The following is a 115,343-nucleotide window of genomic DNA, read 5'->3' as shown; positions in this document are numbered from 1 at the left end:
AGCATCCAAGATGCACCTTGGACAGGATGATGATTCAATTGGATATTTCCGTTTTTAAAGAATGGCCAGAATCATACGTTCTATTCATAGGGTAGCCAATAAAAAAATGCCTCCCAGAGGGAGGCGACATTACCAATTTAAAGGACGTGCCTACCGAAGTAGGTACAAAGAACGAGAAGCACAAACGCTGCCATGCATTTGCTCGATTTAGTTATTGCAGCTAGTGTGCCAACTTTTAATTGGTTGATTTTAAAGGCCTAGATGAACATAGCTTGAGAAAGCCCTAGAGGGAATGCACTAACTTCGGGATTAGGTGCATTAAAAGAGGGCAGGTTAGTGAGTACGATCAAAAAAGCCGACACAAGAGTGCCGGCCAAAAGACTCGCTATTAGGACAAGTTTTTATTAGAAGTCGTAACGTACGCCTAGACGTAGTGTGTCTTCACCTTCAGTTACCTTGCCTTCTCCATTCTTTTCTTCATCCAGCTGGTTCATGTAGTAAGAAAGGTAAGTACGGAAGTTGCTGTTAAGTTTGTAGTAACCAACCAGCTCAAAACCATCAACCGCGTCATATTTTGCTGCGCCATTTGGATCGTTCTCTTGGAAAGTGTATAGGCCAGCAACAGTAAACTTACTTGCTAATTTGTAGCTTGCTACAAGCTCGTAAGCGGTAAAGTCTTCAGAGTCATCAATGGCACCTTGAGAGTAAGTTCCTGCAAGGTATAAGTTTTCAAGAGAGTAGGCGATACCACCAAGAATTTGGTCTTCTGAGTTATCTTTATCTACATCGCCACCAGAGTAAGCAAGACCTAGGTCTAGGCCCACTGGTAGAGAATAAAGGCCAGAGATGCCGTATTTGTCTTGGCTGTCACCAGAGTTGGCTTGGTAAGTTGCTTGAACTTGTAGAGCATCAAATTCGCCACGGTAAGCGAATACGCTGTCTTGCTTATCAGAGGATGAATCAATAACTTGTTGAACACCTGAGAACTCAGTGATATCCGTCATATCAGAGATGATAACAGCAGCCATGTCTTGGCGACCTACCGAAAAATCACCTGCATCAGCACTTACACCAGCGTACATGTAACGGTTTTTAAACTCGCTTTTACCTGTTTTTTGTTCAGCTTCGTAAACACCAAAAGCAGATAGGCCATTACCGATATCTGTTTTACCTTTTAGATTTAGACGTGCACGAGATGCATCTTCCATAGTACCGTCAACTTCTGCACCGTCAGAACCGATGAAGTCGCCACGAAACTCCACACGACCGCCAACTTTCAATTCAGTCCCGTCGTCTTTATACACGGTTGCTGCAAATGATGGTGCTGATACCAATGCTGTTAGAATCGCGGTAGTTAGTGCTGCCTTTTTCATTTTCTTATTACCCTAGTTGTAATCGATGAGCTTTCTTGCTCGATTTGTGTCGATGACGCTTAAGGTAAACCGCGAAAATGAAAGATAGATTTCTGTTACGTGATGATTCTATTGCATTTTTATTTCAAATGAGTGACAGGGGAGATATTGATGAAACCTTATAGAAAACAGGTTTTAGGTTTTTTTATGTTTCTGCTCCTTTAAGTGGACAGCCTAATTTTAAAAAAGTTCCTAATCATAATTTTCTTTTTGAAATGTAACAAAAATCCTCGTTAAACTCTGCGTTAATCACACAATTACAATAGCTTAGATAGTGATTTAGGCTTAAATGTAACAAAGTGTTTCTGTTTTTGGGTGTTGTTTTCTTAAATTGTTGTCTGCTTATGGGTAAACGTTTGCCATTTTTCTTTTTTATTACATCTTTTCACTCTGCTCTTGGGAACTTCTGAAATACAGTGAGCAACAGTTGTTAAGCAAAAGTGACGCGACATTGGTGGAAGAGATGCCCCAATCCACTTTTGTATAAGACTGACTTATAAACTAATGAATAAATACATGGATTTTATAATGAACAAAAAATTCCTAGCAGCAGCGATTGTTGCAGCAACATTCGGTACACAAGCAGTAGCAGTGGAACTTTACAACAACGACGGCACTACTTTCGCTATCGGTGGTCACGTATCTGTTAACCTAAACGGTTCAGAGCAAGGCGACACAGATGTAGGTACTAACTCTCCACGTATCAACTTCACAGCAACTCAAGACCTAGGCAACGGCTTCACAGCTGACGCTCGCGGTGAGTGGGCTCTTAACTACCTAGATGGCGGTGAAGAGTCATTCACTACTCGTCTTGGCTACCTAGGTCTAACTCACGACGTATACGGCCGTGCAGTTGGTGGTACTCAATGGGCACCTTACTACGACGTAGCTGGTGTTGCTGATATGCCAATCGCGTTTGCGAACGACTTTATCTACGATGACCACGGTGCTCTAGGTACTGGTCGTGCGGACAAGATGCTTTCTTACCGCAACGCAATCGAGCTAGGTGAAGCTGGTGCAATCAACTTCGGTCTAGGTTGGCAAGGTGCTAAGACTGACGGTGCAGAATACGATGACCGTATGCAAGTTGCACTTTCTTACGCAATCATGGGCGCGAAAATTGGTTACACTTACAACGGTGGTGATATCCAACAAGCTAACTTTGTAGGCAAGCAATCTGCTGAATCTCACCTAGTATCTGCATCTTACGGTTCATACGGTCAAGGCCTATACGTAGCAGCAGTATACGGTTCAAACGAGAACATGAACTTCGGCACAAACGGCGCTCGCCTTGTAGACAGTGATGCGTACGAAGCGCTACTAGCATACGCTCTACCAAGCAGCCTAAACCTAAGCATCAACTACGAAATGGTTGAAGGTAAAGAGTTTAACCGCAGCAAAACTGAAACTGCACGTGAAGAGATGGCTGTTCAAGCAGAATACAACTTCACTTCTAAGTTTGTTGGTTACGCTGGTTACCAGTTCGACCTAAACGATGCTAACGATCGTAAAACAGACGACAAATGGGCACTTGGTGCTCGTTACTACCTATAATAGTAACCTGTCCTAGTTACTATAAAAGCCAGCCTCGTGCTGGCTTTTTTCATCTCTAATGTTTGATAAATGAGAGAGTTTCGCCTTGAAGAGTGCAAGAGCAAAACGGGCTGAATGTCTTGTTTTTAACAATCCAGAGCGGGAACTAGTGTGGGCAACTCAAGTTGTTAGATTATCATGTGCGTTTTGTTTTGCAGGGAAGAGCAATGAGCGTCATTCAGGTTGAAGAGAAGAAAGTCAAAGTTGGTAAAGTTCTGTGTGTTGGGCGTAACTACGTTGAGCATATTCAAGAACTCAACAATGCCATGCCAGAGCAAATGGTCGTGTTTAATAAACCGGCGACTTCCGTTTCAACCAAACTCACCTCATTTCATCAAGAGCCTTTGCATTACGAAGCAGAAATCTGTTTTCTGATCAAAAATGGTCAATACAGTGCGGTTGGGCTCGGTCTGGATCTGACCAAACGCGGCTTACAATCGACCCTCAAAGAAAAAGGGTTACCTTGGGAACGTGCTAAAGCGTTTGACGGCTCAGCGGTATTCAGTCGATTCCACTCTGTTCAAGGTGTCGATATAGACGATCTCAACTTAGAGCTTTTGATTAACTGTGTTCATGTTCAAAAAGGGCACGTTAAACAGATGCTTTACCCACCAATAAATATTCTCGATGAGCTGAAGAGCTATACAACACTAGAAGATGGCGATGTCGTGATGACAGGCACACCAAAGGGCGTGGGAGAAGTGCATCAAGGCGATGTCTTCCTTGGGCGTTTGAAGTGTGGAGACATCACCTTGTTAGAGATTGAGTGGGTAGCTACTTAGTCGTGAGCTTACAACCAAATTCGAAGCAATAAGAACGCGACCATACTTACTATGGTGGTGAGCAAGACATTCTTGGTGAGGTACGCAATCGCAGCGGCTAATAGAGCAGCCAATAGAAATGGGTTTTGCCATGTGACGCTAAGTTCACCCTCTGGCATAAATACAATTGGAGCCCAAATTGCGGTGAGTACTGCAGGGCTTGCGTAGCTTAATACCTTTTGAGTTCTTACCCCTAATTTAAGCGGCAATTTTGGTTCGAGAAATAGATAACGGCTAGTGAATACCAAGGCTGTCATGGCTAAGATAGACAAAAAGATCATTGGCGCTCCTCCGGTGTACTCTCAATGTTTGGTGCTTTCGTCGTAAACTGTTCAACCAAATAGCCCGTCAACATGGCGAGAATACTCGTGAACATCAAGCTTCCTTCCACTTGGTAGTAGTTCAGCGCCACTGAGCTAACTAATGCCACCAACACACTGCATAGCACGGGAATGCTTTTTATCGTTGGCACTACAATCGCGATAAAGGTGGCAGCAACGGCAAATTCCAGTCCGAGCTCATTCAATTCAGGTATCAAACTGCCAGCAACGATGCCAGCAAGCGTCGCGAAGTTCCAGAAGAGATAAAAGCTTAACCCAGCGCCAAGGGCGTACCATCGATCAAATGGTTTATCGGATTGGTGCCCAACGATGGCAAATAGCTCGTCAGTGAGTAAGAAGCCAAGTGAAAGACGCCACTTTAGTGGCAAAGGCGAAATCTTACTGCGCATTGAAACGCTATAAAGAAAATGGCGAGAGGTAATAAAAAAGGTCGTCAGCAACATAGTCGTCAAGCCTGCGCCTGCTTTAATCATCCCCATGGCCACAAGCTGTGCGGAACCTGCAAACAGAATGGCTGAAAGCGCCTGACCTTCCAAAGGGTGTAATCCTGTATCAATAGCAAATGAGCCGGCTAGTAATCCCCAAGGCAACACAGCGATGCTCAATGGCATCATTGCGATGGTGCCTTGTAAAAAGAGTGAGGATTTTGAGTCTTGATGAGTTGGCAAAGTAGTATCCATAACTTCAACTTAAATAGAAAAACATGCTGTTAAGGTAGGCTGACCTCAACACGCTGCCTTGTACAAAATTGCTAACAATGCTTGATGTACTGCCCAGGCGTTACGCCCATGGCTTTTTTAAAGTGACGATGCAAATGGCTTTGATCGTGAAAGCCACACTCTTGAGCAACATCAGAAATCTTTTGTCCTAACTTGAGCAGTTTTTTCGCCATTCGGAGTCTCTGCTGAATTTGAAACGCGTGCGGCGGAAAGCCGAATTGTTTTTGAAACTCGCGCAACAAATGAAAAGGGCTTAATCCCGCCAATTTCGCAAGTTCTTCTAAAGAGACATCGGCTTGAGGGAAGTCTTCAAGAAACTCTTTGACCAGATGTACTTGCTTTTGCGCTTTGGTCGCATCTTGAAGAGGGGCTCGATGTGTACTGTGCTTGCTGGCAAGTTTGACCAACGTACCGTAGACAAGTGTCTCTCTTAGCAAGCGGTTATCGGATTTCTCTAGCGTATCGAATATCAGCCGCAGTTGATTAGCGAGTTCTGGATCATAAACAACGGGTTGGGGGAAGTAGGGCTGAGCTACATTGGGTGCGCCGAGTTCTTCCCCGAGCGTTTGAAACTGCTCAGGTACGGGATACATGGCTTTGTATTCCCAACCGCCTTCTGACGCTGAGTGACCGTTATGCACCTCGTCGGCGTTGACAAGAATGATGCTGTCTTGCGGTGCAATATGATTTCCGCCAGTACGAAAGAACTGTTGCGCACCTTTTTCAATCACGCCAATGGTGTAGCCTTCATGGCTATGGCGAGAGAAATTTTGTTTTTCGTACTTTGCGTCGAGCAGCTCCAAGCCGCCCAGCTCTTGAGCAATCTTAAAAGTCGCGATTTCCTTATTCTTTTCTTTCATTTTCGTTCTGAATTGCTCAAGCGTAAATGGAGGGACAATGTCAACAGGAGTCTACCGGAACCATCCTGAGTATTTTTGTACAAAATTGCTATCAGTATTAAAAATAAATTCCAAAAAGGTTAATTGTTTTTAAAGTGAGCATTAAACCTTCTTTATTTTCTGATTTTAATATTCAATGGAGTTATTTGGTCTGGTCGTTGTTCAATCATTGGTATAAGATTCGCCGCCTGTTTTAAAAATCCAGTCCCAATCATGATCGATTTATCTGTACTCCCTGTTTATCTCACTGCTGTTGTTGCACTTCTTTTGTTACCTGGACCTGACATGTTGCTGATTGCCAGTTCTAGCATGAGCTATGGCAAAAAAGTTGGTCTGTTTGCTAGCTTAGGCAACGCGACGTCCGGCGTGATCTTAACGCTGTTAGCGGCAATGGGCGTGTCGACCTTGATTGCAATGAGTCCAATCGCATTAAAAGTGCTTCATCTACTGGGGGGCGCGTACTTGCTCAAAATGGGCTGGGATTGTCTACGAGCGGACGTATCTACTGCACCAGAGCTTGACCAGAAAAACAAAATGGCATCGACTTACTATCAGCGTGCCTTAATGAGCAATTTACTGAACCCCAAGGCGTTGGTGTTTTTCGTGATGTTTTTGCCACAGTTTGTATCTAGTAATATCACGGCATCTTCTGGTGAACAGATGTTGGCGCTAGGCTTAGTGCTGAATGTATTAGGCCTATTATTCAACATTTTGCTGGTTGCTCTTGCTGGAACATTGGGGAAAGGTTTGGTTGAAAACGCTAAGTTCCGTATGTACCAAGGCAAGCTGATGGGATTAGTGTTTATTATTTTGGCAGTTTGGATGCTTAGTAGCTTCGCGATGTAAGAACAATCAGATTTTTATACAAAAGCCAGCACTCGCTGGCTTTTTGTTTTAGTATCACACTGATTTCCAAGGAGTGGCAGTATGAAACTTGAATTTAAACTCAACCCAGAACAAAACGATCTTGACTTTATCCGTGATGGCATCCGAGCGTATAACCGCATGCATCTACCGGATGGTGATGTTAACGCCATTGGTTGTTTTGCTCGCAATGACGAGGGTAGGGTTATTGGTGGGCTCACGGGCGAAATGTTCAATAACACTGTGTTCGTTGAATATCTTTGGGTCGATGCAGAGGCTCGCACTTCTGGATTGGGAAGTAAGCTGATTGCTTTGCTGGAAGAGCAAGTGAAGCGTCATGGGGTAACGCATTTGTATCTCGATACTTATAGCTTTCAAGCGCTCGATTTTTACTTGAAATTGGGCTTTGAAAAAGTAGGGCAGTATTCAGGCTACCCAGCAGCAGGCATTGATAAATATTTCCTGCAAAAACAGATTGCTTGATTTGGTTTGAATTGAACAAAAAAAAAGAGGCGCTCGATGCGCCTCTTTTACTATTTACTATTTGCTATTTGCTGTTGTCACAGAGTCAATGTTTCAAACCTGAATTACAAGCTTTGTTGATGTGCTTCGATCAATGCGTTCATCTTCGCTTCTGCTACTTGGTTGGCTTGCGCGTAATCCATCTCTGCTGGGAAGTCGCTGATCACTTCGTAGTAACACTTTAACTTCGGTTCAGTACCAGAAGGACGAACAATCACGCGTGATTTGTCTTCTAGGTGGTAAACCAATACGTCACTTGCAGGCAAGTCAATCGCTTCTGTTGGACCATCGGTCACAAAGCGAAGTGATGACTTCAGATCTTCGATCACTTCAATGCGTTTACCCGCGATCTCTGTCGGTGGGTTTGCGCGAAGCTTGTCACCGATTGGTGGTGATTTAGGGTCAAGTGCAATACTGCGTTGAGCGTTGAAGTAGAAACCATGTTGGCGGTATAGCTCTTCTAACTTATCCCACAGCGTTTTGCCTTGTGCTTGCAATTTACCCGTCAATTGGGAGAAAGCGACCAGTGCTGACAAACCATCTTTATCCCATACTTTATTTCCTACGGTGTAGCCTAATGCTTCTTCGTAAGCGAATAGGAACGGATTTGCATCTGTCTCTTGTGTCATTGCTACGTTGGTTAGCCATTTAAAGCCAGTTAACGTTTGGTAGTATTCTGCGCCATGTGCTTTCGCAATACTGCTCAATAGACGAGAAGACACAATGGTATTCCCAACAAGCGCGTTTGGTTGACCTTGCAGTAAGTAGTCACCAAACAATGAACCCACTTGGTCACCCGTTAGCATTTGGTATTCGCCATCTGGGCGTTTTACTGCCACGGCAAAGCGGTCTGCGTCAGGATCGTTCGCGCAAGCTATGTCGGCATTAACAGATTTACCCAGTGCCATCACCATATCCATTGCGCCCGCTTCTTCCGGGTTCGGGAAGTTTACAGTAGGGAACGTGCCGTCCGGTTCGCGCTGCTCTGGAACACTTGCCACTTTTTCAAAGCCAGCATCTGCGAGCAACGTTTCTGCCATTTCCGCACCGACACCGTGCATCGCGGTGTAAACAATCGAGATGTCTGTGTTGCTGTTTGGTGTAAGCAGCGCGTTGTCGTTCATTGTCTTACGGTACGTTTGGTAGTACTCGTCTTCAAGCCAAACTAACAGACCTTTTTGCTTCGCGTCGTCGAGTGACATTAGAGGAAGCGGTTTTGTTGTCGCATCATCAATCTTGACTGCAATACCAGAATCGTGTGGTGGAATGATTTGCGCGCCATTTTCCCAGTAGACTTTAAATCCATTGTACTCAGGTGGGTTATGGCTTGCGGTAACGACGACAGCCGCTGCCGCATTCAATTCACGCACACCAAAAGCAACAATTGGCGTTGCCGCTACTTTATAGGTTAGGTAAACCTTGATACCTAAAGCAGTAAGAACGGAGGCTGTATCGTGTGCGAACTGCTTGGAATCTGGACGACCATCATAGCCAATCACGACTCCGCGAGAAGCGGCGTCTTTTACTTGTTCAATCAGGTAGTGACCGAGACCAGTTGCCGTTTCTTGAATCACTAAGCGGTTCATGCGGTTTGGACCAGCACCAACTTTACCGCGCAGACCTGCCGTACCAAATGCTAAGCGTGAGCCAAATCGATCTGTCAGTTCTTGTTCATTATTTGTATCGACTAGGTGCTGGAGCTCTTCGCGGGTTTTAGGGTCAGGGTCTCGTGCTAGCCACTGAGTAATTTGTGTTGTCATATTCATCTTTCCTTAGCAGGGGGAACCTACTTGTTTAGACACTTTAATTCGGAAAGTGTCCCAATGTTTTCTTTTTACTAATGTAAATGGTTCTCAATTACATTTCAAAGAAGGCAATCGATAAACCGAATTTATTTTTCTCTCTACACGAAATTTATTCACGGTTAATTTCTTGAAGAACTATTGAACTATAACTAGCCTTTTAACATAAATATAACAAAGAGTGCTGAAATCGTAGTTTTTATGATTTTTTGTAAATTTGTTCGATATTTGCATCGGGAAGCAAGGAAGCTCGCGCAAGCGCAGCGGCTGAGCAGAGGAGAGATCTTTTGAAAAGATTAGCAACTACTCTAGCCTTATTAGCGAATGTGATTTTTATCACATTTTCTTCGTCCAGTTGGTCAGAGCAAAATGATTACAACATGACACGGGGTGTTACGGGGATCAGTGAGCAAGTGTATGAATTACATATGCTGATCTTCTACATTTGCTGTGCCATCGCCTTCGTTGTGTTTGGCGTAATGTTCTACTCCATCTTCCGGCACCGAAAGTCAAAAGGAGCAGTTGCGGCAAATTTCCATGAAAGCACCAAAGTGGAGATTATCTGGACCATCATCCCCGTCATCATACTCATTGCGATGGCAATTCCGGCGACCAAAACGCTGGTGGCCATGGAAGACACCAGCCAATCTGACCTCACGATTAAGATCACCGGCTCACAATGGAAATGGCACTACAGCTACTTCGGCGAGGACGTCGAATTCTTCAGCCTTCTTGCTACCAGTCAGAAAGAAATTGATGGCATCGAAGCGAAAAGGGCACACTACTTACTCGAAGTGGATAACCCGCTCGTTTTACCAATCAACCGTAAAGTTCGTTTCTTAATGACGTCTGATGACGTAATCCACTCTTGGTGGGTGCCTGATTTCGCAGTTAAGAAAGATACGATTCCAGGCTTTATCAATGAAGCGTGGACCAAGATTGATGAGCCGGGTGTTTATCGTGGTCAGTGCGCAGAACTTTGTGGCCGAGCACATGGGTTTATGCCAGTTGTCGTACACGCGATGGCGGAAGATGATTTCGAACAGTGGATGACAGACAAGAAACAAGAAATTGCTCTGCAGAAAGCTGTTGCACAAGAGGCATTGACGCAAGACCTTTCAATAGAAGATTTGATGGGACAAGGTGAGTCGATTTACACCGCGCGCTGTGCCGTATGTCATCAAGCTAACGGTGAAGGTATTCCGGGGGCGTTCCCTGCGATTAAAGGCAGCGAGATCGCCAAAGGTCCGGTCATTGCTCACATCGACGTACTGGTAAATGGTCGCGCAGGGACAGCGATGCAAGCTTTTGCTAACCAACTTAGCGACCAAGAAATTGCTGCTGTTATTACCTATCAACGAAATGCTTGGGGAAATGACACCGGCGATACCGTTCAAGCATCCGATGTTAACGCCTTTAAGGTACAAGAAAGTGCCAAGGAGGAAATATGAGTAAGCCAATTGAAAAAGCGGTGAAGTCTGCTCCTGCAGAAGCGCAAACTACTGCAAACACCACCATTGCGATTGAAGACGACCACGATCATCATCACGCACCAAAAGGGCTAGCGCGTTGGCTTTATTCAACCAGTCATAAAGACATCGGTACGCTTTATTTATGGTTTAGTTTTGCCATGTTCCTCACTGGCGGTGCGATGGCGATGGTCATTCGCGCTGAGTTGTTCCAACCGGGTTTGCAATTGGTTGACCCTCAGTTCTTTAACCAAATGACGACGGTGCATGGTTTGGTGATGGTATTTGGTGCCGTCATGCCTGCGTTTACCGGCTTAGCTAACTGGATGATCCCAATGATGATTGGCGCTCCAGATATGGCGTTACCGCGAATGAACAACTTGAGTTTTTGGATCTTACCTTTTGCTTTCCTCATTTTGATCGGCTCTTTGTTCTTACCGGGTGGTGGTCCTGATTTCGGGTGGACTTTCTACGCGCCACTTTCTACAACCTACGGCCCTGACAGTACGGCGTTGTTTGTTTTCTCAGTCCATATCATGGGTATCAGTTCCATCATGGGTGCCATCAACGTCATCGTGACGATCGTAAACATGCGTGCACCAGGTATGACATGGTTCAAGTTGCCAATGTTCGTCTGGACTTGGCTAATCACGGCGTTCTTGCTGATAGCTGTGATGCCCGTATTAGCCGGTGCGGTGACCATGGTTTTGACCGACAAATACTTCGGTACCAGCTTCTTTGATGCCGCTGGTGGCGGTGACCCGGTGATGTTCCAACACATCTTTTGGTTCTTCGGTCACCCAGAGGTGTACATCATGATCTTGCCTTCGTTTGGTATTGTTTCGGCAATCATCCCTGCATTTAGTGGCAAGAAGTTGTTCGGTTACCATTCGATGGTTTACGCAACTTGTAGTATCGCGCTGCTTTCATTCCTAGTGTGGGCGCATCATATGTTTACCACAGGGATGCCAGTATTCGCCGAACTTTTCTTCATGTACTGCACCATGTTAATAGCCGTGCCAACCGGGGTGAAAGTGTTTAACTGGGTAGCGACCATGTGGAGAGGTGCCATGACGTTCGAGACACCGATGTTATTTGCCATCGCCTTTATTGTTCTTTTCACAATAGGTGGTTTCTCAGGCTTGATGCTGGCAATTGTGCCTGCGGACTTCCAATACCACGATACGTACTTTGTCGTAGCACACTTCCACTATGTATTGGTGTCAGGTGCGGTGTTCTCGATTATGGCGGCAGCGTATTACTGGCTACCGAAGTGGACGGGCAATATGTATGACCACAAGCTGAGTCTGTGGCATTTCTGGTGCTCAATTATCTCGGTTAACGTACTGTTCTTCCCAATGCATTTCTTGGGCTTAGCTGGGATGCCACGACGTATTCCCGATTACGCCATCCAGTTTGCAGACATAAACCAAATTGTATCGATAGGTGGCTTTGCCTTTGGTCTGTCTCAATTGATCTTCTTGTGGCTGGTGATCAAGTGCATTCGCGGCGGTGAAAAAGCGCCAGCAAAACCATGGGAGAGAGCAGAAGGTTTAGAGTGGACGGTGCCGAGTCCTGCTCCACATCATACGTTTACAACACCGCCAAAAGTCGATTAAGAAAAGCGTGAGGTGAGCGAGATGCAAGCTAATTCATCCAATAAGAAACTCACTATCAAGTTGCTGTTAGCGACAGCAATGATGTTTGGCTTCGGTTTTGCTCTTGTCCCACTCTACGACATCATGTGCGATGCATTGGGCATTAACGGAAAAACCAGTGAAGTAGCAGCGATTCAACCAATAGGCATGCAAGCGGACATCAGTAGAACGATTCGTGTGGAATTTATGGCGCACGTCAGTCGAGACATGCCTTGGGAATTCAAACCAAAAGTTGTATCCATGGATGTTCATCCTGGCGAAGTGATTCAAACGGAATACCTTGCTTTTAATCAAAGCGGTGAAGATTTAGTAGGACAAGCTGTGCCCTCCGTATCGCCGGGTACTGGTGCGGCTTACTTCAATAAGATCGAATGTTTTTGCTTTAATCAACAATCATTGGAAGGTAAGCAACAAGCGAGTATGCCTTTGATTTTCTACATTGAGCCGGACTTGCCGGATTCAATTCATACGTTGACCTTGTCTTACACACTCTACAAATTTCCTCCTCAATCGGGCGAGTCTTCGACAGCTAGCCTCTCAGGGAGTGAGAAACAGACCTTAACGCCTCAAACCAAAGCGCGTCTTTAAGGAGAGAACTCATGAGTAACAAGCCTGACACCTATTATGTTCCCGCGCAAAGCAGTTGGCCTATTGTAGGGGCATTTGCGTTATTCCTTGTCGCTGTCGGTGCTGGAATGACCGTTCAAGGCACTCAAAGTGACGGTGCGGTTGGGACGCTAGGAGGCATTATTCTTGCGGTTGGTATGCTGTTTTTGCTTTACATGTTGGCCGGGTGGTTCAGTAACGTCATCACCGAATCCCTTACCGGAAAGTACAGCGCGCAAATTACTCGTTCATTTCGACAAGGGATGAGCTGGTTCATCTTTTCGGAAATCATGTTCTTTGGTGCGTTCTTTGGTGCTCTGTTCTACGCAAGAATGATTTCCGTGCCTTGGTTAGGTGGCGCAGATAACAATGCCATGACTCATGAAGTGTTGTGGCCAGCTTTCGAGGCGATATGGCCACTCACTACCACACCGGGTGGTGATACGACCCAAGCAATGCCGTGGCAGGGCATTCCATTAACTAATACGATTTTGTTGCTATTGTCTTCGATTACGTTACATATGGCACACATCAGCTTAGAACAAGATAAGCGAACGGCGCTCATTGTCTGGTTGGAGATCACCATCGTCTTGGCGGGTTTCTTCCTTTATTACCAAGCGGTTGAGTATGCTCATGCCTATCAAGATATTGGGCTGACACTGCAATCGGGCGTTTATGGTAATACCTTCTTTATGCTCACGGGCTTCCATGGTTTGCACGTGTGCCTCGGTACCATTTTCCTCATCGTATTGCTGTTTCGCATCGCCAAGGACCACTTTTCACCTAAAAACCATTTTGCGTTCCAAGCGGGCAGCTGGTATTGGCACTTTGTAGATGTGGTTTGGCTGTGTTTATTTGTTTTTGTTTATGTCCTGTAAAACTAGTAAGGACGAGGGTTAGGGGCGATCCAGCCTGCCCCTAGAGCAATCAGAAGGAGTATCACGACTAACGCAGAAAACATGACACGACGACCGAGATAATAGCTCATTGGTTTGCCTTTTTTCGATGAATCCTCTGGGTCTTCGCGAACCATTTCGATAAGCGCTTTTGCGAGGTTAAAGATGATGAAAAGCAGCAAAAGGACAAGCGTTAATTTGAACAGAAATACGGTGGACATGGCACCTCCGGTTTCGTTTTTGATGTTATCGAAATGGGTTTGGATTGCTGTTTGTTTAACTGTGGTCGTGTTTTCTCTATTGGTCAAACTGGGCTTCTGGCAGCTCGAACGTGGTAACGAAAAGCAGCTTTTAGAGCAAGCTATTTTGGCAAGAGCGAATGCACCTTATCAGGATATGCGCACTGTACTGGAGAACAATGATTGGCGTGAGGAGAGTGTGATTGGCATTAAGGTGAAAGCCAATGTGACTCCGGAGGCACTTCCGGTCATCCTTTTAGATAACCAGACGTATGAAGGGGCAGTGGGGTATTTAGCGTTTCAAGTCGTTTCCTTGACCCAAGACCCAACCACATTGACCCTCCTAGAGTTAGGGTTTGTCAAAGGGGAAGCTTCACGCTCTGTGCTACCTAAAGTGGAAACTTTACAAGCCCCTTACGAGGTTACTGGACGTTTATATCGCAAATCGATGAACCCTTTGAGTTCCGACTTAATGGCAGAAGTTGGCGATACGATACGCGTCCAAAATCTCAACATCAATCAACTGAGCCAGTTGCTCAATGTCGAATTAATGCCAACCGTCGTACAGCCAAACAATTTAGTCCGATGGTCGTATTCTTTCCCATGGAATCCTTTGCCATTAACCAGTGCTAAGCATTTTGGTTACTCCTTTCAATGGTTTGTTATGGCGGGTGTATTTCTGCTTATCACTGTAATGATCTTCATTCGATGGTTCAAAAGTTCACGCTCACAAGGAGGTGAGGTATGACATCAGCGGTCACGAGAGGAAGAATTGTACTGTTGTCGCTAATTGTCCTTTTTGCTCTCCCGGCAATTATTGCCAAAGTAGTGCTTAGTCAAGGTTGGTATGAAACGGGTGTGACTAATAGAGGTGAGCTGGTGGAGCCCTATACCACATTTGAACAATTGGGGCAGACATCGCCTCTGAGTGAAAAAGGGTGGCAATTGGCTTATGTGTTGCCTTCTGATTGCCAAGAACAGTGTCAGCAACAACTTCACCTCATGCAGCAGAGTCATATTGCGTTGGGCAAGTACCAAGAGCGAGTCGTCCCAGTTATCTGGACATCAAAGCAGTCAGCAAGTGCGAGCGAAACGATGATAGTGATGCAAATGAATGATTCGTTGTCGGAAAAAGTCCACGCAGGGCAAATGCTTATCGTTGATCCATTAGGGCAACTTGTGATGGCCTATACACCGGAAGCCAACGAGGATTTGGTTCAGTTAAGTAAAGACGTTTTGGCGGATCTACGAAAACTATTGAAGCTATCACGTGTAGGTTAGGGAGAGAGTGATATGGCGTTAGAACGTTTAGTGAAGTTCAGTCTTTGTCTTACCCTCGTTGTCATTATGCTGGGCGCATACACACGCCTTGCTGATGCAGGTTTAGGGTGCCCAGATTGGCCGGGATGTTACGGTCAACTACTCGTTCCTCAAACCGATGCTGAAGTTTCTCGAGCGAATGCGTTATTTCCAGAACGTGCAGTGGAGCACGGAAAGGCTTGGCTGGAGATGATTCATCGTTATTTTGCGGGCACCTTAGGGCTCGTAATTTTGATGATGGCGATTGCAGCAGTGAGAACAGACAGAGTGAATGCAACCATTCCTTTGTTACTCTGTTTATTAGTGATAGGGCAGGCGGCACTCGGAATGTGGACGGTGACATTAAAGCTTATGCCAGTGATCGTGATGCTTCACTTGCTCGGCGGTTTCATTCTGTTGGCACTGCAAGCTCTGTTTTACTGCCAGCTGCAGTCTCGTAGGAGTCTGTATTTTTCCCCTTCTTCTAAAACCGTCCGAACGTTTTCTCTTATTGCGTTCGGTGTCGTACTCGTACAGGTAGTACTCGGGGGGTGGACATCATCTAATTATGCCGCTCTGATGTGTACTGCCTTACCAATTTGTGAAGGGGAATGGACGCGCTATCTCTCATGGAAAGAGGCGTTTTCTTTCTGGCAAACAGGGTTTGATAACTATGAGTTTGGTGTTCTAGATTACCCAGCTCGAATGACAATTCATGTCAGCCATCGTATTGGTGCCATCATTACTGCATGTGTTGTGCTGATTTACTGCGTATTACTATTAAAACAAGACTCACACCGTTCTCAGCGCTTGGGTGTATGGATTGGCTTAGCTTTGGTTTGCCAAATCCTATTGGGCGTAAGCAATGTTGTGTTCCAACTTCCTATCTATGTGGCAGTTGCGCACAATTTAGGCGCAGCGGTCATGCTTTCACTTATCTGTGTTAGTCAGTTCTACCTATGGCAGGGTAAAGCTCGTTGGAGTCATCAAGCGAAAGGAGTTCGCTATGAGTAAAGAAATCGCGTTACCGCTAGAAAGTGGTAAGAAGAAGCTCGGTTCAACTTATTTAAAACTAACAAAGCCCAAAGTCGTTGCGCTTATGTTGATTACCGCCATTGTCGGAATGAGTTTAGCGCCGGTGGCCAGTTTTCCTTGGCTACAAGCGGCGATTGGCCTTATCGGAATTGGCTTAATGGCTGGCTCCGCGGCAGCGTTTAATCACCTCATTGATCGCCGAATTGATGCGCGAATGGCTCGAACTCATAAGCGTCCTCTGCCTTCTGGTGACACGAATCCGTTATCAGTCGCGTTGTTTGCTGTTACGTTAGGTGTTGTTGGCTTCGTACTTCTGTATGCACTGGTTAATCCGTTAACAGCTTGGATGACGTTTTTAAGCTTGCTCGGTTACGCGGTGGTTTACACCATGTATCTTAAACGAGCGACTCCACAAAACATTGTAATTGCCGGAATTGCGGGCGCAATGCCGCCTTTGTTAGGGTGGACAGCGGTTACTGGCGAATTACATGCCAACGCGTGGCTGCTTGTGATGATCATTTTTATATGGACTCCACCCCATTTTTGGGCATTGGCAATACATCGGGTAGAAGATTATCGAAAAGTGGATATACCGATGTTGCCTGTCACTCATGGTATTGAATACACCAAAACTTCGATCCTTCTGTATACTGTGTTGTTGACGTTAGTTTGTATATTACCGGTCCTAGTCGGCATGGTCGGCTTTGTCTATCTATTCTCCTCTTTATTACTCAATGCGGGCTTTGTGTACCACGCGTGGAAGCTGAAGTTTTCTCCACAGCCTAATAGTGCGATGGAAACGTTCAAATTCTCTATCTACCATTTGCTTGCTCTGTTCGTTGCACTATTAGCTGACCATTACTTAGGTTCATTGTTCTCTGTGTAAAACTCTTCTTCTAACGACTGACTGACCGCACCAATCTTCGGTGCGGCGGTACTTCTACTACGTTGTTGACTTCTTATGTAGGGCAGCTACATAAGAAGTCTCTGTCTTGTATAAACAGCAAACCATTCTCTGCAAAAAATTAGCTCGAAAGGTCAATAGAACCTAAAAAAAGAATATCGAAAAGAGAGCTCTAGGCCATCTTGACAGTATAAGTTCGTTTGGAATCGAGGTGAGAGATAAAGAGTGTTGAGGGTTGTTTAAGTCTTGAGTTGTTCAGACGACAAAGCTGTTCAAGAAGAGGGTTTTAAAATGGTTAAGGCTAGAGAGCTATGTGGTGCCTGATTAGCGTCGTTAACATGAGACGCATAAAGCGAGGAATTGAAGCAAGTAAAAAGGGATGCCGAAGCATCCCTTAGACTAAATCAGAGTATGAACTCTTATTCAGGTTGAGACAGTTCTTCGTATTGGAACTCAGGTACATGTACCACAACACGACGGTTCTGTTCGCGACCTTCATGAGTACTGTTGTCAGCTACTGGATCTTCTTCACCCATACCAGTTACTGTGAAGCGATCTGCATCGATACCTGCTGCGATTAGGTAATCAGCAACCGCTTGAGCACGACGCTCAGACAGTTTTTGGTTGTAAGCTGCTGGACCAGAGCTATCTGTGTAACCAGTAATTTCAACTTGAGCTTGTGGGTATTCGTTCAAGAAATTAACGAAGTTATCTAGACGCTCAGACACTGAATCAGTCAGTGTTGCACTGTCGAATTCAAACGTACCTGTACCGTACTCTTCTTGGTGCGTCTTCGTCATCATTACTGGTTCTTCTTCCATCACCTCTTCTGTTACTACTGCCGCTACAACTGGTGCTGCTGCGAATTTGTAGTTAACACCGATGCCGAAGAAGTTAGCATCCATATCATCTAGAACGTCGTCTGAGATGTCTTGGTAGCGTTGGTATTCCGCACGAACGCTCCAGTTACGGTCAATGGTGTATTCCGCACCAAGTGAACCTGTAGGCACGATGTCTTTTTCGTCACCAGAAATCATGTAAGCACCACCAACTTTCGCGAATAGGTTCCACGTGTCGTTTAGATGCCAGTTGAATTTAGGTGCAAGTGTTAGTGCCCATAGATCGCCGTCGATAGTATCTACAGCATTAGCCCCTGACTTGAAGTTAGCTTTGTAGTCACCCAAGTAATCAACGCCATACTCAAGTGCAATGATATCGGTGAAATCGTAACCGATGTGCATTCCGGCACCGAAAGCATCATCATCACAAGGGCTGTTTAGATAACAAGCATCATCTAAAGTAGTCATGCCTACTTTGCCCCCGATATACATCTCAGCATGAGCAGAGCTCATTAAACCACCAGCTACCACTGCTGCTACTGCAATTGCTACTTTGTTCATAATGTTTCCTTGTATTGATTGCATATTAACTTCTACTTTGTTTTAACAATTTGAGTAAAACTAGGTAGTTATAAGAAATTAGTTTAATAGTCATTTAATTTAACATCAAGCAACAATATCTTAGATCTTGCTACACTTTTAGTCGCGAACTCCCTCACAAACTTCTGATATTTCTTACATTGTAGACAAGATTTTTAAATTTTTAAGAAAATAACTAATTTTATTGAACTTTTTTCGTAAACTTAAATGTACGCTGTGTTTTGAAATGAACGTTAGGTGTTAATTTGCATTTTTTTAGAAAAAGTGATTGCAAGTCTACTGTGAAGTCGATAAGTTACTTCCATCGACACAATTAAATGAGCCTACAGCCCTTGTTATTGCTTGCTTTGTGAACAATGTTGCACTGAGTAAAGTTGGGTCAAAATAGTGGGTCAGGGATAGTAACTAGGAAGTAGAAGTAATGTTTCAAACTGATGATGTAAGAATTAATAAAGTAAAAGAGCTATTGCCACCCGTTGCAGTATTAGAAAAATTTCCGGCAACTGAAACTGCTTCTTCGACTACTTTTGAATGCCGAAATGCCGTTCACAACATTCTGGAAGGCAAAGACGACCGTTTACTTGTCATTGTTGGCCCTTGTTCAATTCATGACCCAGAAGCGGCGGTAGAGTACGGTAAAAGGTTAAAAGTGTTGCGTGATGAACTCGGCGACCAACTAGAAATCGTGATGCGTGTTTACTTTGAGAAACCACGTACAACGGTAGGTTGGAAAGGACTTATTAACGACCCGTACTTAGACGACACATTTAAGTTAAATGACGGATTACGCATTGGCCGTAAGCTTCTTCTTGATCTGACCGATATGGGCTTACCGACCGCGAGCGAATTCCTTGATATGATCACGCCACAATACGTTGCGGATCTTATCAGCTGGGGTGCGATTGGTGCGCGAACGACAGAGTCTCAGGTTCACCGCGAACTTGCTTCTGGCCTGTCTTGCCCTGTTGGCTTTAAGAATGGTACAGATGGCAACATTAAGATCGCGAGCGATGCGATTCGCTCAGCAAGCGCTTCTCACCACTTCTTATCTGTTACTAAATACGGCCATTCTGCAATCGTAGAAACAGCAGGTAACCCAGACTGTCATATCATTCTCCGTGGTGGTAAAGAGCCGAATTATAGCGCGGCGCACGTTGCTCAAATTAAGGATGAACTGGATGCTGCGGGTCTACCTAAGAAAGTGATGATTGATTTTAGCCACGCCAACAGTTCTAAGCAGTTCAAACGTCAGATGTTGGTTTCTGATGATGTATCAGAACAGATCGCTGGTGGTGAAGACGCGATCTTCGGTGTGATGATTGAATCGCATCTTGTTGAAGGTCGTCAGGATCTTGTGGATGGTAAGGTCGCAAATTATGGCCAATCGATTACCGATGCTTGTATTGGTTGGGAAGATACTGAGACGGTTCTACGCCAGCTATCAGACTCTATTAAAGCTCGTCGAGCAAAATAAGCCAATAAGCTTGAAATGAATGAAAGCCAGCACAGCGCTGGCTTTTTTCATTTCTGAGCGCTTTGGAGTTATTGGTTGTGATAATTGCGCGTTCATTGTACTTAACCGTATGCAACTATCTCATGTATTTATGGACCAAATCCGCTACTGTATTTGCATAGATTAGAATTACTCAAGGAATGAGATGAACAGAAACGTCTGGTTACTGTCACTTTGCCAAGCTTTGCTCATGACAGGAAACATCTTACTGATTTCAGTTATTGCCCTGATCGGTAAACAAATTGCCCCGTCATCAAGCATGATTACTCTACCTGTCGCGTTGCAATTTTTAGGGTTAATGTCAGCAACGATTCCCGCTTCTTTAATTATGGGGAAACTGGGACGACGACTGGGTTTTAGCCTCGGTAACGTCATTGGTATTCTTGGTGCTTCGTTGGCGACTTACGCATTGTCACAACAAAACTTCACTCTTTTTTGTACTGCTACCTTTTTGTTGGGTATTGGCATCGGTTTTGGCACTTTATATCGGTTCGCTGCCATTGAAGTATGTAATGAATCTGCAAGGCATAGAGCAATTTCTATATCGATGGCTGGTGGCGTATTGGCGGCTGTATTAGGACCAAACTTAGCGGTTTATTCACAACAATGGTCGGATGGCGGGCTCTATATCAGTGCTTTTGCTGTTTTGATTGTGCTCTATGTTACGGCCTTAATATTGCTACAAACTATTCAGTTCCCTCCGGCTCACGCACAGTCAATTGATACTAAGCCTGATTCAATTACTGCGATCATTAGAAAGCCAAACTTCATGATTGCCGTGATGGCAGCCATGGTGGCTTATGCAGTAATGAACATTCTTATGACCGCGACACCACTTGCGATGATTGGTTGTGGTTTCGATTTCACGAGAGCGGCAGGTGTTATTGAATGGCACGTATTAGGCATGTTTGTGCCGGCTTTCTTCACCGGAAGTTTGATTGAGAAGTTTGGGGCTAAGAAGTTGATATTAGCTGGTGGCGTTTTGTTTATTGCGTGTATTGTGATCAACATGCATGGCCTTTCAATCTGGCACTTCAGCACGGCGTTGATTTTACTTGGGGTTGGCTGGAATTTTATGTTTATCGCCGCAACAAGCTTATTTAGCCAAAGTTATGAGGCTAAGAACAAAAGCAAAGCTCAGGCATTCAATGAGTTCTTTGTATTCAGTTGCGTGACGATTACTGCATTACTCTCTGGTTGGTTGGAGTCGACGGTGGGATGGCAAAATCTAAACCTATATGTACTTCCGTTCGTTATTTTCGTGATGGTGGTGTTCGTGCTTAAAGCGAATAACGATACTCAGTCTCAAGCTGCGTAACCGTTAATAGAAATTTATAAGACCCGGTCATTATAACCGGGTCTTTTTTGTCTAGAAGTTCACATTGTTTAGATTTGCTGGTTAATTATTGTTATCTAAGTAAGTTTTTTAGGCTTGAAATGTCGCATCGGTAAGATTTTTTCTCTAGCATTTTGTAATAAAAACAACATTCGTGTATACAACCTGTCGCAATTAATAATAATTATAGAAGTCTATCTATGTCAGCCCAATCTTCTCTCAAAGCTCAAGAAACGCTCTTCTCAGAAACCGATGAATTGGTTTCTACCACAAACTTAAAAGGTGTGATCACTTATTGCAACGATGCGTTTTGCCGAATTGCTGAATACACCTCTGAAGAATTACTCGGTCAAAACCATAACATTGTACGCCATAGTGATATGCCTAAAGCGGCATTCGGCGATATGTGGACACGTTTGAAACAAGGAAAAGCTTGGCGAGGTATTGTGAAAAACAAAACTAAGTCAGGCGGTTATTATTGGGTGGATGCCTATGTAACGCCAATCTATGAAGGACACGAAGTTGTAGGTTACCAATCGGTTCGAGTGAAACCTAAGCGAGAATGGGTAGATATTGCGGCTAAAGCGTATCAGGGGCTGTTGAAAGCAGAGAAGTCTGGTAGAACTTGGTCGTTAAAGCTCAATGAAACACTGCGTTATGGCATCCTTTTAGGTGCACTTGTTGCGCCAATGACGAGCTTCGCTTTAGCTCTAGATGGTCCTCTAGCTTGGCTGGCGCCATTACTGCCTGCAGGGGTTCTGGCATTGCTTTTCCGTCAAGAACTCATTGATACGCCACAACAGTTTAAGAAACTTCAGTTGCAATACGACAGTGTAAGTCGTTTGGTGTATTCAGGTAATAAGCCGTTTTCTATCGCTGATTTTCATATCAAAATGCTGTCGGCTCGTATTCGTACGGTACTTGGTCGAATGACCGATTCAGCAATGCCATTACAAAATTGCGCAGAAGAGCTGAGTCATACTACGGCAGAAGTACTCACAGCATTGACACAGCAAAATAAAGACATTCATGAAGTTCGCGATGCGGCGGATTCGATGGAAGCGTCTGCCAATTCAGTGTCATCGAGCACCCATGATGCGCACCTATTGATTGATGACACACTGAAGTCTTGTCTAATGGCGAAAGAAACCATCGATCAAACTCATACCAATTTGTCACAGTTGAGCTTACAAGCAGAAAAAGCCACGGAGACCACTTATCAGTTGAGTGACCAAGCTCAGAAGGTAAGCCAATTGATGGAAGAGATTGGCGGGATTGCTGACCAAACTAACTTACTTGCGTTGAATGCAGCCATTGAAGCAGCAAGAGCGGGTGAGCAAGGACGTGGATTCGCCGTCGTTGCTGACGAGGTGAGAGCCCTTTCTGGACGGACTTCCAATGCGACGGATCAAATTCAAGCTTCCATTGAAGCGATGCTGGCAACGATTCAAAGCTGGCAAAAAGACATTATCGCTAATAAAGATCAAACGGACACGTGCTCACAGGTCGCTGAACAGAGCGCATTACGCCTGTCTGAAGTTGAGCAAATGATGCAGAGCATGAGCGGATTAATGGTCAACGTTGCTGATTCCGCGAATAAGCAGCTCCAGTTATCTAGCGATGTGAATCAGCACATTCATTCGATTGCTTCTACCGCAGAGCAGAACTTGGCAGCGACGCACTCCGTTGAGCAAAACAGCCAACAATTGAAAGAGCAAGTACAAGACTTCTATCGAATTGCGATTCAGTTTGAAGAGAAGTAATTTGGATTAGATGCTTTAGGATTCGTTATCGATAGATAATCGATAGATAAAATAAAGCCCCGCTGCAGAGAGCGGGGCTTTTCAGTTTTCACATTCGCAATAGAGAAAACTGATAATACTAAGCGATTAAGCTAGCAGTTCTTTTGCTGTGTTTACTGCGTTTTCTACAGTAAAGCCAAACATTTCGAACAGTTGGTCAGCTGGTGCAGATTCACCGAAGCTTGTCATACCGATGATACGACCATCGAAGCCAACGTACTTGTACCAGAAGTCAGCAATGCCCGCTTCAATAGCGATACGTGCTGTTACGTCTGATGGCAGTACTGATTCACGGTAAGCCGCGTCTTGCTTGTCGAAGGTGTCTGTCGCAGGCATTGATACAACACGTACTTTCTTACCTTCAGCCGTTAGTTGCTCAGCTGCTTTCACTGCTAGTTCAACTTCAGAACCAGTCGCAATAAGGATCAGCTCAGGTTTGCCATCGCTGTCTTTCAGGATGTAACCACCTTTCGCGATATCTGCAACTTGCTCAGCTGTACGTTCTTGTTGCGCTAGGTTTTGACGAGAGAAAATAAGAGCCGACGGACCATCTTTACGTTCAATCGCAAGTTTCCAAGCTACCGCAGACTCAACTTGGTCACATGGACGCCATGTGCTCATGTTTGGCGTTAGGCGTAGAGATGCAATTTGCTCAACTGGCTGGTGAGTTGGACCATCTTCGCCAAGACCGATAGAGTCGTGCGTGTAAACTTGGATGTTCTGAATTTTCATCAGAGCAGCCATACGCATTGCGTTACGAGCGTATTCCATAAACATTAGGAACGTTGCGCCGTAAGGAACAAAACCGCCGTGTAGTGCGATACCGTTCATGATCGCTGTCATACCGAATTCACGTACACCGTAGTGAATGTAGTTACCAGAGAAGTCGCTTGCTTCTAGAGATTTAGAACCTGACCACATGGTTAGGTTAGAAGGCGCTAGGTCAGCTGAGCCACCCATGAATTCTGGAAGCATTTGACCAAACGCTTCTAGTGCGTTTTGAGATGCTTTACGTGATGCGATGTTCGCTGGGTTAGCTTGAAGATCAGCAATGATTGCGTTTGCTTTCTCTTCCCATTCCGCTGGTAGGTCGCCGTTTACTCGTCTCTTAAACTCAGCCGCCAACTCGGGGTATGCTGCTTCATAAGCAGAAAGTTTCTCGTTCCACGCTGCTTCCTTAGCTGCGCCTGCTTCTTTCGCATCCCACTCTGCGTAGACTTCCGACGGAATTTCAAAAGGACCGTGCTCCCAACCAAGTTGTTTACGTGTCGCTGCAATTTCTTCAGCGCCTAGTGGTGCACCATGACAGTCGTGCGAACCAGATTTATTTGGTGAACCAAAACCGATGATGGTTTTAGTACAGATCAGCGTAGGGCGTGGGTCCGCTTTAGCAGCTTCAATTGCAGCATTGATTGCTTCAGCGTTGTGGCCATCTACTGCTGGGATTACGTGCCAGCCGTAAGATTCAAAACGCTTAGGCGTGTCGTCAGAGAACCAACCTTCTACGTGACCGTCGATAGAGATGCCGTTGTCATCCCAGAATGCGATCAGTTTACCTAGGCCTAGCGTACCAGCAAGAGAACATGCCTCATGCGAGATACCTTCCATTAGACAGCCGTCGCCCATGAACACGTAAGTGAAGTGATCAACGATGTCGTGGCCTTCTTTATTAAACTGTGCCGCTAGCGCTTTCTCAGCCATCGCCATACCAACTGCGTTAGTGATGCCTTGACCTAGAGGACCGGTCGTTGTTTCGATACCTGGTGCGTAGCCGTACTCTGGGTGACCAGGAGTTTTAGAGTGAAGCTGACGGAAGTTCTTCAGATCATCGATAGACAACTCGTAGCCTGCTAGGTGCAGTAGAGAGTAGATCAGCATAGAGCCGTGACCGTTGGATAGCACGAAACGGTCACGGTCAGCCCACTCTGGGTTCGATGGGTTGTGGTTTAGGTGAGAACGCCAAAGAACTTCAGCGATGTCAGCCATACCCATAGGTGCGCCTGGGTGGCCAGAGTTTGCTTGTTGTACACCATCCATGCTTAGTGCACGAATAGCATTAGCTAGATTTTTACGGTCCATAATAACTACCAGTCTTTCAATATTGGAATTGGAAATTGAAAGGGGAACGCAAACGTTCCCCTTTTTTAATTCTGTGTGATTACAGCTTAGCTGCGATCATGTCTTCTAGTTTGCCTTGGTCAACGGCGAAGTTGCGGATACCTTCTGCAACTTTCTCAACTGCCATAGCGTCTAGGTTGTGCTCCCATAGGAACTCAGCATGAGTCATTGGCGCTGGGCGCTCTTTCGAGCCCTTAGAGTCAACCAACTTCTCAACTACTTCACCTTCAGCCGCTTCTAGTTCAGCTAGAAGAGCAGGAGCGATAGTTAGACGGTCACAACCAGCAAGTTCTAGGATCTCGCCGATGTTACGGAAACTTGCGCCCATAACTACCGTGTTGTAGCCGTGCTCTTTGTAGTAGTTGTAGATGTCAGTTACTGAAATTACGCCTGGATCTTCAGATGCTTCGAAGTCACGACCTTCTTTCGCTTTGTACCAGTCCATGATACGACCAACGAATGGAGAGATTAGGAATACGCCAGCTTCAGCACATGCGCGAGCTTGTGCGAATGAGAATAGAAGTGTTAGGTTACAGTTGATGCCTTCTTTCTCTAGGGTTTCAGCAGCACGGATACCTTCCCAAGTAGAAGCTAGTTTGATTAGGATGCGATCGTTAGTGATACCTGCATCGTTGTACATTTTCACAAGCTGGCGAGCTTTAGCCACGCTGCCTTCTGTATCGTAAGAAAGACGAGCGTCTACTTCTGTTGAGATTCGACCTGGAATCGTTGTCAGAATTTCTTTACCGATGTTTACAGCAAGCATGTCACAAGTGTCTTGAACTTGTTGTGCTTTATCATTGCTTTGCGCTTTTGCGTACTCGATAGAAGCATCGATCAGAGGCGCGTACTCTTCGATTTGAGCCGCTTTTAGGATAAGAGATGGGTTAGTTGTTGCATCTTCTGGTTGGTACTTTTTGATTGCGTCAATTTCACCAGTGTCCGCTACTACAGTCGTTAGTTTACGAAGTTGCTCTAACTTGTTGCTCATAATCGATCATCCTATATAAATGGGCTTAAGTGTGGTTATCTGAACCACAGCTTGTGCATTTGCAAGCGAGTCGGCCAATCGTCTCATCATAATTAACGAGACATCTGCTCAACCAACTACGGAAAATTTCGGTACCGAACATTTGCTCTGAACATATGATCGGTAGCTGAGTAAATGATGTGTCCATATTTATCCTATCCATGCTGAAAGTCAATCGGGGAAGCTGACTTATAGTGAACTTCATCAACGTTTTTTTCTTGGATGTTTAGTCGTTGAACGAATTAAACGTTTGCCCTTATTGTTCAAGGCTTGAACAGCCATCTAAAAGTGATAAATCGCTACTGAGAAAATGTTATTGCAGTGAGCAAATGTAACGTTAGAATTGCTAGGTAACATATGCTAAGTCAATGAGCAGATGCTCACTACCGCATACAATGTCGATCCTCTAAAAGGGCGAGAAAACCATGAGCAGTTCTAACCAAGATATTTCTATTGAAAGCACAGACTTGTTGACGGAGATCTCCGTTGCTTATTATCAGGATGGTGCGACGCAAGAAGAAATATCAAAAAAATTCGCGATTTCACGTGCCAAAGTTGGCCGAATGCTAAAGCAGGCACGTGATGAAGGCATTGTCGAAATTACCGTAAAGTATCACCCAGTATTTAGCGCCAAAATTGAACAACGTCTAATTGAACGATTTGGTGTTAAGCGAGCATTGGTTGCGCTCGACCAGCCGAATGAAGAAGCACAACGATTGCAGGTTTCGGGCTTGGTTTCTAACTATTTAACCAGCACGCTCAAAAATGGCATGGTGGTGTCTGTAGGGCAGGGGCGAAACGTGTCTTCTGTCGCACATCACGTTGGTGTAATTACCCCGCGAGATTGTAAATTCGTGTGTGGCATCGGTGGTATTCACCCGCGTGGTGGTATGTTTAACGCCGACCATATTTGCCGACAGTTTGCGAAGAAATACGGTGGTACTTCTGAAACCTTGTACGCACCAGCTTATGCAGAAAACCGAGAGCAAAAAGTTGCGTTTATGCAAAACGCGACGGTCAAACAAACGCTAGATCTTGCACGTAAAGCTGATGTCGCTTTGGTCGGCATCGGCGATATGAGTGAAAACAGTTACATGGTTGACCTTGGTTGGTTTACTCCAGATGAAGTCGTGCAATCACGATTGATGCAAGGTGTTGTCGGAGACTTTGCTGGATATGATTTCTTTGATATTCATGGGAACGTAGCAAACACTGTCATGAGCGATCGAGTGATAGGTTTAGGGATTGATGAATTCCGCCCCATTGCTGAAGTCATCGCCATTGCCGCAGAAAACAGTAAACCTCTTGCGCTACTAGGAGCATTGAGAACTGGAGTTATTGATGTTATCGCGACGAGTGTGAGTAACGCACTTACCGTTTTGAACTTAGATGAGCAAATGCACGATAGCGAAGCATCAGAGGTTTAGCACAAATAATATGCAACTTATGTAATCAGGCTGCGAGGATTTATAGATCACTCGCAGCCTGATTTCGTTTGCAAGTTAAAAATATTCCTCAGGAGTAATTTGGAATTGATTACTCTGGAGGAAACCATGAAAAAAACACTTCTCGCAGCTGCACTATTTACGGGGTTAACTGGGGTTGCTCAAGCTGAGCAAAAGGTCGTTGCAGGCTACTTCGCTGATTGGCAATACGCGAATGCTGATAACCCATACACAGTGAAAGACATCCCAGCGGACAACCTTACCCATATTATTTACGCATTTTTAAGCATGTGTGGTCCTCATACTGGCGCGTCGGAAACGGTTCAAAAGCTCGTTGCCAAACAATGTGAAGGCAAAGAACCTTACACCGCGATTCTTGTTGATACCGAAGCCGCGCTTGAGAAAGATTTTGGCCCAGTTTCTGTCAAAGTGCCTTACAAGGGGCATTTTGCTCAACTCGCCGAGCTTAAGAAGCAATATCCTGATTTAACAATTCTGCCTTCTTTTGGTGGCTGGACCATGTCTGAACCGTTTCACGCAATGGCGAAGAACAAGCAAGCGATGGATCAGTTCTCAAAAACGGCCGTCGAGTTAATTGCTCAATACGATTTCTTCGATGGGATCGATCTTGACTGGGAATACCCAGGTGGCGGCGGTTTAACCACATCGCCTTGGAACCCTGATACCAAACTGACCGATGAGCAGAAAGCGTTAGAACGTGATGCATTCACTTATCTTGTAAAAACCATGCGTGGTGACTTAGATGCATTAGCGAAACAAACAAAACGCGAATATGAGCTTTCTACGGCAGTGGGCGTTGGTTCAAAAGCGGCAGGCATTGATTGGAAAGCGGCACAACCTTACCTAACGAATATGTTCGCAATGACTTACGACTTCCTAGGTGGTTGGGGTCAACAAACTGGACATACGACTAACTTGCACGCTACCGAACGCAGTTGGTGGGGCATGGGCGCAGATGTTTTCATTAACCAGATGATTGAACTGGGTATCCCTAGTGAGAAGTTGGTGATTGGCGCTGCTTTCTATGGACGCGGCTGGCAAGGGACTAAAGACTTCTCCGGTGATTTGCCGACACAGGATTTGGTTTCAGAACAAGGTGCGCAGTTTGGTACTGGTGAGAATGGCTATTTCATGTTCTGGGATTTGATGAAGAACTACAGTGCTAAGCAAGGTTACGAATACAAATATGACGAGCAATCACAAGCTCCTTATTTGTGGAATCCAGATAAGAAAGTTTTTATTTCGTTTGAAGATCAGCGTTCAATTAAAGCCAAAGCAGATTGGGCTAAACAAGCAAAACTCGGCGGTATTTTTACTTGGGAGCTGTCTGGCGATCCGAAAGGTGAGCTCGTCGAAGTGATGTATAAAGAAATGCAGAAGTAAGCATTCGAAGGCATCTTTTTCGCTGGTTTACGATGACACTAGCGGAATAATGAAAACAAGCCGTTGTTATTCTGCGACGGCTTTTTCATTGCTGCTTTGTTGTGCAAATTCTATCAACGCCTCAAAAAGCAGTGGTTTGGAATAGAAGTAGCCTTGGATTAGGTCGCAACCACAAACAGCAAGCTGATCACGTTGTTGCTTTGTTTCTACACCTTCCGCTAAGACCTTCATACCAAAATTCTTACCAATGGCGATGATGTTTTGCACCATGTTGAGGGCTTTTTCATCCTCTTCGATGTTATCGACAAAGCTTTTATCAATCTTTACCTCATCAATTGGAAGGGCTTTCAGCATACTCAAAGAAGAGTAACCTGTACCGAAGTCATCCAGTGAAATTTTAAAGCCTAATTGGTGTAAGCGTTCGCAAATCGGTGCGAACTTGTCTAAATCCTCAATGAATAAGTTTTCGGTTATCTCCAACGTAATTCGATTTTGGTCAACACCATGTTTTTCAATCGATGCAAGGAGATTGTCGACGAAGTTCACCTGAATAAATTGCTTGACCGATATGTTGATCGACATTTGAATCGGTTGGTGTGAAGTTGCCATCAACCTTGCCATATCAATAAGGCTTTTTTCTATTATCAACTCTCCCAGACGAACCATTAAACCAGAGCTTTCGGCCAAAGGAATAAATTCATTGGGTGGTACAAAACCAAGCTCTTCGTCTTGCCAGCGAATCAACGCTTCCACGCCATAAACCTGTCCATTTACGTTCAGTTGAGGCTGATAAACCATAAACAGGCTTTGTCTCTCGATGGCTAGCCTTAAACGCTGTTCGATGCGCATTTTGTGCAAGTGCTTTACATGCATATGTTGGTCAAACAAGCTGTAGGTGTTTCGCTCTTTTTTCGCTTGGTACATCGCAATATCGGCTGAGCGAAGCAGTGCATCTAGGTTGTTGCCATGGGATGGGTAAAGTGCAATACCAATGCTGCAACTGAGTAAGAATTGGTTGTCTTTAACAATGTAAGGTTCGGATAAATAAGCGATGAGATCGCTAGCAAGCGTATTGATGCTGGCTTTATCTACGAGATTGACAAGAAGGATGAACTCATCACTGGCTTCTCGGATAATCAATCGTCCTTCCGCTTCAAACGTTTTTAGGCGCTGAGCGATTTGTTTTAACACTTCGTCGCCAAATTCATGGCCGTGTGTGTCGTTGACCGATTTAAAGTTATCGACATCAATAAACATCAGAGTAAAAGGGTTGGAAGCCCCTCCTAGCCAGCGACCGATGTGGGTTCGCAAATATTCACGATTGGGCAGGAGAGTGAGGTGGTCATGGTGCGCTTGATATAAGAGTTTCTCTCGCGTCGCCAATTCGTTGTTCGCAATGGAGCGGACGAGCGCATAAAAACCAGCTTGAATGAAAATGAATACGATGGAATAAAGAGCGAATTGCTCAAAGAATCCACTTTGGATATATCTGAGATCAGTAGATGAAGAAGCCCAAAGTTTATAGTCAGGCAAATACTTTAACGTCACGAGTTGATTGATTCTAGGGTCATCTGCAACAATATTTACCGCGCTCGCTAGTGACTTGACAGTATCTCGGCTCCAGCCATATTTTTTGTCTACTTGCTCAAAAACGATTGATTTTTTATGGCCATCAGCAGGATGGTTATAACTGTAAACCGTCGCCTGCTCTGCGGATGTAAACGTTAAGTAGCCATCTTCACGTACTAGGGAAACGCGATTGTGCTCGTTGGCATGAATATCATTTCTAAAGACCAAGGAAGAATTCATTTTGAAGCCTGCCGTCATTACAGCAGTGACTCGTCCCTGTTTATCACGAATTGCTTTTCTAATTGGGATCACCAATGAATCGAGAGCAGGCATAAAATACGTGCGTCCAACGACCATATGATTAGATTCAAGTGCGGCAATGAATGTGTCTTTGGTTTGCGGATTTTGATTGAGGTTCTTTAGTTTTTGCAAATCTAAGTTGGAGCTTATTGCAAGATAATCTCCTTGAGGGTTTGTTAAACCAAATGCAGCGATTGCTGGGTGGATACTCATAAGATTGTCTAGCAGCGGACGCATCTGAAGAGAGGCGGTGCGCGTGAAGTCATTTTGCTCAACAAGCTGATGACCGACAACTTCAAGAAGGGTTTCTTGTGCTTTAAAGAGTGAATCGACCGATGAAGCAAACAGCTCCAATTGTAAGAGCTGCTTGTCTTTGTATTTATCGAGGGTGGATTCGTAGTGATAATGACCAAATAAAGAAAACAAACCGACGCTAATTGCGAAAAGCGTTATGTACAGCGTCCAAATGTTCTTCTTTAATCCGATCATATTATTTTGATAGCTCCTAAATTAGCACTCGATAGGTAGGGATTGGTCTGCGCCCCATTCTGTCCATGACCCGTCATAAACCGATAGTTTTTGCATGCCTAGTTGATACGCTGCTAGTAACAAAATGCACGCAGTGACACCAGAACCACAACTGAAAATGATTGATTTATCATTATTTATTGTTAGTTCGCTAAATATCTGTTGCAACTCTGAATTTGGCTTAATGTGACCGTCCGTTAATAGTTCTTGAAACGGCAAGCAAACCGCATGCGGAATGTGCCCACTGCGTAGACCTTCTCGAGGTTCTGGCACTTCACCTAAAAAACGAGCCTTGGAACGAGCATCAATAATATTTGCACTTTGGTGATTTGAGTGGCCAAGAACCGCTTGGGCATCCAAAAATGCCTTTTCATCCAATTTGCCAGAAAAATCACCTAGCTCTTTGGGTTGTACAAGTGTGTCTACGACGGGGAAACCCGCGTCAATCCAAGCGGGTAAACCGCCATTCAAAACACGAACATTGTTATGCCCCATTGCTTTTAACATCCACCATGCTCTTGGTGCTGCTAGCGTACCTGAGTTGTCATAGATCACGATGAGATCATCGTAATTCAGCCCCAACTGTTGTGCGCGGTTATTGAAGTCAGCTTCCGTTGGCATCATGTGGGGAAGGGGGGAATTCGGTAAACAAAAGTTATTGTCATAATCAAAACGCTGCGTACCAAAGATCCATTGGTTCTGAATTTTCTTTGTTTCGGATGGAATTTGAAAAGTAATGCTCGCATCTAAGAGCTTAAGGTTTGGTTTACCTAAGAGTGGTTGTAATTCATTGACAGTAATCAGTGCTTGCATGTTTTGTGCTTCCTTACCATGGCATGAAGCCGTTGTATAAATGAGCAGAATAGGCTTATTCGCATTTCAAAAATGTGAGCGGCTGCTCGAAGAGAGAACCTGTGGTTTGGTTGAATGTCACCGTTGAACCTACTGGGCAATTTACCGTTACAGGGACCGAGATAGGTGCTTGACCTTGTTCAGGTAAATCGATGGTTAAGTATCGGCGTTGTCCGTCAAGCGATTGAGTTAATGTATTACTTATCACCGTTGTAGTGACGGTTTGGTTTTTCTCTGATGATGTTAACCAAAGCACAAAAACTAACAGCAGTATGGTACCTGAAAAGACAAAAATGTAGGTTTTGGGGTTGTTCAACGTGTTTTCCCGCATCTTCAGTAATCCTTCTGTTTTACAATAAAAAAATCGCATGTTCAAAAGAACGATGCGATTTTTAAGTTAAAGTATGGACAATTATGCGGTAAAGCTTGTTGTTCGTACCGTTATTACCTTTCGGTTTGGTCAGAGACTACAACGTTAAGCTCGTATCACTGGTGGAAATAACTCGTCGAATTGGGTCAGTGCCATCGTAAAACCAAATCTCGACCAGTAAATCACCTTGGCTGTCAGAGATATTGAAATCAAAATCTGCTTGGCCATTGCTCAAGGGTATAGAAGCCACTTTGCTGGGGTAACTGGCTTTGTAGTTACCTGCGCCGTCTTCTTGAAAGTCCTTATACAAGCTTAAATGCGCACGTTGAGAAGAGAAACCACTGATATCGACACTAAGTGTGCCTTCTTTCACTGGATTGTAGTTAAAGCCTTCTGGTACCACTAAATCCTGCATGGTGGTCTCTTCTTCCGGAACCGTCACTGTTGTTGGAGGTGGTGCTGGTGGTGGTGTTGAACTATCATCGTCGCTGCTACCGCCACCACCACCACCGCCGCCACCGCCACATGCCGTTAGTGCTAATCCCATAATGATTGTGGTTAAGTATTTCATAATATTATCTCCCTATGGACGGTTGTAGCACTTGTCGGCTGTTGGTGATTGGTGCCAGGTTTCGCTCTCTGTACCTCCAGACTCAGCCCAAGTTTGGAATGCAGGGTAGGCTTCAACCATGTCAATTCGTTCTAAAGGCCACTCCCAGTCTTCTACAATAAGTAGAGCCCAAGGAAGGTAAGTAGCTGTTTTGAAGTAGTTGTTTGAGCCATTCAAACTTGCATCGACACCTCGACCATATAAGGATGTATCGAATTGCTCAGTTGGTGCTTGTCCAGGTAAGTGCACTTCCCATTTTCGACCTGGTTGGAAAGTGATGCCGTCGCCATGGTAAGTATTTGGTGTTGCAAAGATGAACGGGTCGTATGGCATATCGGTTATCGCAGAGCGATCAGAACCTTCTGTAAAGTAGATGTTGAGGGTAAAATCCAACAGTGCAGTATTGGTATCACAGTCAGATTCGGTTCTAAAGAAAGTACATCCACCGCTGCTGGCGGCGTGAACACTCATGTCTTCACCAATGATAAATATTGCTTCATCAGAGATGCTTTCCAGTCCGTTTGACGCTTGCTCAACACCATCAAATGTCAGTGTTGTCAATGCGGTTTCGATACTGCTTCGTGATACACCAGGTAATCGAATAGCAAAACCATTTTTATAGGTGGCGCCGTAAGCGACCAATTTGCCCGAGATTTTGATGTTTTCGACATGACCAGCCAACGTGGTTTCTGTGATTTGTAGGTCAACAACAACGTCATTCATGTCATAGTCCGCTGTATATGGCCAGTTGTCTTCATAAGCAACGGATGCGTAATCGTCTACTGCTGGGAAGTGCTCCACAGCGTAACCATTAGCCGTTATTGTGATTGGGTGATCTTCCACCTCGCCTGATGTTGAACCACCATCATAGTTAAGGTCAGTTTGTTGACTAAAACGGAAACGACTCCAGCTTGAACCGGCGGTCGCAGCGGTAGAAACAACAAATGGAAGGGAGTTGCTACCCGCAGCGAGAAGCTCATTGGTGAAGACTTGCTCGCCATCATCATCAAAGTCACCATCGCGGTTCCAGTCAAACCAAGCGGATAGATAGCCTGTTGTTGATGCGGTTACTTCGACAACGGAGCTCAAACCTGGATCGAGTGCAGCAACAAAACCAACGCCATCTTCATCGGCAGCACCAACTGCGTTGTCGTCTGCTTGCCCATCAGAATCACCGTCTGGACCAATAGACCCGAGCCAAGTAACGTCATCGACTTCGTGACGTGGACCATTTGAAGCAAGCGTTGTACTGTAAGTGTCCGGTGCGTCACCAAAGTCGATCGGATCGTCTTCGTCAATCACAGGCGCATTGGCACATCGAGCACCGTCATTTTGGCTTGAACTTGGGCCGTTAGAAACAAACTCGACCGCAGGAACAATGCCCGCTGCGATATTGGCTGCGTTGCCTTCCGAAAGGTCAACACGATAGATTTTGCCATCTTGGTTACGTGACACGTAGTAGTTGCCGTTTACATCGAAGTAGCCAGCACCAAATGTGCCTAACTCGCCTGTATCACCTATCGCAGTCGTATTACCATTCGATGGGTTGAACTGGTACAGCACTCCAGAATTATTGTCGATGCCGTAAAGGGAACCGTCGCCTGGATGGAATGCAAAGTCGGTTAGATTCACCGTCGCTGTTGAACTAATTTTCACGATGCTCAATGTCGCATTTGGATCAGAATCGAGTGGAGAAAGGTCAATGGAGAAAAGTCCTTTGCCTTTGCGGTACAAGTAGTAGACATGGTTGTAAACGTCACCTACGTAAAACGTGTGGTCGGTAGGAAGACCAGAAACATCAAGCGTCTCTGCTTGGAAGTCTTGACCAAGACGAACAATCTTTTTATTTGTGGTGTCGTAGCCGTAGATATAACGGTCAGTGAAGTTAAAGCCTACGCCGTTAATGCCCGAAGCCAAACCTGTGTCGTCCTCTAAAAGAGTCGTAGAACCTGTAACCAAATTGACGCCATAGATTTGAACCGGGGTTGATTGGAATAGGTACGCTTTGCTTGGGCATGTGTCAAATGGCGCCGCTTGTGCATAAGCGCTCGCTATTAGAGACCCAAGTAGTAGTGATGTCCTTTTCATAATTCGCCCTCTCATTGGTTCGTGATATATGCAATGAAAGGAATGTGCCAACTTTTAAGTTGTTGATATATAAGAATTAAGTTTTCATCTTTTTGCAATTTCTAATCTGAAAGTCAAAATGAAAATTTAATTGATGTCGATTTCTGAAAATTTAAAACCACTCTGGGGCAATCATTAAATGTAGCGATGCTTAAGTTTAGGTTTTAATGCGTGGCGGGGTAATTTTGAACAAACTTTCTACCTAAACCCCTTTTTTATGCATGGTCTTTGCGGTGTGTATGGTGTGATTTTGTGTATCTAATTTTATAGTTTATGCATTATTTTGCATATTTTGCATATGTGCTTTTGTTTAAGCGCCTGAGCTAACTTGGCCTAGGTTGCTTTACAAGAAAAGGTTCTAATTAAAGTATGTTGTATTTATGCATGAGTTAATGGTTATCGTTATCAAACATTTGATGAGTCTAACAATAGAAATAACTGAAATTTATAACCTATTTAAATGTTATGAATAACTATAATCAATATAAGCTATAATGCCATCAGTTTATATAAAACCTAATTAGTTTGATTGATGTAATATTATTTGTATTTTGACATGAAATTTCTTTCAATCTCAAATTCTAAGAACTAATGTTTTTCCAAATTAGAAGGAGAGCTTTTGATATGGAAAAACACTTGCCATTGATTATAAATGGTCAAATAGTTTCTACTGAAGGAAAAGGTTATGAGATCACTTTTGAAGAAAAAAAAGTAAAGATAGATTCTCTGAACCATGAAATTTTGTCACAAATACTTCATTATGACTTTTTGAGTGATCTAAATGTAAATAATATTATCAATTTTCTTTATACAGTAGGTCAACGTTGGAAGAATGAAGAATATTCAAGAAGAAGGGCATATATTAGGACTCTAATTACTTATTTAGGTTACTCACCACAAATGGCGAAGTTAGAGGCAAATTGGATCGCGATGATTCTCTGCTCTAAAAGTGCCTTGTACGACATTATTAATACAGAACTTGGGTCTGCTCATATTCAGGATGAATGGTTGCCTCAAGGAGAGTGCTATGTAAAAGCCTTTCCGAAAGGACGAGTCATGCATTTGCTTGCGGGTAATGTCCCTCTCTCTGGTGTGACATCGATATTGCGCGGCATCTTGACCAAGAATCAATGTATCGTTCGAATGTCGGCTTCTGATCCGTTTACTGCCCATGCGCTAGCAATGAGCTTCATTGATGTGAACCCAGAACACCCGATTTCCAAGTCACTCTCCGTCGTCTATTGGCCCCATAAGGCAGATACGACAATTGCGGAAGAGCTAATTAGTCATATGGATGCAGTTGTTGCTTGGGGCGGGCAGGATGCAATTGATTGGGCCGTTAAGCATTCGCCTTCACACATTGATGTTTTGAAGTTTGGTCCTAAAAAAAGTTTTACCATTTTAGATGAACCGACCAACTTAGATGAGGCCGCTTCCGGCGTCGCTCATGATATTTGCTTTTATGACCAAAATGCTTGCTTCTCTGCTCAAAATATATATTTTTGTGGGAATAACTACGAAGCTTTTAAAGATAAGTTAGTAGAAAAACTATGTCTTTATGAAAATATACTTCCTAAGTCCAAGCAAAGCTTTGATGAAGAGGCTTTATTTTCCTTTACTCGGCTAGAGTGTCAATTCTCAGGTCTCAATGTTATATCGGAACCAGATAATAAGTGGATGATTATAGAATCAGAAGCTGGTGTTGAATACAACCATCCTTTAAGTCGTTGTGTTTATATTCACAAAATAAACAAGGTTGAAGATGTTGTTGATTATATCGCTAAGCATAAAACTCAAACAATTTCGTTTTACCCTTGGGATGCATCAATTAAATACCGAGATATATTTGCTAAAAAAGGTGTTGAGCGAATAGTTGAATCCGGAATGAACAATATATTTAGAGCAGGCGGCGCACATGATGCGATGCGACCACTACAACGTTTAGTTCGATTTGTGTCTCATGAAAGGCCATATAGTTTCACCACCAAGGATGTATCTGTAGAAATAGAGCAAACCCGATTTCTTGAAGAAGATAAGTTCTTGGTTTTCGTCCCTTAAATAAGGAAATTTATAATGAAAAACCAATGCAAGACTATTTCTCACGTGCTGAGCGTGAATAATGGTCAGGAAATTCATGTCTGGGAAACACTACCGAATGAAAGTGTGCCCCAAAAAAATAATACCATTCTTATTGCTTCTGGGTTTGCCAGAAGAATGGATCATTTCGCAGGTCTCGCAGAATACTTGTCTGAAAATGGGTTCCATGTTTTCCGTTATGACTCACTTCACCATGTCGGTTTGAGTTCAGGTACCATCGATGAGTTTACGATGACCACCGGAAAAAACAGTTTATGCACGGTCTATCACTGGCTGCAACAAAAGGGCATGTCGAACATCGGCCTCATTGCGGCAAGTTTGTCAGCTCGTGTGGCGTATGAGGTCATTGCTGATCTTGAACTGTCTTTCCTCATTACTGCTGTTGGTGTCGTTAATCTGCGTGACACGCTGGAAAAAGCACTTGGGTTTGATTATCTCAGCTTACCTATCGATGAGCTGCCAAACGATCTTGATTTCGAAGGGCACAAACTTGGCTCTGAAGTGTTTGTTCGAGATTGTTTTGAACATCACTGGGATACATTGGAATCTACGCTTGCCAAGGTGGCCAATACGTCCGTTCCGTTAATTGCTTTTACTGCCAACAACGATGATTGGGTAGAGCAAGAGGAAGTGTACGGTATGCTCGGAAAGATCAGTAGTGGCAATTGCAAACTGTACTCCCTGCTTGGGAGCTCCCACGACTTAGGTGAGAACTTAGTCGTCCTCCGCAACTTTTATCAATCCGTGACGAAAGCCGCGATCGCGATGGATGGCGGTCGTTTAGAAATCGATGTTGATTTTGTCGAGCCTGACTTCGAGCAGCTCACCATCGCGACGGTCAATGAGCGCCGTCTAAAAGCAGAAATCGAAAGTCGCTCGCCAGAAATGGCTTAACGCTTACCCGTAACACCAATAAATAAGGAAACGTTATGAAATTTGGAAATTTCCTTCTCACTTACCAACCTCCTGAGTTAGATCAGACAGAAGTGATGAAGCGATTGGTTAATCTTGGCAAAGCCTCTGAAGGTTGTGGTTTCGATACCGTTTGGCTACTAGAGCATCATTTTACCGAGTTCGGGTTATTAGGTAACCCATATGTGGCTGCCGCGCACTTACTTGGTGCGACTCAAAACCTTAATGTTGGTACCGCTGCGATTGTATTACCAACGGCACATCCTGTTCGACAAGCTGAAGACGTGAACTTGCTTGATCAAATGTCGAAAGGGCGATTCCGCTTTGGTATTTGTCGCGGGTTGTACGATAAAGACTTTCGTGTATTTGGTACTGACATGGATAACAGCCGTGCGTTGATGGATTGTTGGTATGACTTGATGAAGGAAGGTTTTAACGAAGGCTACATGGCGGCAGATAACGAGCATATCAAGTTTCCCAGAGTCCAACTGAATCCAGCAGCACATACTAAAGGCGGAGCTCCAGTTTATGTGGTAGCAGAGTCAGCATCGACAACGGAATGGGCAGCACAACGCGGTCTACCGATGATTTTAAGTTGGATCATCAACACGCATGAAAAGAAAGCCCAGCTCGATCTTTACAATGAAATCGCGGCGGAGCATGGCTACGACGTTACCCAAATTGACCACTGCCTGTCTTACATTACTTCGGTTGATCATGACTCAGAGAAAGCCAAAGACATTTGCCGAAACTTCCTTGGCCATTGGTATGACTCTTACGTGAATGCCACCACCATTTTTGACGACTCCAATCAGACCAAAGGGTACGACTTTAACAAAGGCCAATGGCGCGATTTTGTTTTGAAAGGTCATAAAGACACGAATCGTCGTATTGATTACAGCTACGAAATCAATCCAGTAGGCACACCTGAAGAATGCATCGCAATTATCCAGCAGGATATTGATGCTACGGGCATCAACAACATTTGCTGCGGCTTTGAAGCTAACGGTTCAGAAGAAGAAATCATCGCATCTATGAAGCTCTTTCAATCTGATGTGATGCCATACCTCAAAGAGAAACAGTAATAATTATTTTCGATAAGGAAAGGGACATGAAATTTGGATTATTCTTCCTCAATTTTTTGAACTCAAAACGCTCTTCAGACCAAGTCATTGAAGAGATGTTAGATACCGCTCATTACGCCGACCAGCTTAGCTTTGATACTGTTGCTGTGTATGAAAATCATTTTTCGAACTATGGAGCCGTTGGGGCACCGTTGACGGTTGCGGGTTTTTTACTTGGTATGACTCAACATCTCAAAGTCGCTTCTTTGAATCATGTCATCACCACTCATCACCCTGTCCGCGTTGCCGAAGAAGCTTGCTTACTTGATCAAATGAGTGAAGGGCGCTTTGTTTTTGGATTTAGTGATTGCGAAAAAAGTACTGATATGCGTTTCTTCAATCGTCCGACCGATGCGCAATTTAAGGTGTTTGAAGCATGTTATGAAATCATCAATGATGCTTTTTCAACGGGTTATTGCCACCCAGACAACGATTTTTTCAGTTTCCCAAAAATTTCTGTAAATCCACATGCTTATACCGAAGGCGGTCCCGCTCAGTTTGTGAATGCCACAAGTAAAGAAGTGGTTGAATGGGCAGCGAGGCGAGGTCTCGCCCTTGTGTTTAAGTGGGATGACTCCAATGCACTACGCCAAGAATACGCGATGCTTTACAACGATATTGCAAACGAACACGGTGTGGATATTGCGAGCGTACGTCATAAGCTGACTCTTTTAGTCAACCAGAATCCTGATGGTGACAAAGCAAGAGCAGAAACGCATGAGTACTTAGCAGAGTATGTTCGCGAATCTTACCCAAATAGTGACTTCTCCACAAAAATGTCCGAATTGTTGTCTGAAAATGCAATTGGTACTTATGAAGAAAGTACACAAGCAGCACGTATCGCAATCGAATGCTGTGGTGCTTCTGATGTATTGATGTCATTTGAGTCAATCGTAGATAAGACGCAGCAAAGAGCGGTCATCGATGTAGTGAATGCCAATATAGTGAAATACCACGCTTAAGATCATACCAACGCATAAAGGGGCTACATTGACGCCCCTTTCTCCATCTCTATGCGCAATCGCGCTTATTTATATAGGCACTTATATGGACGCACTTTTAGCGGTCAAGCAGGAAAATATCGCGGCAAGCACAGAAATCGATGACTTGATTTTTATGGGTACACCGCAGCAGTGGTCTTTGCAGCAACAAAAGCAATTGACTTCTCGCCTCGTCACAGAGGCGTACCGACATCATTACCAGAATAACGAGGAATATCGCCATTTTTGTCAATCATTAGGCGTGACAAGCGATATCTCTGACCTTAATGATATTCCCGTTTTCCCAACTTCAATTTTTAAACTAAGAACGTTGCTTACGATTGATGACACTGACGTTGAAAATCGATTCACAAGCAGTGGTACCAGTGGAATAAAAAGTGTGGTTGCTAGAGACCGACTGAGCATAGAGCGCCTGCTTGGTTCGGTCAATTTCGGTATGAACTATGTCGGTGACTGGTTCGATCATCAAATGGAACTGGTCAACTTAGGCCCTGACCGTTTTAACGCCAATAATATTTGGTTTAAATACGTGATGAGCTTGGTGGAGCTGCTCTATCCGACGGCTTTTACGGTGAGCGAAGATGAAATCGATTTCGAAGCCACGTTAGCAAATATGGCGCGGATTAAAGAAAAGGGTAAGACAATCTGTCTTATTGGTCCTCCTTATTTTATCTACTTGCTTTGCCACTTCATGCGTGAACAAGGGCAGGATTTCAATGGTGGCAGTGAGCTCTATATTATTACCGGTGGGGGCTGGAAGAAGCACCAAGACCAATCACTCGACCGAGAGGCCTTTAATCAGCTTCTGCTAGACACTTTTGGCTTAGATAGCACGCAGCAGATCCGAGATACCTTCAACCAAGTGGAGCTAAATACCTGCTTTTTTGAAGACAACGAACATAAAAAGAGAGTGCCTCCTTGGGTGTTCGCTAGAGCGTTGAACCCTATTACGCTCCAACCCGTGCCTAATGGAGAGCCGGGCCTAATGAGTTATATGGATGCATCAGCGGTGAGCTACCCTTGTTTTTTGGTCACTGATGATATCGGAATTGTAAGAGAAGAGCAGGGTGACAGGCCTGGCACAACGGTTGAGATCGTCAGACGAGTTAATACGAGAGGGCTAAAGGGATGTGCACTTAGCCTGTCTCAAGCCATTACAGTGAAGGACGGGAAGGAATAAATGCCATGTTATGTACGATAGAAAAGATAGAACCACTGACTAGCTGTATCTTCCGTGTGGTTTTAAAACCGGACCAACCTTTTGATTTTAAAGCAGGCCAATACATTAACGTCAGCTTAAGCTTCGGCAGCCTGCCGTTTTCTATCGCCTCTTGCCCGTCTGAAGGTGGGTTTCTGGAACTTCATATTGGAGGCTCAGAACTGCGCAATAAGAATATTCTCGTAATGGAAGAGCTGACTAATGCTTGGTTCAGCGGTAAAAAGTTAGAAGTGAGTGAAGCAAGAGGCGAAGCTTGGCTGCGAAGCCAAAGTGTAAAACCACTGTTACTTGTGGCTGGTGGGACGGGCATGTCATACACGCTGAGCATTTTAAGAAACAGTCTGCAGCGCGGGTTTACCCAACCGATTTATGTCTATTGGGGAGCAAAGGACATGGACAATCTCTACGTGCATGATGAGCTCGTTGATATTGCGCTAGAAAACAAAAATGTCAGCTATGTCCCTATTACTGAAGTTTCAAATTCACCTCAATATGCAAAGCATGGACAAGTGCTCGATTGCGTGATGAATGATTTTCGCAATCTATCTGAGTTCGATATCTACTTATGTGGTCCTGGGAAGATGGTGGAAGTCGCTCGAAATTGGTTTTGTAAGGAAAGAGGCGCGGAACTCGACCAACTTTACGCTGACGCATTCGCTTACTTATAACAAGTTTCAAGGAGAAGAAATCATGAGTTCTACATCACTTTTAAAAGAGTTTGGTAATCCGCAGCAAAGAGTCGAAAGGGCGATTGAGGCATTGAAAAATGGAAACGGTGTTTTATTAATGGATGATGAGAACCGAGAAAACGAAGGTGACCTCATTTTTTCAGCGCAGCACCTTACTGATCAACAAATGGCGTTAATGATAAGAGAGTGCAGTGGTATTGTGTGTCTGTGTTTAACTCAAGAACGAGCGAACTGGCTGGAGTTGCCTCCTATGGTTGAAGATAACCGAAGTAAAAACCAAACAGCTTTTACGGTGTCTATTGAGGCGAAACAAGGTGTGACAACCGGTGTATCAGCAAAAGACCGTGTGACAACGGTAAAAACAGCGATCTACTTTGACGCTCAACCAGATGATCTTGCAAGGCCTGGGCACGTGTTTCCTTTGGTTGCCAAAACCAATGGTGTATTGACTCGTCGAGGGCATACTGAAGGGACGATTGACTTAATGTATCTTGCTAACCTTGTTCCATCCGGTGTGCTATGCGAACTGACCAACTCAGACGGCACTATGGCAAAGCTTCCTGAAACCATTGCTTTTGCAAAACGTCATGAGATGCCAGTTTTGACAATAGAAGACATTGTTGAATATCGGACGGGGATAGACCTACGAAATGAATATGAAAGCAGCCCAATGAATGAGGTGAGCCTAACGTAGTCAAATTTAATCCTTAACGCTCCTTTTGTTCAGTGCCTATGCTGACTTTTCCGCCCTTCCTCGGGCGGCTTTTTCGTTTTATGGCGATAAAAATTAACCCGCAATGAGCGGGCTAATCAATGTTGTATTGAATGGTTTAGCTACATACAGGGCAGCTCGGCATTTTCATCAGATTCATTTCTCGCCAAGACATGCTGAGCGCGTCCAAAATCAGAATTTTGCCTTTCTTTGGTTGGCCGTAATCAGCAATCACTTTGAGCGCCTCCATCGCTTGTACTGCGCCAACAATACCAACAACAGGAGCCATGACTCCGGCTTCGACACAACTTAACGCACCGCTGCCGAAGAGGGCACTTAAGCACTGGTAACATGGTTGTGCTGGATCATCGTAAGTAAACACACTCACTTGGCCTTCCATACGAATGGCCGCGCCTGAAATTAGCGGTGTTTTGGTAGCAAAACATAGGCGATTAAGTTGATTACGCGTCTCGACGTTATCTGATGCATCGACAACAATAGTGTGCTGCTTAATCCGGCTCTCTAACGCTTTATCATCAAGACGTTTTGCAATGGTATCTACGATAATGTGCGGGTTAAGCTCACGTAGTGCATCGGCCGCTGAGTCTACCTTCTTACGACCAATATCCGAATCGTGGTGCAGAACTTGGCGCTGAAGGTTAGACAGCTCGACGATGTCATCATCAATCAGCGTGATTTTACCGACACCAGCAGTCGCCAAATATTGGCTTGATGCGCAACCTAAACCCCCAGCACCAAGCATCAGTACCGATGCTTGTTTGAGTGCTTCTTGTCCATCAAAGTCAAACTGACGAAGAATGATTTGGCGGTTGTAACGTAGCATTTCCTGATCGGAAAGAATATCCACAACGACTTCCTAGTAAAGGGTTGAGTTGAATAGTTGAATCTGAACCGTTTCGCCCACTTCAACTCGGCCGCGTTCACGTTCCAACACAACAAAACAGTTGGCTAGGCTCATTGAGCGGAATGCGCCAGAGCTTTGGTTGCCCGTTGTTTCAACCACAAACTTGCCATCTTCCAGCGTGTAGATACCGCGTTGGTAATCGGTGCGACCAGGCGCTTTCTTAAAGGCGGTTTTGGTTGTTGCCGGAATAGACTCGGGTGCTTTCCATTCTGTATGGCCTGCAAGTTTTGCCAGCATTGGTTGAACAAGCACATACATGGTGAGTACGGCAGAAACCGGGTTGCCCGGCAGACCACAGAACCAAGCTGTACTTAGCTTACCAAATGCGAAAGGTTTACCCGGCTTGATTGCTAGCTTCCAGAAACCAATTTCCCCAAGTTCTTCAAGAATGTCTTTGGTGTAATCCGCTTCGCCCACACTTACACCGCCTGAGGTCACGACCACATCTGCCAATGTTTGCGCTTGTTCAAAGGTCGCTTTTAGAGTCTCTGGGCAGTCTGGAATGATACCAAGATCAACGGCTTCACAACCGAAGTTCTCGATAAGCGGTTTAATACCGTAGCGGTTGCTGTCGTAGATTTGACCTTCGTCTAGCGGTTCGCCCAGTGGTTTAAGTTCATCACCAGTAGAGAAGAAAGCAACTTTTGGCTTACGTACTACTGTTATATGGCTAACACCAAGAGACGCAATCATCGGAATATCGCGAGGTGTTAAACGTGCACCTTTTGCCAGTACGATGTCGCCTTGTTTGATGTCGTCACCTGTTGGGCGGATGTTGTTTTGCGGCTTCACGTCAGTTTGGTTGAATTGAATGCCAGCATCCGTTACTTCTGTGTTTTCTTGCATGATAACGGCATCACAACCCTGTGGGATTTTTGCGCCAGTCATGATGCGAACACAGGTACCTTGAGGCCATTCACCTTCAAAAGGTTGTCCTGCAAATGATTTACCTGCCAGAGGCAATACAGAAGATGACTCAAGATCTTGAATGCGAATAGCGTAACCATCCATTGCTGAGTTATCGAATGGCGGTACGTGAATAGGAGACAGGATGTCTTCTGCCAGTACAAAACCGAGTGCTTCAGCAAGTGGAAGAGAAAGCGTTGTTTGGATAGGTTTGATTCGCGATAGCATTTTGTCCATCGCTTCTTCAATTGGCATCAAGCCAGGTGCGTCGCAGCAGCCCATTGAGAAAATCCTGTGTTCTTTTGTTTTGTGGCAACTTTACCATAAAAAGGGGACCGAGTAAGAATGTCCACCTATAAAATATGGGTGTAATTATTCAAAAATCCGAGTATCCTTGTCAGCCATCAGAAAGGGGTAAAAAGCCCGCGGAGCTCAATAAAATCAGCTCAGTACCTATATTTGATGTGACTTGGTGTAAAGACACGAACTGAGCAGCTCAAAGCGAAAAATATGAATGCAATTTTGGTTGGGTTTGTATTAAAGCGGAAGTAACAAAAGAGGAAGTGGAATGTTAGGTCTTAGCGAGTCAGCGAAGTTAGTAAAAGAAGCGCTAGAGCAACGTGGTTTGGAAACGCCAATGCAGCCAAATAACGTAAGCCGTGAAGAGAAGAAAGAGAAGATCGAGCATCATATGCGTGAGATTTTGAGCCTCCTTCAGCTTGACCTTACTGACGATAGCCTGGAAGAAACTCCGCATCGCATTGCGAAGATGTACGTGGATGAGATCTTCTCAGGTTTGGATTACACCAATTTCCCTAAAATTACAGTGATTGAAAACAAGATGAACGTGAGCGAAATGGTTCGCGTGAAAGACATCACTGTGACTAGCACGTGTGAACACCACCTTGTGACCATTGATGGCAAGGCTGCTGTGGCTTACATTCCACGTGGCAAGATCATTGGCTTATCAAAGATCAACCGTATCGTTCGCTTCTTTGCCCAGCGTCCACAAGTACAAGAGCGTATGACACAGCAGATTCTTGTTGCACTTCAAACGTTGCTTGAGTCCGATGATGTGGCAGTGACGATCGACGCAACACACTACTGTGTGAAATCTCGTGGTGTGATGGATGCAACCAGCGAAACGACAACAACAGCATTGGGTGGCATCTTCAAAAGTAACCCAGCAACGCGTGCCGAATTTCTGCACGGTTTACGCTAAGTAACCAAGCACTATTCTAAGAGGATGGCAAACGCCATCCTTTTTTGTATCTTTCTGAAATAAATAATGATTTGAGAATGAATACGACAAAAATCATTTATCGATTTCTGTGTTGACAGTCACATGCGATAGACTTAATATCCGCGCCCTGCAAACGGTTGCGAAGGTTTCACTTCTCTATTCGTTCTGCCCAATTTGATTCTTCAAGCTCAGCTGATCTCGGTCAGTTGTCTTTCTGTTTTCTAATAGTAGAAAGGCAACAAAATTGAGATTTGGCATGACCACACAAACCACCATCAACCCGGCTGCTCCAGCTTCTATTCAAGCATCGGAAAACAGTTGGCAAAAGAAAGCAATTCTTAGTGTCGCGTTTTTAATGGCGACCACGTCTGTGGGACCTGGCTTTTTAACCCAAACAGCGGTCTTCACCAACATCTACAAAATCGACATGGCATTCCCTGTATTCGCTTCCATGTTTATCACCTTTGGTATTGTGATGAACTTATGGCGCATCGTAGGTGTGTCTGGTATGCGCATTCAAGACATTGCCAACAAAGTAGCACCGGGTATGGGCTACGTGGTGGGCATTCTTCTGGCACTTGGCGCGGTTGCATTTAACTTCGGTAACGTAAGTGGCTCTGCGCTCGGTATTAACGTACTGACGGGGGTGGATACAACTTGGGGTGCTCTCTTCACAGGCGTAGTTGGTTGTTTTCTGTTTGTGGTGCACAACGCTTCTAAGCGCATGGACCAAATGGCACGCTACCTTGGCTTGTTTATGATCATCTTAATTGCGTACGTTGCGATGACCAGTTTACCGCCAATGGGGGAGACCTTGAGCGCAGCAATAATGCCTACTGATGTTGGCAGCCTGCTATTACCGACGCTAACGATCGTTGGTGGCGCAGTAGGTGGCTATTACACAGGCGCACAGCGTTTGGTTGATATCGGCTTGCAAGGTAAAGAGAACGTACCCGTTATCAAGACGGCAGCTTGGGCCGGTATTTCAATTGCCGTGGTGATTCGCATCCTGTTGTTTATGGCAGTGTTCGGTGTGATTGCAACAGGCGCGACTTTGGATTCTGCAAACCCAGCCGCAGACGCGTTTCGTCAAGGTGCGGGTGAAGTAGGTTACTTTATCTTTGGTTTGGTGTTGTTTGTTGCTGCGATTACCTCGGTTGTGGGTAACTCGTACATGGCGATTTCCCTTATCAAAACACTGTTCCCAGTTGTGGCTCGCAACGAGAAAGCATGGTGTGTCGGTTTCATTATCATCACATCGCTTGGCACTGTGACGATGAATATGCCGATTTTGCTGCTAATGCTGGCTGGTCTTGTTAACAGTATTATTCTGCCAATCGTTTTAGGTATGGTGTTGGTGGCGACACGCAGAAAAGACATCGTAGGTGACTACAAACACCCAGCCTACTTAACGCTGACGGGCGTTGCAATTGTCGTAGTGATGGCGGCGTCAAGCATGACCAATATCAGCAACTTTATGGCCAAGTTTATAGGCTAACTCAATGTATCAGCTAATGTGCATCGAGTAATGTTTATCGGGATATGAGCTTGCTAAGAACAAAAGAAAACGACCTCGCAATGAGGTCGTTTTTTTATGTCTATTTTGAAGGCGTTCTTACCAGTTCTGGCCAGTACATTTTTACATAACCAGCAGATACCCAAACGACAAGAACAGTGGCGATACTCAGTTCTAAGAATCCAAAGTCATGTAACCAGTGCCATTGTGGGTGAGATTCAGCAAAGAAAGAGGTTAAACGGTGCATCGCGATTGCACTGATGACCGAAGGGAAAGTCACGGCCGCAATGGACGGTTGGAATTTAAGACGCAATAAACGGAAGTAACACAGATAAATCAGCAAGGTCATGGTGATCGCGATGCCTGCCAATGCGCCTGTGAGAATCGGGTCTGGCTCGCCAAAGTTGACCAAATACGCCGCTAAAGACAAGTTCACCGGAGCTGCCATGATCGCAAGGGTTGGACGTGCTCTACGGGGGAGAGAGCCAAAGAAAACGAGGCGATACAACACTAATGGCAGCATAAAGAAGTAAATGCCAATACACATCATTGCCAAGGTTTCAGAAAAGACATTGTGACCAAACTGAGACCCAGCAAGTGAAGAACTGATCAACCCCACCGGATATAAGAACCAACTCGGGACGATATTCGACATTTTGAAGTTCATTATCTGAAAACCGAAGAACATTACCATCATGGTAAAATGCAACGCAACGGCCATGAACCACAGTGGGTAAGCAATAATCGGTTCGACGGCTGCAAGATAGTCGCACAGCATCAATAATGCCATGCTCATTGGCGCCATCAAACTGCCGCTAAGAGGATGCTTGATGTCTGCCATAAACAAACGTGGGCTGGTTGCGTATTTCAATAGAACCGGAGTGAGAAGAAGCGCGCCTAGCGCAGCGAGGAAAGGGCGTATAGGTTCACCTATATCTGGTACATAGAGCGCCCAAGCTTGGCCAAGTCCGATCATGCCCAGTGCTAATGCCGCTTGTGAGGGCGGAACACTGTAAAACTGCACAAGTCTTTTCCAGTTCAAATCTACTCCGAATTGATATTGTATGAATCCAGTGAATGGATGTTGTCCTGGGACTATCCGATATTTGGATGAATTGCTCTATTTCTGTTCGAAGATAGTATCAAGTTTCACGCATCGATACCCTTAAATGTGCTGGGTAAATATCAACGAATGGGAGTTTTGTGAGTTTGGTAGCGAAATGAGTTCGAGAGTTGCAAAAACGAAAAATTACTGACTCCAAATGAATCTTCTATATGAAAGATTATTTGGAGCCTTTATCCCCAAGCACCTTGCCGTCAATAGGGGATGTAACGTTAGCCCTGATTTTCTGGTAGGTCCTGTTGGCGTAACTTGTCATTTTTAAGCGTACGATGTAGTAACTGGCTGTAAATTGGTTGTCCGCCAAGTAATTGAGCCACAATTACGGCACCTAAGCTTGTAATAATGAGAGGTAGGATCAAATAGTAGTTATTAGTCATCTCGATAACGAGCAAGATACCAGTGATTGGCGCACGTACAGTTGCTGCAAACAACGCACCCATACCAGCAATAGCAAACACCCCCGGCTCGATAGTGAGAGACGGCAACAACATATCTGCACTTGCCCCAAACGCATAGCCGAATAAAGTACCTAAAGCCAACATCGGTGCGAAGATACCACCAGGCGCGCCAGAACCAAAACAAAGTAGGGTGGTGATGACACGGCCAACAAACAACATCACTAAAATAGAGATAGAGTAGTTGCCATTCGTGATATCAGGGATTAACCCAATACCGCCGCCGGTTAATTGAGGTACGTAAAGCAGTAATAAGCCAAATACGCCGCCGAGGATGGTCCCCGTGATTAAGTAGCGTTTACGGTCATTCTTGTGAAGTGCAACAAAGCTGTCTTGTGCAATGGTGATCAGTTTATTGAAGACCACTCCGAACACGCCAAAGAGCGACCCCAGTAATAAGAACAACCATAATGATTGTAGCTCTGGTGATTGATACTGCGGCATGGTAATCACCGCTTCTTGGCCATTAATCGCCCGGAAGACAATGTTCGCCATGATCGCAGAGATGATCACTGCGCGAATAGAAATTAATGAGTAGCGAAATTGAGGACGCATTTCCTCAACCACAAACATAATACCAGCCAACGGTGCGTTGAACGCTGCGGCCAAGCCGCCTGCCGCTCCGGATGCTAAAAGCGAGTGTCGAGTATCGTCATCCTTAATTCTGAAAATGTCAGTGACCATACGGCCAACCGCACCGCCCATCTGCACGGTAGGACCTTCGCGGCCTAACACCATACCTGAGCCTAAAGCACCCATGCCGCCAAAGAATTTTACGGGAATGACTCGCCACCAACGCACGGGGCGAATATTGTCCATCGCGCCTTCGATCTCAGGGATGCCTGAGCCGGAGGCTTCTGGGGCAAAGCGGTGTACAAGGTAGTAACCAATGAAAGCGAGCGTTGCACTGATCAAAATAGCGGCAAGCCAAAGCGGTAACACGCTGCCAATTTCACTTTTAAGCCACTCGGTACGAGTCTCTGATACAAAGTGAACGGCGATTTCAAAATAAGTACCAACAAGGCCGGCTAACGTGCCAACGACTGCAGCCATAACGAGAACGGAGAATGATGTTGGCGTTGACCCTCGAGAGACAAACTGGTTAATCGCATCTTTCGGTACGTGCGCTAACACAGATTTAACAATTCTCTCGCGTTTGGTCATTAACAGATTCTCCTGAAAATAAAGTTGGAAGGGACGAAAGAAATTATACGCTGACGAGAGTCTAGACCTAATCAATAAAGATGCAATTTAGCTTTCCACTATTGAGCGGTTCAAGTCTCCTTTGTCCAAATATTGATAAATATTGTGCTATTGATCCCATATATGACGACATTTTTTTATTGGGTCGCCTTGTTTTCTGAGCAAAATGAACCATGCTTTAAGTGTAAAGCAACATGACTGCTTCAGAAGGAGGGATGTGAGGTTTTACACACAATTTGGATGGATTCAAACCCTACAGAAATTCCTCGTTATTTGTTCGGGATGCATCAATAGACTTCCCGATTCGCATACTCACGATTGAGTCACGAGGCAGAGGCGCACGCAAAAGTGCGCCTTTTTAATGCCTGCTACTAAATTTCTGTATTGTCTAAAATACAGTATGGAGTGTTGATTAATGTAAAGGGTGTGATATCTTGTATTTTGTAATGGTTCTCAGCGTGAGGGATTACGCTATTCAGGCTTTATACAAGATTGATGCGGGCTAGAAGGTCCGCTTTTTTGTTGCCAAACTTCGACCTCTGACCTTGTCATTTTTCTTTCAAACCGTAATGATCTTCGAGTCTCAACCTCACTGAAGAACAGAAAACTCAATCATGTCGCGTCTTTCCTTATCTGCTGTCACTTGCTTTTCACTCATTGTTTTTTTCCACACTCATGTTTCATTTGCGAACGGCTTTTGGTGGCAGGCATTGTTGTCCGATAAGCCGTTGACAGAGGTAAGAGAAGTGATAAAGCAAGGTGGTGAATGGTATGAATGTGATGCCTTCAATCAAATGACGGTCATGTGTTTAGATGAGTTTTATTATTACAATATAGCGCTTTATGGTGAGCTAACCTTAAGAAATCAGAGCATGACTTTATCGTTTTTAGCGGCATATGACGCGCAAACGTTGAGTGATCTTATTCTGAATTTGAGAAAAGACGGTTTTGTGGTAAGTGCGCTTGGTATAGGGGACGAGCATTATGATGTACGTGAAGCACTGCAACAGCAATCGCCTGAATCGGTAGATAGGGACGTCGTATTGCTTATGAATCAATATCCTCAAGACGCACCTAGAACACTCGATTGGCTACGGGCTCAAGAATTTGAAGCATCGTTGCCAAAAGTTAAGGCTAATTTAACGAGTGATGGTGAGATGCTAGAGTTAACCATCACTCGCCTTTAGATTCATTATGTAGGGCAAGAAACGTCGCCATAGCTGATTCGTCAAGAAAACCATCTGACTTTTTGTGTGCGCGTAAGTACTGATAACCCGCAATCAGTTTGCGATGTTGTGCTTCTTCAACCTGAGAGATCGTTCCATTCATGACATGTTGGAACGCCAGCTTGTAAGCGGCAATATCTACTACTTCTGCTTGGCGATAGAGATAACCGCAACCTGTCGCTAACCATTCTAAAGAGCAGTTTGCACGCATCGCGATTTGGTTGGCTTTGCTTAAACTTGGTTCACTGCCTTTCAGATATTTCCGAATCATCGCCTCAGAAACATCGACGCGTCGAGCAAAACCACTGATGCTCTCTTCGCCAATTAAAGTCGCTAATCGTTGGGCAAAAGACATAATTCGTACTCCAGTTCGAATTGCGAAAGTTTACCCGTTGAGCCCACGGTAAAACAAGACTAGGATGAAAGCAGATTAAGAAAAGGAGAAAACCCATGGTTGCAAAAGTAGTGACTGCACCAAACGGTCCAGAGTTTTCTGAACTGGTTCAAGGATATTGGCGTGCAGTAGATTGGGGCATGACGGCTCAAGAGCGTCTGTCATTCCTAAAGCAACATATTGAGTTAGGTATTACCACCGTCGATCACGCAGATATCTATGGTAACTACGAATGTGAAGCGCTGTTTGGTGAAGCACTCGCACTGGACAAAAGCGTTCGTGAGCAAATTCAGATCGTGACCAAGTGTGACATCAACTTGTGTGGTGACAAAACGCCAGAGCGTAAGATCAACCACTACGACACAAGTGCGGCGCACATTTATCAATCGGTGAATAATTCGCTTGAGCGACTAAAAGTGGATGAAATTGATGTCCTGTTGATTCACCGTCCCGACGTATTGATGGATGCAGACGAAGTCGCAGAAGCATTCACTGAGCTACATAAAGTCGGTAAAGTGAAGCATTTTGGTGTGTCTAACTTTTTGCCTCGTCAATTCGAACTATTGCAATCGCGTTTAGGTAAGCCTCTTGTGACTAACCAAGTGGAAATTAACCCGCTTAACTTCGAGGTTGCTCACGATGGCACACTCGACCAAATGCAAGCACTTCGTACTCGTCCAATGGCTTGGTCATGCTTAGGCGGCGGCGCTATCTTTACCGGCGACAGCGAACAAGCCGTTCGTGTTCGTAACGAGCTAGAAGCTATCCGAGAAGAAGTGGGGGCAAACAGCATCGACGAAGTGATTTACGCTTGGGTACGTCGCTTGCCTTCTAAGCCGATGCCAATTATTGGTTCTGGTAAAATCGAGCGTGTTCATAGTGCAGTCAACGCGTTAAGCATTGAGCTAACTCGTGAACAATGGTACCGAGTTTGGGTTGCATCAAAAGGTCACGGTGTGCCATAGAAAGCACACTTCAAAGCGATATAAATGAACTATTGGCAGGGCACTCTAACATAGGGTGCCTTTTTCCTTTTCGGTTTGAGTGGTTTTGCTCTAGGTAGCGCAACCCTTTGCGTATCAAGGGCTGTAGAAGTTTTAATCACTCATGTTTTATGTCACTAAATGTGCCGTGAATTTAGGAATAGTTGCTTTCTCAGGTTCACTCATCTATTCATATTGCGTATGCTTACCCAGTAAACAAAAAACGACAACTCTTTGTCTGTATCGCACGAACAATCTGATAGACTCCTGCGCAGATTGTTGAATATTTAAAGGTGGTTGAATGTCTTTTCCTGTACTCATCTGTGATGATTCAGCGTTAGCACGCAAACAGATGGCAAGATCACTGCCAGCAACATTAAATGCAGACGTGACATTTGCCATTCACGGTAAAAACGCGCTTGAAGAACTCGCGCAAAAAGAATTCAAACTGATGTTTCTAGATTTGACCATGCCAGAGATGGATGGGTTTGAAACATTAGAAAATATGAAGCGCCTTGGCATCCAGACGCCCGTCGTCGTTGTGTCTGGTGATATCCAACCAAAAGCGAAAGAGCGTGTATTCGCGCTTGGTGCTAAAGCGTTTATTCAAAAGCCAATTGGAAAAGATGAGCTTAAGGCGACGTTAAGAGAGCTTGTCGAACCCGATCAACGCCCTCAGGTGATCACACCTATCACGCTTGAGCTGCCGATTTTACGTCGCCGCGATATTTATATGGAAGTGGCGAACGTTTCTATTGGCCGGGCAGCGGATGCCCTAGCACGTCATTTCGATGTGTTTGTTCAACTTCCATTACCGAACGTAAACATCTTCGAAGTCAGCGAGCTTCACATGGCTTTACGTGATTTGGCATCACAAGACAACGTCTCTGGTGTGTGCCAAGGTTTTTGTGGTGAAGGGATCGCGGGTGAAGCACTCGTACTCTTGAGTGACTCCAGTGTTTCTGATCTTAAGAAACTGATGAAGGTGCCAGCAGACAGTGAAGAGTTAGAAGAGCTCGAGCTGCTGATGGATATCTCCAACATTCTGGTTGGTTCTTTCTTGAATGGTTTAGGCGAGCAATCTGAAGTCCGATTTTTCCAAAGTCCTCCAGTTTTGCTCGGCCAGCATATATCGATTGACTCTATTATCGAATCAACCACGGGCGCGTTCAGTCGTACCATGACCTTTGAAGTGAGCTACAACATCGAAGGCACTTCAATTCGTTGTGATCTTCTGTTTATGTTCGTTGATGAGTCATTACCGTTGCTGGATAACAAACTGTCGTACTTGATGGAGGACTTCTAATGCTGAATCTACCTGCAGAATTTGAACAATTCCATTGGATGGTCGACATGGTGCAGAATGTCGATATGGGCTTGGTCGTTATAGATAAAGAATATAACGTGCAAGTGTGGAACGGATTTATGACTCATCACAGTGGTTTGCAATCACACGAGGCGATTGGCCGCTCTATTTTCGATATTTTCCCTGAAATCCCACAAGAGTGGTTTAAGCTTAAGACGAAACCTGTCTACGATTTGGGTTGTCGCAGTTTTATTACTTGGCGTCAGCGTCCGTATTTGTTCCGATGTCGCAACGTTCGTCCTGTCACTCAACAGGCCGAGTTTATGTACCAAAACGTGACGCTAAATCCAATGCGTACCCCAACAGGGAAAATCAATTCGTTGTTCCTGTCGATTCAAGATGCGACCGCAGAAGCCTTGATGGTGAAAGACCAAAAGTAAGCTTGAAAAAATAAGCATGGTAAAAGCCGAGGTTCGCCTCGGCTTTTTTGTATACTTAAATCGTGTTCCCCCAATACGTAGAAGATCAAAATGGACTTTAATCTCGCTCTTAAACTCTACACTGCAGAACAAGTCAGAAAAGGAGAGGTCATCGCAGCTCAAATGGCGGGCGTCTCTATGTATAGCCTGATGCAACGCGCAGGTATGGCAGTATATGAACGATTTCTTCATTTGTACCCCAGAGCAAGAACAGTCTTGGTTGTTTGTGGTAAAGGCAACAACGGGGGCGATGGGTACGTGTTTGCCACGCTTGCCAAACAAGCGCAGTTGAATGTTCGTGTCTTCCAGTTAGGTGACGCCACATCATTGAAAGGGGATGCGTTGCGAGCGTTTGAAGATTGGCAATCTGTGGATGGCGAGAATAGCTCTTGGGATGATTGGCACACTGCACTTTTAGAGGCGGATGTGATCATTGATGCCATGCTTGGTACAGGGCTTTCTGGTGAAGTAAGGCATGAGTATCGCCGCTACATTGATCAAGTTAATCAAATTCATTGTCCGGTCATCTCAATCGATATTCCTTCGGGGTTAAGTGCAGACACAGGTTCCGTGCTCGGAGATGCCATACAAGCGGATCATACGGTGACCTTTATTGGTGTGAAGCAAGGCTTATGCACAGGGCAGGCAAGAGACTACGTCGGTGAGCTGCATTTTTCTGGTTTAGGTGTAAACGTTGAGTTCGAGTCGATTGAAGAAGAAAGTGCCTTGGGCATCGATTATCAAATCATTAAAAGGCTATTACCAAAAAGAAAAGCCACAGCCCATAAAGGGAATAATGGCAAGCTCTTATGTATAGGCGGTAATCAAGGCATGTCTGGTGCTATTCGTTTGTGTGCCTCCGCCGCGGTAAGAGCAGGGGCTGGGTTAACCGCCTCTGTCACACATCCAAGCTCATTGTTGCCACTGCAAGTTGGTGCGCCGGAAGTCATGAGTCAGGCTATTACGTTTGATGAGTTAAAAGAGCAGGGCAACGAACTGATTAAACGGACACGTTGGGCGGATGTCTTGGCATTCGGTCCTGGTTTCGGTGAGGATGAATGGGCGCATCAAGCCTATCAATACTTATCTCAGCAGCACAAACTTAAAGTCGTTGATGCAGACGGACTCAATATTCTTGCGATGCTGAATCAGCGTAACGACGTCGTGGTTTTACGAGATGAGCAACGCGTTATGACGCCACATCCAGGAGAGGCCGCACGTTTACTTAATGTCTCTACAAAGGACATAGAGAAAGATCGCTTTACCGCAGCAAGACAACTTCATGAACGTTATGGAGGTGTCATTGTACTTAAAGGGGCAGGGACGCTCATCTATGATGGTGTGAGAATGTACGTTTGTCTTGCCGGAAATCCGGGAATGGCCAGTGGCGGTATGGGGGATGTGTTATCCGGTGTCATTGCCGCACTGCTTGCCAAAGGGTTACCTATTGCTGTTGCTGCACGTTTGGGAGTGATGCTCCATAGTCACGCTGCGGACATTAATGTTCAACAAAAAGGCGAAATTGGGTTATTAGCAAGTGATGTTATTGAATCACTTCGATGCGCTATAAACGTTACAGAGAGCTAGTGCGTGCTTGATACACTCAAAAAAGTGGCAGAAAAGTGATGTGGAGCGTGAAAAAAAATAGAAAATTATTCTTGTACAAACCGACTAATAAGTATCGTTTGGTGTAATTTTGAACGTTTATGAGAGGTTGAACGGTAAAATTCCCATTGTTTAACGCAAAGGTTTGCGCAAAGGATTAAATAGAGGGTGACTTTAACTGTTTGATATTGTTAATAAAGTTATGGTTTTGGAGAGCGGTGAGGTGTTTTTGATATGCGATTTCCAAGATGGTATCACAAAAAAAATTCAAATATCAGACTTGTAGGAAATAAATCACGACCTATAATGCTGAAAACCGGAGCGTCTGCCAACGCTCCGGTTTTTTTGTGTCCGAAGAACAGTGAACTCGTCTGCCAACGACTTCACTACGCACTCTGAGATGACACATATACTTATGAATCAAGGAATTACACAATGCGTATCGAACAAGAACTTAAGTTAGGTTTCAAAGATGTACTGTTTCGCCCGAAACGTTCAACCCTTAAGAGCCGTTCTCAAGTAAATTTAACCCGCGATTTTACATTCAAGCACAGTGGCCGTCAATGGTCTGGTGTACCTGTAATTGCGGCGAACATGGATTCGGTTGGTAGCTTCGCAATGGCGAAGGCACTAGCAGAGCATGGTGTAATGACCGCTGTTCACAAACACTACACAGTAGAAGACTGGGCAGAGTTTGCGAAAACAGCAGACAAAACAACACTAAACAACGTAATGGTGTCTACTGGTACGTCTGATGCAGACTTCCAAAAAACCAAAGACATCATGGCGATCTCTGATGAGTTTATCTTCATCTGTATCGATATCGCGAACGGTTACTCAGAGCACCTAGTCGAGTACGTACAACGCGTACGTGCTGCATTCCCAGACAAAGTTATCTCTGCAGGTAACGTAGTAACTGGCGACATGTGTGAAGAGCTAATCCTAGCGGGCGCAGACATCGTGAAAGTGGGTATCGGCCCAGGTTCTGTATGTACTACACGTGTTAAAACAGGTGTTGGTTACCCACAACTTTCTGCAATCATTGAGTGTGGTGACGCTGCACACGGCCTTGGCGGCATGATCATTGGTGATGGTGGCTGTTCATGTGCGGGTGACGTTGCAAAAGCATTCGGCGGCGGCGCTGACTTCGTAATGTTAGGCGGTATGCTTGCTGGCCACGAAGAGTCAGGCGGCGAAGTGATCGAGCAAGACGGCAAGCAGTTCATGAAATTCTACGGAATGTCGTCGAAGAGCGCGATGGACAAGCACTCTGGTGGTGTTGCTGGCTACCGTGCCGCTGAAGGTAAAACTGTACTTCTACCATTCCGTGGCAGCGTTCACGGTACTATCCAAGACATCCTTGGCGGTGTTCGCTCAACATGTACTTACGTAGGTGCAGCAAAGCTTAAAGAGCTAACCAAGCGTACTACGTTCATCCGCGTACAAGAGCAAGAAAACAACGTATTCGGTAAAGAATAAGTTTTTGCTTAAATTGAAATAGATAAATTAAGAGCCGCAGTTTGCGGCTCTTTTTTTTGCTCAAGAAAACGAAATACCTAACACGTGTACTGATACGGTGAATAGTCGTTAATTAAGTAAAGGTTGGAAAATACACTGACTATATTCAACACAATTATCGGAACATCTCACAAAGCTCTCTCTTTATAATGAATTCTGTTATTAATGTGAGGTATTTATTGGACTAAAGAATGCATTTTTACTGATTTAGTTAATTTAAAGCCTCTATTAGTGAAACTGACAAAATTGCTTTTTATATGATCGAGATTCGTTTTATAAGACTCGGATCTCTTAATCATGAAGCTACGTTCGATTATTTCCGCCTGTGCGCTACTAAGTTGTAGCCAAGCCTTTGCTAGTGAGCCTGAAACAGTTACCTGTGAGTCCAACAAACCAGGAACCGTGATGGTTCTAGAAGATGAGTTGTTTGTGGTCGTCAATGACAAGTTAATCCGCAATTCAGACTACTGGCAAAACTTTCTGGATAGCAACATTCAGCTCTGCACCACTCACGTAACAGACATGAGTGACCTGTTTGCTAAAGACCAATACTTCAATCAGGACATCAGCCGTTGGGACACCTCTCGTGTGACTAATATGGACCGAATGTTCTCCGGCGCCAAGCGCTTTGACCAAGACTTAACCTACTGGGACGTCAAGCGCGTCTCACGCCATATCGACTTCGCTAAAGGCAGTGGCTTGTCTGAAGATAGCCTTCCAACTTTTACACAATAACGTCTATTCAATCCTAGGAAAATACAATGAAAAGAACCATAACCTCACTTCTCGTGGGCGCAGCTGCGCTTGCCAGCCAAACCGCTTTTGCTGCTGATATCTCAGTAAAATGCCCAGACCAAGCCGTTAACTCCGTGATGATTGAAAACGGGCAAGTTTATGTAGTAGTGGATAACGCTCTAATCAAAGACAAGACGATGCTAGATACACTAGAGCAAGGGAAAATTCGATTTTGTACCACTCAGGTAACGGATATGAACCGTTTATTTAGGGATCGTGAATCGTTTAATGCTGATATCAGTGATTGGGATACATCGAATGTAACGAATATGGGTTCAATGTTTTTTGGGGCATCTACGTTCAATCAAAATATCGGCTACTGGGATACGTCCAAGGTAAGGGATATGCAAGACATGTTCGCTTATGCACAAGCTTTTAACCAAGATATCGGTTATTGGGATACGTCTAATGTGTCACTAATGGACGAAATTTTTAGGGGGGCTTCTACGTTCAATCAAAATATCGGCTACTGGGATACGTCCAAGGTAAGTAGTATGAGATATATGTTTTGGGAAGCCAGTGCCTTTAACCAAAATATCGGTTATTGGGATACATCGAACGTCAGGGATATGTCTAAGATGTTTCTTGGAGCTGAATCTTTTAACCAAGATATAGGCCACTGGGATACATCGAATGTGATGAATATGATAGCGATGTTCTCAAATGCAAAAGCCTTTAACCAAAATATTGGCCGTTGGGATACATCGAATGTGATGAATATGTCTGGGATGTTTGCTACTGCTCATGCCTTTAACCAAGATATAGGTGATTGGGATACATCGAATGTTGTGGATATGAGCTACATGTTTGGTTATACGAAGGCCTTTAACCAAGATATAGGAAATTGGGATACATCTAATGTTAAGGATATGAGCTGGATGTTTTCTTATACGGAGGTATTTAACAAAGGTATAGGTGGTTGGGATACATCGAACGTGCTGAATATGGATCGCATGTTCGCTGAGGCTAAGGTATTTAACCAAGACTTATCTAACTGGAACGTGAGCAATGTAACTAAGCATACTGACTTTGCGAAAGACAGTGCTTTGACTGAAGAACACCAGCCATATTTTGTAGACTGATTCCCGTTTCGGTTTAACTAAACAAAAGCCAGTGTTGATGGATTCAACGCTGGCTTTTTTGTTTAGAAGTGATGCTGGCGAGAGGATACCGGTTAGTTCAACCCAGAGCGCAAAAAGTCGAATAAAAAAACGGCGGCAAGCTATGGCTAGCCAGAATTGTCATGCTTTAAGCTACCTCTTCAGCGATTAAGTCATGCCTTACTTACGGATACTTGTGACAATTTCTATAAATGTATCTTTTTAATTGTTGTTTGATAGCAACAGTGAATTGATTTGAGTGCTATATATCAACACTTATGGTTTTCATAACATACACCTGTTGCAGCGGGGAACGTTGCAAATCTCAGAAATCTATGGAGTAAGATATGAAAACTACTAAATTAATCCCCCTTTCGTTAGTTGCGAGTGCCGTTTTAGTAACAACATCTGTTGCTGCGAAAACCTTCTTAGGTGCTGACTATCACGATGGCAAAAATAAAGTCGCTTTTCTTAGTGAGAATGTTCGTATTGCTGGCAATGTGTTCTTGCCACCCAATTATGACGAAAGCAAAAACTATCCAGCACTTGTAGTGATTACGCCAGCCAGTGGGGTTAAAGAGCAAACCGCAGGTATTTACGCCGAGAAAATGGCAAAAAAAGGCTATATTACCTTAGCTTTTGACCATCGTACTTACGGTGAAAGCGGTGGTTATCCTCGCGGTATGGAAAATGCGCCAATGAAGGTTGAAGATATCAAGAATGCCATTACATTCTTGAGTCATTTTCCAGGCGTTGACCCTCAGCGCATCGGTGAGCTAGGCATTTGCTCTGGTGCTGGTTACAGCTTACAAGTTGCAATGCAGGATACCCGTTTAGACTCTGTAGCAACAGTCAGCGGCTTTGTTGACTTTACTGACTATGGTATGGGTGGGGCAACTCAGTATATGGACCAACTTACGGGCGATCCGGTTGAGCAATATCGTCAGCAGATCCAAATGGCGAGCGAGGCACGTCAAAAGTACTACGAAACAGGTGAGGTCGTGCTTGTTGATGGTATTCCATCTGCAGAAAAAGCCAAATCCATGAATGAGTTTTGGGTTCGCGCTGCTGATTACTATCGTAACCCTGAGCGTGGTGGCAGTGCTGAGAACTATTCGCCAATGCGCGCTGCTATGTCTCTAGATACACGCTACGCTTATAATCCATCAGAAAACATGGCGTTACTTGGCGACACTCCTTTCTTGGCTGTCGTTGGGACTGAAGCGCTATCGGCGTATTTTAGCGAAGTGGCGGTAAAACGTGGTAAAGATGCTGGTATTGACGCTGAGTTGTTTGAGATTAAAGGGGCGCAACACTTCGACCTCTACGATCAAAACAAGTATGTTGATCAAGCCGTCACTAAACTTGATAAGTTCTTCTCAACAACGTTGTTATAGCTTTTGGAGAGTGGTGGATAAGCACTGAGTCGTGTCAAACGTACTTCGCTCATCCGTGTGCAATAACAAGAAAGCAACGTCTTTGGTAAAGAATAAGTTTTTGCCTGAATACTAAATAAACTAAGAGCCGCAGTTTGCGGCTCTTTTTTATTCGAAAGTGAGTTTCGTTAAAAGCTTAACGGAGCGTTATTGTGCCAGGTCTGCAACGAATGTTTGTTGGTTTCTTAAGCTACTTTGCAACTCCCCTTTGATCCACTGATTAAACAAACTAAAGTCAGAATGTAGCGGCCAGAAAAGGGAGGCAATGACTCTTTTGCCAAAAAAATCGGGGTGGTCGTTAATCAGCTTTAGCTTATTTTCTTTTATGTTCCCCTCTATAAGAAACTCCGGCAAAAATGCGATGCCTTTTTGGGCTTTACATAGGTCTAGGATGGTCCCTAAATCATCAAGCCTCCACAAATTATAGGCGGCGATGTTTGATAAATTGAGTAACTCTTCGCACCCATCCATTAAAAGAACGCGTTGTGATGGACGACCACCAATGTGCGTTAAGTCTTCGTGAGCTACCCACCAACAATTGACGTGAAACAATTCATCAATGTTAAAGTCGTTTCCCGTTTTGTGGTACGGGTTTCCTAAGGCAAGATCTATTTTTCCTTCGTTAATGTAATTTCCTAATACAAAACTTGGTTTAGTGACAACCAGCAGATCCACATTAGGAAATGCTTCTGAGAAATCCAACAGTGTTTTTTTTACTTCCTGATTGAATACCAATGGATCTATTCCAACGCGGTAAACAATTTGTTCCGAGATATTCATTTGTTGAGCTGTTGTCATCAATTCGCGGTACTTTGAAACAACAGGGGCTGATAAATGAAATAGGCGTTTCCCTTTTTCATTCAACCAGACTTTAGAATACTGCCTATTAAATAAATTGAAGCCTAAGTCTGATTCAAGATTTTGAACAGCAGTACTAACGGTAGATTGGGATTTACCAAGCTTACGAGCAGCAGAACTAAATGAACCCTCTTCAACTACAGCTACAAACGAAACAATATTTTCGAAATGCAGTTTCATGATTCGACCAACCTTTTAAAAGCAAGCAAATTTTAGTTTTTTGAATTGTAATTTGTATATTTGCAACACAATAGCGTGATGATGCTCGTATTTCAACACGTTTTATAAAGCATAGTTATTTAAGAGTGCAGCTTTCATTCTTGCCATATTACTATCTTGCATAAGGATTCATTACAAAAATTTATCATTTTGATAAAATCAATTATCATGTAGATAGTTTATTACTCTATAAATGATCTACCTCTCATCATTTGCATTGTTTTAATTTAAGTGATTTTTGTTATTCTTCTCCGCTTTACTAAGGTAACCATTTGTAAAATATGGTTTTGTGTGTTTTTTGTTCGACTTCCTTTGCTTTTTGTTTGGTTGTTTTTTCGATTGCCTATCGATTTTATCAATAAGGGCTATTTTCTGTTGAAAGGAAGTATTAATTAATATGGGGCTGCATTTGTAAATTCACTTCATAGGAACAAAACATGATTACTAAATTGTACGTGAAAACAGGCCTGTTTTTGTCGCAATTCAAAAACGATGAGCGTGGTGTAACGGCGATTGAATATGGTCTAATTGGTGTTGCAATGGCAGTGCTAGTTAGCGTAGCGGTAGGTGATAACGGCTTCATTAAGGAGCTGGGTAATGCGTTTGATACGATTGCTGATACGATCAAAACTGCTGGTACTAAACCAACGCCATAATTAAACATATTACCCTTTGGTTTTATGTAGATAATATCGATAGATATTTGTGCCAGACCTATGGTTTTCATTGGTCTGGCATCGTTAATTCAGATTATCTAATAAATGTTTTTTGAAAATAAACCAGAAAAGTTAACCTGAGAGTCTTATTTTTGAGTCATGAATGGTATTTGTTAGTATTGGCAATTGCGTGTGTTTATGTTTCATTTGTCGATTTTATTTGTCGAAGAATACATAATTACACCTTGCTCATACTCCTCTTGTTGCAAAGTTTTTTTTCACCGTTAGATATTCAAATAACAACCTTTTTGCTGGTGTTAGGGGTAGGGTTAATACTTTACGCTCTGATTTCGATTGGAGCAGGTGATATTAAGTATGCCGCTGTCTTATCTCTTTCAATCCCTTTACATGATTTGCCGTGGGCCTATATTTTGACGGCTTTTGCTGGTGGTTTTTTAGCTGTTATTTATTTGATAGGTCAAAAGCTAATAAGCAACACGTCGAGTAATAAAGAGGGAATCCCATATGGAATAGCAATTAGCGTTGGATTTTACTTAGTAATTTTAACTCAAAATACGCCACATATATAAACCTCCCAAAATAGGCACGTTATGAGATCTCGACTGGTATTACTTGTTGCTATTGTTGCTTTGATAGTTGGCGCGCTAGGCGTTGTCGATTTGTTCAAAAGCGAACCTCAGTCAGCAACTACCGCTGAATTGGCAGATAACAAAGAAGAAGAGCATGTTGCTGTCTGGACGACCACAGAAGCGTATGAAAAAGGGCATGCGATCAGTGCTCAAGGCGTCATAAAACGACAGCTCCCACTTAGCGAGGCATTGACGCTTGGTGTGAGAGAAGACGCTGAAATCAGTTTTTCCCCTTCCGTTTTATTGAATCGAGATTTGAATCCTGGCGAAGTTGTGTTGCCAGAATACCAAGTCGCGTCTGGTCAGCCTGGGTATATCGATCTTCTCGTCACGGAGGGAATGACGTTGTATCCACTCGAAGTGAGCAACAAGAATCTAATCAATGATTATATCCGACCAAGTTCATACATTGATGTCCTTACGGTGAGCTCTCCAAATGATAACTTAGCGGGAAACATTGATAAGCCAAAGCGCTTCAGAGGCGTGAAAGCATCAATGTTCCTCAAGCATATTAAAGTGCTCAACATTGGTGATGGAGAAGGGGAAAACAGTTCTGTTACTGCACGAGCCCCGAGTAAAGAAGACGGTTTAACGACTGTGGTCATTGAAGTTAGACCTGATGACCTAGCCAAACTTGCGTTAGCCCAAAGAACTATGCACATCGAAATATACCGAAGCCAAACCTACAAGCAGCCTGAGTACGCAGAAGTGCGCAATATTATTGATAATTACACTGGTATTGACGAGTTGCGCGGAAACGTCAACAACCCAAGAGAGGCTCTGTAATGACAATACAACCTCAAATGAAGCAATCAGTTTACCGTTCTATCGTGCTCTTTTTTATGGGCTTACTGTGCGTAACAAATGTTTATGCGGCGAATCGCTCCATTACGCTCAATGATGGACAACATATTCAGCTTAAGACACCAATTGGAAAGGTCTTCATCAGTAATCCTGATATTGCGGATTATAAAATCATCAATGATAACACATTGGTGGTATTCGCTAATGGAATAGGGCAGTCACGATTGATTGTGTACGGGATTGATGATGATGTGCTGCTCTCTGATCGCATTATTGTTGATTTGGACTTAAGCGAAGTCAGACGCCAGCTTAAATTCCATTTTCCAGATGCTAAGGTCAAGGTTCAGTCTGTTGGTGAGCAAGTTGCCGTCAGTGGTGTTGTTGATTCCGAAGCAACGCGTGATGACATCTATCGATTGGTTGCAACACTACTTGGCCGAGAAAAGACAGAGCGATGGGACAAAGCCGAGAAGTTGGAGTTCAGCTCTGAAAGTGCCGACTATGAAGAGCCGGAGGGAATGGTTTTCGCGCGAAATATGACATGGGAAGGGATCGTCGAACGCATTGAAGTCGCTACGACTCAACAAGTGAACGTCAAAATTTCCGTTGCTCAAGTCACCGAATCATTTGGAAAAACAGTAGGCGTTGACTGGAGCTCTGTGGGTTCTAGCGTCGGTGAGTTTGTTTTTGATCAGTTTGACGCTGCAAATTTAAGCACGTTGATTACAGCATTAGGCAATGACCAAATTGCTGAAGTTTTAGCTGAGCCTAATTTAACCGTACTCTCCGGCGAATCGGCAAGTTTCCTCGTTGGTGGAGAGGTGCCGGTCATCGTATCGACGGACAGCAATGTCAATATCACTTTTAAAGAGTTCGGCATTAAGTTGGACCTTACCGCGAAGGTACTTAGCCAAGATAAGATCCGAATGCAATTAGCCCCAGAAGTCAGCGAAGTAGAAAGCTATGTAGAGGCGGCTGGTATAAAAGTGCCACAGCTGGCTTCGCGTCGAGCGTTAACGACGGTCGAGTTAGCAGACGGAGATAGCTTCATTCTAGGTGGGCTAATGAGCAGCACCGATTTAGAAAAAATGCAGAAGATTCCTTTTGTCGGCGATATCCCTGTACTTGGCGCGGCATTCCGTAAGGCAACGACAGACAGAAAACGCACTGAGTTGATCATCGTGGCGACGGTAAATCTGGTTGAGCCAATGAAACCAAAAGACATTCAACTCCCATATATCAAAAAAACATCAACATTGGCGCGTTGGTTGAATATTGATTCCGAGGGTAATTCCCCAGTGACATCGGATGCAACGATTCGCTTATTGTCTGAAGGAGGTTTCATTCAATGAAGAAACTCGTACTCATTACTTTATTGACTTCATCCCTCTTTGGTTGCGCTTCAGAGCGTTATTTTGGTGGTAACGGAGCTGAAGCTTTGGTGTACAAAGAACACCACAATTTCGAATTTTCGATCAAAAAACAAGCGGAAACCACCAAGCAGATTAAGCAACTGATTCACGATATTGAGTCGATGGATAAAGAGGCGACTTACGTGGTGGATTACAGATCAACGCGTAGCAAGACGATGTTAGAGCAGATATTTAGCCAATATCCGTCACACATTGTCGCGCCGCAAAGAGTGACGTTCCGCAATGCACCTCATTTATCGAATGATCTCAGCATTCAAGTGACGTTAACGCGCATGAAGACTCAGCAATGTACGCCTGCACAAATTCACGTCCAACTAGGTCAACCTGACTGCTTTGTAGAGTCAATGCGTTTAAAACAAGTGTCCTACAAGTCTAGATTGGTGGGAGAGTAACATGTTTGATCTGACCAAAGCGTTAAGCACCAAGGCTAAGCCTACTCAGTCCACCGCGACTGGCGTTGCTGGTTGTACTTTGTTTTATCAATCACAAGAGTGTTTGAACCTAGTTCAGGAAGTGTTTCGATTTGAAGGTTGGAATGACCCTGAATGTGTCAAAGCCAATGCTGGATTAACTAAGTTAACGGAACAGCAGAGTAGTCACATTGTTATCCTTGAGCTTAATGAATCCAATAACGTTGTTGAAGACGCCAAATCTTTTGCCAGCAAATTGCCTACGCATAAAGGCGTGGTCGTAATTGGCAAAGAGGATGCTATTTCGACGCTGCGTTCGCTGAAAGATATGGGCTTCTATTATGTTTTTTGGCCAGTGAACAAACAGGAATTTGCTGACTTCTTAAATCATGTTAGCAAGAACCTAAAGACGTTTTCGGGTGTCAGCCAAAAACGCAAAGCAAAACGTGTTGCAGTTGTGGGAGCAAAAGGTGGTGTTGGTGCCTCATTTATCACAACAGAGTTGAGTTCACTACTGTCTACTCAGGGCACGGATACCATCCTTGTTGATCACCAATACACTGATACCAATATTGATGTCTTATTGGGCTTAAAAGACTTTAAACCCCGCGGTATCGATGAGTTTACCGCGCCATTGCATGAAATGGATGAAGAAGGTGCATTGAGCTATCTGTTTAATGCACGAAAAAACCTACGTTTGTTAGCGATTGATGGGGATATGAGTCAGACCGATATCCTTAACTATAACCAAACGCTTTGTGACCTTTTGGCAAGAAATACCAATTTCATTATCGAAGATTTCTCTGGTGGCGTGGATTTCAAAGTTGAACCTCAACTCTTGGTAGAAAACTTCGACGTGGTTGTTTTGGTATTAGACGCATCAGTGTCTTCGGTAAGAAGCGCAAAGCGGTTATTTGAAAAAATGTCGAATTTGCAGCTCACACTCGCATCTCGCACTCGTGTTATTACGGTCGTGAACTACCATCGACCAGAAAATGCTTATGTATTGCAGAAGCCTGACTTAACCAAATACTTAGGGGCGGATGTGGACCTAGAAGTGGCTTACTGCAAATCGCTTTCACACATCATCATTGATGGTAAGCGAGGCCATAAACATGATCGCCACGTCAGTCGCTCTATGGAGTTATTGGTGAAGCTGATCAATGGCCAACCTGTTGATCAAAAAGGCATGGGATCGTGGTTAAAGAAGGTGCGTGCTAAATGAGTTCTAACAAAGACTTATATCTCGCTTTTCGTGGCCAAATATTTGAAGCGTTAGATGCTGAAGCGGTTCAGAAAATGAGCCGTCGAGATCTTGAGGCCCAGATACAAGCCGCGGTAGACCTCCTTGCGAACAGCTACCAACGACCGATCACTTCCATGATGAAGTCTGGGTTGGTGAAAAGCTTAATTGATGAGCTTTTTGGCTTAGGGCCTTTGCAACCTTTGGTCGAAGACCAGTCTATCTCCGATATTATGGTGAATGGACCAAACCATATTTTCTTTGAGCGACACGGGAAAGTTCAAAAGTCAGAAGTCACATTTGTAAATGAAGAACAACTCTTAGCCATTGCGAAGCGTATTGCTTCACGTGTTGGTCGCCGTGTTGATGAGCTGTCTCCAACGGTTGATGCCCGACTCGATGACGGTAGCCGTGTCAACATTGTTATCCCACCTATTGCGTTGGATGGGACGTCAATCTCGATACGTAAATTCAGGGAGCAGAACATTGGTTTTGAGGACTTGATTGGCTTTGGAACCATGTCACCAGATATGGCAAGAGTGCTCATGATTGCGTCTCGCTGTCGAATGAATGTGCTAATTTCAGGTGGTACAGGCTCAGGCAAGACTACGCTGCTCAATGCATTGTCTCAATACATTGCAGAAGATGAACGCATCGTCACGATTGAAGACGCTGCGGAACTGCGTTTGCAACAGCCGAACTTGGTCCGATTAGAAACTCGAACGTCCAGCGTGGAACAAACCGGTGCGGTAACGCAACGAGATTTGGTGATCAACGCACTTCGTATGCGCCCAGACCGAATCATATTGGGTGAGTGTCGTGGGTCTGAAGCCTTTGAAATGTTGCAAGCAATGAATACTGGCCATGATGGTTCGATGTCTACGTTGCACGCTAACACACCGAGAGATGCGATTGCTCGTGTTGAATCCATGGTGATGATGGCGAATTTGAACCAACCTCTTGACGCGATTCGAAGAACAATCGTCAGTGCCGTTCAAATGGTCGTTCAAGTTAATAGGTTACGTGATGGCTCCCGTAAAATTACCAGTATCTCTGAAATTGTTGGCCTAGAAGGCGATAGCGTCGTGATGGAAGAGATCTATCGTTTCCGTTACGACGATGCGCATTTCGGGGAAACGGTGAAAGGCGACTTTGTGACCAGTGGCATCATGCAACGATCTGAGCTTGTGAAAAAATCCCAATTCTTCGGCTTATATGACGAGCTGATGGCTGCATTTAAGGGGATATAGCATGCTCTGGATCTCGCTCATCCTCTTTGCGGTTGTACTGCTTTTGATCAGGGATTCGAAGGTCAAAAAGGTTAACCAGTTTTTCAATATTGAAGAAGCTGAAGCGGAAAACTTCAATGCTATCAACGTTAAATCGTTGGTACGAAAGCAAAGCTGGCAAAAGTTCAAAGAATCCATTTCACCAACATTAACTGTATTGGGGCCGAGATCTTCTCTGTACATAGCGCTGTATATCACGGGCAGTCTGATTGCATCTTGGTACGTCGTCGTTAAATTATTGTTGATGACGAATACAGTGTTGATTCTCGGTTTATCTTTGTTGCTTACCATTTTTGGTTATCGCTACCTGGTCACAAGAAGACGTCGAGATTTTGAAAACACATTCCCGGATGCGCTGAATATTCTGATGAGCGCGGTAACGGCTGGCGACAGTCTAATGCAAGCCATTAGTTACGTCGGAGAGGTTATGGACAACTCAATTGGTCGTGAATTCAAGTTAATGGGTGACCGGTTGAAGTTAGGTGAATCTCCTGAAGTGGTACTTCAACGTTCTTGCAAGAACTACCCGTATCCGGAGTTTCTCTTCTTTACCGTAACGCTTAGAGCAAACATTGCGCGTGGTGGTCAGCTTAAAGGGGTGTTAGCAAGACTTATTCGAGTCTTGGTGGATGCTAGGACGTTAGAGAAAAAGAAAATGGCGATGACCTCTGAAGCGAGGATTTCGGCCAAGATTGTGGCAGCAATCCCATTGATTTTTATGGTTATTCTTAACTATGTAAACCCTGGCAATGTGGATTATGTCTTGTATGACCCTTCTGGCCGAATCGTGCTCTTTTATGTGCTTGGCAGTGAGTTGTTCGGGTTATTCATTGTTTGGCTGTTAGTCAAAGGAGTGCGCGCATGATGTTATTGGTTTCTCTTGTTGTGCTGTTTGTTTCGTTACTCTTTTTAATTGTTGATTCACTACGTAGTGAGCAGCGACGCAAGAAAGTGGCATTTTACATCGGGGGAGATGCAGTGCGTGCCCCCTCTCGCGTTAACCGTTTTTTTGTCCGTTTCGGTAAAGAGTATCGACACGAATTAGAACAAAAAATGATTGAAGCTGGGTATTACAACACAGAGTGGGCCAAGTTCTATTTTCCGGCCAAGTTGTTGGTACTTGCTTTGGTTGCTGGTGGGGTTTTACTGTCGGATATGACAACGACCAGTCAGCTTATCGTGGTCATTTTTGCTCTTATTGGCGTGATAGTTGTACCTGATACCTTACTGCAGCTTCGACGTAAAGTCTTGATTAGTAAGACGTCATCTCAGTTACCGTATTTATTAGACATGATGTCGGTGTGTGTTCAAACCGGTATGACGATAGAAGCGGCTTTGGTGTACTTAGGGAAGGAGTTGGCAGAGTTTGATTCAGACCTTTGCTATCAAATTAAACGCACTTCCGATTCAGCCAAAATACACGGTGTAGAAAAGGCGCTTAATGATCTCAGTGACCGGATACCAACACCAGCAGTTCGAAGCTTTGTCCTGACTATTATTCAAAATTTGCAATACGGAACCTCCGTGGCTCAAGTATTAAGTGATCTCGCAGAGGACATGCGAAAAGTTCAAATTCTTACGGTCGAGGAAAAGGTTGGCAAACTCTCGGCGAAGATGAGTGTGCCTTTGATCTTATTCATTATGTTTCCGATCGTCATTCTGATACTCGCTCCGAGTGTCATGCAAATGTCGATCAATATTGGGGGTAACTAATGGTTGCAAAACGTATTTCTGTCGTTTTGTTCGCGTTAAGCGTATTAGCTGGCTGTCAATCGACACCTTCACAGCAGAGCCAGCAACTAGATGATGTCACTAGCATGGAAAAAGTGAAGAATTACGACGGCTTAATCACGCATTATAAATCCAAGCTGGAGCAAGGTTCGCAAGATCCTGCGGTAAAAGAAAACCTCGCGTGGGCTTACTTCCATAAAGGGGATCTTGAATCAGCTAACTTCTACGTTCAACACCTCAGAAAAGAGGGTATTGAGAATCCTAGTCTGTATCAACTAGAAGGGCAGGTATTTGATGCAAAAAACGACACTGAAAATGCCATTGCCGCTTATCTATCTTCAGTCAGTGCTGGTAATCAGGCAGGACAAATTCATGTCTTGCTCGGCGTATCCTACACCAAAGCGGGTAAGTATGAAGATGCTTATCAAGAGCTGAATAACGCCCGCTTACGTGGATACGACGATGTCGTGATCAAGAACAATATTGCGATGATACACATGGCAAACGGTGAGTACCAACAAGCAATTGAGACGCTAACTCCCGTGTTAAAAGACAATCCAGCAAATAAAGTGGTCAAAGCGAACCTTGCTATTGCACTTATGAAAGCACAACAAATGGACGCAGCGAAGAAATTGCTTAAAGGTGATTTCTCAGCTCAAGAGATCCACAGTATCGCGACTGAATTGACTCAGACTAGGAGTTAGTGATGAGAAGTCTTTGCAAGCAGAAGGGGGTGACGGCGATAGAGTTTGCTTTGGGTGCGCTCGTTTTGTTCTTTGCCACTTTTGCTATTTTCGAATCCAGCTATCAAATCTACGTCGTAAACATGACGGAGTACTCTCTCAGAGAAACCATAAGAAACACAAAGATCTATGAGGGAAAAGGCATTAATCAACAGTATGAAGATAAGTTTCGAACGTTGATAGGAGCCGATAATAACCTGTGGCATTTTTTAATTGATAGTGCCCGATTCTCTATTCAAGGTCGGTACTACAAAACCTATGACGATTTTATTGCCAATAGAGGGCATTCTGATCAAGGTCTGAACTTCAATTATGACCTAGCCGAAATCACGGTTACGTATCACTACTCTCCAATGATAAAGCTAACTGGTGCTGCTGATAAAGACATTGCTCGAACCATGGTTTTGAACTTAGAGCATGAAGGGTGGAAAGATGACACTCCGTAACCGATTTTTACCTTCGACCAAGCACCAAAAAGGCGCATTTACTATTGAGCTTGTGTTTGTTCTTGTCGCATTGTGGGGTGTTTACCTTTTTGCGGCGGATCTCAGTTATCAGCTACTTGTGCGCGCAAAGCTCGATCGTTCCAGCTTTGCCTTAGTCAATGTGATCAAAGAACGTACTCGTTACTTTGATGCTGATGTGTTGGCAGGGAAAAACTTATCCGTCACCAATACAGATTTAGAAGACCTGACTCAAGTGGCGAGCCGGATGCTAGATACAACGCCAGATAATGTGGCGATTAAAATCGAGTCGTTGACGAATAAGGCGAATGTGGCTGCTTTTACCAGTAGCAAATTCAATAAATTAGGTTGCGAAACGGACTCAATTCTTGCTCATGCAGATTTGGCTCCGGTTGAAAAAGGCATCGTATACCCACTGTATCGAGTCAGTGTATGCGAAGAGCAAAGCTCTTGGTTCAAACCTTTTTTCAATGGCGGCACAGGGACAACGGTCAAGATTGGCTCTTCTTCAATCATGCCAGGGAGATAATGAAATGAAAATGCAGCGATACCAGCATCAAAGTCTCCAACAACAAAAAGGCGTCGCCGCGATATGGATGGGTTTATTGCTTGTTCCTATCATGGGGTTCACTTTTTGGGCTGTTGAGGGAACACGTTATGTTCAAGAGTCCAGCCGATTAAGAGACTCAGCAGAGGCTGCTGCGATGGCGGTGACCATTGAAGACCAGCCCGATGCAGCTCGTGAACTGGCAACGAAATATGTCGAAAACTATGTGCGAGATATTAAATCAGCCAGCCTTTCTGCCCAGCGATTTCATCAGGCGGAAGATGAAGGGGCTGGGGTGCTCGAATACATTCAATATACGGTGAACGCAAGGACGACACACGACTCATGGTTTGCGAGTAGTTTTGTTCCTTCTTTTAATGAGCAACAGGATTTAGCGGGCCGTTCGTTAGCCAGAAAATACCCCGTTTACCTTGGAGATAACAACATCGATATTGTCTTCGTATCTGATTTTTCAGGCTCGATGGACGAAAGGTGGGGATCAAGTCGACATAAAAAAATTGATGATTTGAAAACCGCAATCGATCAAATATCAAACAAGATTCTTTGTACATCTACTCGTAAAGAGTATGTCGATGGAGAGTGGAAAGATGTTTGTGACGAGCCGGGAGAAGATACAACCGGAGACAAGCTGCTTAATCGAGTAGGTTTTGTTCCATTTAACGTTCGAACCAGAGAAATCGTCGGGGGCAATCAAGCTCGCGCGACTAGCCAATTAAGTTACAGAGATGGTTATAACGCTTATCTATCGCCGTATACCTATAACGATGTTAATTGGGATTATTGGCGTACGTATTCGCAAAGTCAGGTACTCAACTGTGCGAGCAGGCAATCAAGATGTTCAAACCCCAAATCGGATAATCAAAAGTATGCGAAGCGTATTCGTGATGTCATCAATTTGGACCGTTATGCCGTTGCGGATGTTTACAACTATGTGGATTTTCCGGCGTCAGTTTCAACCATGTTTACTGATAAATCGGGATTAAAGCCCAATTTCTATAGTGTGAGTGGAACACGTCTATTTAACGCACATGGTTCCTCCAATTCATCGCAGTTTTACAACATTCGATTATCGAACAAGCTTTCCGATTTGAACGCAATTAAGTCGATGTGGGCAGATGGCGGTACTGCTGCGTTTCAAGGCATATTAAGAGGATCTCAGGTTCTTCATGATGGAGACCCAAACAGTACAGATGATGAAGAGCAGCAAGCGTACAACAAGAAAATCAAGATGCTGCTGATTTTGAGTGATGGGCAGGAAAGTCCTAACAACGGCATTCTGAAAGGGCTAGTAGACAACGGTATGTGCGACAAAGCCAGAGCAGAGATTCCGGGCTTATACATCGGTGTTATTGGTATCGATTTTCGTGCTTCTCAACAAAGTGGTTTTCAAGACTGTGTTGTCAATCCAAGTGAAGACATCATCGATGTATCTGACTTAGATGAATTGATTGAAAAGATAGAAGAACTCATCCGCAAAGGCTCAAAAACAAGTGGAATAACTAAGTTGTACTAGAGGAAAATATGAAAAAGTTAGTGATTGGCGCAATCGCGTTATCAATGATGCCGTTAAGCTTTGCAGTAAAGGCTGGAGAAGGGCTTAGTGTTTATTGCGACAATACCTTCAGCGAGTACCAACATAGTGTCACTGTGGATGATGTTATCGGAATTGGTCAACATCGACAGGGCTTTTTGCAGATAGAGCAAAAATCCGACAGTAACGAGCTAAAACAAGTATTGGCGGGTAAATCAAAGTTGGGGTTGGAACAATCTGGATGTTCGACTTGGATTGGCAATCAAAACAACTATCTACAAGGCAAGGGCTTAGTTGCGCGTCTGCATTTTGGCTTTGACCAATCCAACTTAACTCCGATGGGCAGTAAGGCTCTGAATCAACTCGCAGGTTCGCTGAAAAATAGCGATAGTGCTATTGCGGTAGATGGTCACACCGACAGCAAGGGTTCTGAAGGCTACAACCAATCGTTGGGCTTGCAGCGTGCGTTGACAACGTCTAACGGTTTGATTGCGCAAGGCGTGGATAAAAGCCGTATTGTCGTTCGTTCATTTGGTGAAACTCAGCCGATTGCGTCGAATTCAACCGCTGAGGGACGATCACAAAACAGACGCTCAGAAATATGGGCTTCTAAGAATGATCAGGCAAAACCAGATCAAATAAAACCAGATCAAATAAAACCAGACGAAGTAAAGCCAACGGAATAGGTTTTAATCGCAGAGTGTTCACCTTGCCTAAAACGCAAGGTGAAGCATTAACAACAATGGTGTCGTGGTGGGTCAATTTGGAGTGGCAGTGGGTAAATCTAAAACAGTATTAGTCATATGGGTGGGTCTAGCATGGAGTGGTGTTACTGCTGCCTCAGAGCTAATTAACTTTAATGAGCAAGATAAGCTAAACGACATCAAGTCGGCTTATCAGCAAGAATATAGCGCGCTCAATATTGATGAAAATATTGCGCATTACAATAAATTGAATGCTGAAATTGAGTCCACCAAGATCAAGTTGGTCAACAACGTTGAGATGATCAAATCTGATTCAAACCGTTTAACAGACAAGTTGGTCGATGGCGTCTACGATGAATCCTTGATGCTCACCTTACGTAACATGTCATCCAAAGTGAACTCAATGAAGAAAGAGATTGAGACCGCCGGCAAGTTGCTTGCAGAAACAAAACAGCAGCTGTCGCAAGACCAACGAGAAGCCAGTCAGATTGAGCGAAAGAAAAACGACGCGTTGCTGGCTTTGTATGAGAAGATCAAAGCTCGACATTTGGACGATTCGAAACGCGTGATTAACGATACTTATCAAGGCCAATTACAGTGTAATGTATCGGAAAGCCTATCAACATGCGTGAACCGCAATCTTCCTTCTATCAAAAATGCATTTGTGTTGAGTAAAGGTGGCTTGTCGCGCATTCAACTTACGCGTTTTAGAGTGGTAGATGCAAACCAAAGACTAAATGGCGATCTCTCCTTTACCGCGGATGCGAGTTACAAACATGCCTACAGTGTAAATACAGAAATGGAGCTTAGACAGGCGTTAAACCTAGATAGAGTGCGGTTTGTGTTCCGTTCGAACTCAGAAAATACGGTGTTCTACATCAACGATCAAGAAGTCGGGTCGGGTGATAGAGTAGATGTGACGGGTAATTACGTGGGGGTTTACAGTGTTCGCGCCGTAAATAGCAATCAGACACAATCGCTTAAATTGAATCTCAAAAATGGCGGTGATTACTTCTTTCCATTTCCAAATAAGGCCAACGCAACCGACCTCCATTCAACTCGTTCAGTAATGGAAGAGGCGAGTAAGGTTGATGATGAAGCAACTAGAGACAAGCATTCTGGCAAATTCTCTGAGAGCCTTTTACCAAAAAACGCCGTTGCCGGAATGGAGCCTGCTGTGAAGCAAGATGTGAAACGCTATACCAATAAAGTGCTGTATAAAGACGATGCGTTTACTTACCTTTTGCCCCAGTTTAAAGGCAACCAAAAGTCTCACGATATCTTCCTAAATAGAGAGCAGGCTACCCAGTATTGTGAACGGCTATCCTCCCGTTTACCTAGCACTACTGCTTATCAATACCTTGAAAAGTACGCCAACCTTTCTTCTGGAGATTATTGGACGAATAAAGGCAGCGTTTATTCATCAGATAAGCATAAAGAGCTTGATAAAGCGTTTGATACGAACAAGTTTATTTGCATGGTGAGTATGAGCTAACAACGATGCTATTCTGCCTCGCAAAAAACTTCTATAAGAGCCGTATTTACGGCTCTTTTTTTGTCTTCTTTTGGTGAATATTAGTTTGCTTAAAGGGGGATAGCTTAGACAGTTGCCTTGCTGTGTTTAAATCCTTTCTCAATGCTATCCCATTATAGTTATTACCTCATAACATGTTCTTTTTAAAAATAAAACGTGAGTGGGCATATGGCGAACAGAATGTATTTAGAGTTGGCAAAGCAAGCTTGTCAGAGTGAAAGAGAATACGAATGGGGGTTGGCGTGCGAGCTTTGGTCGGAAGCTGCCACAAAAGCACCTGAGGGCAGCACGAATAAGTATTGGGCATTACTTCGGTCTGATTTTTGCCGATGTCGTGGTAGAGAGCATGGTATGTGTTTTCTAACAGAGACGGCCTATCAGCGAGAGGAAACGAGAGAGGCAGTACGAGGGTTGAATCGACTTAACTATTTGAAAGGTAAATAAATACCACTTCAATGATTCTTTTTTATGCAATAAGCGATATTGAGGAACCGATATTCGATTGAGCCTTCAGAGGTTCTCTATGTCGCGTCAGAAAAATCTGATACTCACCTGCATGTATTTCTAATTTAGGTAAATTTAAATAATCTCAAATTATGGTTGGCTGCGTTATTTGAAAGAGAATACCTATAGAAGTATTCAAAGATTTAAATGCGATACCTAACTGATACCCGAGTAACTTCAAGATACCGGTTTCTGGGGTATGAATGTCCATTTTTTACAATGGGCATTTTGAGTTTTACAGGGAGGGGAGTTATATGACTTATTGTTTTAAAGATGAGTTGAGTCGGTGGGTCGATACTCGAGATATTTCTCGAAAGGACCTTATCGCGCTGTTACAAAATAACTACTATGAGGAGTTTAAAGGCCTTGATTCTATTACCTTAAGCCGATGGTTTACCGGTAAAAGTATCCCGCCAATATATAAACAGTTCTATATTGCCAAGTGTTTGGATATTGATTTAATAGAGGTTCTGTTACGAATGGATCTGTCTAAGGTTCGTTACTCGAACAAACATGATCTTGTCATCAGCACCTTAGTTCGAGCTCTAGATTTTTCGATTTCTAACCTTTCTTATCGCAAGGTGTCTGGGCCTCCTAAAAGCGAAATAAAAAGTCTGACGATCAATGAATACTCTGACATGTTCAAAGAGTTTAACCATAACATTTCACCTCTCAAAAGGTTCTATCAGGACCTTCAAGAGAAAGCGAGTGATGTGAAGTATCAATGCGTTTTAATTAAAAATGACCAAGAGGCAACGGTAGGCCATTGGTACGGCATGGTGAACATTGAAGGTATTAATGGGCTACCTTCATTTATTACGCTTCCACAGGAAGAAGCTGAGCGTAGCTGTTTGATTGGTGTGGGGTACTTTACAAGTTCGGCGCACTATTTTGAATTGATTGTTCAAGCTCTTTGCTATTACTTGATTAGATATTCCAGTAAGAAAGATTACGCGTACTTTTTCATCGTCGATTTTCAACCATTAATTGCATTCAGCAAGCTGGTCTTTAACGCAGAAGAAGTAAAGTACTATCCGCCAAAAGAGAAGGGTAGCATGGGTGTTTACCTATTCAGACACAATATAATCAAATCGATTTCTAACCCCGTTCTATTGAAGAAGGTGAAAGAAAAGCTCGAATGTCTGGTGGATTGCGATCCAAGTTGTAACTTGTGTAATCTGCGTGATTTTAGAAAAGATGAAATGATAATAGGTAATGGCATTCCTTTTTTAGACGTGACTGAATCTAGAACTCATGTTTGACAGTGTTGTAAGACAGAGCCGCGTATGGCGGCTCTTCGATCACTCGCTTGTGAGTGATTCCAACTCTTCATCGTTGAGATAACGGTGGCCTTGCCCAAGCCCCGATATCTTTTTGAACATCAATTCGCATTGTTCTTCTGCATGGGTATCATTTTCGTTGAAGCAGATACCATTTAAGAATGCATAACGTCCCTCACAGCCTATATCGTGGTTTGGGTTGATCATTGGAGTGGATAGCTGAGCTGTCACTCCATCGATTACGCAAGCGACTTTACCTTTTACGACACCGATTACACGTTTTACCCGATGTGCTTTATCTCCGCATTTCCATGCTTGGCGTGTTCCCCATTCATAACCATGTTTTTCTTTGCCTTTCTGAATATGCACAATGAGGTTCAAGTTCTTTTCCGTTGCATCAATAGGAGCTTGTACTATTTTTTGTGGCGGCATAGTTCTGACAACAAATAAAGGCGCATTACAGTTTAGGTATTTAATCGGGTTTGCAGCGCCTTGTGGGAAATGCGAAGAAATGGCCTTGTAACGAAGCTGTTCTCGAACGGTTTCATTGGCTAATTCTCCAATAAAGCCCCAACGTTCTTTTCCATCAATATCGACTGGATACCAAGATTTGATCTTGTAAACTTCGCGAGTTAACCCACGATAGGTTGTTACTGCGTAAGTTGCTCTATCTCGTTTGCTGCCAATGACCCAAGCTTCTCTTGTTGCATCGTAAAGCTCTTCTTGCGTAATTTCGCGATAGTACTTTTTATTGATGTTAATAAGTACGATGGGTAATGAGGTCTCGAGCGCTTCGGCACTATACATAGCGATAATCTCATCAGTCGTTTTAATGCCAAAATCGCTGGAGTAATGACCCCCTTGTAAATTAGACAGGTTGGTTAGTCCTATATAATCGATGAGCGCTGCTTCAACCTCAAATGCCGTTACTTCGCCTAATCCATGCCTCAATACATAGTGTTCTACTTTGAATCCCGCATTTAAAATACTTCGAATTGTGTCAAGTTTGTCGCTAGAGCTATCACTTTCTAATGCACATTCTGCATGATTAAAGATTCGATTGCCTCTGCCTTTTCCAACATAGAAGACGATGCCGTTGCGAGGGTCTCGTAGGAAGTAAACATAATATTTAAGTTGTTCGATGACTGATTGAGAAAACATAACGTGGATTGTCCGCGCGATAGTTAATAAGGGTGGTAGTGCATATTTAAATGGCGACGGAATCTATCACGAAACCTAACTTAAGTCTTGAATGTTTTGCTTGTCGCGAAATGGCAATTTTATTTCCGGTCCACTCGATATGATGCACCTGTATTGAGACAACTGACTCGGAGATAGAAACCATGAGTATCGTAATTAAAAATGCAAACGTGTTTAACGGTGTAGATGAGCAACTTCTGAAGAACGTGGACCTTCTGATTGAAAATAACTTAATCACACAAATCGGGAAAGTGGATGACTCGAATGCTGAGCAAATCATCGATGCAGAAGGCAAAACGGTGATGCCAGGTTTAATTGATGCACACGTACACATTACGCTTTCAGCGGGCTTCAATGAGCTGGATGGCATGACTCGAGAAGAGATCGCGATTCGCTCAGCGAGAATCTCTGAAGAGATGTTGATGCGTGGCTTTACGACCATTCGTGATGTTGCAGGCAACACATTAGGTCTGAAGAACAGTATCGATAAAGGTTATGCGAAAGGTCCAAGAATTTTGCCTTGTATGGCCGCGATTTCGCAAACTTGTGGTCACTCAGACTACCGTCAAAACCAAGCACAAGAACGCCTAGCGAACGGTCATGAAGACTCACCACTAATGAAGTCGGGCGCATTTAAAGTCGCGGATGGTCGTGCAGAAGTATTGAAAGCGGTTCGAGAGCAGTTGTTTATGGGCGCTTCTCAAATCAAAGTGATGGCAGGTGGTGGTGCATCCTCTACGTTTGATCCTCTGGATACGTTGCAATACACGTTAGATGAAATGAAAGCGGCGGTGGAAGCGGCAAGCGATTATGGTACCTATGTAGCGGCTCATATTCACACAGCACCAGCGATGAAACGTGCCGCAGAGGCAGGTGTCATGTCCTTTGAGCACGCTACTATTATGGACGATGAAATCGCCCAAATTGTAAAAGAGAAAGGCATCTGGCTGGTTCCTTCATACTTCACGTCATCATTGATTGCAGAACGTAAGATCCCGTTGCCAAACGAAGAGACTTACCGCAAGACAGAACGCGTTGGTAAGGCAATGTTTAAGTCTGCTGAGCTTATCAAGAAATACGATATTCAAAACCTAGCGTTTGGTACCGACTGTGTTGGTAAAGCAAACGTTCATGAAAGTCAGATGCAAGAGCTGGGCGCTATTGAAACCACATTCGATACGATTACAGCACTTCGCATGGCTACCTCAAACTGTGGGCGTCTATTTGAATTGTCGACTTACAAACATCCGTATCAAGAAGGTAAGTTAGGTCAAATTGTGGAAGGTGCTTATGCAGACTTGCTTATCGTCGACGGCAATCCACTAGAAGGTGTAGATTGCGTGGTACAAGATGAAACTAAGAAAGTCATCATGAAAGACGGTGTTGTGTATAAGAACACACTATAGGCTAAATACCTCCTTACCAAAGGTGCTCACTGAGCGCCTTTTTTGCGTTTGGGGAAAGATTGGACGCCATTTAGCGAAAGCTTTCTGGGTTAATCCTTTGACCCGTTCTAGCCCTTTAAACCTTCCTACCAGTATCATCTTTCATTGAAACTAACGTCTCCTTTTAGGCTAATTTGTATTGTCCAGCGAGAGCGCCTCGATGCTCCCCTCGCGTTGAGTTTGGTTATGTTCTAGTACCCTATGCGTAAGGGGTAAGACCTTAAACATAGCGGCATAAGAGCGATGAATAGACACTATTTCACTTCTTATTTTTAGCCGTCAATGGTCCTGTCTTAGGTACTAAAGTTTAGAAAGAGAGAAGGGGCACAAGGTGATGATAGGGACGTGAATTCAGGGATATGACATACAAAAAACCGCACCTCAAAAAGGTGCGGTTTAGATAAAGGTAAAGTGACAGAATCTGATCGAGCTTACTTCATCACATAGCGGTAAGTTTTGATTGCCAACCAAGTAAAGGCTTTGAATAAAATTTTTACGGTCTTAAAGGCAACTTTACCTATGGACAGCATCAGTTCGCCGGCAACGGTTAGACAAGTGTGTAAATCAGTTTGTTTGAACTCTGCGTAAGTCATGTTGGTCTCTCATTTTTTAAGTGGGGACTCCTGTCGCTCAATGCATACCCTGTAGCGATATAGTAGAAATAAGCAGGAATGGGGACTTACCATTTGGCGCCACTTCGCACGTAAAGATAAAAAAGTAATATCGATTGTGGTGGTTATAAATAGCCGTGGTGAATTTTTGATGGGTGGATTACAGGTGCAAAAAAGCCACCACTAAAGAGTGATGGCTTCAAAGGGGCTGGTGTGATTAGTACTTTACAAACAACATTTTTCTGAGGCTGTTACATCGAGACTTATCTAGTGGGTCACCAAGGTATTCGCCATCTTCTGCCGCTTTCTTCATGACCAATGCTCTTGCTCGGTCACCACTGTCTAGGTCTTGATATTCTTCTAAGGTTTTCAGCTTCAATAAACGGTATTTCGATTTGTCTTTGCCAGAGGCGACACGATCGTAACAGTAACTCATCGCGCCTGCGTTTGCGCCAATCTTGCTTGCGTCGGTAATCGCATGAGCGTTAAAACCAATAGTGCTCGTGAGTAAAATTAAAAGGGCATTGCGTGCTTTCATTTTTCTTTCCTAATTCAATCAAGTTGATGAATAAGATAAAGGGCAACGACCACAAAAAATTGCCATTAAGCGACATTAGCGAAAAGTGAGCAATAACGCTTGTTTGTCAGAAACCTGTTAGTGATAAAGGTGTGGCGCAAATTGGTAAATCTTAACAACTTGAACTCAATAATCTTTGCTCATCGAATCATTCGGAGCACGCATTATGAATGCGAGAAAATTTACTAACGATACCAAGCGCAAGTTACTTCCGTTTGTTTATCTATTGACGCTGACTGGCTGGGGGATTTACACGCTCACACATGATTACAGTTGGCAGGCATTGTTATTGTTTGTCATCGGGTTACTGATGGTATTGCGTAACTACCACTTAGAAAGCGAACGCATTGACGAAAAGATCGCGAGTATTGCCGCGCACTCAGTGATTGGTGTCGTCATCCTCAATCAAAATTTACGAGTCGACTTTGCGAACAAAAGCTTTTCCAAGTTAACAGGACATACGGCCAAACAATTGAATGGAGAAGATTTGAAGAAGTATGGTTTCAGTTGTTTGAACGACGCGATTGCGAAGTTAGGAGCAAAAGCAAACTGGAAAGGCGAAATCAAAGTGACGAACCGTTTTGGTGACCACTTAACGTTAGATACTCACATCACGCATTATGAAATGGGGATGGGAATGAGTGATCGATATGTACTTAGCTTCCGAGATATCAGCCATCGAGTTCGGTTGGAGAATAAGCTCAAGAATCTTGCAGAAAAAGACCCACTAACGGGCTGTTGGAATCGTCGTCGTTTTGACAAGGAGTTAGCACGTCACGCCAGTATTGCTGACCGTTATGCGGTGTCGAATACCACACTGGCTATTATCGATATTGATCACTTTAAGCAGATCAATGACAAACATGGTCATGATGTGGGTGATGAGGTGATTAAAGAACTTGGGGAGTTGATGCGAGCGCAGTGTCGAGAGACAGACATTGTCGCTCGTGTTGGCGGAGAGGAGTTTGCGATTATCATGCCAGAGACTAATAAGCGCAGCGCGTTTGAAGCGATTTACCGTCTCAAAGAAATCATTCAATCAAAAAGCGTACTGGGCATCACGATAAGTGGTGGAATTACAACGATCAATCGTTCTGTTGAGCAGAGCTATCGCCGAGCAGACAAGGCTTTGTATCGAGCGAAAACACTGGGGCGAAATCGAGTGTGTAGCTCTGATGGATATTCTGAACACATAGTTCATACGAAAAGAGCAAAAGCGTTCATGTAAATGACGCAAACAGTAACAAGATAATCAGAAAGCGGTTTACATTTTATAACAACTTGACGAAGCAATGGTGTTTCTTTGTCCAATTGATAGTCATGAAATTAAAATGAGTCGTAATTATTTGATGTCGATGTATTTTTGTTTGTTTATGTTTTTGAGGTGTAAGTGCTCAACATGAAGTGTTTGCTCGTTAAATTCCAGTTTTCTTTTCTTACTATATGAAATTTAGTGGTTTATTTCTTATGCGTTAAGGTGTCAATCTCGATTTAAACTTCATTTTACAGATGTTTAATTAATGATTGTTGTCGAAATGATTCGCTTGTGTCTGCCATTTTTTCTAGATAATTAGTTTGAGTTCGAACTAAATTTGAGGCATTTTATATTTAACTAACCGTTCAATTAAAAATAACGAGGATGCAAAATGCCCAAGGTTGGGATGCCTGAAATCAGAAAACCGCAGCTAGTCAAAGCGACGATGTCGGTCATCGACAGAGTAGGTTTGCACGCCGCGAGCATCTCGTTGATCAGCAAAGAAGCAGGAGTATCAACGGGGATCATTAATCACTATTTCGGTGGTAAGCACGGTCTGTTAGAAGAGACCATGCGTGAGATCTTGCGCCAGCTTTCTGCCACCATCAAAGAGAACCTAAACCAGCTACCGGCTGATGCGCATCATCAACGTATTAATGCCATCATCGACGGCAACTTTGTGGGTTTCCAAGCCGAGAACCAAGTGGCAAAAACTTGGTTGGCATTCTGGTCGTACTCCATGCATGACGCGCAGCTCAAACGTCTGCAACGAGTGAATGAACGACGTCTCCTTTCTCACCTAAAAAAAGAATTAAAAGCATTGCTGGATCAAGACCAAGCAGAGCTTGTAGCGCATGGTATTGCGTCACTGATTGATGGCATTTGGCTGCGCGGAACGCTCAACCCGCAAGGCATCGATGCCGAGAAAGCACGCGTCATCATCAACGACTATCTCGACAAACAACTCACGTTCTACTCAAAACAAAAATAAAGAGTCAAATCTTCAAATGGATATGAAAGCACACTATATCGATGGTGCCATGCACCTAGGATGCTCAGAAGAACACTTCACTACATACAATCCTGCCAATGGTGAGCCGCTTGCGAATGTGAAGCAGGCTAACCAGCAAGATATGCAAGCGGCAATTGAATCTGCCAAGCGCGGTTTTGCTATTTGGTCTGCCATGACGGCGACAGAACGCAGTCGTATCCTGCTTAAAGCAGTGGCGCTACTTCGTGAAAGGAACGATGAATTGGCGGCACTAGAAGTTGCGGATACGGGCAAGCCAATCCAAGAAGCAAATTGTGTAGACATTGCAACGGGTGCGGATGTGATCGAGTACTACGCAGGTCTTGCACCTAGCATGCATGGTGAACAGCAACCGCTGAATGAATCGCAGTTTTTTTACACTCGCTGCGAGCCTCTAGGTATTTGTGCGGGCATTGGGGCGTGGAACTACCCAATTCAAATCGCGATGTGGAAATCTGCCCCTGCGCTTGCTGCGGGTAATGCGATGATCTTTAAACCATCAGAAGAAACCCCGTTAACCGCACTCAAACTGGCAGAAATCTACAGCGAAGCGGGATTGCCAGATGGCGTGTTCAACGTTATTCAAGGTGATTACCGAGTAGGGCAAATGCTCACCGCACATCCAGATATCGCTAAAGTCTCTTTCACGGGGGAATCTGGTACGGGCAAAGTGGTGATGGGTGACAGTGCTGCGACGTTAAAGCAAGTCACAATGGAGCTTGGCGGTAAATCACCAATGATCATTTTTGATGATGCCAAGCTAGACGACGCGGTTTCTGCTGCAATGGTCGCGAACTTCTACACCCAAGGTGAGGTTTGTACGCACGGTACTCGCGTGTTCGTTCATGAAGGTATTTATGATGAGTTTGTTGCTCAACTAAAAACTCGTACTGAGTTGCTGGTGGTTGGCGATCCGCTTAACGAGCAAACCCAAATTGGCGCATTAATTTCCAAAGAGCACGAATCAAAAGTCCTTTCCGCAATTGAACAAGCGAAAGCAAGCAAAGCAACGTTGCTGACTGGTGGTTACAAAGTCACAGACAATGGTTTGGCGAGCGGTAACTTTGTTGTGCCAACGGTTTTCATTGATTGCGAAGACGACATGCCGCACGTGCAGCAAGAGATCTTTGGTCCTGTGATGTCAGTGCTTAAGTTCAGTGATGAAGACGAAGTGATTGCACGCGCTAACAACACCGATTACGGACTTGCAGCTGGTGTGTTCACGCAAAATCTCTCTCGTGCACACCGCGTCATTCATCAAATCCAAGCTGGCATTTGTTGGATTAACACCTGGGGTGATTCTCCAGCTGAAATGCCAGTTGGCGGTTACAAACTGTCTGGCATTGGACGTGAAAACGGCGTGGAAACCCTCAAGCATTACACCCAAACCAAGAGCGTGTTAGTGCATTTGGGCGATTTCGATAGCCCTTACGCGTAATCAGTCTGGAGGATTTGTAATGCAACAACACTACGATTACATCATCGTCGGTGCTGGCTCGGCAGGCTGTGTTTTGGCGGATCGTTTGAGTGAAAGCGGCCAACACCAAGTCTTGCTGCTGGAAGCGGGGGGCTCAGACAAGAGCATCTTCATCCAAATGCCAACGGCGCTGTCTTACCCAATGAACACCGAAAAATACGCATGGCAGTTCGAAACTGTTGCGGAAGATGGATTGGACGGACGTCAACTGCATTGTCCACGCGGCAAAGTGTTAGGCGGAAGCTCTTCGATTAACGGCATGGTTTATGTTCGTGGTCATGCTTGTGACTTTGACGAATGGGAAGCAGAAGGCGCGAAAGGCTGGAACTACCAAACGTGTCTGCCGTACTTCCGTAAAGCGGAAACATGGGCAGGTGGCGCAGACGAATACCGTGGCGACAGCGGTCCTGTAGGGACGTGTAACGGCAACGACATGAAGTTGAACTCACTCTACCAAGCATTTATCGAAGCGGGTAAAGATGCGGGCTACCCAGAAACGCAAGATTACAACGGTTACCAGCAAGAGGGCTTCGGTCCTATGCACATGACGGTAGACAAAGGCGTGCGCGCTTCTACCTCTAACGCTTACTTAAGCCGTGCAAAAAAGCGCAGCAACTTCACCTTGATGAAAGGCGTAACTGCTCATCGCATTTTGCTGGAAGGCAAGAAAGCGGTCGGCATTGAGTTTGAGCAATCAGGCAAAATCAAACAGTGCTTTGCCAACAAAGAGGTTGTGTCGAGCGCAGGTTCTATCGGCTCGGTACAACTGCTGCAAATCTCGGGTATTGGTCCCAAGTCTGTGCTTGAAAAAGCGGGCATTGAAGTGAAACACGCACTAGAAGGGGTGGGTCAGAACTTGCAAGACCACCTTGAAGTGTATTTCCAGTATCACTGCAAACAGCCGATCACGCTCAACAGCAAGTTAGGTTTGATTAGCAAAGGTTTGATTGGTACCGAGTGGGTTCTGACGCGCAAAGGTCTGGGCGCAACCAACCACTTTGAATCGTGTGCGTTCATCCGTTCTCGTGAAGGATTGAAATCGCCAAACATTCAATATCACTTCCTACCAGCAGCAATGCGTTATGACGGGCGTGCGGCATTTGATGGTCACGGCTTCCAAGTGCATGTTGGTCCAAACAAGCCTGAGAGTCGCGGCAGTGTCGAAGTGGTTTCTGCCAACCCAAATGACAAGCCAAAAATCGAGTTCAATTACATCTCGACGGAACAAGATAAGCAGGATTGGCGAGACTGTATTCGTCTAACGCGTGAAATCCTCAACCAACCTGCAATGGATGCGTTCCGTGGTGAAGAGATCCAGCCGGGTCTTAACATCACTACCGATGAGGCGATTGATGAGTGGGTGAAGCAAAATGTAGAAAGTGCTTACCACCCATCGTGTAGCTGCAAAATGGGCGCAGACGATGACCCAATGGCAGTTCTGAATGAAGCCTGCCAAGTGCGCGGCATTGAAGGCTTGCGCGTAGTGGATTCATCCATCTTCCCAACGATTCCGAATGGCAACTTAAACGCTCCAACCATCATGGTCGCAGAGCGTGCTGCGGACATGATCTTGGGTAATCCCCTTAAACAATCGAATAACACACCGGTTTGGATTGCTCCGAACTGGCAAGAGACGCAAAGAATGCGTCCGCCGAAAAGAGACTTAAGCTCAATCTCATAAAGTCAGTAATCATTACAAGGAATTTAAACATGTCTACGATGACAAAAATCTTTTCATCTATCGCGCTGAGTGCAGTGGCGACAGGTGCTTACGCTAACCAATGTGAAACCGTTCGATTTGCCGATGTAGGCTGGACGGACATTACCGCAACCACAGCTGTTACCTCTGAACTGCTAAAAGGCTTGGGCTACAAAACCAAGACCGATCTTCTGTCTGTACCTGTGACGTACTCTTCAATGGCAAACGGCGACATTGACGTATTCCTAGGTAACTGGATGCCAACCATGGAAGGTGATATTGCCAAATACCGTGAAGCTGGCACAGTGGAAACCGTTCGCGCAAACCTTGAAGGCGCGAAATACACCCTAGCCGTGCCAAAGTACGTGTATGACGCTGGCGTGAAAAGCTTTGCTGACTTGGCAAAAAATGCCGATAAATTTAAAGACCGCATCTACGGCATTGAGCCGGGTAACGATGGCAACCGTTTGATCCAAGATATGATCGACAGCGATGCATTCGGCTTGACAGACTTCAGCCTAGTGGAATCAAGCGAAGCGGGCATGGTGTCTCAAGTATCTCGCGCAGTGCGCCGGAACCAATGGATCGTTTACCTAGGTTGGGCTCCGCACCCAATGAACAGCAATGTTGAGATGGAATACCTATCTGGCGGTGACGACTTCTTTGGTCCTAACTACGGCGGTGCAAATGTTTACACCAACGTGCGCCAAGACTACCTATCTGAGTGTCAAAACGTGGGTCAACTGCTTAAGAATCTAGAGTTCAGTCTAGAGATGGAAAACCAGTTGATGGAAGCGATTCTAAACCAAAAACAAAAGCCAGCGAAAGCGGCACAAGAATGGTTGAATGCCAACCCACAACAATTTGAAGCGTGGCTAGAAGGCGTCAAGACGCTAGACGGCAAAGACGCAAAACAAGCGATTACTTCTTACCTAAAAACAAACGCTTAATCATTCCTCTCTTTAGGAAAAGGTGGGTAGAGATGCCCGCCTTTTAACACAAAGGTTTTATTGTGAATTTTATTACGGACAACAAACTTCCGTTGGGTGAATGGATGGAAACAGGCGTGGATTGGTTAACCATGAACGCGTCGGGTTTCTTTGATGCTATCTCTATTTTTCTCGAAACCATCATTCTATTCGTGGTGGATATTTTCAAATGGATGCCACCGGCAGCACCTATCATCATGACCGCAGCGATTGCGTGGTTCCTACACCGCAGCATTCCTTTAGTTGTGTTTATCGTGCTGGCGCTGCTGACCATTCTTAATCTCGGCTACTGGCAAGAAATGCTGGAAACCTTTGTTCTCGTCTTCGCTGCGACAACGATTTCCGTATTAATTGGCGTGCCGCTTGGCATCATGGCGGCGCATCGCCCGTGGTTGTATACCTTATTGCGCCCGATACTCGATTTAATGCAGACCGTACCAACGTTTGTGTATCTGATCCCAACATTGGTACTGTTTGGTTTAGGTATCGTTCCGGGTCTGATTTCCACCATTATCTTTGCCATCGCCGCGCCGATTCGTCTGACTTACCTTGGCATCACCAAAGTGCCAGAAGAGTTGATTGAAGCGGGTAAAGCGTTTGGTGCAAGCCGCATGAAATTGCTCTTCAAAGTCGAACTCCCAGCGGCATTGCCAAGCATAATGGCGGGTGTGACCCAGTGCATTATGTTATCGCTTTCTATGGTGGTGATTGCGGCACTAGTAGGTGCCGATGGTCTAGGTAAGCCAGTCGTACGTGCACTGAACACAGTGAACATTTCTCAAGGCTTTGAAGCTGGTTTAGCGATTGTTTTGGTCGCGATTATTCTCGACCGCCTGTGCAAAGCGCCAAACCAAAAGGAGGCATAACATGGATGCAATTACGATTGAAAACCTCGACGTTGTGTTTGGTCAGCAGCAAGATCAAGCATTGGCGCTATTAGACCAAGGCAAGTCTCGCCAAGAGATCATTGATGAAAGCGGACAAGTGGTTGGTGTTGATAAGGTCACAATGAGCGTCAAACAAGGTGAGATCTGTGTATTGATGGGGCTTTCCGGCTCGGGTAAATCAAGTTTGCTTCGTGCCGTTAATGGCTTGAATGAGATCTCTCGTGGTTCACTAAAAATCAAAGATGGCGACGACATGGTAGAGCTTGCCAATTGTGACGAACAAACTCTACGTAACTTGCGTACTCACCGCGTTTCTATGGTGTTCCAAAAGTTTGCGCTTATGCCGTGGTTAACGGTATTGGATAACGTGGCGTTTGGTCTTGAGATGCAGGGCATTGGCAAAGCGGAACGTCGTAAAAAAGCGCGTGAACAATTAGAAATGGTTGGGCTAAGCGAGTGGGAGAGCAAGTTCCCTCATGAGCTTTCTGGTGGTATGCAGCAGCGCGTCGGTTTAGCTCGCGCCTTTGCTATGGATACTGACATCTTGTTAATGGATGAACCGTTTTCTGCGCTCGATCCTTTGATTCGCGCTCAGCTTCAAGATGAATTGATTCAACTGCAAGAGAAGCTCAACAAAACGATTTTGTTTGTGAGCCACGATTTAGATGAAGCGCTGAAAATCGGTAACAACATCGCCATTATGGAATCGGGTAAACTGATTCAACACGGTAAGCCTGAGCAAATCATCCTTGCGCCAGAAAACGACTATGTAGCAGATTTTGTGGCTCACACTAATCCGCTCAATGTTTTGAAAGGTCGTTCATTGATGCAAGCCAGTACCGAGCTTAAGCAGCAGAATGACCGCGTATTGGTGTGTGCAGATAAGCAGATTTGGGTCGAGCAAGAACCGAAAGGCGTCACGTTAGTGGATTCCGATAAGTCGTTGGTGAATTGGGAAAGCGATTCAACCACACTCGACGACATCGGCGAAAGCACGGTCGTTCAAGCTAACCCAGACATCAGCATGCGTGAGGCGATTGAACTAAAGCAACGCAGCAATCAACCTATCTTGTTAGTAGAAGAGAACAAGCTAGTGGGCGTACTGAGTGACAACGAGTTGTATGACGCACTGCTTGGCAACTTTAGGTCCAAGCAAGTGGCGTAGTTGTCTCTTATATCAAAACGTTTGTAGATTCCCCCTCTGCAAAATAAAAAAGAGCCGTACTCTTAGACTGGAAACTAAGAAGTACGGCTCTTTCAATTTGAACAATGATTTAGATAGCTAGGTTCTAGGCTAGGAACCAAGGACCTAGGAGACGATACTCATTAAAGAGTAGTAATTACGTCATCCATGTGTAGACGTGCTTTTGGTAGACCGTGGTTGTAGTCTTCGCCGTCTTTGTGGTAGCCGATTGCTAGTGCAACTTCACATACGTGACCGTCTAGTTCTGCTTTAAACTCTTCGCCGATCAGTGTTGGGTCAACACCTTCCATTGGAGTAGAGTCGATACCTAGACGCGCTAGTGTGTGCAGTAAGTTACCAAGTGCGATGTAAACTTGCGCTTTAGTCCAGCCGCCGTTGTAGCCGTTCTCATCTGTGTTTGCTTCAGCAAATGCGTAAGCACCCATGAACATGTCGTACATGTCTGCTGGTAGGTGACCAGAAGTTACTTCAGCATCAACACGCTTCGCGAATTTCTCTTTAGTGAATTTTGGATCGTACGCTAGCAGAATAGTGTGAGACGCTGCTTTAGCGTGCGGTTGGTTGAATTGGTGCATGTTAGCAAACGTGTCGTGGAAACGCTGTTTCGCTTCGTCGCTCTCAATTACGATGAATTTCCAAGGCTGAGAGTTGATAGAAGACGCAGATAGGCGGATTGCTTCTTTGATGATTGCCATATCTTCTTGAGAGATGCGTTTCTCTTCGTCGTATTTTTTAGCTGTGTAACGGTTGTTTAGGTCTGTAATGATTTGATGAGACACGTTTATATCCTCTTAATATTATTAGACAAATGAAGATGCGCTTAGCATCGGTAACCATGCGTACCTCGAAAGTGAGTCCATAATATCGACTTTTATCGAATTGATAATACGTGTTTCGTTTAAATCACTTTCTATTTTTTATTGAAAATCGAATTTGAACGCCTAAAAGGCAGGTTGGTATTCTCCGTACGCCGACGTTCAGAAACCGCAGAAACCACCAACGAGCTTGGTAGGATTATCAAATTACATTCATAATGAAAATAGATAAGTTGGTTGGAGGCTAGGGTATGAACGTAATCGAGGTTTTTAACGACAGCTACGAACGCTGCGTTACCCATGAGGACTTCTTTGATTTGTTCTATGAGAACTTTTGGTCGAAAGGTGAAAACTTCAGACAAAAGTTCGATGGCGTGGACATGAAAAAGCAAATCCGGATGCTTAAAGGATCTATTGTGTTTGTGATGATGGCAGACACCTCAACAGACGCTCGTGACATGATGAGGAAATACGGTAATAAGCACGGACACAATAATATTGGCGTCGCCCCTGAAGATATCGATGTCTGGTTTGAAAGCCTGTTAGAAACCGTCGCTCAATGTGATCCTGACTTTGATGAAAGGGTCGAGTACGCGTGGCGTCACTGCTTTGAAACAGGATTGGCAATTATGAAGAAAGAGTGCACCGATGCATAAGTTCAATCAATGTTGAATTCGTAAAGGGAGTAGAACACAGCTACTCCCTTTTTCCTTTTTCTACTTGCCTCTATAGCGGCTACTAGGCTTACTCTTTCCCTTCTTCCGACTCTCCTTGATTCTTCTTCACTGCTTTGGCGATATCGGAGACCGCTTCGACGAGATTAATCGGCATCGGGAAGATAATGGTCGATGTCTTGTCTGTGGTGATTTCAGTGAGCGTCTGCATGTAACGAAGCTGTAATGCGTTCGGTGCTTTGTTTAGCATCTCTGCTGCTTCTCTGAGCTTGTTAGAGGCTTCTAATTCACCTGTCGCGTGTATGATCTTCGCGCGACGGTTACGTTCTGCCTCGGCTTGGCGGGCAAGGGCGCGAACCATACTGTCGTTAAGATCGACGTGTTTCACTTCAACTGTTGCTATCTTGATGCCCCAATCGTCAGTTTGTTGGTCGAGAATGGATTGAAGGTCTTTGTTGAGACGTTCACGTTCTGAAAGCAACTCATCCAGTTCATGCTGACCAAGCACCGAGCGCAGCGTTGTCTGCGCAAGTTGGCTGGTGGCATCGCTGTAGCTTTCAATATTGTTGATCGCCATTTGTGGGTCGACAACTCGGAAGTAAACCACGGCATTGACTCGGACCGATACGTTGTCACGGGTGATCAAATCTTGAGTCGGAACATCCAACACTATGGTACGTAAGTCAACGCGAACCATTTGTTGAATGAAAGGAATTAATATGATCAAGCCCGGTCCTTTTACTTCTTGGAAACGACCGAGGAAGAACACCACGCCGCGCTCGTACTCACGCAGCACCTTGAACATTTGCGTTGCCAGTGCAACCAATAAAACAACGATAACGGCAACAGTGTAGAGCATCATAAGCGCCTCCTATTCCTTAGGGCGGTCACTGGGTTTCACGGTTAGGGTCAACCCTTTTATGGTTACCACGGTGACGTGGTCTCCTTGTTTGAGCTGTGCATCAGCTTTGGCTTGCCACAATGCACCATCCAGTTGGACAAGCCCCGTTCCATCAACAAAATCATCGCTCACAACGGCGAGTTTACCCGGGTAGGTTTCTAGCCCAGTGGTGGCTTTTTTGCTGCGAATTTTAAGAAGCAAGCCAACGGTAATAACGATTAAGCCAGCAGAGAAAACAGCGATACCAATGATTAGTGGCAGAGCGATTTGGAAGCCAGGGATGTCGCTGTCCATTAGGAAGATGGAGCCGAGAACAAACGCAACGACGCCACCTAAGCCGAGTATGCCAAAGCTCGGGTTAAAGGCTTCAGCAATCATTAGAGCAATACCGAGTAGCAGTAACCCTAAACCAACGTAATTTACTGGCATCATTTGCAATGCGTACATGGCTAGCAATAGGCAAATCCCACCGAGCACGCCGGGCAAGCCGATGCCGGGGTTGTAAAACTCTAGAAGCAAGCCATAAATACCAATGAGCATCAGGATATAAGCCACGTTGGGGTTGGTGATCACCGCCAACATTTCCGCACGCCAGTCGGGGACGCGCTCCACCCAAGTTGGGTTATCTAACGTCAGCTTAAACGGCTTGCCGTTCACTTTGATCTCTGTGCCATTGATGGTGGTGACCAAGTCTTCGGGCGAGTTAGCTATGAAGTCGATGACGTTGAGTTCTAATGCTTCGGTGGCGTCCAAACTAGCCGCCATGCTGACCGCTTTTTCTGCCCACTCGGCATTTCTATCGTGCAATCGCGCTAAGCCTTTGATGTACGCTTTGGCATCATTAATGACTTTCTTTTCCATTGCGGTTTTGGCAGGGACTTCGTCCGAGGCTTTTTCTGTGGATTCCGGTTGTGAATCTGTTGAATCTTTACCTTCGTCTGAAGACGGCTGTTGTGGTGCGCCACCCAAGGCAACGGGAGTCGCGGCTCCTAAGTTAGTGGCTTCTGCCATCGCAGCGACATGACTGGCGAGCAGAATGTACGTGCCTGCGCTGGCTGCCCGAGAGCCTGATGGACCAACCCAAGTTGCAATGGGTACGGAAGAGGTGGTGATGGCGTGAATGATGTCCCTCATTGAACTATCAAGCCCGCCCGGTGTGTCCATTTTTAGGATGACGAGGTCAACGCCGTTTTGTTGAGCTTCTTCAATCTCTCGCGACAGATAATCACTCAGGGCAGGACCAATCGCACCTTTTACAGGCAATACCCAAACGGTGCTCGCTAGCGCTTGGCTGGCAAACAAGAGTAGAGGAAGAAGCCACAATCGTATCTGTTTCATACAGCCCTCCTTGTGTTACCACTGGGACTTTTTGAAAACACCATTTAAAGTATAGATACGAGTGGATGAGAGGATGGATTTATCCTTTGCACCCAAATGTATAAGCAAATGTACAAAGGTGGGACGTTCGCTGTGTTACACACTTTGTCACGTAATCTGGGTTTCCATGCGTTGTGGTTCGTAATAAAACCAGTAAACTGCGAAGAATCAACGACACTCAGACAAGAAGATAAGTTGGAAATTATGATGTTAATTGCGATTCGATTGGTGAAGCTTGCCGTTATCTGTGCAGTGTTCTTCACTATCTACGATTTGATTGCGTTCGGTGAGGTGACTTGGATTAACCGTTTCTTCAATCTGTAATCCGAAATGAAAGGGGCATCGCGCCCCTTTTTGCTGTCTAATTTGTCAGTTCTGGCTGTGAAGGTGGTGTGTTCACCACGGACATCTGCTGACATCGATCTTGAGCTAGGAAAAGAAACTTGTCGTAACCGCTTTTCGCAAGTTCTTCACTAGAAACCAATTGCTTCACAATGTTATCGCAGCGCTTGATCAGCAGCTCAACCTCTAATGACGAGCTGTTGCTCGGAAAAGTACGTGTTAGCACTTTGATGATGTTAATACACACGGTTCTTAGTAGCGGACAACGGGCTTGAAGTTCAATTAAGGCATCGATCAAAGCTTGGTAATCTTGCTCAGCTGCGCGAATCTTTTTGTACTGTTCTTGCATCCAAGCTTGGCGCTCCGCGTTGTCGGTTTCTAAAGAGCGACCAAGGGCAATCTTACTCGATAGAATCGTATCGCTTGAGTCAGTTTGTAGATTTTCAAAACACCAAGTGATGGCTTGAGAAAACTCAGATTCGAAGTTCATCTCATGCAATAACCAAGTGAGGTGAAACTGCGCATAAAAGTGAGCGAAAGGCTTACGACGATACAAATCACTGAGCACTTTAAACGCAGCAACGTACTGGTTTTCCTCAATCGCAATGTGCGCGGCAATCAAATCCAATTCGTCCTTAATTGCCTTGTTTTCTGGGCCATTTGTGATGGATCTAAACAGACTTTTTGCCTGAGCCAGTAAATCCTCACGGCCTTCCAATTTTCGCACGCAGTAAAGCAAAATTCGGATCAAGTTCAGCTTAGAGAATGTGTTGTTGCGATAGGTATCTTTGTTGATCTCCATGTACGCGTGATAGTGCTGCAATGCTGAGTGATAATCGTGCTCTGCAAGGCACAAGTTAACGATCACAAGTTCACGTTCCGAGTTCCCCTCAACCAAACTGCTTGCAAGCTCCAAATGTTTGATCGCAGTTGGCACCTCACGGTTAAGCATTGTGTAGTTTGCTGCACATTCGCGGACTTCAACGTTGTTCGGAGACTCCTCTAACAAGGCGAGTACTATTCTTTTTGCCTCGTCTGCTTCACCCAGCGCAACCATGGTATTTGCCAAGCCAATCTTTGCCCAATTCACGTCTTTACGCTCAATCACTCGTTCGTAAACGTGTTTGGCTTCTTGGTGTAGTTTGAGGCGTGTTAGAAAGTCAGCACGAAACTTCTCAATAATGAAGAAATATTCGGGATTAAATGGTGTTAACTCATCGCAGGCCTCTAACCCTGAGCGAGCATCGTTTTTGAGTTCAGCCTCATAGAGTGCGCGTAAAGTGACTTTACGCTTTATTGCGGCTGAAATACGTTCTCTAAGCGTTATGGAATTAAAAGGTTTGAGCAGGTATTCGTCGGGTTTAAGCTCAATGATGGCACGCACGATAGTGGCAGAGCTCTCACCAGTAACAAGGATAAACACCGTGTCATGGTTGAGCAATTTGAGATGTTTAAGTTCTTCAAACAACTGCTTGCCATTCATACCCCGACCGAAGTTGTAGTCACAAATGATCAGGTCGATGTGCTCTTTGTGCGCAATCGAAATTGCGCCTCTTGCTAAGCGTGCTGTGAAGATACGTTTATCCGAAAAGCCAAGTTTAGTCAGCATGTTACGAAGAGTAAGGACGACAATAGGCGCATCGTCAACGATCAGGATATTGTATTCAGAGAAAGATTTACTGCTCATTTCTTTATGTAATCGTCTAATGGTTTAAACAAAGCTGCTGGTTCGTCAGCAGCAATGAACAAAGGCGTTATACAAGCTTCTTTAAGGCTTCAAGTGGTATCGCTTTAGAAGCGACAAATCCCTGATACAAGTCCACTCCTAATTGATTCAAGTAGTGCAAGGTATCTTCGTCTTCGACCCCTTCTGCAACCGATTTTAAGCCCAATGACTTCGCCAGTTGCAGGCTTGAAATGGTCAATTGTTGGCTCTTGAAATTGGACAAAGAATTGCTGATAAATTGTCGATCAATTTTGAGCTCGGTGTACGGTAAGACCGCCAACTGACTTAATGATGAATAACCCGTCCCAAAATCATCAATAGCTAAACCAACGCCACGTAAACGTAAATTAGCGAGGTTGGCCAACGAGATCACACCTGAGTCGTAAACTTCATCTTCCGTCAGTTCCAAGGTGATGCGTTCAGGGGCAACGCCATAGTCAGTACATAAAGCAAAAAAGCGTTCACTCATAGGTTCCCTGAGTGATTTCTGGTTCATGTTGACCGATAAATGAATCGCTTTACCCAAATGTGCGATATCACGTAGTGCTTCTTGAAGCACGAGCCAAAATAGACGATCGAGTTCGTTGCGTTGGTTTATTTGATCCAAAAATGCAACAGGGGCAAGCAAGCCATGCACCGGATGATGGCAGCGAACCAAGGCTTCTACACCAACCAGCGTGTTGTCGTCTGTGGTGTATTGAGGTTGGTAATAGTTTTCAAACCAACCGTTATTAAAAGCCTGCTCAATCTCTTCATTATTGAGTTGAATCTGAGGTCGCTTTACTTCCGATTGCTGCATCTGTTTTTGAAATGCAGTTACAATCTCGTGTAACTGTTCAAAAGAGATGGGTTTGGTCATGGCACGCACAAATACGTAATTGGCGGATAAACACATGTTGTAAGTGATCTCGACAATGTCTTTGCTCATCGCACTTAATATCACCACACCCTTTGGTTTGATTTCCTCAGACAATGTTGAGAGTAAGTTGATACCATTTAAGTCGGGCAGGTCAATATCGCAAATCATTAGGTCAATGTTTCCGCCAGCACACACTTCTGACACTTTTGAACCGCTATGGACTAGGCTCACTTGTCCGTCAACTAAGCGGTTTGCCAAAATCTTTAAATTTGTTGCTTGTAAAATGTCGTCTTCAACAATCAACACGTTCATTTATTGCTCTCACAAAGCGTTAGCCATTGTTTAGTGATGGCTACAATCGAATTCATTTCTTGCAGAAGGGCATGTTTCGCCTGTACCTCCTGCGGTGTGCCAATTAACGTTTCACACTGTTTGGCCAAGTTTTGTAGCGGGTTGAGATTTAATGCTGCCGCCGAGCCTTTAATACGATGCGCTACTGATTTTAAGCTTTCTTTGCCTGATTCAATCAGCTCGATGTCGCTAGATAGTGCATCACAAACCACTTGAGCCATTTCGATACTCTCTTCTTGGTTATAAGCACTTAGCCACGCGCTTCTTGCTTCTTCTGTGATTTCCAATGCCAAATATTGTTCACACAAGTCACGTAGGTCATCCAAGCTATAAGGTTTGAATAATACTTCTTCTATACCAAACTCTCTTGCTCGTTCCACGACATTCCTTGAGTTTTCCGCGGTACAAGCGATGACAGGGATATGTTTCAGCGAGTTGTTTTGTTTGAGTGTTTGAGTTAACTGATAGCCGTCCATTTCTGGCATATGGCAATCAGTGATGATCAAACTGACTGGCGTTTGTTGTGTATCATCGTGAATGGCACAAAGCTGTCGTAACGCTTCTGTACCGCTTTTCGCTACATCACAGGCAATCCCAAGTCGTTCAAACTGTCTTTTGAAAAGTAATCGGTTGATCACATCATCATCAACGACAAAAACTCGTCCCTTCCAGTCTTGTCCTGGCCGCTCTTCAAGGGCGTCGTAAACCATCGAACTCGTGTCCAGCTTTTGGTGAATCAAGTCGGGGTAGATGCTGCTGTAGTTTGAATCAGCTTTGATCTCGTGATGTCGCATTTCAAATTCATCCAAGGTGACTTGCCAACACTCTAGCCATTTCTGAATGTACGCATTTTCAGTGTAAACAGGGCCAAGTCCGGTTAATTCAAGTGCCTCGCTTTTCAGTGGTAGTTGGATATATACCGTTGTTCCAATTTCGGGTTGGCTCTCTACTTCGATATGTCCGGCCATTATCTTGACTAAGCTGTATACGATAGACATACCAAGCCCTGTTCCACCGAAGCGACGACTGACACTTTTGTCTCCTTGAACAAAAGGTTGGAAAAGAGAAGCCAACTGACTGTCATTCATTCCGCAGCCACTGTCGGAAACCGACAACTTCAACGCGTCTTGTTCAATATTTAAACTGACCGTGATGTGGCCCTGTTCAGTGAATTTGACTGCATTGCTTAGCAAGTTGTTCATAATTTGATTGACGCGCAACCAATCAAGCTCAACAAAAGCATACGGGCTTGGCGTCCATTTCACATGGAATGCTAGGTCTTTTTGTTCTACGACTTTTTCAAAGCTGCGCAACATTGGCCCAAGTTCTTGGTAACTGTTTCCGACTTGAATGTCTAACTGCAACTGGTCTGCATCGATTTTTGAAAAGTCCAAAATATCGTTCACATGCAACTTTAAACGCTCAGCCGATAGCATGGCGTTCCTAAGCAATTCTTTGCTTTCTCGTCGTTTTAACTCGGGTTCTAGGAGCTCCATTAAGCCCAACATTGCTGCAATTGGCGTTCTTAGCTCATGGCTTACGACGGCGAGGAAATGATCTCGTGCTTCAATCGCTTGCATTGCTTTGATGTTTGATTCTTTAAGCGCGCACTGTTTTTGTTTTAACTCAGTAATATCGTCAAATACCGTCATTTGATATTGCACCCCATCATACGGATGAATTAGGTGTTGGCGACGAACCCTGAAGTGCTGTTTCCCCAATTGAAAAACAGGCGTGCCTGACGCATCTGACAATGGGTATTCCTTGTCTTTTAACTGCTTCAAAAAGTAAGCGCGTTCAGGCTCCGCAATGCTGATGTCTGAATTACAACGATTAAGCATATTAAGGAACGGCTTATTCGCCAGTACCTGTTTATGGTCGTCGTCAGAAATCAAAATCATATTTGGGATATGGTCCAGAACCGAAGACAGCCATTGGTTTTGACGTTGTCGGATTTGGGTCTCATATTCCTTGCGGCGAATCTTTCGCGTGAGTTCGCCAGTTCTGACGATGTAAATGATCGCGGCAAGCAGCAAAACACATGTGCCAACCAGCGCCCAAATCGCTACGATTTCTTTGTCAAAACCGTAATTCACTGTCACCTTGTTATGGCGATCTTTCAATTGCTCCAACTCTGCGTCTGTGGTGATCTTTAAGACGGTATTTAAGACTCGACGCAGAAATTCTGAGTCTTTTCGTAACTCCATGCCTAGTTTTATCTTTAGTTGAATATCGATGGGCGGCGTTGCAGCTTTGAACTTGACCCCTTGTCCTTCATAAAAATGATTGTCGATTAAGTTTTGATTGACGAAGGCGTGCGAAACCTCACCATTTTCGAAGGCTTCCATTAGGTAATCGAAATCACGATACACAGATGAATACTCATAAGAGGAGTAATCTAAAAAGTGCGGATAAAAATTACCTGAGCGGTCCAAAATCGCAACAGCATCACGTGCGTACGAATTGAGTGACTCAATATAGCCGTATTGTAGAAAGCCCAAGGATCTTGTCGTGATAAAGCGCTTCTTGTCGGTTAACGCAATATTACGAGCAGGGAGTAAATCGACGATACGTTCCTCCAACATCAAATCCACATCACGACCGTTAGGTGGAACATACTCAAATTTAATCATGCTCTTTTGCTCCATTAACTTTAGCAAATCATGAACATAGCCTTTAATTTGACCTGTTTCCGGATCTAGATAAGAAAGGGGATAGACATTATCTTGGATCGTGTAACGAACCGTCTGATGACCTTGCTGCTGTTCTAGAATATCGAGCATTAATTCGTTGTGTAGAATATTGATATTGGCTTCGATATGAACCCGGCTGTGTTTAGACTCTTTGGAGTGTGAAATATACTTGGAAACGATCGACATCAACTGTTTAGACTGTTTCGCCGTAAAGATCGTAACTTGTCCGGGCGCCAAAGCGCTATCGTAAACCACTTTTCCGATCAGTTCGCCTTTAGGGTTTTTAAATCCATAAGAGTTTAAGGTCGATAAACCAACCACTGCAGCATCGGCTGCGCCAGTATTCAAAGATGTAGTCATCATCATGGTATTACGAACCGTATGAACGTGTTCGAATCCCAAAGCTTCGATTTGGTCGCAAGCGCTGGAGTCTTTTACACATACCCACTTTAATTCGTGTAGAGGTTTACTCTCTAGTTCGATGTCTCTGAGCCAAACCAAGCGAAGGGTTTGGAAAATCGGGGCAGAATACAAAAAGCGCTCGGCACGTTTTTTAGTTGCGACAAAGCCAACAGTGAGATCGATATCTCCTGCTTCTAGCGCATCGAACAAAGCATTAAGGGTTCGGTAGGGAACGTACTCGGCTTCCACATTCAAATCATGCGTCATGGTTTCTGCATATTCGATGTTGATGCCTTCTTTTGAATCAAGATCGCCCCAATAAGGCAGCCAATCGCCTTCTAAAACGCCGACTTTTATTCGTTGTTGAGTTTCGAGAAACTTCCTGTCTTCCAGAGTAAGGAAATCACTGCCTAATGCACTGAACGATAGGGTAAAAAGTAACATTGCAATCGATGCGATTTTTTTCACTATTTTTGTGTGTCCGATCACGAAATTCAAACCGAAAGGGGAACGGATAGTATAGGTTTTCACCAAATCCATCCAATCAAGGTTGTTTATCTTGTCGACAACGCACGCTTGATACTGCCTAACAGGTAAGTAAAGGTATTGGGGGTACAAACAATCAATGGGTTATGAGGGCAGGCTCAATATCCCTATCTCTAGTAATGGAAAAAAACGGAAAAGCAACTAAGTTCATATTAAGGGGCTGGGTAAGGATACTCTTAATATGTATAAAAGGCTTACCACTAAAGGGGTGTGTGGATGTTTATTAGCATTAATCAGCGCTTCATTTTATGCGGGCGGGACGTTAGCTAAACAAGACTTACAATTGGTGAAGCCGATTGAGGGAGAGCCGAGTATCGATATGGATTTTGCTCGTGTTGGTTGGCAGCTTTTTCGTGATCCAAAGCTCTCTTCTAATGGTCAAATCAGTTGTGAAACTTGTCATGATTTACAAACGAATGGCGCGGAACCTAGTGCGGTTTCAACTGGTGTAAACGGTTTAGGTATTCGCAATTCTATTACTGTATTTAATGCGTCTCTTAATTATCGCTTTTTATGGGACGGTACCGCTAATTCACTCATGGCGCAAATCGATGGGCCGGTATTAAACCCGCTAGAAATGGACTCGAATTGGAAGGACATTGAGCAATACGTGAAAAGTGATTCAACCTACAACGCATTGTTTAAACGGGCGGATGGGCGAGAGATTACCATACGAAACATCAAAGGAGCGATTGTTGAGTTCCTGAAAGCTTTACAAACTCCTAGCTCGCCTTTTGATTCTTATCTACTAGGTTATTCCCATGCCCTTGATGAGCAGGAAATTCGAGGATGGCAAACTTTCCAAGAAGTAGGATGTGTGCAATGCCACCAAGGTAAAAACATCGGTGGTGCGATGATTCAACGGTTTACTTACTTCCAAACGCCAGATGTTGATTTAGACACAGGACGTCGTTTAAGGACTACTGATGGAGAAGACAAGTTCTATTTCCGTGTTGCGAGCTTGCGAAACGTCGGCCAAACCAGCCCTTATTTCCACAATGGCAAAGTCGACAAACTCTCCGATGCTATTCAGATTATGTCTCAAACTCAGTTAGGCGTGACCATGAGTGATGAAAAGGTGGCAGACATCGAAGCGTTTCTCAATGCATTAACCGCCCCAAGGCCTTCGATTTTGGAGGTGTTTGAAAATGAGTAAGTTCAGAATACTTAACGTACTACTTTTTGTGATCATTGCCGTCATGATGGTATTAGCGTACATGACTCATGTGAACTCCAAAAATACTCAAGTTCTACATGCTTCTTTGTCTGAGATTGGTCATCACTTAATTGAAGAGCGGGACACGGTCGTTAATCGTTACCAGACCAGCTCAAGGAAGGACTACGAGATTACGCAAAATCTCGTCGAGTTGGAACTTGCCGCGGAGCAATTGGGTGAAGATTTTGAACAATCTATTTGGTTTAATTTCACCTCAACAAAGAACAGAGTCAAAAATATCCTTGTTCAGTTTGATGGAAAAGTGCGTGAGGCCACCCAGACACTGGATATGTTGATAGGGGTTCAGGTCGCCAATCAATATGAACTGCTGGCGCTACACAACATTTATAAGGATCAATTCGGGGCGGATACTCAGGACGTTTGGCTTGAAGAACACTACTTTGACTTTCTTACTAATGCTGCGTTGCAAGGGGACAACCCAGAAAGTAAGAACATATCGTTATTTTTGAATCGTCTACGTCAAAGTGAACGTAAGATTGAGTTGCTGACCAACAAAATATTAGAAGGTCACTATTTTGAATTTGTTGAGTATTCCGAGCATCAACTGTTGGAATTTGTTCAGCGTGAAGCACGTTTGACGTGGTTTCTTGTCTTGCTCTCTATCGTCTTACTCGTGGCGGTGTTTGTGCTGCAAACTCAACACCGTGTGAATAAGCTCAAACATCTCAATGATGATTTAACGGAAGCGACAGATAAAGCGGAACGTGCAGCAAAAGCTAAATCACAATTCTTGGCAACCATGAGTCATGAGTTGAGAACGCCGATGAATGGTGTTTTAGGAATATCTCAGATCATCGCGAGCGAGACTCAAGAGCCTAAGACCAAAGAGCACGTTCAGGTCATTCTTGACTCTGGCCAGCACTTAATGACCATTCTGAATGATATTTTGGACTTTTCCAAAGTAGAAGAGAATAAGCTGGATTTGGAAGAGGCTCCTTTTAATCTGTCGCAAGTTTTAACACCAGTATGCAGTGCAATCCAGCCTCTAATTGAAGAAAAGAACATACAGCTGTTTATTGAAAATGAAGTGCCCGATCAGGTCGAATTTCAAGGTGACTGTGCCCGTATTCGCCAAATCTTATTTAATTTGGCGGGTAATGCGGTGAAGTTTACTCATGACGGACACGTATTGATTCGTTCAGAGCTGGATCAAGAAAGAAGGCGTCTGGTGCTCTCTGTGAACGATACGGGCATAGGTATTCCCGCAGACAAGCAAGATCGCATCTTCAACTCCTTCGAGCAAGCTGATACGTCTACCACTCGTAAGTTTGGTGGTACAGGTCTTGGTTTAGCGATTGTGAAAAAAATCACCGAACTTATGGGCGGTGAAGTCAAAATCAAGAGCGTTGAGGGAATAGGCACCCAATTCCTTGTTGATATTCCTATTCCCTGGGAAGAAAAGTCGGTACTCCAACCAGAGCAAGCGAAGGAGGAGTCGAAGGGAGAGAGCAAAAGCAACCTTCGTATATTGTTGGCGGAAGACAATCGGGTTAATGCGATTGTCGCAAAAGGTTTTTGTGAGAAGTTAGGGCATACGGTAGAAATCGCTGAAAACGGTTTAATAGCGACGAAGAAAGCACAAGAAAACCAATATGACCTGATCTTGATGGACAATCATATGCCAGAAATGAATGGTATCGAAGCCACGCGTTTCATCCGAGAAAATCTAGGGGTGAGGACTTTATTGTTTGCTTACACCGCCGATGTATTTAGAGAGGCTCATGATAACTTTATTGAAGCCGGTGCTGACCATGTATTAACCAAGCCGTTGCAGCGTGAGAGCTTTACGGATGCGTTGAAGCAGTTTTCTTCACGTTTACCTGTTCAAACAATTGGGGAGGCTGAACAATCCGAGAATGTCGTTCAATTGCATCGCGAGCCAATCGAAAAGCTGCGCTTAACAGAGGAAGAGCTTACCCACTCAGAGACGATTGAGATCTTGAGAGAGGAGCCTGAAGCGCTGATGGATTTGTTGAAAAGCATCGTTTGCGATTTTGAAGCCGCCGTTGATGAGCTCATTGAATTCTTTATGGTCGAAGATTTAGATTCACTTCATAGTACCTTGCATACAACGAAAGGCATGGCATTGAACCTAGGGCTTGATACCTTGGCAAATCAAGCATTAGAAATTGAAACGCAGGTAAAGAATCGACAAACCCCTGAGATTGAACAGTTGCAAAAACTGATTAACCGGTTGCAGGTCAATGTTCATCAAGGTCAACGTTTGATTGAAAAATCGAGAGCGCAAATCAATGATTCCAATCAGGTGATATGAATACTTTATGCACCCCTCATTTAGGTTGTGACTGAATCTATGAGTATGTTTTACTGAGGACTCTTGATTACAAGGAGCCGTTATGAGCCAGCACACCGCACGAATTAAATGGCAGCGCAATGTTGATGAAATCTTCAGTGACAACCAGTATAGCCGTGCCCATATATGGGAGTTTGATGGAGGATTACAAGTACCCGCGTCTCCCTCTCCTCATGTTGTCCCTTTACCGTTTTCGGTAGAAGAGAATGTTGATCCAGAAGAAGCTTTCATTGCCGCACTTTCGAGTTGCCACATGCTGGTCTTTCTTTCTGTAGCGGCAAAGCGTCGTTATGTTGTGGATGCTTATATCGATGAAGCGGTAGGTGAGCTTGCTGTTGGCGAAAATGGCAAGGAATGGGTTTCCAAAGTGGTGCTTAAACCAAAAGTCGTGTTTTTAGGTGAGAAACAACCAACACGCGAGCAGCTAGAAAAAATGCATCATATGGCACACGAGCATTGTTTTATTGCGAACTCGGTGAAAACGGAAGTGACGACTGAAATCATTTAAAACACTCAATGCCGCGATACTCTCTCGTCATTTCAGTTCAAAATGAAAGAGTGCCAAAATGGCTTTGCTTTTCGTCGCTTTTGATTTAGCTGAAAGCTCTAATAAACGGTATTTTATGCTCGATATGAGTGACTGGTTTCACATTTCAGCTCATTTGAAGCCGAGAACTGAACCAATGTTGTGCAGTGGCGCAAACTGTTTGTTGTTAAATTAATGTTAATATCGAATGGTGTGTCATTGATTAATAGCGAGCATGGATGTGCAAACGCCTTTGAATTCCTTTATTCAAGCGAATGAATTACCTCAATTTGGTCACCTAGACGCGATACCTGAATCGCTACAACTTGATCTCTTCCGATACCTCAATGAAATGGACAGTCCTGCGTCAAGTTGGCGTAAGCGCTTTGATTACAAACAGTTTCAATTTGTCTCGATCGTGACAGAGAAATACATCATTGGTGTTGCGATTGCCGATATTCGCTATTTGGCATCTGGCTTTTGCTATGTGTTTGACGCAGAAACCCATGAACTGGTGGAGCAGCAGTGGCTAAAGCCGCTCAACATGGGCTATCAAACACAGCCTTCAAGTTGGAACAGTCAAGCCTATCTCGCTAATGATGCCATTCAATTCAAGATTGAAAATGGACTCTGGCACATACAGCTTTCAACAGACCTTATTCAAGCTGACTTGAGGTTAAAACCTGAGTCAGAAAGCTTGCCTTTGATGCTCTGCACGCCAACCGCGTATTCAGGTTGGACCTACACCCAAAAGCACAACGTGCTCGCTGTCCAAGGTGAAATGAGTGTGAAAGGGCAACCACAAGATCTAACCAACGCAGTCGCTGGGTATGACTTCTCTGCTGGGTATATGCGGCGGGAAACCAGTTGGCGATGGGCGAGCATTAATCATCACAGTGAAGGTAAACGGATAGGGCTGAACTTTGCTGCTGGAGTTAACGAAACCGGGTATTGTGAAAACGTGATTTGGATTGATGGTGAACGGCATTTGATGCCACCTGTACAATTCGATTTTTCTCGTATGCATCAAGAAGCGTCATGGCGAATTACGTCACTAGACAAGCGCATCGACTTGACCTTCAAACCTAAAAATCAGCGCTCAGAGAAAAAGAATTTCTGGTTTTTGAAGAGTAACTTTCGTCAGTTTGTCGGCTACTTTTCTGGCTATTTGATTGATGGCAATGGCATTAAACACGAACTTGATGAGGTGATGGGACTCACCGAAGATCACTACGCGAAGTGGTAGGAAGAGACGATGGAATGGTCACGAATTACTGAACACCCTGATTTATTATTGATGTTGCTCGCACCGATCTTTCTCCTGTGCATTGCCGCAGAGTATTGGTTTGGACAGCGTGGTGGAAGATTACCTGAGAGTGCCCGATATTACTTACCCGAAGTGGTGTGTAACTTTGTATTGGCTGGGCTTCATCAAGCGACAGATATCTTAACAGGGCTGCTTATCGCCAAGTTGTACTTATGGTGGTTTGGTTGGCGCTTGTTTGATATCGAGATGACGGTTTCTACCTTCCTACTGCTAATGGTCTTGCAAGACTTTTTCTATTACTGGTTCCACCGAGCAAGTCATCGTATCCGTTGGATGTGGGCGGCACACGTGGTGCACCACAGTTCAGAGCGCATGAACTTCAGTACCGCATTTCGTCAAAGCCTGATGTACCCATTGGCCGGCATGTGGTTGTTTTGGGTGCCACTGGTCATTATTGGTTTTGATCCTAAGTGGGTAGTGTTTGTTGTTCTGCTTAATCTCGGTCTGCAATTCTTTGTTCATACCCAGTCGATTCGTTCTCTTGGTCCTTTAGAATGGGTCTTCAATACGCCATCTCATCACCGTGTTCATCATGGTGTGAATCGTCAATATATCGATAAAAATTACGCTGGCGTGCTGATCATCTGGGATCGCATGTTTGGTACATTCGAGCCAGAAGTTGAAACGGTTCGTTATGGCATCTCAAAACCTGTTAACAGCTTTAATCCTATTACCGTGACGTTTGCGGAATGGAAAGACATGTTCAAAGAAGTGACTCGTCCTAATTTATCTTGGCGTCAGCGCTGGCGGTGTTTGTTTGCGCCTCCGTCTGACACCCTGGAATAGCCGTTTCTTATGATTAACTAAACGCCATACTATTTATTCTTGACAGTATTTGGTAATGTTGTTTTAATGCGTACGGTGTTTTGTAAGTTTTAAGGAACGGACGGTGACATTTAATCGAGTTTTCTCAATTGTAACAATGACCGCCGCTATGCTCGGCTCTGGGTACACATACGCAGCAACTGCTTTTAGTGCCGATCAGCTGTGTAAAGCAGGGTTAGCACTGGCGATAGATAAGCAGCCCCGCGGGATTAAAACGGCGGGAACGTCAGGTCATCGTATTTTGCTGGCTTTGAAAAATGGTAAAAATGATTGGGATTACCGCTGCACGGTAAATCGTCAAAATCGTACGTTAAAGATTGACGCTAAAGACTTGAAGCGAAATGACAAATACCTCGCTCAAGCAATACGTTATCGCGTCAATGAAGGGAAGCGATCGGTCGAAGTCACCATGAAGAAACGCGCTGGTGGCGGGCTGAAAAACGACACGTTCACGACACTTCAGTTGGATTAACCCCAAAGATATGGGGAACATTATAACGAAGACACGCCCCTGTATTTTGCAGGGGCTTTTTTATGCCTGCAGTTTTAGGTAGCAAATACAAGAGATCGATTACAGCCGCAGCATGATAGCAGTGAAGTACGAATTTAAAGGATAGTTTTGGAAATCTGAGAAAAAGACTAGCTTAAGGGAAAGCTTGGAGCGGGCAGCGGGAATCGAACCCGCATCATCAGCTTGGAAGGCTGAGGTAATAGCCATTATACGATGCCCGCGCATCGATAGGACAGTTCCAATATGCCACATTAACGACAAAAGAAAAGTCTTTTTTGATCAATTGGTTGCTCAATGCGTAAATAACTCTCAAATTGCCTATAAAGCGTTCGATTTGTTGCTTTTACAGTCGTGGCGGAGCGCTCTTCTTAAACTCAATCGGGCAGAATTTTCGTCTGTTCTCGCTTTCTATTGTTTCTCGAATTTGAACACTTGGCAATCATGGTCAAGACTAAATGTTGAAATGATTCAATTTTTTCCCAGTTGCAATAAATGAAGGCCGATAAATACGGCAAAATAGAGAGGAGAATGAGTATGTGGAAAGGTTTATTGGCGGCGTCTTTCGTAATTATGATAACGGCCTGTACAACCGTGACGACCGACGTCGATAAACAAGCGGATTTTTCATCCTACAAAACGTTTGATTTTGGAGAACAATCAGAGGCTCCAACAAGCCTAGATGCTCGTCGTATTGAGCAAGGTCTTGCTTCTCAATTGGAAGCGAAAGGGTTATCACAAGTAAAAAATGGTGGTGACCTTTATGTGCACCACGACATCATCAAAGAATCGGAGCTCGTTTCTTCTGGTTCCTCTTTCAGTGTGGGTTACGGCTGGAACAGTTTTGGCGTTGTAACCTCAAGTCCTGAGCGTTACAAAGAAAAGAAGTATGGCAAGTTAGTGGTGGAGTTAGTCGATACCAAAGCGAATCAAGTGGTATGGAAAGGGGTATCAAGCCGTAAACTTACGGAGTCGATGAGCACTGAAAAACGTGAAGAATTGATTTCGGAAGAAGTGACAAAAATGTTTGAAAATTACCCGTATGGTAAAGATTAAGCGACTATTAAATAAAGGTTAAATGGACATCAAATTGCCCTAGCAAAGGTTTGCAAAACTCTCTTTTTATTATCGATTGAGAATTTAGATTGCAAATTGGCACGCATGGAGTTAAAACAGCGTATCGTTGTGGTTTAGGTGAATTCTGTGCGTGCTTACCTAGTCTGTGTGTTAGGGCTTTTTGTTGCGCTGATGGCTTTTGAATTGAGTCAGGAGCAACCGTCACCAAAACTTTCCCATGCGATTGCTTTTACTTCTTCTCTTACCAAAGGTGAAGCCCATCTTGAGGAAGTCCCTTTCTCTCCAAGGCGCAAAGTCACGGCAAGTTTACTCAGCCGCAATGCATTGCGAGTTAATCATTCTAATTCGACCACAGATAATGATGAGCTCGATGTATTGCCCGCGCGTTGGTTAACGGTATCGACAGAGTCTACGAATCGTTTTCTTTCGGCCTTTGTTTCCCCAATCCTACGAACTATTTATCCTCGTTCAAAGTATCGAATTGGAGGTCGGCAAGAATCGAACCTGATTTACCGCTTCATGCATGCGAGGTAGTGCCTAATCGTCTGTTTTCGCAAATTCGTTATGATGTTTAGGAGTATTTATGTTTGATTCAATTGTTCAGGTGTTACTTGCGCTTTGGCACCAAGATTTCACGGCTTTAATGGCCCCAGGCTGTGCAGGGCTGATTTACTTTGTTGTTGCAGCACTTATTTTCTTAGAAAGTGGCTTTATTCCAGCCGCTCCATTTCCATGTGATAGCGTGGTGGTTTTGTCCGGCACGTTAGCTGCGGTAGGTGTGTTAGATCCTGTCGTCATTATGCTAGTGATTGTCGTGAGTGCGGCAATGGGCAGTTGGGCAGCCTACCTGCAAGGAAAGTGGTTAAATCGCTTGCCGAAAGTACAGGGGTGGGTGAATGCTGTGCCAGCGAAACGTTTGGAACAAGTTGACGTGCTCTTAGGCAAACACGGATTGATTGCACTGTTTTGTGCACGTTTTATTCCTGTAGTTCGCTCTTTACTTCCATTGATGATGGGGCTTCGCGTGAATCGCGTGAGTAAATTCCATTACTTTGCATGGCTGAGTGCCATCTTGTGGACGTTGTTACTATGTGGTTTAGGGTTGCTGTTGCCGTTACTACCAGAAAAGCTCAACAAGATTGTGACGATGGGATTAATGGCTGCTCCTGTGATTACATTGACCATCGCTATCATGAGTTTTGTGTTGGTAAAAGTTCGCAAGGCTTGGAGCAAATCAAAAACAACTCCACAACTGCCATAATTGTTCTGGTAAGAAATTTGAAAAGCAAAAAAAGGCGCTATCACAGCGCCTTTTTCTGTATTTACATTGCTTGCAACGAGCGCGAATCAGTAACCGATATTGTAAAGGTATTCGCCTGCTTCCTTACACTCAGTTTTGTAGAACTGTTCCATCTTCGTTTCATCCATGCCTTGTGCTTTGAACTCAGTCTCCGCAGAAGAAAGTTGGCTGAATGTATAGCCGCGCTCAGCCATGAGATAGTGTCTAAACATCGCTCTATGCTCTGGCACGGCATTACGAGCATTCGAAGCGTTCGCACATTCTAGAAGCGCTTCATTAGTCATTTGTTCTGGTTTTGATGTCTCACTTGCTGATGTTGTGAATGAAGCAAGTGCTAAAGCCATAGCGGCGGTGATTGCGAATCTTTTCATTGTAAGGATCTCGAGTTAATTCAATGGATAGATGAGATCATCCTTGGCTAACACTGACGCATTCCTTCTTTAAGTCAGTGAAGTCAAACGGCGAGCATAGATTCGCGGCCGTGTTTGAAAACGTACAACAAGTTTGCTTGTTTCCACCCTGATAGGTGAAAAGGAAGTTTGCCATCTAAAGCATTATCATCTGGGAGAGGCGTTGCTTTTAATGCGATAGCCAACAACGGCGGAGACAAAAACGCGACGAGTAAGTGGTAGTCAGGTTTGATCTTTAATGGCAACTCGCCGTCATCGCCCGAATTTCTTCGACAAGGCAATAGCCCAAGAAAATCACGTTTTAAAAAGCGAAAGTAACCGTCTTTCCCCCAGGAACTATCGCTATGCTTTTCAAGAAAAGGAGCTTTTAGCGATGCGTAATCTTGCTGACTGAGCTTAGCGAGTTTTTGTGATGTATTGAAATTCTGAGTCGAAATATCATGTGCGTGTGCGGCAACCATTTGCCCTGAGAATAGAGCAAGTGACAATAACAGCATAAGACGAAATAGATGACGCAAAACGAACCCTACAACCTCACCAAAACGAAACCTAATGGACCTAGTGCTACTGGTAAAGGGGAACGCACGAGGTCAATGATTGCGTATACTAACCAGATGCTGAGAAGATGAACAGTTTTTTATTGGTCATAAAAAAGGGAGCGAATCCGCTCCCTTTCTTGAAGGTAGATAAACAACGACTAAGCACTTGCGTAAATGACGCTGCCGCCTTTAATGGTATCGATGATTTTGCGTGAGAGTTTCTGTGGTAGGGCTGGACATCCCCAACTGCGGCCAAGATACCCATTCTTTTGGATAAAAGAAGGGTTCGCATAGTCTGCGCCATGAACCACAATATAGCGCTCACGTGCTTTATCGTTCACGCCTGATGTCAATCCGTCAAGACGAAGTGAGTAACCGTTAGAGCCATAATAAGTCGTGTCAGTTAAGAATGTACCCAAAGACGTCTTACGAGAGTTTACGACGTTCGAAAACTTGGTTGCTGTTTTCTTACCGCTGTTCACTCCATGAGAGACATAGGTGTTGAAGATCAGCTTCATTTTATCTAAGTCGACCACATAAAAGCGCTTTTCAGTAGATGGTTTACTGTAGTCGATAATAGTAAGAAGCGATTTCTTACGATCTGGGGTTTTCTTGTAAGCCAAAAATGCATCATTGAATAATTTGTAATCAATGACTCCGCTTAGATTGGCCTGCTTATAGGCTTTTTCAACCAGTTGTTGAGTGGCTTTGGTTTCTGTTTTTGTGCCAGAGTGATGAGCAAAGGCAAATGGCGAAACAGAGAGCGATGTCCATATCAATAATAAAAATAGCTTTTTCATTTGTACTAAATAAAACTCTTGGTGTAGCAAATTCAGCGATTGCGTCTTGCAGTCGTTAATACAGCATGCACATCAATTTAATTCTATTCTCAACGTTTCCTATTATGCGTAGTGACACGTATTACCGAACCATTTTTGGTATTTGGTAGAGTTCTGCCAGCTAACTCGCTGAAATTAATCAACATTGAGAGGTTAATCGATGACTTTAAAAATCTTCAAGACAAATACTAGCCGATTTGGGTAATTAATAAAACTGTGTTTACCGTGATTTACTAAGCAGTGGTGCTAATAAAACGTCGTTTAATTATAAATGAAATAAAAATACCGTTTGAATTCAATGTATTTATTTCATACTTAGCATTGTGCAAAATTTTTTTAGACTGTGATCCTAGTCGTAACAAATCATTACCCGGCTACAGACAATTGATAGATTAAGCGAATACCTAATTCTGCATATTCAACTAAACGTGCAGCTAGGTTGTTGTATGTGGTCAATTTATTGACTATTGCTGTTCACATCATCGAAATGATTTATGTTAGTTTGCTATAAAACTGTTATCAAAGGGCGATGAAGATGGAAGTGCATGAGTGTGTCTCATTTATCTTAGTTAAGGGCGATCAAGTGTTGCTGGAAACTAGAGCAAAGGACAAGGAATCTGACCCTGGGGCAATAGCAATACCCGGCGGTCATATGGAGTTTAACGAAACGCAACAACAAACGTTGTTTAGAGAATTGGAAGAAGAGCTCAATATCAAGCCACTTCAATATGGTTATTTATGTTCTTTATATCACCCAACTACAGAACTGCAATTGATTCACTATTATGTGGTGACCAATTGGAAAGGTGATATTCAGAGTTTAGAAGCGGAATCTGTTAACTGGTATCCAATAATAAATGCACCAGTCTCGACGGAAGTCGATCGCGTCGCATTAAGTGAATATCTTCGATTAAATACAGCGCTAAGAACCGTGTTTAATAAATGAAGTTCCATAAATAATATTTGTGACGAGTAATAATATTTTTGATTGAATTGTAAATATCGAAAATATTCGAATTATCTTGTGAACAAAATATAGCGGATAAATACTTTGCGAAAACTTGATCAAAAATAAACTTTGCTTTCAGTTGGTTATGCTAGTTTCTGCAAAGGTAAGTTGAAAAAAGGGAAGTGTATGTCGAAGTGGTTAGATTGGGCAAAGCAGCTCCAGGCAATTGCTCAAGCAGGGGAAGCATACAGTAAAGATGCTTACGATCTAGAACGATTCAAAATGGTCGAAGACATCGCTCATCAGATGTTTGCTGACATCAGCGATAAGTCAGTTGCCGATATTCAAAACTTGTTTATCCCTGAAACGGGTTATCCTACGCCCAAAGTCGACCTACGTGCTGGGGTGATAAAAGATGGCAAGATACTTCTCGTAAGAGAGCGCGAAGACGGAGGGTGGACGTTGCCTGGTGGTTGGGCTGACGTGTGTGAAACGCCAAGTAATGGGGTGGTGCGCGAAGTGTTGGAGGAGTCTGGCCTCGTGGTAGCAAAACCGAAACTGATTGCGATTCGTGACAGAGCGATGCATGACTATCAGCCGCCTTATCCATTCCACATCTATAAGATGTTCTTTTTGTGCGAATACGTTTCTGGTGAGCCTAAAGAGAACATTGAAGTTTCGGAAATCGATTTCTTCGCGCAGCATAAGATTCCACCACTTTCACAAAGCCGAGTTTTGCCAAGAGATATTGAAATGGTCTTCGATGCTTTTTACAGTGAAGATTTTCAAGTACACGTCGATTAAGGAAGAAAATGAAAACGATAGGTCTAATTGGTGGTATGTCGTGGGAGTCTACCGCGAACTATTACCAAATCATTAACCGTGAAGTGAAAGCGCGTTTAGGCGGTTTACATTCAGGAAAAGTCTGTCTGTACAGTGTCGATTTCGCCGAAATTGAAACCCTTCAACATCAAGGTCGATGGGATGACACGGCCACGATTCTTTCTCAAGCGGCAAAATCGGTGGAAGCAGGCGGGGCGGACTTCATTCTGATTTGTACTAATACCATGCATAAAGTCGCGGACCAAATTCAGCAAGCTGTCAATGTACCGCTTGTTCATATTGCTGATGCGACCGCTGAGAAGCTGGTGGCGGATGGCATTAAGAAGGTGGGTTTGCTTGGTACACGTTTTACCATGGAGCAAGACTTTTATAAGCAGCGACTCATCGATAAATTTGGTGTTGATGTCGTCGTACCGAGTTCAGATGATCAAACGATTGTTCATGAGGTTATCTATAACGAGCTGTGCAAAGGAGAAGTGCTTGAGGATTCTCGTCAACAGTACCTCGCCATTATCAATAAGTTAGTTGAAGAGGGCGCTGAAGCGGTCATTCTTGGTTGTACTGAGATTGCGATGTTAGTTGAACCTCAACACACAGAAGTGAAGCTTTACGATACAACAGAGATTCACGCTAAGGCCGCGGTAGAAGCCGCACTGAATGAAGCGTAATTCTCTACAGAATTGATCGACAGGATTAAATCACTCAAGGAAGAGTTATGAATTATCGATGCGGACAATGTCGCCAGTTTACGAGACAGAAGAGCAGCGCTGATATTTGCGGGGCTTGGGGTCATCCAACGGATGCGAACCGTGCAGCTTGCGATTATTTTATGCCGACGATCCGGGTTAAAGATCGTGTGGTTACTCCTTTGAAAAGTAAAAATGGCTAAGTCGTTCTCATTAATTGAGAATTTCTTAATCAATCAGTATTAGTTGATTGATGCAAACGATTGCTCCCTTGGGAATGTATTGTATAATTTGCGTCGCGTCACACTTTGGTGGCGCGTATTACATTTCAGGATTCCCATGTTGAAGAAATCTCTTGCTCTAATGCTTGCTGCGTACTCACTTCCTTCCGTTGCAGGTTCGACCATCGGTATCGTCGGTGCGATGGATGTCGAAGTTGAAGCGCTATTGCCAAAAATCCAAAACCAACAAGTAAAGAAAATTGGTAGCCATCGTTTTTACACAGGCGAGCTTGAGGGCAAAACCGTTGTCGTGACGAAATCTGGCGTAGGTAAGGTCAATGCAGCAATGACGACCACTCTTCTGATTGAATCTTTCGGCGTTGACCAACTGATCTTTACGGGTATTGCTGGTGCTAGCGACCCTAAATTGGACCCGTTAGATGTCGTGGTTTCTACACGTTTGGTTCAGCACGATGTTGATCTAACCGCATTCAATATGCCGAAAGGTCTACTGCCTGATTACGAAGAGCGTTACTTCTACGCAGATAAAACACTGCAAAAATACGCATTTG

The 115,343-nt window shown here is 44.2% G+C and carries 107 protein-coding genes and 1 tRNA gene (2 of these 108 cut by a window edge); 74 read left to right on the top strand and 34 right to left on the bottom strand.

Features of this window, described 5'->3' with window-relative positions; all coding sequences use genetic code 11:
• Positions 1-5, bottom strand: partial view of a DMT family transporter gene (locus ATB76_RS14130; RefSeq protein ID WP_061035525.1) — the start only. 835 nt of this gene lie to the left of the window's left edge; 5 of the gene's 840 nt are visible here — the first part of the coding sequence; the start codon lies at positions 3-5; its stop codon lies off the left edge, out of view.
• Positions 6-404: 399 nt separating this feature from the next.
• Entirely contained in the window at positions 405-1,373 is a 969-nt protein-coding gene (locus ATB76_RS14125) for a porin (RefSeq protein WP_061035524.1), read from the bottom strand.
• Between the two features lie 567 nt (positions 1,374-1,940).
• Here ATB76_RS14125 and ATB76_RS14120 point away from each other — a divergent pair.
• Both ATB76_RS14120 and ATB76_RS14115 read left to right on the top strand, forming a co-directional pair.
• The gene (locus ATB76_RS14120; protein WP_038865316.1) at positions 1,941-2,966 is read left to right on the top strand and encodes a porin; all 1,026 of its coding nucleotides are present in this window, start codon (positions 1,941-1,943) and stop codon (positions 2,964-2,966) included.
• A 206-nt stretch (positions 2,967-3,172) separates the two neighbouring features.
• Positions 3,173-3,787 (top strand): fumarylacetoacetate hydrolase family protein, encoded by a 615-nt coding sequence (locus ATB76_RS14115; RefSeq protein WP_061035523.1) that lies wholly within the window; start codon positions 3,173-3,175, stop codon positions 3,785-3,787.
• Positions 3,788-3,795: 8 nt separating this feature from the next.
• Here the strand turns inward: ATB76_RS14115 and ATB76_RS14110 are convergent, their stop codons facing one another.
• The 3 genes from ATB76_RS14110 to ATB76_RS14100 all read right to left on the bottom strand — a co-directional run bounded on the left by ATB76_RS14110 (position 3,796) and on the right by ATB76_RS14100 (position 5,746).
• Positions 3,796-4,107 carry an AzlD domain-containing protein gene (locus ATB76_RS14110; protein WP_045423908.1) on the bottom strand — a complete coding sequence of 104 codons (312 nt, stop codon included), beginning with the start codon at positions 4,105-4,107 and terminating at the stop codon, positions 3,796-3,798.
• Positions 4,104-4,847, bottom strand: coding sequence for an AzlC family ABC transporter permease (locus ATB76_RS14105; RefSeq protein WP_061035522.1), 744 nt, complete (start codon positions 4,845-4,847; stop codon positions 4,104-4,106). The genes ATB76_RS14110 and ATB76_RS14105 overlap by 4 nt, the downstream gene beginning before the upstream one ends.
• A 71-nt stretch (positions 4,848-4,918) precedes the next feature.
• The gene (locus ATB76_RS14100; RefSeq protein WP_061035521.1) at positions 4,919-5,746 is read right to left on the bottom strand and encodes an AraC family transcriptional regulator; all 828 of its coding nucleotides are present in this window, start codon (positions 5,744-5,746) and stop codon (positions 4,919-4,921) included.
• 252 nt (positions 5,747-5,998) lie between these two features.
• On the opposite strand from ATB76_RS14100, the gene ATB76_RS14095 reads away from it, so the two are divergent.
• Together ATB76_RS14095 and ATB76_RS14090 are read left to right on the top strand one after the other, a co-directional pair.
• Positions 5,999-6,631: a LysE family translocator gene (locus tag ATB76_RS14095; RefSeq protein ID WP_038865324.1), complete on the top strand. Its 633-nt coding sequence runs from the start codon at positions 5,999-6,001 to the stop codon at positions 6,629-6,631.
• Between the two features lie 81 nt (positions 6,632-6,712).
• Positions 6,713-7,132: a GNAT family N-acetyltransferase gene (locus ATB76_RS14090; RefSeq protein ID WP_061035520.1), complete on the top strand. Its 420-nt coding sequence runs from the start codon at positions 6,713-6,715 to the stop codon at positions 7,130-7,132.
• A gap of 104 nt (positions 7,133-7,236) precedes the next feature.
• Here the strand turns inward: ATB76_RS14090 and ATB76_RS14085 are convergent, their stop codons facing one another.
• Entirely contained in the window at positions 7,237-8,931 is a 1,695-nt protein-coding gene (locus tag ATB76_RS14085) for a phospho-sugar mutase (protein ID WP_061035519.1), read from the bottom strand.
• 329 nt (positions 8,932-9,260) lie between these two features.
• On the opposite strand from ATB76_RS14085, the gene coxB reads away from it, so the two are divergent.
• From coxB to ATB76_RS14065, 4 genes are read left to right on the top strand one after another with little or no spacing between them, the layout of a single operon-like run.
• Positions 9,261-10,424 (top strand): cytochrome c oxidase subunit II, encoded by a 1,164-nt coding sequence (gene coxB, locus ATB76_RS14080; protein WP_081094914.1) that lies wholly within the window; start codon positions 9,261-9,263, stop codon positions 10,422-10,424.
• On the top strand, positions 10,421-12,061 hold the full coding sequence (gene ctaD / locus ATB76_RS14075; RefSeq protein WP_061035517.1) for a cytochrome c oxidase subunit I: 1,641 nt from the start codon (positions 10,421-10,423) through the stop codon (positions 12,059-12,061). Before coxB ends, ctaD begins: the two co-directional genes overlap by 4 nt.
• 21 nt (positions 12,062-12,082) lie before the next feature.
• Entirely contained in the window at positions 12,083-12,688 is a 606-nt protein-coding gene (locus tag ATB76_RS14070; protein ID WP_061035516.1) for a cytochrome c oxidase assembly protein, read from the top strand.
• Positions 12,689-12,699: 11 nt separating this feature from the next.
• On the top strand, positions 12,700-13,584 hold the full coding sequence (locus ATB76_RS14065) for a cytochrome c oxidase subunit 3 (protein WP_009706156.1): 885 nt from the start codon (positions 12,700-12,702) through the stop codon (positions 13,582-13,584).
• Positions 13,585-13,586: 2 nt separating this feature from the next.
• Here ATB76_RS14065 and ATB76_RS14060 read toward each other — a convergent pair whose 3' ends face one another.
• Positions 13,587-13,823 carry a DUF2909 family protein gene (locus tag ATB76_RS14060; RefSeq protein WP_061035515.1) on the bottom strand — a complete coding sequence of 79 codons (237 nt, stop codon included), beginning with the start codon at positions 13,821-13,823 and terminating at the stop codon, positions 13,587-13,589.
• On the opposite strand from ATB76_RS14060, the gene ATB76_RS14055 reads away from it, so the two are divergent.
• The 4 genes from ATB76_RS14055 to cyoE are packed head-to-tail and all read left to right on the top strand — an operon-like array spanning position 13,822 to position 17,061.
• Positions 13,822-14,589 (top strand): SURF1 family protein, encoded by a 768-nt coding sequence (locus ATB76_RS14055; protein WP_038875403.1) that lies wholly within the window; start codon positions 13,822-13,824, stop codon positions 14,587-14,589. The two genes, ATB76_RS14060 and ATB76_RS14055, sit on opposite strands and share 2 nt — an antisense overlap.
• A complete protein-coding gene (locus tag ATB76_RS14050; RefSeq protein ID WP_061035514.1) occupies positions 14,586-15,122 on the top strand; it encodes a hypothetical protein in 537 nt (178 codons plus the stop codon). The genes ATB76_RS14055 and ATB76_RS14050 overlap by 4 nt, the downstream gene beginning before the upstream one ends.
• A gap of 12 nt (positions 15,123-15,134) precedes the next feature.
• Positions 15,135-16,154: a COX15/CtaA family protein gene (locus ATB76_RS14045; protein WP_061035513.1), complete on the top strand. Its 1,020-nt coding sequence runs from the start codon at positions 15,135-15,137 to the stop codon at positions 16,152-16,154.
• Entirely contained in the window at positions 16,147-17,061 is a 915-nt protein-coding gene (gene cyoE / locus ATB76_RS14040) for a heme o synthase (RefSeq protein ID WP_038865341.1), read from the top strand. The genes ATB76_RS14045 and cyoE overlap by 8 nt, the downstream gene beginning before the upstream one ends.
• Before the next feature lie 437 nt (positions 17,062-17,498).
• Here the strand turns inward: cyoE and ATB76_RS14035 are convergent, their stop codons facing one another.
• A complete protein-coding gene (locus tag ATB76_RS14035) occupies positions 17,499-18,479 on the bottom strand; it encodes an OmpA family protein (protein ID WP_038865343.1) in 981 nt (326 codons plus the stop codon).
• Between the two features lie 460 nt (positions 18,480-18,939).
• Here ATB76_RS14035 and aroG point away from each other — a divergent pair, with 460 nt between their 5' ends.
• From aroG to ATB76_RS14020, 3 genes are all read left to right on the top strand, one after another.
• Positions 18,940-19,992, top strand: coding sequence for a 3-deoxy-7-phosphoheptulonate synthase AroG (aroG, locus tag ATB76_RS14030; RefSeq protein ID WP_061035512.1), 1,053 nt, complete (start codon positions 18,940-18,942; stop codon positions 19,990-19,992).
• Positions 19,993-20,176: 184 nt separating this feature from the next.
• On the top strand, positions 20,177-21,349 hold the full coding sequence (locus ATB76_RS14025) for an MFS transporter (protein ID WP_042600361.1): 1,173 nt from the start codon (positions 20,177-20,179) through the stop codon (positions 21,347-21,349).
• Between the two features lie 218 nt (positions 21,350-21,567).
• Positions 21,568-23,130: a PAS domain-containing methyl-accepting chemotaxis protein gene (locus ATB76_RS14020; RefSeq protein ID WP_061035511.1), complete on the top strand. Its 1,563-nt coding sequence runs from the start codon at positions 21,568-21,570 to the stop codon at positions 23,128-23,130.
• Positions 23,131-23,256: 126 nt separating this feature from the next.
• Here ATB76_RS14020 and tkt read toward each other — a convergent pair whose 3' ends face one another.
• Entirely contained in the window at positions 23,257-25,248 is a 1,992-nt protein-coding gene (gene tkt, locus ATB76_RS14015; protein ID WP_061035510.1) for a transketolase, read from the bottom strand.
• A 79-nt stretch (positions 25,249-25,327) separates the two neighbouring features.
• Positions 25,328-26,278: a transaldolase gene (gene tal / locus ATB76_RS14010; RefSeq protein WP_061035509.1), complete on the bottom strand. Its 951-nt coding sequence runs from the start codon at positions 26,276-26,278 to the stop codon at positions 25,328-25,330.
• 464 nt (positions 26,279-26,742) lie between these two features.
• On the opposite strand from tal, the gene ATB76_RS14005 reads away from it, so the two are divergent.
• On the top strand, positions 26,743-27,744 hold the full coding sequence (locus ATB76_RS14005; protein WP_038873779.1) for a sugar-binding transcriptional regulator: 1,002 nt from the start codon (positions 26,743-26,745) through the stop codon (positions 27,742-27,744).
• Positions 27,745-27,870: 126 nt separating this feature from the next.
• A complete protein-coding gene (locus ATB76_RS14000; RefSeq protein WP_038873782.1) occupies positions 27,871-29,166 on the top strand; it encodes a glycoside hydrolase family 18 protein in 1,296 nt (431 codons plus the stop codon).
• A gap of 66 nt (positions 29,167-29,232) precedes the next feature.
• Here the strand turns inward: ATB76_RS14000 and ATB76_RS13995 are convergent, their stop codons facing one another.
• The 5 genes from ATB76_RS13995 to ATB76_RS13975 all read right to left on the bottom strand — a co-directional run bounded on the left by ATB76_RS13995 (position 29,233) and on the right by ATB76_RS13975 (position 35,483).
• Positions 29,233-31,524 (bottom strand): EAL domain-containing protein, encoded by a 2,292-nt coding sequence (locus tag ATB76_RS13995; protein WP_061035508.1) that lies wholly within the window; start codon positions 31,522-31,524, stop codon positions 29,233-29,235.
• 21 nt (positions 31,525-31,545) lie between these two features.
• Positions 31,546-32,376 carry a sulfurtransferase gene (locus ATB76_RS13990; protein WP_061035507.1) on the bottom strand — a complete coding sequence of 277 codons (831 nt, stop codon included), beginning with the start codon at positions 32,374-32,376 and terminating at the stop codon, positions 31,546-31,548.
• 55 nt (positions 32,377-32,431) lie between these two features.
• Entirely contained in the window at positions 32,432-32,731 is a 300-nt protein-coding gene (locus tag ATB76_RS13985; RefSeq protein WP_061035572.1) for a hypothetical protein, read from the bottom strand.
• Positions 32,732-32,882: 151 nt separating this feature from the next.
• A complete protein-coding gene (locus ATB76_RS13980; RefSeq protein WP_042605658.1) occupies positions 32,883-33,356 on the bottom strand; it encodes a hypothetical protein in 474 nt (157 codons plus the stop codon).
• Between the two features lie 12 nt (positions 33,357-33,368).
• Positions 33,369-35,483, bottom strand: a complete 2,115-nt coding sequence (locus ATB76_RS13975; protein WP_061035506.1) for an LruC domain-containing protein — start codon at positions 35,481-35,483, stop codon at positions 33,369-33,371.
• A gap of 663 nt (positions 35,484-36,146) precedes the next feature.
• Between ATB76_RS13975 and ATB76_RS13970 the strand changes: the two genes are divergently transcribed.
• The 7 genes from ATB76_RS13970 to ribB all read left to right on the top strand — a co-directional run bounded on the left by ATB76_RS13970 (position 36,147) and on the right by ribB (position 43,258).
• Positions 36,147-37,580 (top strand): aldehyde dehydrogenase family protein, encoded by a 1,434-nt coding sequence (locus tag ATB76_RS13970; RefSeq protein WP_061035505.1) that lies wholly within the window; start codon positions 36,147-36,149, stop codon positions 37,578-37,580.
• Positions 37,581-37,595: 15 nt separating this feature from the next.
• A complete protein-coding gene (locus ATB76_RS13965) occupies positions 37,596-38,513 on the top strand; it encodes an acyl transferase (protein ID WP_038873077.1) in 918 nt (305 codons plus the stop codon).
• A 35-nt stretch (positions 38,514-38,548) separates the two neighbouring features.
• On the top strand, positions 38,549-39,616 hold the full coding sequence (locus ATB76_RS13960) for an alkanal monooxygenase (RefSeq protein WP_038873080.1): 1,068 nt from the start codon (positions 38,549-38,551) through the stop codon (positions 39,614-39,616).
• A 26-nt stretch (positions 39,617-39,642) separates the two neighbouring features.
• Positions 39,643-40,617, top strand: a complete 975-nt coding sequence (locus ATB76_RS13955) for an alkanal monooxygenase (RefSeq protein ID WP_061035504.1) — start codon at positions 39,643-39,645, stop codon at positions 40,615-40,617.
• Positions 40,618-40,702: 85 nt separating this feature from the next.
• A complete protein-coding gene (locus ATB76_RS13950) occupies positions 40,703-41,836 on the top strand; it encodes a long-chain fatty acid--CoA ligase (RefSeq protein ID WP_061035503.1) in 1,134 nt (377 codons plus the stop codon).
• Positions 41,837-41,841: 5 nt separating this feature from the next.
• On the top strand, positions 41,842-42,543 hold the full coding sequence (fre, locus tag ATB76_RS13945) for an NAD(P)H-flavin reductase (RefSeq protein WP_038873089.1): 702 nt from the start codon (positions 41,842-41,844) through the stop codon (positions 42,541-42,543).
• Positions 42,544-42,565: 22 nt separating this feature from the next.
• Complete coding sequence (gene ribB / locus ATB76_RS13940) at positions 42,566-43,258, top strand: 3,4-dihydroxy-2-butanone-4-phosphate synthase (RefSeq protein WP_061035502.1); 693 nt, start codon at positions 42,566-42,568, stop codon at positions 43,256-43,258.
• Between the two features lie 136 nt (positions 43,259-43,394).
• Here the strand turns inward: ribB and moeB are convergent, their stop codons facing one another.
• The gene (gene moeB / locus ATB76_RS13935; protein ID WP_061035501.1) at positions 43,395-44,144 is read right to left on the bottom strand and encodes a molybdopterin-synthase adenylyltransferase MoeB; all 750 of its coding nucleotides are present in this window, start codon (positions 44,142-44,144) and stop codon (positions 43,395-43,397) included.
• A 9-nt stretch (positions 44,145-44,153) separates the two neighbouring features.
• Positions 44,154-45,389: a molybdopterin molybdotransferase MoeA gene (gene moeA, locus ATB76_RS13930; RefSeq protein WP_061035500.1), complete on the bottom strand. Its 1,236-nt coding sequence runs from the start codon at positions 45,387-45,389 to the stop codon at positions 44,154-44,156.
• Positions 45,390-45,675: 286 nt separating this feature from the next.
• Between moeA and folE the strand changes: the two genes are divergently transcribed.
• Complete coding sequence (gene folE / locus ATB76_RS13925) at positions 45,676-46,329, top strand: GTP cyclohydrolase I FolE (protein ID WP_061035499.1); 654 nt, start codon at positions 45,676-45,678, stop codon at positions 46,327-46,329.
• A gap of 277 nt (positions 46,330-46,606) precedes the next feature.
• Positions 46,607-47,848 carry an NRAMP family divalent metal transporter gene (locus ATB76_RS13920; RefSeq protein WP_061035498.1) on the top strand — a complete coding sequence of 414 codons (1,242 nt, stop codon included), beginning with the start codon at positions 46,607-46,609 and terminating at the stop codon, positions 47,846-47,848.
• 100 nt (positions 47,849-47,948) lie between these two features.
• Here the strand turns inward: ATB76_RS13920 and ATB76_RS13915 are convergent, their stop codons facing one another.
• Positions 47,949-48,890, bottom strand: a complete 942-nt coding sequence (locus ATB76_RS13915; RefSeq protein WP_042605647.1) for a TDT family transporter — start codon at positions 48,888-48,890, stop codon at positions 47,949-47,951.
• Between the two features lie 311 nt (positions 48,891-49,201).
• Positions 49,202-50,608 (bottom strand): H(+)/Cl(-) exchange transporter ClcA, encoded by a 1,407-nt coding sequence (clcA, locus tag ATB76_RS13910; RefSeq protein WP_038875343.1) that lies wholly within the window; start codon positions 50,606-50,608, stop codon positions 49,202-49,204.
• Positions 50,609-51,393: 785 nt separating this feature from the next.
• Here clcA and ATB76_RS13905 point away from each other — a divergent pair.
• On the top strand, positions 51,394-51,834 hold the full coding sequence (locus tag ATB76_RS13905; RefSeq protein ID WP_146067534.1) for a hypothetical protein: 441 nt from the start codon (positions 51,394-51,396) through the stop codon (positions 51,832-51,834).
• Here ATB76_RS13905 and ATB76_RS13900 read toward each other — a convergent pair.
• Positions 51,821-52,228, bottom strand: a complete 408-nt coding sequence (locus tag ATB76_RS13900; protein WP_042600381.1) for a helix-turn-helix transcriptional regulator — start codon at positions 52,226-52,228, stop codon at positions 51,821-51,823. The genes ATB76_RS13905 and ATB76_RS13900 overlap by 14 nt on opposite strands.
• Before the next feature lie 95 nt (positions 52,229-52,323).
• On the opposite strand from ATB76_RS13900, the gene ATB76_RS13895 reads away from it, so the two are divergent.
• The 8 genes from ATB76_RS13895 (at position 52,324) to ATB76_RS13860 (ending at position 61,450) form a co-directional block, all read left to right on the top strand.
• A complete protein-coding gene (locus tag ATB76_RS13895) occupies positions 52,324-53,232 on the top strand; it encodes an aldo/keto reductase family oxidoreductase (RefSeq protein WP_042600383.1) in 909 nt (302 codons plus the stop codon).
• 319 nt (positions 53,233-53,551) lie between these two features.
• Positions 53,552-54,556 carry a response regulator gene (locus ATB76_RS13890; RefSeq protein ID WP_038873114.1) on the top strand — a complete coding sequence of 335 codons (1,005 nt, stop codon included), beginning with the start codon at positions 53,552-53,554 and terminating at the stop codon, positions 54,554-54,556.
• Positions 54,556-54,996 carry a PAS domain-containing protein gene (locus tag ATB76_RS13885; protein ID WP_038875327.1) on the top strand — a complete coding sequence of 147 codons (441 nt, stop codon included), beginning with the start codon at positions 54,556-54,558 and terminating at the stop codon, positions 54,994-54,996. Before ATB76_RS13890 ends, ATB76_RS13885 begins: the two co-directional genes overlap by 1 nt.
• A 90-nt stretch (positions 54,997-55,086) precedes the next feature.
• A complete protein-coding gene (locus tag ATB76_RS13880; protein ID WP_061035497.1) occupies positions 55,087-56,622 on the top strand; it encodes a bifunctional ADP-dependent NAD(P)H-hydrate dehydratase/NAD(P)H-hydrate epimerase in 1,536 nt (511 codons plus the stop codon).
• A gap of 453 nt (positions 56,623-57,075) precedes the next feature.
• Positions 57,076-58,119 (top strand): GMP reductase, encoded by a 1,044-nt coding sequence (locus ATB76_RS13875; protein WP_005435637.1) that lies wholly within the window; start codon positions 57,076-57,078, stop codon positions 58,117-58,119.
• Positions 58,120-58,455: 336 nt separating this feature from the next.
• Positions 58,456-58,893 (top strand): BspA family leucine-rich repeat surface protein, encoded by a 438-nt coding sequence (locus ATB76_RS13870; protein WP_045370939.1) that lies wholly within the window; start codon positions 58,456-58,458, stop codon positions 58,891-58,893.
• Between the two features lie 26 nt (positions 58,894-58,919).
• Positions 58,920-60,035: a BspA family leucine-rich repeat surface protein gene (locus tag ATB76_RS13865; protein WP_061035496.1), complete on the top strand. Its 1,116-nt coding sequence runs from the start codon at positions 58,920-58,922 to the stop codon at positions 60,033-60,035.
• Positions 60,036-60,400: 365 nt separating this feature from the next.
• Positions 60,401-61,450 carry an alpha/beta hydrolase gene (locus ATB76_RS13860; protein ID WP_061035495.1) on the top strand — a complete coding sequence of 350 codons (1,050 nt, stop codon included), beginning with the start codon at positions 60,401-60,403 and terminating at the stop codon, positions 61,448-61,450.
• Between the two features lie 186 nt (positions 61,451-61,636).
• Here ATB76_RS13860 and ATB76_RS13855 read toward each other — a convergent pair whose 3' ends face one another.
• Complete coding sequence (locus ATB76_RS13855; RefSeq protein ID WP_045423962.1) at positions 61,637-62,527, bottom strand: LysR family transcriptional regulator; 891 nt, start codon at positions 62,525-62,527, stop codon at positions 61,637-61,639.
• A 476-nt stretch (positions 62,528-63,003) separates the two neighbouring features.
• Between ATB76_RS13855 and ATB76_RS13850 the strand changes: the two genes are divergently transcribed.
• The 16 genes from ATB76_RS13850 (at position 63,004) to ATB76_RS13775 (ending at position 78,092) form a co-directional block, all read left to right on the top strand.
• Positions 63,004-63,222, top strand: coding sequence for a Flp family type IVb pilin (locus ATB76_RS13850; RefSeq protein WP_038868088.1), 219 nt, complete (start codon positions 63,004-63,006; stop codon positions 63,220-63,222).
• Between the two features lie 152 nt (positions 63,223-63,374).
• Positions 63,375-63,812, top strand: a complete 438-nt coding sequence (locus tag ATB76_RS27265; protein WP_081094913.1) for a prepilin peptidase — start codon at positions 63,375-63,377, stop codon at positions 63,810-63,812.
• A gap of 21 nt (positions 63,813-63,833) precedes the next feature.
• Positions 63,834-64,658, top strand: coding sequence for an RcpC/CpaB family pilus assembly protein (locus tag ATB76_RS13845; RefSeq protein WP_061035494.1), 825 nt, complete (start codon positions 63,834-63,836; stop codon positions 64,656-64,658).
• Positions 64,658-66,028, top strand: a complete 1,371-nt coding sequence (locus tag ATB76_RS13840; RefSeq protein WP_042600395.1) for a pilus assembly protein N-terminal domain-containing protein — start codon at positions 64,658-64,660, stop codon at positions 66,026-66,028. The genes ATB76_RS13845 and ATB76_RS13840 overlap by 1 nt, the downstream gene beginning before the upstream one ends.
• Positions 66,025-66,501: a hypothetical protein gene (locus ATB76_RS13835; protein ID WP_061035493.1), complete on the top strand. Its 477-nt coding sequence runs from the start codon at positions 66,025-66,027 to the stop codon at positions 66,499-66,501. The genes ATB76_RS13840 and ATB76_RS13835 overlap by 4 nt, the downstream gene beginning before the upstream one ends.
• A gap of 1 nt (position 66,502) precedes the next feature.
• Complete coding sequence (locus ATB76_RS13830; RefSeq protein WP_042605640.1) at positions 66,503-67,744, top strand: P-loop NTPase; 1,242 nt, start codon at positions 66,503-66,505, stop codon at positions 67,742-67,744.
• Positions 67,741-69,012 carry a CpaF family protein gene (locus ATB76_RS13825; protein ID WP_038880823.1) on the top strand — a complete coding sequence of 424 codons (1,272 nt, stop codon included), beginning with the start codon at positions 67,741-67,743 and terminating at the stop codon, positions 69,010-69,012. Before ATB76_RS13830 ends, ATB76_RS13825 begins: the two co-directional genes overlap by 4 nt.
• A 1-nt stretch (position 69,013) precedes the next feature.
• A complete protein-coding gene (locus ATB76_RS13820) occupies positions 69,014-69,916 on the top strand; it encodes a type II secretion system F family protein (RefSeq protein WP_038880822.1) in 903 nt (300 codons plus the stop codon).
• Positions 69,913-70,764: a type II secretion system F family protein gene (locus ATB76_RS13815; RefSeq protein ID WP_039976752.1), complete on the top strand. Its 852-nt coding sequence runs from the start codon at positions 69,913-69,915 to the stop codon at positions 70,762-70,764. The genes ATB76_RS13820 and ATB76_RS13815 overlap by 4 nt, the downstream gene beginning before the upstream one ends.
• Complete coding sequence (locus tag ATB76_RS13810; protein ID WP_042600399.1) at positions 70,764-71,486, top strand: tetratricopeptide repeat protein; 723 nt, start codon at positions 70,764-70,766, stop codon at positions 71,484-71,486. The genes ATB76_RS13815 and ATB76_RS13810 overlap by 1 nt, the downstream gene beginning before the upstream one ends.
• A 2-nt stretch (positions 71,487-71,488) precedes the next feature.
• Complete coding sequence (locus tag ATB76_RS13805; RefSeq protein ID WP_042600400.1) at positions 71,489-71,971, top strand: TadE family protein; 483 nt, start codon at positions 71,489-71,491, stop codon at positions 71,969-71,971.
• Positions 71,958-72,518 (top strand): tight adherence pilus pseudopilin TadF, encoded by a 561-nt coding sequence (gene tadF, locus ATB76_RS13800; RefSeq protein ID WP_038868070.1) that lies wholly within the window; start codon positions 71,958-71,960, stop codon positions 72,516-72,518. Before ATB76_RS13805 ends, tadF begins: the two co-directional genes overlap by 14 nt.
• 4 nt (positions 72,519-72,522) lie before the next feature.
• Positions 72,523-74,070 carry a TadE/TadG family type IV pilus assembly protein gene (locus tag ATB76_RS13795; RefSeq protein WP_038880816.1) on the top strand — a complete coding sequence of 516 codons (1,548 nt, stop codon included), beginning with the start codon at positions 72,523-72,525 and terminating at the stop codon, positions 74,068-74,070.
• A gap of 8 nt (positions 74,071-74,078) precedes the next feature.
• Entirely contained in the window at positions 74,079-74,774 is a 696-nt protein-coding gene (locus ATB76_RS13790) for an OmpA family protein (protein ID WP_061035492.1), read from the top strand.
• 88 nt (positions 74,775-74,862) lie between these two features.
• Positions 74,863-76,287, top strand: a complete 1,425-nt coding sequence (locus tag ATB76_RS13785; RefSeq protein ID WP_230677725.1) for a hypothetical protein — start codon at positions 74,863-74,865, stop codon at positions 76,285-76,287.
• A gap of 797 nt (positions 76,288-77,084) precedes the next feature.
• Positions 77,085-78,092 carry a hypothetical protein gene (locus ATB76_RS13775; RefSeq protein WP_042600407.1) on the top strand — a complete coding sequence of 336 codons (1,008 nt, stop codon included), beginning with the start codon at positions 77,085-77,087 and terminating at the stop codon, positions 78,090-78,092.
• Positions 78,093-78,131: 39 nt separating this feature from the next.
• On the opposite strand, the gene ATB76_RS13770 is transcribed toward ATB76_RS13775, so the two are convergent.
• A complete protein-coding gene (locus ATB76_RS13770; protein WP_061035491.1) occupies positions 78,132-79,271 on the bottom strand; it encodes a hypothetical protein in 1,140 nt (379 codons plus the stop codon).
• A 182-nt stretch (positions 79,272-79,453) separates the two neighbouring features.
• Between ATB76_RS13770 and ATB76_RS13765 the strand changes: the two genes are divergently transcribed.
• Positions 79,454-80,716: an amidohydrolase family protein gene (locus tag ATB76_RS13765; RefSeq protein ID WP_061035490.1), complete on the top strand. Its 1,263-nt coding sequence runs from the start codon at positions 79,454-79,456 to the stop codon at positions 80,714-80,716.
• Between the two features lie 470 nt (positions 80,717-81,186).
• Here the strand turns inward: ATB76_RS13765 and ATB76_RS28465 are convergent, their stop codons facing one another.
• Both ATB76_RS28465 and ATB76_RS13760 read right to left on the bottom strand, forming a co-directional pair.
• Positions 81,187-81,348 carry a hypothetical protein gene (locus ATB76_RS28465; protein WP_179946836.1) on the bottom strand — a complete coding sequence of 54 codons (162 nt, stop codon included), beginning with the start codon at positions 81,346-81,348 and terminating at the stop codon, positions 81,187-81,189.
• A gap of 235 nt (positions 81,349-81,583) precedes the next feature.
• A complete protein-coding gene (locus ATB76_RS13760) occupies positions 81,584-81,904 on the bottom strand; it encodes a hypothetical protein (protein ID WP_038868052.1) in 321 nt (106 codons plus the stop codon).
• A gap of 205 nt (positions 81,905-82,109) precedes the next feature.
• On the opposite strand from ATB76_RS13760, the gene ATB76_RS13755 reads away from it, so the two are divergent.
• From ATB76_RS13755 to choV, 7 genes are all read left to right on the top strand, one after another.
• Positions 82,110-83,171: a sensor domain-containing diguanylate cyclase gene (locus ATB76_RS13755; RefSeq protein ID WP_061035489.1), complete on the top strand. Its 1,062-nt coding sequence runs from the start codon at positions 82,110-82,112 to the stop codon at positions 83,169-83,171.
• Positions 83,172-83,589: 418 nt separating this feature from the next.
• Positions 83,590-84,189 carry a transcriptional regulator BetI gene (gene betI / locus ATB76_RS13750; RefSeq protein ID WP_061035488.1) on the top strand — a complete coding sequence of 200 codons (600 nt, stop codon included), beginning with the start codon at positions 83,590-83,592 and terminating at the stop codon, positions 84,187-84,189.
• 16 nt (positions 84,190-84,205) lie between these two features.
• Positions 84,206-85,666: a betaine-aldehyde dehydrogenase gene (gene betB, locus ATB76_RS13745; RefSeq protein WP_061035487.1), complete on the top strand. Its 1,461-nt coding sequence runs from the start codon at positions 84,206-84,208 to the stop codon at positions 85,664-85,666.
• A 19-nt stretch (positions 85,667-85,685) separates the two neighbouring features.
• Positions 85,686-87,386, top strand: coding sequence for a choline dehydrogenase (gene betA / locus ATB76_RS13740; RefSeq protein WP_061035486.1), 1,701 nt, complete (start codon positions 85,686-85,688; stop codon positions 87,384-87,386).
• Between the two features lie 29 nt (positions 87,387-87,415).
• Positions 87,416-88,354, top strand: coding sequence for a choline ABC transporter substrate-binding protein (locus ATB76_RS13735; protein WP_061035485.1), 939 nt, complete (start codon positions 87,416-87,418; stop codon positions 88,352-88,354).
• 62 nt (positions 88,355-88,416) lie between these two features.
• On the top strand, positions 88,417-89,259 hold the full coding sequence (gene choW, locus ATB76_RS13730; RefSeq protein ID WP_005425967.1) for a choline ABC transporter permease subunit: 843 nt from the start codon (positions 88,417-88,419) through the stop codon (positions 89,257-89,259).
• A 1-nt stretch (position 89,260) separates the two neighbouring features.
• Positions 89,261-90,445, top strand: coding sequence for a choline ABC transporter ATP-binding protein (gene choV / locus ATB76_RS13725; RefSeq protein ID WP_061035484.1), 1,185 nt, complete (start codon positions 89,261-89,263; stop codon positions 90,443-90,445).
• A 161-nt stretch (positions 90,446-90,606) separates the two neighbouring features.
• On the opposite strand, the gene ATB76_RS13720 is transcribed toward choV, so the two are convergent.
• Complete coding sequence (locus ATB76_RS13720; RefSeq protein WP_005452292.1) at positions 90,607-91,263, bottom strand: NAD(P)H-dependent oxidoreductase; 657 nt, start codon at positions 91,261-91,263, stop codon at positions 90,607-90,609.
• 287 nt (positions 91,264-91,550) lie between these two features.
• Between ATB76_RS13720 and ATB76_RS13715 the strand changes: the two genes are divergently transcribed.
• Positions 91,551-91,955, top strand: a complete 405-nt coding sequence (locus ATB76_RS13715) for a hypothetical protein (protein WP_038868033.1) — start codon at positions 91,551-91,553, stop codon at positions 91,953-91,955.
• Positions 91,956-92,043: 88 nt separating this feature from the next.
• Here the strand turns inward: ATB76_RS13715 and ATB76_RS13710 are convergent, their stop codons facing one another.
• Positions 92,044-92,835: a slipin family protein gene (locus ATB76_RS13710; protein ID WP_038880752.1), complete on the bottom strand. Its 792-nt coding sequence runs from the start codon at positions 92,833-92,835 to the stop codon at positions 92,044-92,046.
• A 9-nt stretch (positions 92,836-92,844) separates the two neighbouring features.
• Entirely contained in the window at positions 92,845-94,212 is a 1,368-nt protein-coding gene (locus ATB76_RS13705; RefSeq protein ID WP_061035483.1) for a nodulation protein NfeD, read from the bottom strand.
• A gap of 96 nt (positions 94,213-94,308) precedes the next feature.
• Between ATB76_RS13705 and ATB76_RS13700 the strand changes: the two genes are divergently transcribed.
• Positions 94,309-94,575: a hypothetical protein gene (locus tag ATB76_RS13700; RefSeq protein WP_102389418.1), complete on the top strand. Its 267-nt coding sequence runs from the start codon at positions 94,309-94,311 to the stop codon at positions 94,573-94,575.
• Positions 94,576-94,612: 37 nt separating this feature from the next.
• On the opposite strand, the gene ATB76_RS13695 is transcribed toward ATB76_RS13700, so the two are convergent.
• The 3 genes from ATB76_RS13695 to ATB76_RS13685 all read right to left on the bottom strand — a co-directional run bounded on the left by ATB76_RS13695 (position 94,613) and on the right by ATB76_RS13685 (position 101,092).
• The gene (locus ATB76_RS13695; RefSeq protein WP_061035481.1) at positions 94,613-96,280 is read right to left on the bottom strand and encodes a response regulator; all 1,668 of its coding nucleotides are present in this window, start codon (positions 96,278-96,280) and stop codon (positions 94,613-94,615) included.
• Between the two features lie 67 nt (positions 96,281-96,347).
• Complete coding sequence (locus tag ATB76_RS13690; RefSeq protein ID WP_038868024.1) at positions 96,348-97,490, bottom strand: EAL domain-containing response regulator; 1,143 nt, start codon at positions 97,488-97,490, stop codon at positions 96,348-96,350.
• Positions 97,487-101,092 (bottom strand): transporter substrate-binding domain-containing protein, encoded by a 3,606-nt coding sequence (locus ATB76_RS13685; RefSeq protein ID WP_038868117.1) that lies wholly within the window; start codon positions 101,090-101,092, stop codon positions 97,487-97,489. The genes ATB76_RS13690 and ATB76_RS13685 overlap by 4 nt, the downstream gene beginning before the upstream one ends.
• 259 nt (positions 101,093-101,351) lie before the next feature.
• On the opposite strand from ATB76_RS13685, the gene ATB76_RS13680 reads away from it, so the two are divergent.
• The 6 genes from ATB76_RS13680 (at position 101,352) to ATB76_RS13655 (ending at position 107,871) form a co-directional block, all read left to right on the top strand.
• Positions 101,352-102,326: a cytochrome c peroxidase gene (locus tag ATB76_RS13680; RefSeq protein ID WP_061035480.1), complete on the top strand. Its 975-nt coding sequence runs from the start codon at positions 101,352-101,354 to the stop codon at positions 102,324-102,326.
• Complete coding sequence (locus ATB76_RS13675) at positions 102,319-104,682, top strand: ATP-binding protein (protein ID WP_061035479.1); 2,364 nt, start codon at positions 102,319-102,321, stop codon at positions 104,680-104,682. Before ATB76_RS13680 ends, ATB76_RS13675 begins: the two co-directional genes overlap by 8 nt.
• An 82-nt stretch (positions 104,683-104,764) precedes the next feature.
• A complete protein-coding gene (locus tag ATB76_RS13670; protein WP_042600433.1) occupies positions 104,765-105,229 on the top strand; it encodes an OsmC family protein in 465 nt (154 codons plus the stop codon).
• Positions 105,230-105,482: 253 nt separating this feature from the next.
• Positions 105,483-106,493, top strand: a complete 1,011-nt coding sequence (locus ATB76_RS13665) for a DUF2804 domain-containing protein (RefSeq protein WP_061035478.1) — start codon at positions 105,483-105,485, stop codon at positions 106,491-106,493.
• A gap of 9 nt (positions 106,494-106,502) precedes the next feature.
• Positions 106,503-107,360, top strand: coding sequence for a sterol desaturase family protein (locus tag ATB76_RS13660; RefSeq protein ID WP_039976735.1), 858 nt, complete (start codon positions 106,503-106,505; stop codon positions 107,358-107,360).
• A 103-nt stretch (positions 107,361-107,463) separates the two neighbouring features.
• A complete protein-coding gene (locus ATB76_RS13655) occupies positions 107,464-107,871 on the top strand; it encodes a hypothetical protein (RefSeq protein ID WP_038868011.1) in 408 nt (135 codons plus the stop codon).
• Positions 107,872-108,056: 185 nt separating this feature from the next.
• Here the strand turns inward: ATB76_RS13655 and ATB76_RS13650 are convergent.
• Positions 108,057-108,131: transfer RNA gene (locus tag ATB76_RS13650), tRNA-Gly, on the bottom strand.
• Positions 108,132-108,444: 313 nt separating this feature from the next.
• On the opposite strand from ATB76_RS13650, the gene ATB76_RS13645 reads away from it, so the two are divergent.
• From ATB76_RS13645 to ATB76_RS13640, 3 genes are all read left to right on the top strand, one after another.
• Positions 108,445-108,963, top strand: coding sequence for a DUF4136 domain-containing protein (locus ATB76_RS13645; RefSeq protein WP_061035477.1), 519 nt, complete (start codon positions 108,445-108,447; stop codon positions 108,961-108,963).
• 147 nt (positions 108,964-109,110) lie between these two features.
• On the top strand, positions 109,111-109,518 hold the full coding sequence (locus ATB76_RS27260; RefSeq protein WP_080774292.1) for a hypothetical protein: 408 nt from the start codon (positions 109,111-109,113) through the stop codon (positions 109,516-109,518).
• A gap of 49 nt (positions 109,519-109,567) precedes the next feature.
• The gene (locus ATB76_RS13640; protein ID WP_061035476.1) at positions 109,568-110,245 is read left to right on the top strand and encodes a DedA family protein; all 678 of its coding nucleotides are present in this window, start codon (positions 109,568-109,570) and stop codon (positions 110,243-110,245) included.
• An 86-nt stretch (positions 110,246-110,331) separates the two neighbouring features.
• Here the strand turns inward: ATB76_RS13640 and ATB76_RS13635 are convergent, their stop codons facing one another.
• From ATB76_RS13635 to ATB76_RS13625, 3 genes are all read right to left on the bottom strand, one after another.
• Positions 110,332-110,655 (bottom strand): hypothetical protein, encoded by a 324-nt coding sequence (locus ATB76_RS13635; RefSeq protein WP_038880731.1) that lies wholly within the window; start codon positions 110,653-110,655, stop codon positions 110,332-110,334.
• Positions 110,656-110,738: 83 nt separating this feature from the next.
• Entirely contained in the window at positions 110,739-111,212 is a 474-nt protein-coding gene (locus ATB76_RS13630; RefSeq protein WP_231570854.1) for a hypothetical protein, read from the bottom strand.
• Between the two features lie 179 nt (positions 111,213-111,391).
• A complete protein-coding gene (locus tag ATB76_RS13625; protein ID WP_038868002.1) occupies positions 111,392-112,033 on the bottom strand; it encodes a murein L,D-transpeptidase catalytic domain family protein in 642 nt (213 codons plus the stop codon).
• Positions 112,034-112,607: 574 nt separating this feature from the next.
• Between ATB76_RS13625 and ATB76_RS13620 the strand changes: the two genes are divergently transcribed.
• The 4 genes from ATB76_RS13620 to ATB76_RS13605 form a co-directional block, all read left to right on the top strand.
• Complete coding sequence (locus tag ATB76_RS13620; protein WP_045423458.1) at positions 112,608-113,018, top strand: NUDIX domain-containing protein; 411 nt, start codon at positions 112,608-112,610, stop codon at positions 113,016-113,018.
• A gap of 189 nt (positions 113,019-113,207) precedes the next feature.
• The gene (locus ATB76_RS13615) at positions 113,208-113,825 is read left to right on the top strand and encodes an NUDIX hydrolase (protein WP_045423459.1); all 618 of its coding nucleotides are present in this window, start codon (positions 113,208-113,210) and stop codon (positions 113,823-113,825) included.
• An 8-nt stretch (positions 113,826-113,833) separates the two neighbouring features.
• Positions 113,834-114,532, top strand: coding sequence for an aspartate/glutamate racemase family protein (locus ATB76_RS13610; protein WP_045423461.1), 699 nt, complete (start codon positions 113,834-113,836; stop codon positions 114,530-114,532).
• 357 nt (positions 114,533-114,889) lie between these two features.
• A protein-coding gene (locus tag ATB76_RS13605; protein WP_009704133.1) for a 5'-methylthioadenosine/adenosylhomocysteine nucleosidase crosses the window boundary here: on the top strand, positions 114,890-115,343 show its 5' portion. The gene runs 302 nt beyond the window's last position; only the first 454 of its 756 coding nucleotides appear in the window; it begins with the start codon at positions 114,890-114,892; its stop codon lies off the right edge, out of view.

The organism is Vibrio sp. MOR3 (genome assembly GCF_001557775.1).
Lineage (GTDB): Bacteria > Pseudomonadota > Gammaproteobacteria > Enterobacterales > Vibrionaceae > Vibrio > Vibrio jasicida.
The sequence above is the reverse complement of the archived record's forward strand: the minus strand, read 5'-3'. Positions and strand labels throughout refer to the sequence as shown.

What these genes read in the sequence shown, in the direction of transcription:
- ATB76_RS14125 (WP_061035524.1), bottom strand. Translation starts at nt 1,373, where the DNA reads ATGAAAAAGGCAGCACTAACTACCGCGATTCTAACAGCATTGGTATCA.
- ATB76_RS14120 (WP_038865316.1), top strand. Translation starts at nt 1,941, where the DNA reads ATGAACAAAAAATTCCTAGCAGCAGCGATTGTTGCAGCAACATTCGGT.
- ATB76_RS14115 (WP_061035523.1), top strand. Translation starts at nt 3,173, where the DNA reads ATGAGCGTCATTCAGGTTGAAGAGAAGAAAGTCAAAGTTGGTAAAGTT.
- ATB76_RS14110 (WP_045423908.1), bottom strand. Translation starts at nt 4,107, where the DNA reads ATGATCTTTTTGTCTATCTTAGCCATGACAGCCTTGGTATTCACTAGC.
- ATB76_RS14105 (WP_061035522.1), bottom strand. Translation starts at nt 4,847, where the DNA reads ATGGATACTACTTTGCCAACTCATCAAGACTCAAAATCCTCACTCTTT.
- ATB76_RS14100 (WP_061035521.1), bottom strand. Translation starts at nt 5,746, where the DNA reads ATGAAAGAAAAGAATAAGGAAATCGCGACTTTTAAGATTGCTCAAGAG.
- ATB76_RS14095 (WP_038865324.1), top strand. Translation starts at nt 5,999, where the DNA reads ATGATCGATTTATCTGTACTCCCTGTTTATCTCACTGCTGTTGTTGCA.
- ATB76_RS14090 (WP_061035520.1), top strand. Translation starts at nt 6,713, where the DNA reads ATGAAACTTGAATTTAAACTCAACCCAGAACAAAACGATCTTGACTTT.
- ATB76_RS14085 (WP_061035519.1), bottom strand. Translation starts at nt 8,931, where the DNA reads ATGACAACACAAATTACTCAGTGGCTAGCACGAGACCCTGACCCTAAA.
- ctaD (WP_061035517.1), top strand. Translation starts at nt 10,421, where the DNA reads ATGAGTAAGCCAATTGAAAAAGCGGTGAAGTCTGCTCCTGCAGAAGCG.
- ATB76_RS14070 (WP_061035516.1), top strand. Translation starts at nt 12,083, where the DNA reads ATGCAAGCTAATTCATCCAATAAGAAACTCACTATCAAGTTGCTGTTA.
- ATB76_RS14065 (WP_009706156.1), top strand. Translation starts at nt 12,700, where the DNA reads ATGAGTAACAAGCCTGACACCTATTATGTTCCCGCGCAAAGCAGTTGG.
- ATB76_RS14055 (WP_038875403.1), top strand. Translation starts at nt 13,822, where the DNA reads ATGGCACCTCCGGTTTCGTTTTTGATGTTATCGAAATGGGTTTGGATT.
- ATB76_RS14060 (WP_061035515.1), bottom strand. Translation starts at nt 13,823, where the DNA reads ATGTCCACCGTATTTCTGTTCAAATTAACGCTTGTCCTTTTGCTGCTT.
- ATB76_RS14050 (WP_061035514.1), top strand. Translation starts at nt 14,586, where the DNA reads ATGACATCAGCGGTCACGAGAGGAAGAATTGTACTGTTGTCGCTAATT.
- ATB76_RS14045 (WP_061035513.1), top strand. Translation starts at nt 15,135, where the DNA reads ATGGCGTTAGAACGTTTAGTGAAGTTCAGTCTTTGTCTTACCCTCGTT.
- cyoE (WP_038865341.1), top strand. Translation starts at nt 16,147, where the DNA reads ATGAGTAAAGAAATCGCGTTACCGCTAGAAAGTGGTAAGAAGAAGCTC.
- ATB76_RS14035 (WP_038865343.1), bottom strand. Translation starts at nt 18,479, where the DNA reads ATGAACAAAGTAGCAATTGCAGTAGCAGCAGTGGTAGCTGGTGGTTTA.
- aroG (WP_061035512.1), top strand. Translation starts at nt 18,940, where the DNA reads ATGTTTCAAACTGATGATGTAAGAATTAATAAAGTAAAAGAGCTATTG.
- ATB76_RS14025 (WP_042600361.1), top strand. Translation starts at nt 20,177, where the DNA reads ATGAACAGAAACGTCTGGTTACTGTCACTTTGCCAAGCTTTGCTCATG.
- ATB76_RS14020 (WP_061035511.1), top strand. Translation starts at nt 21,568, where the DNA reads ATGTCAGCCCAATCTTCTCTCAAAGCTCAAGAAACGCTCTTCTCAGAA.
- tkt (WP_061035510.1), bottom strand. Translation starts at nt 25,248, where the DNA reads ATGGACCGTAAAAATCTAGCTAATGCTATTCGTGCACTAAGCATGGAT.
- tal (WP_061035509.1), bottom strand. Translation starts at nt 26,278, where the DNA reads ATGAGCAACAAGTTAGAGCAACTTCGTAAACTAACGACTGTAGTAGCG.
- ATB76_RS14005 (WP_038873779.1), top strand. Translation starts at nt 26,743, where the DNA reads ATGAGCAGTTCTAACCAAGATATTTCTATTGAAAGCACAGACTTGTTG.
- ATB76_RS14000 (WP_038873782.1), top strand. Translation starts at nt 27,871, where the DNA reads ATGAAAAAAACACTTCTCGCAGCTGCACTATTTACGGGGTTAACTGGG.
- ATB76_RS13995 (WP_061035508.1), bottom strand. Translation starts at nt 31,524, where the DNA reads ATGATCGGATTAAAGAAGAACATTTGGACGCTGTACATAACGCTTTTC.
- ATB76_RS13990 (WP_061035507.1), bottom strand. Translation starts at nt 32,376, where the DNA reads ATGCAAGCACTGATTACTGTCAATGAATTACAACCACTCTTAGGTAAA.
- ATB76_RS13980 (WP_042605658.1), bottom strand. Translation starts at nt 33,356, where the DNA reads ATGAAATACTTAACCACAATCATTATGGGATTAGCACTAACGGCATGT.
- ATB76_RS13975 (WP_061035506.1), bottom strand. Translation starts at nt 35,483, where the DNA reads ATGAAAAGGACATCACTACTACTTGGGTCTCTAATAGCGAGCGCTTAT.
- ATB76_RS13970 (WP_061035505.1), top strand. Translation starts at nt 36,147, where the DNA reads ATGGAAAAACACTTGCCATTGATTATAAATGGTCAAATAGTTTCTACT.
- ATB76_RS13965 (WP_038873077.1), top strand. Translation starts at nt 37,596, where the DNA reads ATGAAAAACCAATGCAAGACTATTTCTCACGTGCTGAGCGTGAATAAT.
- ATB76_RS13960 (WP_038873080.1), top strand. Translation starts at nt 38,549, where the DNA reads ATGAAATTTGGAAATTTCCTTCTCACTTACCAACCTCCTGAGTTAGAT.
- ATB76_RS13955 (WP_061035504.1), top strand. Translation starts at nt 39,643, where the DNA reads ATGAAATTTGGATTATTCTTCCTCAATTTTTTGAACTCAAAACGCTCT.
- ATB76_RS13950 (WP_061035503.1), top strand. Translation starts at nt 40,703, where the DNA reads ATGGACGCACTTTTAGCGGTCAAGCAGGAAAATATCGCGGCAAGCACA.
- fre (WP_038873089.1), top strand. Translation starts at nt 41,842, where the DNA reads ATGTTATGTACGATAGAAAAGATAGAACCACTGACTAGCTGTATCTTC.
- ribB (WP_061035502.1), top strand. Translation starts at nt 42,566, where the DNA reads ATGAGTTCTACATCACTTTTAAAAGAGTTTGGTAATCCGCAGCAAAGA.
- moeA (WP_061035500.1), bottom strand. Translation starts at nt 45,389, where the DNA reads ATGGGCTGCTGCGACGCACCTGGCTTGATGCCAATTGAAGAAGCGATG.
- folE (WP_061035499.1), top strand. Translation starts at nt 45,676, where the DNA reads ATGTTAGGTCTTAGCGAGTCAGCGAAGTTAGTAAAAGAAGCGCTAGAG.
- ATB76_RS13920 (WP_061035498.1), top strand. Translation starts at nt 46,607, where the DNA reads ATGACCACACAAACCACCATCAACCCGGCTGCTCCAGCTTCTATTCAA.
- clcA (WP_038875343.1), bottom strand. Translation starts at nt 50,608, where the DNA reads ATGACCAAACGCGAGAGAATTGTTAAATCTGTGTTAGCGCACGTACCG.
- ATB76_RS13900 (WP_042600381.1), bottom strand. Translation starts at nt 52,228, where the DNA reads ATGTCTTTTGCCCAACGATTAGCGACTTTAATTGGCGAAGAGAGCATC.
- ATB76_RS13895 (WP_042600383.1), top strand. Translation starts at nt 52,324, where the DNA reads ATGGTTGCAAAAGTAGTGACTGCACCAAACGGTCCAGAGTTTTCTGAA.
- ATB76_RS13890 (WP_038873114.1), top strand. Translation starts at nt 53,552, where the DNA reads ATGTCTTTTCCTGTACTCATCTGTGATGATTCAGCGTTAGCACGCAAA.
- ATB76_RS13885 (WP_038875327.1), top strand. Translation starts at nt 54,556, where the DNA reads ATGCTGAATCTACCTGCAGAATTTGAACAATTCCATTGGATGGTCGAC.
- ATB76_RS13880 (WP_061035497.1), top strand. Translation starts at nt 55,087, where the DNA reads ATGGACTTTAATCTCGCTCTTAAACTCTACACTGCAGAACAAGTCAGA.
- ATB76_RS13875 (WP_005435637.1), top strand. Translation starts at nt 57,076, where the DNA reads ATGCGTATCGAACAAGAACTTAAGTTAGGTTTCAAAGATGTACTGTTT.
- ATB76_RS13870 (WP_045370939.1), top strand. Translation starts at nt 58,456, where the DNA reads ATGAAGCTACGTTCGATTATTTCCGCCTGTGCGCTACTAAGTTGTAGC.
- ATB76_RS13865 (WP_061035496.1), top strand. Translation starts at nt 58,920, where the DNA reads ATGAAAAGAACCATAACCTCACTTCTCGTGGGCGCAGCTGCGCTTGCC.
- ATB76_RS13860 (WP_061035495.1), top strand. Translation starts at nt 60,401, where the DNA reads ATGAAAACTACTAAATTAATCCCCCTTTCGTTAGTTGCGAGTGCCGTT.
- ATB76_RS13855 (WP_045423962.1), bottom strand. Translation starts at nt 62,527, where the DNA reads ATGAAACTGCATTTCGAAAATATTGTTTCGTTTGTAGCTGTAGTTGAA.
- ATB76_RS13850 (WP_038868088.1), top strand. Translation starts at nt 63,004, where the DNA reads ATGATTACTAAATTGTACGTGAAAACAGGCCTGTTTTTGTCGCAATTC.
- ATB76_RS13845 (WP_061035494.1), top strand. Translation starts at nt 63,834, where the DNA reads ATGAGATCTCGACTGGTATTACTTGTTGCTATTGTTGCTTTGATAGTT.
- ATB76_RS13840 (WP_042600395.1), top strand. Translation starts at nt 64,658, where the DNA reads ATGACAATACAACCTCAAATGAAGCAATCAGTTTACCGTTCTATCGTG.
- ATB76_RS13835 (WP_061035493.1), top strand. Translation starts at nt 66,025, where the DNA reads ATGAAGAAACTCGTACTCATTACTTTATTGACTTCATCCCTCTTTGGT.
- ATB76_RS13830 (WP_042605640.1), top strand. Translation starts at nt 66,503, where the DNA reads ATGTTTGATCTGACCAAAGCGTTAAGCACCAAGGCTAAGCCTACTCAG.
- ATB76_RS13825 (WP_038880823.1), top strand. Translation starts at nt 67,741, where the DNA reads ATGAGTTCTAACAAAGACTTATATCTCGCTTTTCGTGGCCAAATATTT.
- ATB76_RS13820 (WP_038880822.1), top strand. Translation starts at nt 69,014, where the DNA reads ATGCTCTGGATCTCGCTCATCCTCTTTGCGGTTGTACTGCTTTTGATC.
- ATB76_RS13815 (WP_039976752.1), top strand. Translation starts at nt 69,913, where the DNA reads ATGATGTTATTGGTTTCTCTTGTTGTGCTGTTTGTTTCGTTACTCTTT.
- ATB76_RS13810 (WP_042600399.1), top strand. Translation starts at nt 70,764, where the DNA reads ATGGTTGCAAAACGTATTTCTGTCGTTTTGTTCGCGTTAAGCGTATTA.
- ATB76_RS13805 (WP_042600400.1), top strand. Translation starts at nt 71,489, where the DNA reads ATGAGAAGTCTTTGCAAGCAGAAGGGGGTGACGGCGATAGAGTTTGCT.
- tadF (WP_038868070.1), top strand. Translation starts at nt 71,958, where the DNA reads ATGACACTCCGTAACCGATTTTTACCTTCGACCAAGCACCAAAAAGGC.
- ATB76_RS13795 (WP_038880816.1), top strand. Translation starts at nt 72,523, where the DNA reads ATGAAAATGCAGCGATACCAGCATCAAAGTCTCCAACAACAAAAAGGC.
- ATB76_RS13790 (WP_061035492.1), top strand. Translation starts at nt 74,079, where the DNA reads ATGAAAAAGTTAGTGATTGGCGCAATCGCGTTATCAATGATGCCGTTA.
- ATB76_RS13775 (WP_042600407.1), top strand. Translation starts at nt 77,085, where the DNA reads ATGACTTATTGTTTTAAAGATGAGTTGAGTCGGTGGGTCGATACTCGA.
- ATB76_RS13770 (WP_061035491.1), bottom strand. Translation starts at nt 79,271, where the DNA reads ATGTTTTCTCAATCAGTCATCGAACAACTTAAATATTATGTTTACTTC.
- ATB76_RS13765 (WP_061035490.1), top strand. Translation starts at nt 79,454, where the DNA reads ATGAGTATCGTAATTAAAAATGCAAACGTGTTTAACGGTGTAGATGAG.
- ATB76_RS28465 (WP_179946836.1), bottom strand. Translation starts at nt 81,348, where the DNA reads ATGACTTACGCAGAGTTCAAACAAACTGATTTACACACTTGTCTAACC.
- ATB76_RS13760 (WP_038868052.1), bottom strand. Translation starts at nt 81,904, where the DNA reads ATGAAAGCACGCAATGCCCTTTTAATTTTACTCACGAGCACTATTGGT.
- ATB76_RS13755 (WP_061035489.1), top strand. Translation starts at nt 82,110, where the DNA reads ATGAATGCGAGAAAATTTACTAACGATACCAAGCGCAAGTTACTTCCG.
- betI (WP_061035488.1), top strand. Translation starts at nt 83,590, where the DNA reads ATGCCCAAGGTTGGGATGCCTGAAATCAGAAAACCGCAGCTAGTCAAA.
- betB (WP_061035487.1), top strand. Translation starts at nt 84,206, where the DNA reads ATGGATATGAAAGCACACTATATCGATGGTGCCATGCACCTAGGATGC.
- betA (WP_061035486.1), top strand. Translation starts at nt 85,686, where the DNA reads ATGCAACAACACTACGATTACATCATCGTCGGTGCTGGCTCGGCAGGC.
- ATB76_RS13735 (WP_061035485.1), top strand. Translation starts at nt 87,416, where the DNA reads ATGTCTACGATGACAAAAATCTTTTCATCTATCGCGCTGAGTGCAGTG.
- choV (WP_061035484.1), top strand. Translation starts at nt 89,261, where the DNA reads ATGGATGCAATTACGATTGAAAACCTCGACGTTGTGTTTGGTCAGCAG.
- ATB76_RS13715 (WP_038868033.1), top strand. Translation starts at nt 91,551, where the DNA reads ATGAACGTAATCGAGGTTTTTAACGACAGCTACGAACGCTGCGTTACC.
- ATB76_RS13710 (WP_038880752.1), bottom strand. Translation starts at nt 92,835, where the DNA reads ATGATGCTCTACACTGTTGCCGTTATCGTTGTTTTATTGGTTGCACTG.
- ATB76_RS13705 (WP_061035483.1), bottom strand. Translation starts at nt 94,212, where the DNA reads ATGAAACAGATACGATTGTGGCTTCTTCCTCTACTCTTGTTTGCCAGC.
- ATB76_RS13700 (WP_102389418.1), top strand. Translation starts at nt 94,309, where the DNA reads ATGTATAAGCAAATGTACAAAGGTGGGACGTTCGCTGTGTTACACACT.
- ATB76_RS13695 (WP_061035481.1), bottom strand. Translation starts at nt 96,280, where the DNA reads ATGAGCAGTAAATCTTTCTCTGAATACAATATCCTGATCGTTGACGAT.
- ATB76_RS13690 (WP_038868024.1), bottom strand. Translation starts at nt 97,490, where the DNA reads ATGAACGTGTTGATTGTTGAAGACGACATTTTACAAGCAACAAATTTA.
- ATB76_RS13680 (WP_061035480.1), top strand. Translation starts at nt 101,352, where the DNA reads ATGTATAAAAGGCTTACCACTAAAGGGGTGTGTGGATGTTTATTAGCA.
- ATB76_RS13675 (WP_061035479.1), top strand. Translation starts at nt 102,319, where the DNA reads ATGAGTAAGTTCAGAATACTTAACGTACTACTTTTTGTGATCATTGCC.
- ATB76_RS13670 (WP_042600433.1), top strand. Translation starts at nt 104,765, where the DNA reads ATGAGCCAGCACACCGCACGAATTAAATGGCAGCGCAATGTTGATGAA.
- ATB76_RS13665 (WP_061035478.1), top strand. Translation starts at nt 105,483, where the DNA reads ATGGATGTGCAAACGCCTTTGAATTCCTTTATTCAAGCGAATGAATTA.
- ATB76_RS13660 (WP_039976735.1), top strand. Translation starts at nt 106,503, where the DNA reads ATGGAATGGTCACGAATTACTGAACACCCTGATTTATTATTGATGTTG.
- ATB76_RS13645 (WP_061035477.1), top strand. Translation starts at nt 108,445, where the DNA reads ATGTGGAAAGGTTTATTGGCGGCGTCTTTCGTAATTATGATAACGGCC.
- ATB76_RS13640 (WP_061035476.1), top strand. Translation starts at nt 109,568, where the DNA reads ATGTTTGATTCAATTGTTCAGGTGTTACTTGCGCTTTGGCACCAAGAT.
- ATB76_RS13635 (WP_038880731.1), bottom strand. Translation starts at nt 110,655, where the DNA reads ATGAAAAGATTCGCAATCACCGCCGCTATGGCTTTAGCACTTGCTTCA.
- ATB76_RS13625 (WP_038868002.1), bottom strand. Translation starts at nt 112,033, where the DNA reads ATGAAAAAGCTATTTTTATTATTGATATGGACATCGCTCTCTGTTTCG.
- ATB76_RS13620 (WP_045423458.1), top strand. Translation starts at nt 112,608, where the DNA reads ATGGAAGTGCATGAGTGTGTCTCATTTATCTTAGTTAAGGGCGATCAA.
- ATB76_RS13615 (WP_045423459.1), top strand. Translation starts at nt 113,208, where the DNA reads ATGTCGAAGTGGTTAGATTGGGCAAAGCAGCTCCAGGCAATTGCTCAA.
- ATB76_RS13610 (WP_045423461.1), top strand. Translation starts at nt 113,834, where the DNA reads ATGAAAACGATAGGTCTAATTGGTGGTATGTCGTGGGAGTCTACCGCG.